The sequence below is a fragment of the Nocardia sp. NPDC052254 genome, from assembly GCF_040679495.1.
In the GTDB taxonomy this organism is placed as follows: Bacteria; Actinomycetota; Actinomycetes; order Mycobacteriales; family Mycobacteriaceae; genus Nocardia.
On sequence record NZ_JBFAUW010000004.1, the window covers coordinates 1 to 115,343 of the forward strand.

97 protein-coding genes (1 of these 97 running past the window's edge) are annotated in these 115,343 nt (G+C 67.6%); 32 read left to right on the plus strand and 65 right to left on the minus strand.

Annotation, left to right across the window (positions count from 1 at the left end; all coding sequences use genetic code 11):
* Positions 1–154: 154 nt before the first annotated feature.
* Positions 155–1,594, minus strand: coding sequence for a PspC domain-containing protein (locus AB0L57_RS12270; RefSeq protein ID WP_364960636.1), 1,440 nt, complete (start codon positions 1,592–1,594; stop codon positions 155–157).
* Between the two features lie 230 nt (positions 1,595–1,824).
* On the opposite strand from AB0L57_RS12270, the gene AB0L57_RS12275 reads away from it, so the two are divergent.
* Positions 1,825–3,525: a PspC domain-containing protein gene (locus tag AB0L57_RS12275; RefSeq protein ID WP_364960638.1), complete on the plus strand. Its 1,701-nt coding sequence runs from the start codon at positions 1,825–1,827 to the stop codon at positions 3,523–3,525.
* Entirely contained in the window at positions 3,518–3,739 is a 222-nt protein-coding gene (locus AB0L57_RS12280) for a hypothetical protein (RefSeq protein WP_364960640.1), read from the plus strand. The genes AB0L57_RS12275 and AB0L57_RS12280 overlap by 8 nt, the downstream gene beginning before the upstream one ends.
* 66 nt (positions 3,740–3,805) lie before the next feature.
* Here AB0L57_RS12280 and guaA read toward each other — a convergent pair whose 3' ends face one another.
* Positions 3,806–5,389 (minus strand): glutamine-hydrolyzing GMP synthase, encoded by a 1,584-nt coding sequence (gene guaA / locus AB0L57_RS12285; protein ID WP_364960642.1) that lies wholly within the window; start codon positions 5,387–5,389, stop codon positions 3,806–3,808.
* A 239-nt stretch (positions 5,390–5,628) separates the two neighbouring features.
* On the opposite strand from guaA, the gene AB0L57_RS12290 reads away from it, so the two are divergent.
* Positions 5,629–6,426, plus strand: a complete 798-nt coding sequence (locus AB0L57_RS12290) for an alpha/beta hydrolase (RefSeq protein ID WP_364960644.1) — start codon at positions 5,629–5,631, stop codon at positions 6,424–6,426.
* A gap of 16 nt (positions 6,427–6,442) precedes the next feature.
* Here AB0L57_RS12290 and AB0L57_RS12295 read toward each other — a convergent pair whose 3' ends face one another.
* Together AB0L57_RS12295 and guaB are read right to left on the minus strand one after the other, a co-directional pair.
* The gene (locus AB0L57_RS12295) at positions 6,443–7,606 is read right to left on the minus strand and encodes a GuaB3 family IMP dehydrogenase-related protein (protein ID WP_364960646.1); all 1,164 of its coding nucleotides are present in this window, start codon (positions 7,604–7,606) and stop codon (positions 6,443–6,445) included.
* Between the two features lie 255 nt (positions 7,607–7,861).
* The gene (gene guaB / locus AB0L57_RS12300) at positions 7,862–9,403 is read right to left on the minus strand and encodes an IMP dehydrogenase (protein ID WP_364960648.1); all 1,542 of its coding nucleotides are present in this window, start codon (positions 9,401–9,403) and stop codon (positions 7,862–7,864) included.
* Positions 9,404–9,721: 318 nt separating this feature from the next.
* Here guaB and AB0L57_RS12305 point away from each other — a divergent pair, with 318 nt between their 5' ends.
* Entirely contained in the window at positions 9,722–10,135 is a 414-nt protein-coding gene (locus tag AB0L57_RS12305) for a DUF5319 domain-containing protein (protein WP_025347353.1), read from the plus strand.
* A gap of 176 nt (positions 10,136–10,311) precedes the next feature.
* On the opposite strand, the gene AB0L57_RS12310 is transcribed toward AB0L57_RS12305, so the two are convergent.
* The 3 genes from AB0L57_RS12310 to AB0L57_RS12320 form a co-directional block, all read right to left on the minus strand.
* Complete coding sequence (locus tag AB0L57_RS12310) at positions 10,312–11,496, minus strand: anti-sigma-D factor RsdA (protein ID WP_364960651.1); 1,185 nt, start codon at positions 11,494–11,496, stop codon at positions 10,312–10,314.
* Positions 11,489–12,067 carry a sigma-70 family RNA polymerase sigma factor gene (locus AB0L57_RS12315; protein ID WP_364960653.1) on the minus strand — a complete coding sequence of 193 codons (579 nt, stop codon included), beginning with the start codon at positions 12,065–12,067 and terminating at the stop codon, positions 11,489–11,491. Before AB0L57_RS12315 ends, AB0L57_RS12310 begins: the two co-directional genes overlap by 8 nt.
* Before the next feature lie 142 nt (positions 12,068–12,209).
* On the minus strand, positions 12,210–13,079 hold the full coding sequence (locus tag AB0L57_RS12320) for a hypothetical protein (protein WP_364960655.1): 870 nt from the start codon (positions 13,077–13,079) through the stop codon (positions 12,210–12,212).
* Between the two features lie 647 nt (positions 13,080–13,726).
* On the opposite strand from AB0L57_RS12320, the gene AB0L57_RS12325 reads away from it, so the two are divergent.
* From AB0L57_RS12325 to AB0L57_RS12335, 3 genes are all read left to right on the plus strand, one after another.
* Positions 13,727–14,020, plus strand: a complete 294-nt coding sequence (locus AB0L57_RS12325) for a WhiB family transcriptional regulator (protein WP_025347349.1) — start codon at positions 13,727–13,729, stop codon at positions 14,018–14,020.
* A 403-nt stretch (positions 14,021–14,423) separates the two neighbouring features.
* Complete coding sequence (locus AB0L57_RS12330; RefSeq protein WP_364960658.1) at positions 14,424–15,014, plus strand: sigma-70 family RNA polymerase sigma factor; 591 nt, start codon at positions 14,424–14,426, stop codon at positions 15,012–15,014.
* A 1-nt stretch (position 15,015) separates the two neighbouring features.
* On the plus strand, positions 15,016–15,288 hold the full coding sequence (locus AB0L57_RS12335; protein ID WP_364960660.1) for a hypothetical protein: 273 nt from the start codon (positions 15,016–15,018) through the stop codon (positions 15,286–15,288).
* A gap of 59 nt (positions 15,289–15,347) precedes the next feature.
* Here the strand turns inward: AB0L57_RS12335 and AB0L57_RS12340 are convergent, their stop codons facing one another.
* The 3 genes from AB0L57_RS12340 to groES all read right to left on the minus strand — a co-directional run bounded on the left by AB0L57_RS12340 (position 15,348) and on the right by groES (position 18,154).
* Positions 15,348–15,725: a VOC family protein gene (locus AB0L57_RS12340; RefSeq protein WP_364960662.1), complete on the minus strand. Its 378-nt coding sequence runs from the start codon at positions 15,723–15,725 to the stop codon at positions 15,348–15,350.
* Positions 15,726–16,086: 361 nt separating this feature from the next.
* A complete protein-coding gene (gene groL, locus AB0L57_RS12345; protein WP_364960664.1) occupies positions 16,087–17,694 on the minus strand; it encodes a chaperonin GroEL in 1,608 nt (535 codons plus the stop codon).
* A gap of 157 nt (positions 17,695–17,851) precedes the next feature.
* On the minus strand, positions 17,852–18,154 hold the full coding sequence (groES, locus tag AB0L57_RS12350; protein ID WP_364960666.1) for a co-chaperone GroES: 303 nt from the start codon (positions 18,152–18,154) through the stop codon (positions 17,852–17,854).
* Positions 18,155–18,914: 760 nt separating this feature from the next.
* On the opposite strand from groES, the gene AB0L57_RS12355 reads away from it, so the two are divergent.
* Positions 18,915–20,498, plus strand: coding sequence for an Hsp70 family protein (locus AB0L57_RS12355; protein WP_364960668.1), 1,584 nt, complete (start codon positions 18,915–18,917; stop codon positions 20,496–20,498).
* A 35-nt stretch (positions 20,499–20,533) separates the two neighbouring features.
* On the opposite strand, the gene tsaD is transcribed toward AB0L57_RS12355, so the two are convergent.
* From tsaD to alr, 6 genes are all read right to left on the minus strand, one after another.
* Positions 20,534–21,568, minus strand: coding sequence for a tRNA (adenosine(37)-N6)-threonylcarbamoyltransferase complex transferase subunit TsaD (tsaD, locus tag AB0L57_RS12360; protein ID WP_364960670.1), 1,035 nt, complete (start codon positions 21,566–21,568; stop codon positions 20,534–20,536).
* Positions 21,565–22,092: a ribosomal protein S18-alanine N-acetyltransferase gene (rimI, locus tag AB0L57_RS12365; RefSeq protein ID WP_364960672.1), complete on the minus strand. Its 528-nt coding sequence runs from the start codon at positions 22,090–22,092 to the stop codon at positions 21,565–21,567. Before rimI ends, tsaD begins: the two co-directional genes overlap by 4 nt.
* Positions 22,089–22,787: a tRNA (adenosine(37)-N6)-threonylcarbamoyltransferase complex dimerization subunit type 1 TsaB gene (gene tsaB, locus AB0L57_RS12370; protein WP_364960674.1), complete on the minus strand. Its 699-nt coding sequence runs from the start codon at positions 22,785–22,787 to the stop codon at positions 22,089–22,091. Before tsaB ends, rimI begins: the two co-directional genes overlap by 4 nt.
* A 271-nt stretch (positions 22,788–23,058) precedes the next feature.
* The gene (gene tsaE / locus AB0L57_RS12375) at positions 23,059–23,514 is read right to left on the minus strand and encodes a tRNA (adenosine(37)-N6)-threonylcarbamoyltransferase complex ATPase subunit type 1 TsaE (protein WP_364960676.1); all 456 of its coding nucleotides are present in this window, start codon (positions 23,512–23,514) and stop codon (positions 23,059–23,061) included.
* A complete protein-coding gene (locus AB0L57_RS12380; protein ID WP_364960678.1) occupies positions 23,507–24,655 on the minus strand; it encodes an alpha/beta hydrolase in 1,149 nt (382 codons plus the stop codon). Before AB0L57_RS12380 ends, tsaE begins: the two co-directional genes overlap by 8 nt.
* Positions 24,652–25,797: an alanine racemase gene (alr, locus tag AB0L57_RS12385; RefSeq protein WP_364960680.1), complete on the minus strand. Its 1,146-nt coding sequence runs from the start codon at positions 25,795–25,797 to the stop codon at positions 24,652–24,654. The genes AB0L57_RS12380 and alr overlap by 4 nt, the downstream gene beginning before the upstream one ends.
* A 158-nt stretch (positions 25,798–25,955) precedes the next feature.
* Here alr and AB0L57_RS12390 point away from each other — a divergent pair, with 158 nt between their 5' ends.
* Positions 25,956–26,774 (plus strand): SDR family oxidoreductase, encoded by an 819-nt coding sequence (locus tag AB0L57_RS12390; RefSeq protein WP_364960681.1) that lies wholly within the window; start codon positions 25,956–25,958, stop codon positions 26,772–26,774.
* Positions 26,775–26,825: 51 nt separating this feature from the next.
* Here the strand turns inward: AB0L57_RS12390 and AB0L57_RS12395 are convergent, their stop codons facing one another.
* Positions 26,826–28,286 (minus strand): NAD(P)H-hydrate dehydratase, encoded by a 1,461-nt coding sequence (locus tag AB0L57_RS12395; RefSeq protein ID WP_364961351.1) that lies wholly within the window; start codon positions 28,284–28,286, stop codon positions 26,826–26,828.
* A 229-nt stretch (positions 28,287–28,515) separates the two neighbouring features.
* Here AB0L57_RS12395 and AB0L57_RS12400 point away from each other — a divergent pair, with 229 nt between their 5' ends.
* Positions 28,516–28,929, plus strand: a complete 414-nt coding sequence (locus AB0L57_RS12400) for a plastocyanin/azurin family copper-binding protein (RefSeq protein WP_364960683.1) — start codon at positions 28,516–28,518, stop codon at positions 28,927–28,929.
* A 48-nt stretch (positions 28,930–28,977) separates the two neighbouring features.
* On the opposite strand, the gene glmS is transcribed toward AB0L57_RS12400, so the two are convergent.
* A complete protein-coding gene (glmS, locus tag AB0L57_RS12405; RefSeq protein WP_364960685.1) occupies positions 28,978–30,843 on the minus strand; it encodes a glutamine--fructose-6-phosphate transaminase (isomerizing) in 1,866 nt (621 codons plus the stop codon).
* Positions 30,844–30,973: 130 nt separating this feature from the next.
* On the opposite strand from glmS, the gene AB0L57_RS12410 reads away from it, so the two are divergent.
* Positions 30,974–31,840, plus strand: a complete 867-nt coding sequence (locus AB0L57_RS12410) for a dienelactone hydrolase family protein (RefSeq protein WP_364960687.1) — start codon at positions 30,974–30,976, stop codon at positions 31,838–31,840.
* Between the two features lie 126 nt (positions 31,841–31,966).
* Here the strand turns inward: AB0L57_RS12410 and AB0L57_RS12415 are convergent, their stop codons facing one another.
* Entirely contained in the window at positions 31,967–32,275 is a 309-nt protein-coding gene (locus tag AB0L57_RS12415; RefSeq protein ID WP_364960689.1) for a DUF6802 family protein, read from the minus strand.
* A gap of 134 nt (positions 32,276–32,409) precedes the next feature.
* On the minus strand, positions 32,410–32,601 hold the full coding sequence (locus AB0L57_RS12420) for a PspC domain-containing protein (protein ID WP_364960691.1): 192 nt from the start codon (positions 32,599–32,601) through the stop codon (positions 32,410–32,412).
* Positions 32,602–32,769: 168 nt separating this feature from the next.
* On the opposite strand from AB0L57_RS12420, the gene AB0L57_RS12425 reads away from it, so the two are divergent.
* Together AB0L57_RS12425 and AB0L57_RS12430 are read left to right on the plus strand one after the other, a co-directional pair.
* Positions 32,770–34,446, plus strand: a complete 1,677-nt coding sequence (locus tag AB0L57_RS12425) for an ABC-F family ATP-binding cassette domain-containing protein (protein ID WP_364960693.1) — start codon at positions 32,770–32,772, stop codon at positions 34,444–34,446.
* Between the two features lie 54 nt (positions 34,447–34,500).
* Positions 34,501–34,935 carry a hypothetical protein gene (locus AB0L57_RS12430; RefSeq protein ID WP_364960695.1) on the plus strand — a complete coding sequence of 145 codons (435 nt, stop codon included), beginning with the start codon at positions 34,501–34,503 and terminating at the stop codon, positions 34,933–34,935.
* 12 nt (positions 34,936–34,947) lie between these two features.
* On the opposite strand, the gene AB0L57_RS12435 is transcribed toward AB0L57_RS12430, so the two are convergent.
* The 8 genes from AB0L57_RS12435 to AB0L57_RS12470 form a co-directional block, all read right to left on the minus strand.
* On the minus strand, positions 34,948–35,745 hold the full coding sequence (locus AB0L57_RS12435; RefSeq protein WP_364960697.1) for a hypothetical protein: 798 nt from the start codon (positions 35,743–35,745) through the stop codon (positions 34,948–34,950).
* A gap of 172 nt (positions 35,746–35,917) precedes the next feature.
* Positions 35,918–37,168 carry a hypothetical protein gene (locus AB0L57_RS12440; RefSeq protein ID WP_364960699.1) on the minus strand — a complete coding sequence of 417 codons (1,251 nt, stop codon included), beginning with the start codon at positions 37,166–37,168 and terminating at the stop codon, positions 35,918–35,920.
* 104 nt (positions 37,169–37,272) lie between these two features.
* A complete protein-coding gene (locus AB0L57_RS12445; protein ID WP_364960701.1) occupies positions 37,273–37,563 on the minus strand; it encodes a hypothetical protein in 291 nt (96 codons plus the stop codon).
* A gap of 403 nt (positions 37,564–37,966) precedes the next feature.
* Complete coding sequence (gene glmM / locus AB0L57_RS12450; protein ID WP_364960703.1) at positions 37,967–39,334, minus strand: phosphoglucosamine mutase; 1,368 nt, start codon at positions 39,332–39,334, stop codon at positions 37,967–37,969.
* 278 nt (positions 39,335–39,612) lie between these two features.
* Complete coding sequence (rpsI, locus tag AB0L57_RS12455; protein WP_364960705.1) at positions 39,613–40,125, minus strand: 30S ribosomal protein S9; 513 nt, start codon at positions 40,123–40,125, stop codon at positions 39,613–39,615.
* Entirely contained in the window at positions 40,122–40,565 is a 444-nt protein-coding gene (gene rplM, locus AB0L57_RS12460) for a 50S ribosomal protein L13 (RefSeq protein WP_364960707.1), read from the minus strand. Before rplM ends, rpsI begins: the two co-directional genes overlap by 4 nt.
* A 192-nt stretch (positions 40,566–40,757) precedes the next feature.
* On the minus strand, positions 40,758–42,272 hold the full coding sequence (locus AB0L57_RS12465; RefSeq protein WP_364960709.1) for a hypothetical protein: 1,515 nt from the start codon (positions 42,270–42,272) through the stop codon (positions 40,758–40,760).
* Positions 42,273–42,312: 40 nt separating this feature from the next.
* Positions 42,313–44,886 carry an FHA domain-containing protein gene (locus AB0L57_RS12470; RefSeq protein ID WP_364960711.1) on the minus strand — a complete coding sequence of 858 codons (2,574 nt, stop codon included), beginning with the start codon at positions 44,884–44,886 and terminating at the stop codon, positions 42,313–42,315.
* Between the two features lie 110 nt (positions 44,887–44,996).
* Between AB0L57_RS12470 and AB0L57_RS12475 the strand changes: the two genes are divergently transcribed.
* Positions 44,997–46,442, plus strand: a complete 1,446-nt coding sequence (locus AB0L57_RS12475) for a metallopeptidase (RefSeq protein ID WP_364960713.1) — start codon at positions 44,997–44,999, stop codon at positions 46,440–46,442.
* A 28-nt stretch (positions 46,443–46,470) separates the two neighbouring features.
* Here the strand turns inward: AB0L57_RS12475 and AB0L57_RS12480 are convergent, their stop codons facing one another.
* Positions 46,471–47,784, minus strand: a complete 1,314-nt coding sequence (locus AB0L57_RS12480; protein WP_364960715.1) for an FHA domain-containing protein — start codon at positions 47,782–47,784, stop codon at positions 46,471–46,473.
* 142 nt (positions 47,785–47,926) lie between these two features.
* On the opposite strand from AB0L57_RS12480, the gene AB0L57_RS12485 reads away from it, so the two are divergent.
* The 7 genes from AB0L57_RS12485 to AB0L57_RS12515 all read left to right on the plus strand — a co-directional run bounded on the left by AB0L57_RS12485 (position 47,927) and on the right by AB0L57_RS12515 (position 57,547).
* Positions 47,927–49,123, plus strand: coding sequence for a hypothetical protein (locus AB0L57_RS12485; RefSeq protein ID WP_364960717.1), 1,197 nt, complete (start codon positions 47,927–47,929; stop codon positions 49,121–49,123).
* 113 nt (positions 49,124–49,236) lie between these two features.
* Positions 49,237–50,643, plus strand: coding sequence for a type VII secretion-associated protein (locus tag AB0L57_RS12490; protein ID WP_364960719.1), 1,407 nt, complete (start codon positions 49,237–49,239; stop codon positions 50,641–50,643).
* Between the two features lie 153 nt (positions 50,644–50,796).
* The gene (locus AB0L57_RS12495) at positions 50,797–51,993 is read left to right on the plus strand and encodes a hypothetical protein (RefSeq protein WP_364960721.1); all 1,197 of its coding nucleotides are present in this window, start codon (positions 50,797–50,799) and stop codon (positions 51,991–51,993) included.
* Positions 51,990–53,237, plus strand: a complete 1,248-nt coding sequence (locus AB0L57_RS12500; protein WP_364960723.1) for a hypothetical protein — start codon at positions 51,990–51,992, stop codon at positions 53,235–53,237. The genes AB0L57_RS12495 and AB0L57_RS12500 overlap by 4 nt, the downstream gene beginning before the upstream one ends.
* A 76-nt stretch (positions 53,238–53,313) precedes the next feature.
* The gene (locus AB0L57_RS12505) at positions 53,314–54,927 is read left to right on the plus strand and encodes a serine/threonine-protein kinase (RefSeq protein ID WP_364960724.1); all 1,614 of its coding nucleotides are present in this window, start codon (positions 53,314–53,316) and stop codon (positions 54,925–54,927) included.
* A gap of 86 nt (positions 54,928–55,013) precedes the next feature.
* On the plus strand, positions 55,014–56,213 hold the full coding sequence (locus AB0L57_RS12510; protein ID WP_364960726.1) for a hypothetical protein: 1,200 nt from the start codon (positions 55,014–55,016) through the stop codon (positions 56,211–56,213).
* Positions 56,210–57,547 (plus strand): hypothetical protein, encoded by a 1,338-nt coding sequence (locus tag AB0L57_RS12515; RefSeq protein WP_364960728.1) that lies wholly within the window; start codon positions 56,210–56,212, stop codon positions 57,545–57,547. Before AB0L57_RS12510 ends, AB0L57_RS12515 begins: the two co-directional genes overlap by 4 nt.
* A gap of 64 nt (positions 57,548–57,611) precedes the next feature.
* On the opposite strand, the gene AB0L57_RS12520 is transcribed toward AB0L57_RS12515, so the two are convergent.
* From AB0L57_RS12520 to eccCa (AB0L57_RS12530), 3 genes are all read right to left on the minus strand, one after another.
* The gene (locus AB0L57_RS12520; RefSeq protein ID WP_364960730.1) at positions 57,612–57,914 is read right to left on the minus strand and encodes a WXG100 family type VII secretion target; all 303 of its coding nucleotides are present in this window, start codon (positions 57,912–57,914) and stop codon (positions 57,612–57,614) included.
* A gap of 49 nt (positions 57,915–57,963) precedes the next feature.
* Positions 57,964–58,284 (minus strand): WXG100 family type VII secretion target, encoded by a 321-nt coding sequence (locus AB0L57_RS12525; RefSeq protein ID WP_364960732.1) that lies wholly within the window; start codon positions 58,282–58,284, stop codon positions 57,964–57,966.
* 253 nt (positions 58,285–58,537) lie between these two features.
* The gene (eccCa, locus tag AB0L57_RS12530) at positions 58,538–62,581 is read right to left on the minus strand and encodes a type VII secretion protein EccCa (RefSeq protein WP_364960734.1); all 4,044 of its coding nucleotides are present in this window, start codon (positions 62,579–62,581) and stop codon (positions 58,538–58,540) included.
* Positions 62,582–62,740: 159 nt separating this feature from the next.
* Between eccCa (AB0L57_RS12530) and eccD (AB0L57_RS12535) the strand changes: the two genes are divergently transcribed.
* Positions 62,741–64,207: a type VII secretion integral membrane protein EccD gene (gene eccD, locus AB0L57_RS12535; RefSeq protein WP_364960736.1), complete on the plus strand. Its 1,467-nt coding sequence runs from the start codon at positions 62,741–62,743 to the stop codon at positions 64,205–64,207.
* Between the two features lie 7 nt (positions 64,208–64,214).
* Positions 64,215–65,642 carry a type VII secretion-associated serine protease mycosin gene (gene mycP / locus AB0L57_RS12540; RefSeq protein ID WP_364960738.1) on the plus strand — a complete coding sequence of 476 codons (1,428 nt, stop codon included), beginning with the start codon at positions 64,215–64,217 and terminating at the stop codon, positions 65,640–65,642.
* 272 nt (positions 65,643–65,914) lie between these two features.
* Here the strand turns inward: mycP (AB0L57_RS12540) and AB0L57_RS12545 are convergent, their stop codons facing one another.
* Both AB0L57_RS12545 and AB0L57_RS12550 read right to left on the minus strand, forming a co-directional pair.
* Positions 65,915–67,837: a hypothetical protein gene (locus AB0L57_RS12545; protein WP_364960740.1), complete on the minus strand. Its 1,923-nt coding sequence runs from the start codon at positions 67,835–67,837 to the stop codon at positions 65,915–65,917.
* Positions 67,834–68,130 carry a hypothetical protein gene (locus AB0L57_RS12550; protein ID WP_364960742.1) on the minus strand — a complete coding sequence of 99 codons (297 nt, stop codon included), beginning with the start codon at positions 68,128–68,130 and terminating at the stop codon, positions 67,834–67,836. The genes AB0L57_RS12545 and AB0L57_RS12550 overlap by 4 nt, the downstream gene beginning before the upstream one ends.
* 306 nt (positions 68,131–68,436) lie before the next feature.
* Between AB0L57_RS12550 and AB0L57_RS12555 the strand changes: the two genes are divergently transcribed.
* A complete protein-coding gene (locus AB0L57_RS12555) occupies positions 68,437–69,711 on the plus strand; it encodes an MFS transporter (RefSeq protein WP_364960744.1) in 1,275 nt (424 codons plus the stop codon).
* A 10-nt stretch (positions 69,712–69,721) separates the two neighbouring features.
* On the opposite strand, the gene eccB (AB0L57_RS12560) is transcribed toward AB0L57_RS12555, so the two are convergent.
* Complete coding sequence (eccB, locus tag AB0L57_RS12560) at positions 69,722–71,236, minus strand: type VII secretion protein EccB (RefSeq protein WP_364960746.1); 1,515 nt, start codon at positions 71,234–71,236, stop codon at positions 69,722–69,724.
* 113 nt (positions 71,237–71,349) lie between these two features.
* On the opposite strand from eccB (AB0L57_RS12560), the gene eccE (AB0L57_RS12565) reads away from it, so the two are divergent.
* Entirely contained in the window at positions 71,350–73,038 is a 1,689-nt protein-coding gene (gene eccE, locus AB0L57_RS12565) for a type VII secretion protein EccE (RefSeq protein ID WP_364960748.1), read from the plus strand.
* A gap of 13 nt (positions 73,039–73,051) precedes the next feature.
* On the opposite strand, the gene AB0L57_RS12570 is transcribed toward eccE (AB0L57_RS12565), so the two are convergent.
* A complete protein-coding gene (locus tag AB0L57_RS12570; RefSeq protein ID WP_364960750.1) occupies positions 73,052–73,612 on the minus strand; it encodes an NAD(P)H-dependent oxidoreductase in 561 nt (186 codons plus the stop codon).
* A 131-nt stretch (positions 73,613–73,743) separates the two neighbouring features.
* Between AB0L57_RS12570 and AB0L57_RS12575 the strand changes: the two genes are divergently transcribed.
* Entirely contained in the window at positions 73,744–74,727 is a 984-nt protein-coding gene (locus AB0L57_RS12575) for a GAF domain-containing protein (protein ID WP_364960752.1), read from the plus strand.
* 11 nt (positions 74,728–74,738) lie between these two features.
* Here AB0L57_RS12575 and AB0L57_RS12580 read toward each other — a convergent pair whose 3' ends face one another.
* Positions 74,739–75,548, minus strand: a complete 810-nt coding sequence (locus AB0L57_RS12580; protein WP_364960754.1) for an S-methyl-5'-thioadenosine phosphorylase — start codon at positions 75,546–75,548, stop codon at positions 74,739–74,741.
* A 133-nt stretch (positions 75,549–75,681) separates the two neighbouring features.
* Here AB0L57_RS12580 and AB0L57_RS12585 point away from each other — a divergent pair, with 133 nt between their 5' ends.
* On the plus strand, positions 75,682–75,996 hold the full coding sequence (locus tag AB0L57_RS12585; RefSeq protein WP_358203594.1) for a metal-sensitive transcriptional regulator: 315 nt from the start codon (positions 75,682–75,684) through the stop codon (positions 75,994–75,996).
* Between the two features lie 93 nt (positions 75,997–76,089).
* Here AB0L57_RS12585 and AB0L57_RS12590 read toward each other — a convergent pair whose 3' ends face one another.
* The 10 genes from AB0L57_RS12590 to AB0L57_RS12635 form a co-directional block, all read right to left on the minus strand.
* The gene (locus AB0L57_RS12590) at positions 76,090–76,935 is read right to left on the minus strand and encodes an LLM class F420-dependent oxidoreductase (protein WP_364960756.1); all 846 of its coding nucleotides are present in this window, start codon (positions 76,933–76,935) and stop codon (positions 76,090–76,092) included.
* Positions 76,936–77,080: 145 nt separating this feature from the next.
* Positions 77,081–78,049, minus strand: coding sequence for a tRNA pseudouridine synthase A (locus AB0L57_RS12595; RefSeq protein WP_364960758.1), 969 nt, complete (start codon positions 78,047–78,049; stop codon positions 77,081–77,083).
* 111 nt (positions 78,050–78,160) lie between these two features.
* Complete coding sequence (rplQ, locus tag AB0L57_RS12600) at positions 78,161–78,664, minus strand: 50S ribosomal protein L17 (RefSeq protein WP_364960760.1); 504 nt, start codon at positions 78,662–78,664, stop codon at positions 78,161–78,163.
* Between the two features lie 50 nt (positions 78,665–78,714).
* Positions 78,715–79,773, minus strand: a complete 1,059-nt coding sequence (locus AB0L57_RS12605; protein WP_030513445.1) for a DNA-directed RNA polymerase subunit alpha — start codon at positions 79,771–79,773, stop codon at positions 78,715–78,717.
* A gap of 99 nt (positions 79,774–79,872) precedes the next feature.
* Positions 79,873–80,478: a 30S ribosomal protein S4 gene (gene rpsD / locus AB0L57_RS12610; RefSeq protein ID WP_364960761.1), complete on the minus strand. Its 606-nt coding sequence runs from the start codon at positions 80,476–80,478 to the stop codon at positions 79,873–79,875.
* Between the two features lie 21 nt (positions 80,479–80,499).
* Complete coding sequence (rpsK, locus tag AB0L57_RS12615; RefSeq protein ID WP_364960763.1) at positions 80,500–80,913, minus strand: 30S ribosomal protein S11; 414 nt, start codon at positions 80,911–80,913, stop codon at positions 80,500–80,502.
* Positions 80,914–80,923: 10 nt separating this feature from the next.
* The gene (gene rpsM / locus AB0L57_RS12620; RefSeq protein WP_067880929.1) at positions 80,924–81,295 is read right to left on the minus strand and encodes a 30S ribosomal protein S13; all 372 of its coding nucleotides are present in this window, start codon (positions 81,293–81,295) and stop codon (positions 80,924–80,926) included.
* A gap of 225 nt (positions 81,296–81,520) precedes the next feature.
* On the minus strand, positions 81,521–81,634 hold the full coding sequence (rpmJ, locus tag AB0L57_RS12625) for a 50S ribosomal protein L36 (protein WP_025347279.1): 114 nt from the start codon (positions 81,632–81,634) through the stop codon (positions 81,521–81,523).
* 223 nt (positions 81,635–81,857) lie between these two features.
* A complete protein-coding gene (infA, locus tag AB0L57_RS12630) occupies positions 81,858–82,079 on the minus strand; it encodes a translation initiation factor IF-1 (RefSeq protein ID WP_003886926.1) in 222 nt (73 codons plus the stop codon).
* 285 nt (positions 82,080–82,364) lie between these two features.
* Entirely contained in the window at positions 82,365–83,645 is a 1,281-nt protein-coding gene (locus tag AB0L57_RS12635; protein ID WP_364960766.1) for an MFS transporter, read from the minus strand.
* Between the two features lie 1,484 nt (positions 83,646–85,129).
* On the opposite strand from AB0L57_RS12635, the gene AB0L57_RS12640 reads away from it, so the two are divergent.
* On the plus strand, positions 85,130–86,443 hold the full coding sequence (locus tag AB0L57_RS12640) for an AAA family ATPase (RefSeq protein WP_364961353.1): 1,314 nt from the start codon (positions 85,130–85,132) through the stop codon (positions 86,441–86,443).
* 119 nt (positions 86,444–86,562) lie between these two features.
* Here the strand turns inward: AB0L57_RS12640 and AB0L57_RS12645 are convergent, their stop codons facing one another.
* On the minus strand, positions 86,563–87,087 hold the full coding sequence (locus AB0L57_RS12645) for a DUF4254 domain-containing protein (protein WP_364960768.1): 525 nt from the start codon (positions 87,085–87,087) through the stop codon (positions 86,563–86,565).
* A 151-nt stretch (positions 87,088–87,238) separates the two neighbouring features.
* Between AB0L57_RS12645 and AB0L57_RS12650 the strand changes: the two genes are divergently transcribed.
* Both AB0L57_RS12650 and AB0L57_RS12655 read left to right on the plus strand, forming a co-directional pair.
* On the plus strand, positions 87,239–88,078 hold the full coding sequence (locus tag AB0L57_RS12650; RefSeq protein ID WP_364960769.1) for a GntR family transcriptional regulator: 840 nt from the start codon (positions 87,239–87,241) through the stop codon (positions 88,076–88,078).
* Complete coding sequence (locus tag AB0L57_RS12655; protein WP_364960771.1) at positions 88,075–88,644, plus strand: GNAT family N-acetyltransferase; 570 nt, start codon at positions 88,075–88,077, stop codon at positions 88,642–88,644. Before AB0L57_RS12650 ends, AB0L57_RS12655 begins: the two co-directional genes overlap by 4 nt.
* On the opposite strand, the gene eccCa (AB0L57_RS12660) is transcribed toward AB0L57_RS12655, so the two are convergent.
* The 3 genes from eccCa (AB0L57_RS12660) to eccD (AB0L57_RS12670) are packed head-to-tail and all read right to left on the minus strand — an operon-like array spanning position 88,626 to position 95,722.
* Positions 88,626–92,720, minus strand: coding sequence for a type VII secretion protein EccCa (gene eccCa, locus AB0L57_RS12660; protein ID WP_364960773.1), 4,095 nt, complete (start codon positions 92,718–92,720; stop codon positions 88,626–88,628). The genes AB0L57_RS12655 and eccCa (AB0L57_RS12660) overlap by 19 nt on opposite strands.
* Before the next feature lie 4 nt (positions 92,721–92,724).
* The gene (gene mycP / locus AB0L57_RS12665) at positions 92,725–94,245 is read right to left on the minus strand and encodes a type VII secretion-associated serine protease mycosin (protein ID WP_364960775.1); all 1,521 of its coding nucleotides are present in this window, start codon (positions 94,243–94,245) and stop codon (positions 92,725–92,727) included.
* Between the two features lie 7 nt (positions 94,246–94,252).
* Positions 94,253–95,722: a type VII secretion integral membrane protein EccD gene (gene eccD / locus AB0L57_RS12670; protein WP_364960776.1), complete on the minus strand. Its 1,470-nt coding sequence runs from the start codon at positions 95,720–95,722 to the stop codon at positions 94,253–94,255.
* Between the two features lie 129 nt (positions 95,723–95,851).
* Here eccD (AB0L57_RS12670) and eccA point away from each other — a divergent pair, with 129 nt between their 5' ends.
* Entirely contained in the window at positions 95,852–97,669 is a 1,818-nt protein-coding gene (gene eccA, locus AB0L57_RS12675) for a type VII secretion AAA-ATPase EccA (RefSeq protein ID WP_364960778.1), read from the plus strand.
* A gap of 63 nt (positions 97,670–97,732) precedes the next feature.
* On the opposite strand, the gene eccB (AB0L57_RS12680) is transcribed toward eccA, so the two are convergent.
* Positions 97,733–99,241, minus strand: coding sequence for a type VII secretion protein EccB (gene eccB, locus AB0L57_RS12680; protein ID WP_364960779.1), 1,509 nt, complete (start codon positions 99,239–99,241; stop codon positions 97,733–97,735).
* 105 nt (positions 99,242–99,346) lie between these two features.
* Here eccB (AB0L57_RS12680) and eccE (AB0L57_RS12685) point away from each other — a divergent pair, with 105 nt between their 5' ends.
* Positions 99,347–101,095, plus strand: coding sequence for a type VII secretion protein EccE (eccE, locus tag AB0L57_RS12685; RefSeq protein ID WP_364960781.1), 1,749 nt, complete (start codon positions 99,347–99,349; stop codon positions 101,093–101,095).
* A gap of 79 nt (positions 101,096–101,174) precedes the next feature.
* Here the strand turns inward: eccE (AB0L57_RS12685) and AB0L57_RS12690 are convergent, their stop codons facing one another.
* The 13 genes from AB0L57_RS12690 to AB0L57_RS12750 form a co-directional block, all read right to left on the minus strand.
* Positions 101,175–101,486, minus strand: coding sequence for a hypothetical protein (locus AB0L57_RS12690; protein WP_364960783.1), 312 nt, complete (start codon positions 101,484–101,486; stop codon positions 101,175–101,177).
* 36 nt (positions 101,487–101,522) lie between these two features.
* Positions 101,523–101,861 (minus strand): WXG100 family type VII secretion target, encoded by a 339-nt coding sequence (locus tag AB0L57_RS12695; protein ID WP_364960785.1) that lies wholly within the window; start codon positions 101,859–101,861, stop codon positions 101,523–101,525.
* A 124-nt stretch (positions 101,862–101,985) separates the two neighbouring features.
* On the minus strand, positions 101,986–102,774 hold the full coding sequence (locus AB0L57_RS12700; protein WP_364960787.1) for an ESX secretion-associated protein EspG: 789 nt from the start codon (positions 102,772–102,774) through the stop codon (positions 101,986–101,988).
* A gap of 9 nt (positions 102,775–102,783) precedes the next feature.
* Positions 102,784–103,755: a PPE domain-containing protein gene (locus AB0L57_RS12705; RefSeq protein ID WP_364960789.1), complete on the minus strand. Its 972-nt coding sequence runs from the start codon at positions 103,753–103,755 to the stop codon at positions 102,784–102,786.
* A gap of 14 nt (positions 103,756–103,769) precedes the next feature.
* Positions 103,770–104,066, minus strand: a complete 297-nt coding sequence (locus tag AB0L57_RS12710; RefSeq protein WP_364960791.1) for a PE domain-containing protein — start codon at positions 104,064–104,066, stop codon at positions 103,770–103,772.
* 9 nt (positions 104,067–104,075) lie between these two features.
* A complete protein-coding gene (locus tag AB0L57_RS12715; RefSeq protein WP_364960793.1) occupies positions 104,076–105,452 on the minus strand; it encodes a hypothetical protein in 1,377 nt (458 codons plus the stop codon).
* Entirely contained in the window at positions 105,449–105,763 is a 315-nt protein-coding gene (locus AB0L57_RS12720) for a type VII secretion target (RefSeq protein ID WP_364960795.1), read from the minus strand. The genes AB0L57_RS12715 and AB0L57_RS12720 overlap by 4 nt, the downstream gene beginning before the upstream one ends.
* Positions 105,764–105,929: 166 nt before the next feature.
* Positions 105,930–106,289, minus strand: coding sequence for a YbaB/EbfC family nucleoid-associated protein (locus tag AB0L57_RS12725; RefSeq protein WP_364960797.1), 360 nt, complete (start codon positions 106,287–106,289; stop codon positions 105,930–105,932).
* Between the two features lie 22 nt (positions 106,290–106,311).
* On the minus strand, positions 106,312–106,626 hold the full coding sequence (locus tag AB0L57_RS12730) for a hypothetical protein (RefSeq protein ID WP_364960799.1): 315 nt from the start codon (positions 106,624–106,626) through the stop codon (positions 106,312–106,314).
* Positions 106,627–106,658: 32 nt separating this feature from the next.
* On the minus strand, positions 106,659–107,471 hold the full coding sequence (locus tag AB0L57_RS12735) for an ESX secretion-associated protein EspG (RefSeq protein ID WP_364960801.1): 813 nt from the start codon (positions 107,469–107,471) through the stop codon (positions 106,659–106,661).
* Positions 107,468–109,399 (minus strand): collagen-like protein, encoded by a 1,932-nt coding sequence (locus tag AB0L57_RS12740; protein WP_364960803.1) that lies wholly within the window; start codon positions 109,397–109,399, stop codon positions 107,468–107,470. Before AB0L57_RS12740 ends, AB0L57_RS12735 begins: the two co-directional genes overlap by 4 nt.
* 164 nt (positions 109,400–109,563) lie before the next feature.
* Positions 109,564–111,141: a hypothetical protein gene (locus AB0L57_RS12745; protein WP_364960805.1), complete on the minus strand. Its 1,578-nt coding sequence runs from the start codon at positions 111,139–111,141 to the stop codon at positions 109,564–109,566.
* Positions 111,142–111,244: 103 nt separating this feature from the next.
* On the minus strand, positions 111,245–115,343 hold the 3' end of the coding sequence (locus AB0L57_RS12750) for a hypothetical protein (protein ID WP_364960807.1). The gene runs 11,831 nt beyond the window's last position; 4,099 of the gene's 15,930 nt are visible here — the last part of the coding sequence; the start codon falls outside the window, past its right edge — the gene reads right to left on this strand; its stop codon occupies positions 111,245–111,247.

The following is a 115,343-nucleotide window of genomic DNA, read 5'->3' on the forward strand; positions in this document are numbered from 1 at the left end:
ACGCGCCCCGCGATGCGCACATCACCCGCGCGCTGCTGCACGAAGGAGCAAGCAGCGGCACCCGAACGGCGAGACCAAGGGGCCGCGAACCCCGCCGAAGCGAAGCGAAGGCCAAAAACACAGCTACCTCTCCGAGGCAGTGCTCCCCACAGTCTCACCCACCACCCGAGCCCGCGTCCCCTGAGCGTGCGAAGTCCGTGACGTCGGGACTCGCAGCACCCGTGACGTCAGCACCCGCGGCGTCCGTGGCATCGGGACCCGCAACGTCCCCGGCGAACTCGTCCGGCTCTCCCTGCCCCTCGGAATCGGTACGGGGCATCATGATTCGCACCTCGGTGCCGCGGCCCGGTGCGGTCTGCACCTCGACCGTGCCACCCCGGCGCTCGATGCGGGCATGAATGGATTTCGCCAGCCCCTGCCGGTCGGCGGGCACCTCGGCGGGATCGAATCCGGCGCCGCGATCGCGCACGAAGATACTCACCCGATGCGGCTCCACCTCGGCGAAGACGTCGATGGACGGCACACCGGCATGTTTGGCGGCATTGACCAGTGCCTCCCGGGTGGCCCCCAGCAGGGCGGTGAAATGCTCCCTCGGCAAACCGATTCCGGTATCGCCCGGATCCATCGATACATCGCCGACGGTCACCGGCGTGACCTGGACGCTGTACTGATCCTCCACCTCACCCGCGATGGTGCGCAGCGCGGCGGCCAGACTCGACTGTGCGGGTACCGAATCCTCGAACAGCCATTTCCGCAGTTCCCGTTCCTGGCTGCGGGCCAGCCGGGCCACCTCCTGCGGATCGCCGGCCTGACGCTGGATCAGTGCCAGCGTCTGCAGTACCGAGTCGTGCAGATGGGAGGCGATCTCCTCACGTTCCTCGTTGCGGATACGGGCCGCGCGTTCGGCATTGAGGGCACGCATCATCCGCAACCACAGCGGCACCGTCAGCAGGCCCACCCCGATCAGGGTGACCGCGACCGCGATCAGCGCCGAACCCAGCGAGCTCAGATCGATGCGGGCCAGTACGACCACACCCAGCCCCACCACGATCAGCGTCGCCCCGGCCAGAATGCGGGTCCAGGTGAGCACGGTCGGCCGGGCCGGCAGGCCGAGGATGGACCGCGGGCCCTCGGCGTCGAATTCGCGCCAGACCAGCGCCGCACCGACGGCGACCACGATGATCGGCGCCACCACCCGGGCGGCGGTGCCGTTGAACAACCACGCCATCGACACCGACAGCGCCAGTCCGAGCAGGACCAGCCCCACCGCCTGGCGCCGCTCCGACGCGGTGGGCGGTGGCCCGTCCGCACCGGAGGAGGTGAAGATCCACAGCATCCCGTAGGCCACGATGCCCGCGCCCATGAGAGCCGACAGCAGAACGAACGCCATCCGGACCTTGAAGACGTCGACCCCGAGATGATCGGCGAGACCACCGGCGACACCGCCGACGACCCGGCCGCCGGAGCGCCGCAGCAACCGCGACGGCGCCGCGACCGGTGCACCGCCGTCCGGTCCCGGCCCGATACGCGGTTCGAACCCCACGCGACCGTCGAACCCCGAACGCGCGTCGAATGCGGGCATGGAGGGGTACATGCACTCGATACTGGCACGCCGGACCGACAGCCGACCATCGGGAAATACCCGGATTCCGATATCGGGGCCGGCACATCGCCGACGGCACCGAGTACCTCGGTCGATGCCGATACTCCGGGCAGCGGCGGCACCGATGAGATTCTGGGCGATCCGATCCGGGTGTGGTCCGGGTGCTTTTTTCAGGGTGAACCCCGATGTGCTTCGACGCTGCTCACAGCCACCATTGAGCTATGACCACAGCGAGCGGCGGGGCCGGCGGCACGAGCCGGACCGGATTCAGCGAACAGCTCCACCACCTGTGGCGGACGCGGCCCCTGCGACTGCCACGGCAGAGCCCGGTCGCCGGCGTGGCGTCCGGATTCGGACGTCGTTACGGCGTGGACCCGGTTCTCATCCGGGTCGCGTTCGTGGTGTCGACGATCTTCGGTGGTGCGGGCATCGTGTTGTACCTGGCGGCCTGGTTACTGCTGCCTCCGGCGGGTGATCCGGTATCGCCGGTGGAGGGGCTGGTCAACCGCGGGCACAGTTCACAGTCGCCCACCAAGACCATCGTGCTCATCGTCGCTCTGGCGATCGCGGTGACCACGATGGGCCCGGTCGGAGTCGGTCTCGGCGGATCCGGGGTGATCAGCTTCGCGCTGATGATCGCGGGATGGTGGCTGCTGTACATGCGGCAGCCGGAACCGCCGATCGGCGATGTGTATCCGCCGGTACCCGAGGGCGGAATCGCGGCCACCGGATATCCGGGGGCGAGCTTCCCCGGTGGATCGCCGTGGAGCGGCGCTCAGCCGTGGAGCGCGAGCCAGTACGGCGCGTTCACCACACTGCCCGATCACTACGAACCGGATCCCGCTGCGAGCGACGGGGCTTCCTCCGTGACCGAGCCGATCGCCACCCGTTCCGGAGCGGTCGCGAACTCCGAAGCGGCCGAGAGCGATACGACCGCCGGTGAATCGACCGCCGACATCGCGGCGACCTCGTCGGACAGCGCATCCGGAACCGCGACGGCCGGCACCCGAGCCGAACCCGCCGCAGCCGGACACACGGCAACCGAGGGCGATCCAGCCAAGGCCGACGATCGCCCCACCGAAGCGCTCACCCGGCCACTCTCGGTCGAGCCCGAACCGGAGATCATCGACGCGGAACCGGAACCGACCGGCGACGAACACCCCGGTCCCGACGGCACCGCCGGCCGCGCCACGCCCGCCCCCGGCGCCGGGTCCCCGGCCGCCCCGCGCCGCACTCCGGATCCGGCGACCATCGGCCCGGCTCCCGGCGGCTGGGATCCACTCGGTGTGGCGCCGCTGGCATGGGATCTGCCCGCGACCGCCCCGCAGCGCCCGGTCGCGGTCCTGCCCACCCAGCGGCCCCGGTCCCGGCTCACCCCGGTGGTGATCGGCTCGGCAGTCCTCGCCGCGGCCGCCGCGGGAGCGCTGGCCGCCGTCGGTGCGGACTGGATGACTCCGGCCCGGATCGGGGCCGTGGCGCTGGCGGTGGTCGGTTTCGGCCTGATCATCGGCGCTTTCCTACGACGTGGATACGGCCTCATGGTGGTGCTGGCGCCGCTGGCCGGTTTCGTCGTCCTCGCGGCACTGGTCGGGCCGGTCGAATTCGATCGCGGCGCGATGGGCGAGCACGTATGGGCTCCGGCGAGCACCGCCGACCTCGCGTCGGACTACCGGATCACCATGGGCTCGGGCACGCTGGACCTGCGCCAACTGCCACTCACCGAGGACCGCACCGTGCACGTGCAGGTACAGATGGGCGATTTCCGGGTGCTGGTTCCCGAGTCGATGCGCCTGCACACCACCTGCAACGCGAGCATGGGCGATGTGACCTGCCCGCAGGGCCCGGCCGGACCGCCCAGCGGCCCCGTCCTGACCCTCGATGTCGATGTCCACGCCGGAAACGCGGAGGTGAAGCATGGCTGACAACGATCAGGCCGAGACTCGAACCGATACCCGGCGCGGACCGTCGCTGTCACTGCTGGCAGCCGGCATCCTGGCCCTGCTGGTGAGCATCTGGGCCTTCATCGGTCCCAACTCCTGGCCGGTGCACAGCGCGGTGCCCGTGGGCTGGATCGTGGTGGGAGCCGCGATCGTCGTCGGTATCGCCCTGGTGGTCGCGCCCAGACGCAAGAAATAGCCGAGACGAACAGCGAGGGGCCCGCCGGTACACGACCGGCGGGCCCCTCGTGGCATCAGGAGTTGGTCACTCCCATTCGATGGTGCCCGGCGGCTTACTGGTCACATCCAGGACCACTCGGTTGATCTCGGCGACCTCGTTGGTGATCCGGGTGGAGATCCGTTCCAGTACCTCGTAGGGCAGGCGCGTCCAGTCGGCGGTCATGGCGTCCTCGCTGGACACCGGCCGCAGCACGATGGGATGTCCGTAGGTGCGGCCGTCGCCCTGTACCCCGACACTGCGTACATCGGCGAGCAGGACCACCGGGCACTGCCAGATCTGCGCGTCCAGCCCGGCCGCGGTCAGCTCCTCGCGTGCGACGGCATCGGCCTGACGCAGGGTGGCCAGCCGATCCGGGGTGACCTCGCCGACGATCCGGATCGCCAGGCCCGGCCCCGGGAAGGGCTGGCGCGCGACGATCTCCTCCGGCAGGCCGACCTCACGGCCGACCGCGCGGACCTCATCCTTGAACAGCAGCCGCAGCGGCTCGACCAGCTGGAATTCCAGATCTTCCGGCAGCCCGCCGACATTGTGGTGGCTCTTGATATTGGCGGTTCCCGAACCGCCACCGGATTCCACCACATCCGGATACAGCGTGCCCTGGACCAGGAACTCGACCGCCGGAGCCGCGCCGTCGGCGCCCTCTTCGGCACCCGTGGCCTTCACGACCTCGGAAACCGCGTCCTCGAAGGAGCGGATGAACTCCCGGCCGATGATCTTGCGCTTCTCCTCCGGGTCGGTGACGCCCTTCAGCTCACCGAGGAATTTGTCGACCGCGTCGACGGTCACCAGGCGGGCTCCGGTCGCGCCCACGAAATCTCGCTGCACCTGCTCGCGCTCACCGGCCCGCAGCAGACCGTGATCGACGAAGACACAGGTCAGCCGGTCTCCGATGGCACGCTGCACGAGTGCGGCCGCCACCGCGGAGTCGACGCCACCGGACAGCGCGCAGATCGCGTGCCCATCACCGATCTGCGCACGCACCTGCTCCACCAGCGCATCGGCGATATTGGCGGGAGTCCAGGCCGACGGAATTCCGGCGATCTCGTGCAGGAACCGGCTCAGTACCTGCTGCCCGTGCGGCGAGTGCAGCACCTCCGGGTGGTACTGCACACCCGCCAGCCGCCGCTCCCGGTCCTCGAAGGCCGCGACCGGCGCACCGGCCGTGGTACCGGTGACCTCGAAACCGGCGGGAGCGTCGGTGACCGCGTCACCGTGGCTCATCCACACCGGCTGCACGGTCGGCAGGCCACCGTGCAGCACACCGCCGTCGATGTTCAGGTCGGTCCGGCCGTATTCGCGGGTGCCGGTGTGGGCGACCGTGCCGCCGAGGGCCTGGGCCATCGCCTGGAATCCGTAGCAGATACCGAAAACCGGAACGCCGAGATCGAACAGGCGCGGATCCAGCCGCGGAGCGCCGTCGGCGTACACACTGGCCGGACCGCCGGACAGGATCACCGCGAGCGGCCGGCGCTCCGCGATCTCCTCCACCGTGGTGCTGTGCGGTACCACCTCGGAGTAGACACTGGATTCACGCACGCGCCGGGCAATCAACTGCGCGTACTGCGCACCGAAGTCGACGACGAGAACAGGTCGCTGGGTTTCTGCCACCCGCACAGTTTAGTGAGCGCATTCGCGCACCTCGAGGCCGGGCGAACCGGATACCCGCGGCAGTGATCCGGCCCACCGGTGGGCCACCGGACCACAGTGGCGCCACACCTGCCCGGGGAGCATGCGATGGTGCCGTCGCGACCGGCGAAACGGCCTATCCGGCAACGCGATCCGCGTGTCGGCAGGCGCCGGAGCCGAAGCCGGAGCAGCGGGTGACGACGCCCGCTATCCTCGTGCTCGTGCCATTCGCCCATGCGATCGATGCCGAGATCCACTACGAGGACACGGGCGGTCGAGGACCGGCGGTGTTATTGGGGCACGAATTCTTCATGGACCGAACGATGTTCGCCTCCCAGGCCGACGCGCTGTCACCGGAATTCCGCATCGTCACCTGGGATGCCCGTGGACACGGCCGCACCCGCGACGAGGGGCTGCCGTTCACCTACTGGACCGCCGCCCGCGATGCGCTGACCGTGCTCGATCAGCTGGGCGTCGAGCGCGCCGTGGTCGGCGGCACCTCCCAGGGCGGCTTCAGCGCGCTGCGCACGGCACTGCTGGCGCCCGATCGGGTGGCCGCACTGATTCTGATCGCCACCGAGGCGCAGAGCCCGACCCGGCAGGAGATCGAGACCTCCCGCCGATTCCTGGACCACTGGTGGGAACCGACCATCCGGCAGGCCCTGGCGGAGCATCTGGCGCACTGGCTGATCGGCGAGGATGCCTGGCATCGGGCGGTGTGGACCAAACAGTGGCTCGCGCGCGATCCGAGTGAACTCGAAGCCGCCGCCGGCTGTCTGCTGGCGCGGGACTCGATTCTGGATCGGCTCGGCGAGATCACCTGTCCCGCACTGGTCATCCATCCGACCCGGGCCGGTATTCCCCGGGCGCACGCCCTCGACATGTCGCAACGGCTGACCAAATCACGGTTCCACGAAATCGAGGGTGCTCGTCAGGCCGTCAACATGACGCACTCCGAGCAGGTCAATGCCGTCATCCGGGATTTCCTGCGCGGAGATGTGCTGACCCGGATCAATTGATCCGCGTACCGCGCCCTCAGGCGCGCACGCTCAGGCCGACCCGCTGGAATTCCTTGAGATCGCAGTATCCGGCCTTGGCCATCGAACGACGCAGGCCACCAACGAGATTGACCGAACCCCACGGATCGCTCGACGGACCGTAGAGCACCTTCTCGAGTGTCGGCCGCTCCTCCGGCTCGGCGAACTGCAACATCGCGCCTCGCGGTACCGACGGGTGCGCGGCCGCCGACGGCCAGTACCAGCCCCGTCCCGGCGCCTGGTGCGCCAGCGCCAGCGGAACGCCCAGCATGGCGGCATCGGCACCACAGGCGATGGTCTTGGCCAGCTGGCCGGAGCTGACGATGTCCCCGTCGGCGATCACGTGGACATAGCGACCACCGGTCTCGTCCAGGTAGTCACGGCGCGCGGCGGCGGCATCGGCGATCGCGGTGGCCATGGGCACACCGATACCGAGTACCTCGCCGGTCGTGGTGGAACCGGGCATCGAGCCGTAGCCGACGATCACACCGGCCGCGCCGGTCCGCATCAGATGTAGTGCGGTGCGGTGATCGCTGACGCCGCCGGCCACCACCGGCACATCCAGTTCGGCGATGAAGGTCTTGAGGTTGAGCGGCTCCACCGAACTCTCGTCGACGGCCACCGGACTCGCACCACCGACATGTTCGGCGGAGATGATGGTGCCGTGCACCACGAGCAGGTCCACCCCGGCCTGCACCAGGCTGGGGGTCAGGTTCCGGGCGTTCTGCGGGCTCACCCGCACCGCGACGGTGACCCCGGCGGCGCGCACCTGGGCGACGGCGGCGGCCAGCAGATCCGGCTGCATCGGCGCGGCGTGCAATTCCTGCAGCAATTCGACCGCCGCCTCGGCACCCTTGTGCTCGGCGACCTCGACCAACTGCTCGATCCGCGCGGTCACATCGGCGTGCCGGGCCCACAGCCCCTCACCATTGATGACACCGAGACCGCCGAGACGGCCCAGCTCGATCGCGAATTCCGGGGACACCAGCGCGTCGGTCGGATGCGCGACCAGTGGGATGTCGAATCGATAGGCGTCCAGCTGCCAGGCCAGCGACACCTGCTTCGACGAGCGGGTGCGCCGCGACGGGACGATGTCGACATCGTCCAGCTCATAGGTACGCCGGGCGGTGCGACCCATCCCGATCTCGACCATGTCCCGCACTGATGACTCTCCTTAGTCCGTACTGCCACGCCGTCTGCCTGCCACGCCGTGGATGTCATGCCCCGGGCATCACGATGTTCCGGCGATATTCCGCCGGAACACACTCATCCTCCCAGTTCCCGGCACACGCCGTCCGCCCGGGGCGGTACCCGCCGGGCGCACCCGACGGCGCCGCGGCGGCCCGATCCCGGACCGGGCTCCGGCCGCCGCGGCGATCGGCGTGACAAGCCTTGCCGTGGAAGGGTTTCGAATCCGCTACTTACCGCGACCGGTGTAGTTCGGCGCCTCGACGGTCATGGTGATGTCGTGCGGATGGCTCTCTTTGAGACCCGCCGCGGTGATCTGCACGAACTGCGCCCGCTGCAGATCGGCGACCGACTGCGAACCGGTGTAGCCCATGGCCGCCCGCAGACCACCCACCAGCTGGTGGATGACCTGGTTGACCGGACCGCGGAACGGCACCCGGCCCTCGATGCCCTCGGGCACCAGCTTGTCCTCGGCGAGGACGTCGTCCTGGAAGTAGCGGTCCTTGGAGTAGGACTTGGCCTGCCCGCGTCCCTGCATGGCGCCCAGCGAGCCCATGCCGCGGTAGCTCTTGAACTGCTTGCCGCCCACCAGGATCAGTTCCCCCGGCGATTCGGCGGTACCCGCCAGCAGCGAGCCCAGCATGACCGTGGAAGCGCCCGCGGCGACGGCCTTGGCGACATCACCGGAGAACTGGATGCCACCATCGGCGATCACCGGCACATCGGCGGCACGGCAGGCCGCAACGGCCTCGAGGATCGCGGTGATCTGCGGCGCGCCGACACCGGCAACCACCCGGGTGGTGCAGATCGAGCCCGGGCCCACGCCGACCTTGACCGCGTCCGCGCCCGCCTCGACCAGCGCCGCGGCGCCGGCACGAGTGGCGATGTTCCCGCCGACGACCTGGATCCGATCGCCGACCTCGTTCTTGACCTTGGCGACCATCTCCAGCACCTGGACCTGATGTCCGTGCGCGGTGTCGACGATCAGCACGTCGACTCCGGCGTCGGCCAGAGTCATCGCCCGCGACCAGGAATCCGCGCCGACACCCACCGCGGCGCCCACCAGCAGCCGGCCGTCCCGGTCCTTGGTGGCGTTGGGGTACTGGTCGGTCTTGACGAAGTCCTTGACGGTGATCAGACCGCGCAGCCGGCCGTTACCGTCGACGATCGGCAGTTTCTCGATCTTGTGGCGGCGCAGCAGCCCGAGGGCGGCCTCGGCGGTGACACCCTCCCGGGCGGTGATCAACGGCGCCTTGGTCATCACCTCGGCGACCCGGCGGTTCTGGTCGACCTCGAAGCGCATATCGCGGTTGGTGATGATGCCGACCAGCGCGCCCGTCTCGTCCACCACGGGCAGACCCGAGATCCGGAAGCGCGCGCACATCGCGTCGACCTCGGCCAGGGTGTCGGTGGGGCGGCAGGTGACCGGATCGGTGACCATTCCGGCCTCGGACCGTTTCACGGTCTCCACCTGCGCGGCCTGATCGGCTGCCGAGAGGTTGCGATGCAGTACGCCCATACCGCCGGAGCGCGCCATGGCGATGGCCATGCGGGCTTCGGTGACGGTGTCCATCGCCGAACTCACCAGCGGCGTGCGCAGGGTGATCTCGCGGGTCAGCCGACTGGCGGTCTCGACCGAGCTGGGGATCAGATCGGACGCGGCAGGCAGCAGCAGCACGTCGTCGAACGTGAGGCCGAGCATGGCGATCTTGTTCGGATCGTCGCCACCCGTATGCGGGCGGACGGCTTCGCCCATCACGGGACTACTCATCTGATCGACCCCTCCTGGACCTCGAAAGCACCGATCCGGCCCTGGCCCATGTCCGAACCTCGGTACCGAATCGAGAACAACTGATGGATGGCGGAGCCGAAGTGTGCTGTCCGGCGCCTGTGTGTCCATGGTATCGGCCCCGCATGGCGCGGACCGCGTCGCCTCCGACACACACCTGCCGCACATCGCCATACCGCCCGCCGCGGATCTCCCGCTGGGGCCGTCCACATCGCGATACCACCCGGAAACGTCGCGACAAGCGTGTCGAAATGCCTTCAGCGCTGGCGCGGAGGGGGTGGTTCTGCGTACCGTGGGAATGTGCGTGACCATCTACCACCTGGCCTGCCGCCGGATCCCTTCGCCGGAGATCCCTCCGACCCGTCGGCCGCGCTCGATGCCATTGAGCCCGGGGAGCCGTTGGATCCTCACGAGCGCCTCGCGGTCGAGGAAGATCTCGCCGATCTCGCGGTGTACGAGGCGCTGCTGTCCCACCGGGGCATTCGCGGTCTCGTGGTGAGCTGTGAGGACTGCCGGCAGGACCACTATCACGATTGGGACATGCTGCGCGCCAACCTGCTACAGCTGCTGGTCGACGGCACCGTCCGCCCGCACGAACCGGCCTACGACCCGACGCCGGAAGCGTATGTCACGTGGGACTATTGCCGCGGATACGCGGATGCCTCCATGAACGAGGCGCTGCACGGTGACGGGTTCGACGGCTTCGACGCCTGATCTCCACCCTGCCCGCCCCTGATCTCCGCCTGCTCGTGAGCGCGAGCCGGAGCCACCCGTCCGTGAACATTCCGGACGTGAACATCTGCGGGCGTTTCCATCTCGGATACACAAGAGTCCGACCGCCGGAAATCGGCGATCGGCTTCGGATCGAGAAATTTTCGTTACCGGTCGAGCTAGTTGATGCCACCGGTGTACGGAAGTCCACCACCCGGCTTCGGAATATCCACCGACGGCACCGTCGGACGTACCGGCGGGGCCATGGTCGGCTGCTGATGCGTCGGCGGAGACACCACTCCCCCGCCGATGGAGGTCGGCGGGGCGACAGTGGGCTGATTCGTCGGCGGCTCATACGTGGCGGCCGGCGGTTCGTGCGTCGTCGGCGGCTGTGTGATGGGCGGCAAGGTGATCGGCGGTTCGACCGTCGTCGGCGGCTCATTGGTGGGCGGCTTGGAACCACCGGGCTGGGTGCCCGGAGTGCCGGGGCCGGAACCGTTGTCGCCGGTACCGGGTACACCGGGAGTACGCATGATCTCCGGACCCGGTGTCGGCTTGGCGGAGCTGCCGCCGCGCCCGGGCTGCGCCGGAACACCGGGCGTCACGGGCGCAATCACCGACGGAGTGGTCGGTGCCGTCGTGGGCAACTTCGGCTCGAGCGACTCCAGAGCGGCGGCCACATCCGGGTGTTCGCTGCGTAACCGATCGAACAGACCCTGCCAGCGCACCTGCAGATCCTGCTTGCGTGCGTGATCGTCGACCTGTGTGGTGTTGGTCGACGCACTCTCCAGCAGTGCCTTCGCCTGCTCCGGATGTCCCTGATCGATCAGGGTCTGCGCCTTGGAGATGTCGTCGTCGGCGCGCTGGGCGATCGTGGTCTGCGCCTGCTGGCTGAACACGACCTCCTTCACCCGCCACAACGGATCACCCGGCTGAGCCCCATAGGAGAATGCCGTCGTACCTCCCGCGATGACCGCCACCGCGGCGGCTGCTGCCATCAGGGGACGTACCAATCGCAAATTGCCACGCCGAGTGGCGTTGACCCTCGCCTCGCGCGCACCGATCTCCTGATTTACGGCCGCCACCACGGCATCGAGATCGGGTCCGGCAGGCATCGGAGCATCGACGATGTCGCTGCGCCAATTCGCGAGCAGGCTCGCGAGCTGGTATTCCTCCGCACTGTCGGTCGCGACGGGACCATCGCCGGCGATGGCATCGATCAGCGCATCGTCGCGGCGGACCGCGGCGATATCGACCGGACCGGTATCACCGGAGGTCTCCGACGCCTCGGCATAGGGACCGCTGTTCGGCGATCCAAGCCGCGCCTTCCAGTCGCCCCGACCGCGCTCGCCATCCCTAGCCATACATTTCACCTGCCCTCGCCACTTGTGACTTCAGTTTCGCGAGCGCCCGATGCTGAGCCACTCGTATAGCTCCCGCCGTACTGCCCACGGCGACAGCAGTTTCTTCTGCTGACAAACCCATGACCAAGCGCAGAATCAGGATCTCTCGATGTTTCTCCGGAAGCGTGGCCAGCAGACTGTTCATCTGCCGACTCGTCTCCGACTCGAGAGCACGCTGCTCCGGCCCTTGATCGGTGGATATGACATCTGGTACTTCGGCCATCGCGTCCGCCTTGTTACGGGCGGCGTTGCGATGAGCGTCGGCAACCTTGTGCGAAGCGATTCCGTACACGAAAGCCATGAACGGCCGCCCCTGGTCCTGGTAACGCGGCAGGGCGGTCATCACAGCCAAGCAGACCTCCTGCGCCACGTCGTCAGCGGAGAGCTGCCCACGCTCCGCCGCACCGATCCGCGCACGGCAATATCGCATTACCAGTGGGCGGATGATTTCCAGTACCTGAGCTAGAGCCGAACGGTCGCCCTGAGCTGCGGCAGCTACGGCGGCGTCCAACTCATCGCCCGAGTGCGTCATCGTCAGAGATATTCCTGGCGTTACAAGTGGCACGGCCGGATTCGGCATGTGCTTCCACCGGTCGGCGGAACGAAACCAACAATAGCGGCTCAGCTATGTGAGGCGGACAACACGGGGATCACTGCTCACTGTGAAACGCCCGTCACCCGCGCAACTGCCCGCCACGACCAGCCAGGACCAGCGCGAATTCGGTCGCTTCCGCCGCCGCGCGCGCGGCCGCGCCGGATTCGCACACACCCGAGCGCAACATCGCGGCAGCCCAGCGCAGCGGCAGCAGACCGTAGCCGGCGCACTGCGCGTCCACCTCCGCGGCAAGTTCGCGGCTGCGATCGATATCACCCGCACCGGCCGCGGCGGCCGCCGTCAGCAACCGGGATTTCACCTGATGCCGAACCGATCCCAGTTCGCCGGCGAGGGCCAGTGCCGCCTCGGCGTGCGCGATCGGCGACTCTCCGACCAACCCGGCGCCGGGCGCGGCGAGGCCGGTTTCCGCGCTGACCCAGTGCCAGCGAACCACCGATCGCACATTGCCGGGCCGACGTTCGATTTCGACTCGGCAGCGCGCCAGCAACCGCGCGGACACCCGCGGCTGCCCGGTACCGAGGGCGTCGGCGGCCAGGCCGATCAGCGCATCACAGACGGCCTCGTCGCGCAGCCGCTCCGCGGGGCCATCGAGCCGCGGATCCGAGACCAGGGCCAATGCCCGCCCGTCCAGCACTGCCGCCCGGGCGTGCCAGCCGAGTTGCCGCAGTAATGAGGCCTCGGTCGAGACCAGCAGGGAGATCAGTACCGGATCTCGGGTGCGCCGGCAGGCACCGAGCAGTTCGGTCCGAGCGGCGGCATACCAGCCACGGCCGCCCAGAGTGACGGCTCGCAACCAGCCTCCGGCGGGGTCGGCGGCACTCGGCAACTCCGCCGGATCGAGATCCGGGCGGCTTCCGAAAGCCGCGTCGGCCAACAGCGCACGCCGCGGGTCCAGCAACCGACCACCCCGCGGGGACAAATCCAACACCAGCGCACCTTATCCGGATGCCGGGCGCGCACGATACATCGCACGGGCTATTTCTCAGCGAAAAAATTGCTGCATCATGTTTCCATCTCGTAAATCTCCAGCGAGCTAACCATCAGCGCGCCAAGTCGAAATTCGGATGCTTTTCGGATTATTAACCTGCACGCCCCGGATCGGCCATCCGGACTTCTTCGACGGCGAACCTCTCAGTGTGGCGCATCACATATCACACCTCCCAAGACTGGCAAACGTGACAGGTCATTTCTTCCACGAAATACGCCCCGAACTGGGAAAATGCAAAAAATGACAGACACGGAGCAATCTCGGCCAAACACAGCCAACCGGACAGTATCGCTTTCCAACACCGGGAAGTAAACACCGTGTAGGTTAAATCTGGGATCTGCCGGAATTGCAATCACGAACAGGGTAAGTATTGACGTGATTTAACCGCGCGACCTAACGTACTTCATCGCCGTCGTCGGCGCCGTGCGAAATTGCGGCGACCGCGTACGGCGATCGCCGGAGATCGGCGATACGGTCCGAGCCCGATCTCGGCGAGGTCATTGCCGCCCCCGCCCAGGGTCCGGACAGACCGCTGCTGACAAGCACCGCTCGACAACGCCGACGAGCTCGCACCATAGGAGTTCACCATGCCCATGCCCACCCACCTTCCGGGTCCCAACGCCGACATCTGGGATTGGCAGATGCGCGGCTCGTGTCGCGGTGTGGACTCCGCCGTCTTCTTCCACCCCGACGGGGAACGCGGCCGCGCCCGCACCCAGCGCGAGTTGCGCGCCAAGGAAATCTGCCGGACCTGCCCGGTGCTCATGCAGTGCCGCAGCCACGCCCTGAAGGTCAGCGAGCCGTACGGCATCTGGGGTGGCATGTCGGAGACCGAGCGCGAGCTCCACGCCCGGCGCAATCGCCGGCGTCTGGCCGTCTGAGTGGCACCCGCGAAATTCGGGCACGCCCGCCCATCCGAATCCGCCGGGGCGCCGAATACTTAGCAAATACCCGGCCACCGAACGGGGCCGGCGACAACGGTACGGGCGCAGGTTTCGGCCACCGCCGATCCGCCCGCCGAAGCAATAGCCAGCAGTCGCACCTCACCTCGGCGTTTCGCGATCTCATCGGCGTGTCACGGCGTGTCTCTGCACACTCCACGGCGTGTCGGATAGTGCGCGAAATCGACTGGGCCACAGGTGTCTTACTCGACGCACCCCACCCGAAGGGAGGTCATAGCCGCGCGCTACGGTAGTGGCCGATGACACAGAATGGAGCGTTGTGACAACGCGGCCGTCGGCCGCAGAGGGCGACTCGTTCCAAGGATCCATCAGGGACGGTCGAATGGCCACGCCAGGTGTGGACTCTGCGATCACGGCACGCGCAGCCGAAAGTATCGAACTAGCCGCGCTTCTCGAGCGCTGCGGCCAGGCCGATCAGCACGCATTCGCCGAACTGTACGACCGCACCAGCACCCGGGTGTTCGGTCTCGTGCTGCGGATCCTCCACGATTCGGGTTATGCGGAGGAGACCACGCAGGAGGTCTACCTCCAGATCTGGCGCACCGCAGACAATTTCGATGCCACCAAGGGATCGGCGATCACCTGGTTGATGACGCTGGCGCATCGACGTGCGGTCGACCGCGTCCGTGCCGAGCAGGCACATGCTCAGCGCGAAGTCACCTACGGCGCCAGCAGCCTGGGCAACGAATTCGATGAGGTCACCGAGGAAGTCGGTCGCCGGCTCGAACAGCAGGCCGTGCGCGAGAGTCTCGCAACCCTGACAGATACCCAGCGTGAAGCGATCTCGCTGGCGTACTACGGCGGCCGGACATACGCCGAGGTGGCAACCTACCTGGGAGTAGGGTTACCGACCGTCAAGTCCCGTATCCGGGACGGATTGACACGACTGAAGAAGAATTTGGGAGTGACCTGAGATGAACGAGAGCCAGATCGATCTCGCGCATACGGTCGCGCTGGGATCGATCGGCGACGAGGACCAGCGTGCGATACAGGAGCTACTGGATTCCGGTGACCCCGTATTGCGCGCGGACTTCGACACGGAAGTGCAACGAACCAGAGAAGCTCTTACCCTGTTTGCCTCGGCGCCGGCCGTGCGGCCGCCCGCCGGTCTGCGCGCCCGATTACTCGACGCGATCGCCGACGGTGGCACCTCTGCCGCTTCCGCGGTCCACCCGCGGCACAGCTAGCCGCTCCGCGGTGATGTCCGAACTCGCGCGGACCCGAGCGAGCGCCCGCGTGATCGGTCTCAGCCATCGAGTCGCCAGGGCGGACTCCGCCGATTCTCCCCCGCGTGGAACAGACAGAGCCGGTGCCCGTCGGGGTCTCGCAGCCGGGCCTCACGCCAGAGCCAGGCCATATCGGCGGGGAGCAGATCGAAGACGACACCGGCCTCCCGGAGCCGTTCGCATTCGGCATCCAGCGACTCGGTCTCGAAGTAGATCGTGACCTGCTCACCGGGTGGAACGGCCGCGACGCGGTCGACCGAGAACGTGCTGCCGCCGTCGGGACATTCGAACCGCAGGTAGTGGTCGGTGCGAACGATCGGCCGCAAACCGAGCAACCGGTAGAACCGTTCGGACCGAGCGAGATCCGTCGCGCCGATGGTCACTTGATTCAAGCGCATGTGACCAGTTCAGCACATGCCGACCACACCGGGGAAGCGCGAACCCGGCCCCGATCCCCTCCCTGGAAACGACGAACGGCCCGTTCACATTCGAATGAAATGTGAACGGGCCGTTCGCTTCAGCTACGAACCCGAACCACGGCTCCGCCGATCTGAGCCCGTACCGGCCATCGGCAACCGAACCGGTGCGACCCCAACGGCATACCGGCCGAACCGGCCGCGACCGATCACCCGGGAGGGTCGTGGCCCGGCTCGTCGATCGGTGCCCGTTGCGTAGGCGACGAAGGAGCGAGCAACGGGTGCCGATCGACGAGCCCGAGGGGGCCACGACCCCCGCCGCAGCGAAGCGGAGGCAGCTGGCTCAGTGCGCGTGACCGTGGTGGTCGTCGGCCTCTTCCTCGGCGGGCTTGTCGACCACGGCGCTTTCGGTGGTGAGCACCATCCGTGCCACGGAGGTGGCGTTGAGCACCGCGGAACGGGTGACCTTGACCGGGTCCACGACGCCTTCGGTGATCAGGTCGCCGTAGGTGAGGGTGGCGGCGTTGAAGCCGTCCTTACCGTCGCCGACCTTGCTGACCACGACCGCGCCGTCGATGCCGGCGTTGGCGGCGATCCAGTACAGCGGTGCCTGCAGGGCCTGACGCACCACCTCGACGCCGACGGCCTGATCGCCGGTCAGCGAGTCACGCAGATCGACGAGCTTGGTGGCCGCCTGCACCAGCGCGGTACCACCGCCGGCGACGATGCCCTCCTCGACCGCGGCCTTGGCCGCGCTGACCGCGTCCTCGACCCGGTACTTGCGCTCCTTGAGCGCGGTCTCGGTGGCCGCGCCGACCTTGATCACCGCGACGCCGCCGGACAGCTTGGCCAGCCGCTCCTCGAGCTTCTCGCGGTCCCAGTCGGAGTCGCTGGCCTCGATCTCGGCGCGCAGCTGCGCGACGCGGGCATCGATGGCGTCCTGGGTGCCGGCGCCGTCGACGATGGTGGTCTCGTCTTTGGTGACGACCACTCGGCGAGCCTGGCCCAGCAGGTCCGTTCCGGCCTCACGCAGGCTGATGCCCAGGTCGGGGTTGATCACGGTGCCACCGGTGACGACGGCGAGGTCGTCGAGGAAGGCCTTGCGGCGGTCGCCGAAGAACGGCGCCTTGACCGCGACGACCTTGAGGGTCTTGCGGATGGCGTTGACGACCAGGGTGGACAGCGCCTCACCGTCGACGTCCTCGGCGATGATCAGCACCGGTTTGCCGGATTCGGCGATCTTCTCCAGCAGCGGCAGGAAGTCCGGCAGCGAGCTGATCTTGTCCCGGTGCAGCAGCACCTGGACGTCCTCGAGCACTGCTTCCTGCTTGTCGGCGTCGGTGACGAAGTAGGCCGACAGGTAACCCTTGTCGAACTGCACACCCTCGGTGATCTCGAGATCGGTGCTCACCAGCGAGGATTCCTCGACGGTGACGACGCCGTCCTTGCCGACGGTGGTGAGCGCCTTGCCGACCATCTCGCCGATTTCCTCGTCGCGCGAGGAGACGGTCGCGACCTGGGCGATGGCCTTCTCACCGGAGACCGGCTTCGCCGCGGCCAGCAACGCCTCCGAGACGGCATCGGCGGCTTTGCTCATACCCGCGCCGATCCCGATCGGGTTGGCGCCGGCGGCGAGGTTCTTGAGGCCGCCCTTGATCATCGCCTGAGCCAGCACCGTGGCGGTGGTGGTGCCGTCACCGGCGACATCGTTGGTCTTGGTGGCGACGCTCTTGACCAGCTGCGCGCCGAGGTTCTCGAACGGGTCCTCGAGGTCGATGTCACGCGCGATGGTGACACCGTCGTTGGTGACCGTGGGGCCACCGAACGCCTTGGCGAGGACCACGTGCCGGCCGCGGGGGCCGAGGGTGACCTTGACGGCGTCGGCCAGCTTGTCGACGCCGCGTTCCATTGCCCGACGAGCCTTCTCGTCGAACTCGATCTGCTTTGCCATGGTTGGGATGTCCTTGGGGTGGGAGTGGTGGACGGGCCTGCGCAGGCCCGCGACGGCCGGGCGCCGCGCCCGCTACGACCACTGCCCCGACGCCCACGCGGGGCACCGGGGCAGTGGTCGTCACGGGGCGACGACCGCGCGGGTCATCGCCGGGTCGTCACTTGTTGACGACGGCCAGCAGATCGCGCGCCGACAGGATCAAGTACTCCTCGTTGTTGTACTTGATCTCGGTGCCGCCGTACTTGCTGTAGATGACGACGTCGCCTTCCTTGACGTCCAGCGGAATGCGCTTCTCGCCGTCCTCATCCCACCGGCCGGGTCCGACGGCGACGACGGTGCCCTCCTGGGGCTTCTCCTTCGCCGTGTCGGGAATGACCAGGCCGGAGGCGGTCGTCGTCTCGGCCTCGTTGGCCTGGACGAGGATCTTGTCCTCGAGCGGCTTGATGTTCACGCTCGCCACGTTGAGCCCTCCACTTTCACGGGATTCGGTCGTCCGGGGCCATTCCCCGGAGTCACGGTTTCGGTGTGTATGTGTGTGCTGTGCTCAGTGCGGCGTTCGTTCGGCCCGACGTGGTGACGCAAGCTGCCGCCTCCGAGCCTGACCACTACCGCCGACCCTGTGACGCAGCCCCGTCGTCGCGGTGCCGGGACAGCTGCCCAGAAGTCGAATTGGCACCTGAGCACAACCAGTGCCGACTAGCACTCTATACACGAGAGTGCCAGCGCTCAAGGGTGGGCAGTGCTGATGCACGCGAGCTCATCGCGCCGGTCGCGCCGGACAGGAACACCGGCGCGGCGACACACCCGAAGCCGTGGCAATTGATCCAAAAAATCTGTAACGTTCGGATAACGGAATGTGACAATATGTAAGACGGTTCCGTGATCGGTCATGCCCCGAGGGGGAGGCCATCGGATGGCCGTCAGGCAATCCGTCCAGTACCGCAACACAACCGCATCGCCCATCCGCGCGAAATTCGCGCACAGCCTGAGACGAGAACCAGACCGCACGTGATCGACGGCCGGACCCGACCCCGGAACGGATCGCACCCCGATGGCACCGACAGGCCCGACGGGAACGCACCGGAGTCGCAGCCGGACGGCGCAAGACCGATCCGCGCGCGGAGTGTCCGCTGCACAGCGGATGCCCGTGATGTCCGATCGAGAGGACCGGCACCACAACGGTGGCCGTCCCCTCGACCAGCTCGAGAAGGGAGGTGAACATGCGAACGTCCCTCGGTATCTCCGCGGGGAACGAGGTCGTCTGCTCGGCCGTCGTCACCACCGCGACCAACGGTGCCCAGAGTTTCGACTACCGCGTCGTCTCGGCGGATGTGACACATTCCGACCCCGGTGATCTGGTGGCGTCGTCGATCGAGCTGATGACCACCCAGATGCCACGCGACTATCTGCACCGAGTCGGTACGCATACTCCCGGTGCCTCCACGCCGCAGACGCAAGCGGTCCCGGCCGGCGCCATCGCGGTCGCCTACCGTGATCGCGAGCAGGCCATGGCGATTCGCGCCGCGATCGGACGACAGCGCCACGATGTGAAGCTCATCCCCGAGAGCACCGCGGCCCTCACCTATCTGCGCCACACCGGTCTGCTGGACCGCTACGAGACGGTGGCCGTCATCGATCTGGGCGCCTCCGGAATGACCGTCACGGTGGCCGATCTCGCCGACGACACGGTCCTGCGCTCCGAACGCACCGACGCGATCAGTGGCTCGGCCGTCGACGAACAGATCTATCACCATCTGCTGGACTGCCACTTCGCCCGCCGCGGCACCAGGCCCAACCGGCACATGCTGATCAACCGCAGCCGGGCGGCCAAGGAGCATCTGTCCACCGCTCCCGCGGTGACCATCGACCACGTGGCCGGGCACCCGTTGAAACTCACCCGGGCCGACTTCGGTGAACTCATCGCCGATCTCCTGCACGAGGCGGCCGGGTACGCCCAAGCGGTCTTCGCGCGGGCGCCGAAGCTCCCCGAAGCGGTCGCGATCATCGGTGGTGGCGCCAACATCGTCACCTTGGTCGACGGCCTGGACGAACGGCTCGACATCCCGGTGCTGTCGGTGCCCGAACCCGAATCGGCCACCGCGAAAGGCGCGGCGCTGGTCGCGGATTCGGCCCAGCCCTCGGCCTTCGCACCGATCACCCTCGGCACCGAGCGGTCGGCGGGCACCTTCACCAAACTCGTCGGCACCTTGGCCGGTGCCATCGTCGTGGTGGGTCTCGTGGTCGGCTACGGAGTCAAGGAACTGGTACCGACCGCACATCAGGATGTGACGCCGGCGGGAACCACGAATACGACCGAGCTCACCACCGCTGCCCCGGTGCAGACACAGGTGCCGGTCGCGAGCCCGACGAGCATCCCCGGCAGCCGCACCGAACGGCAGCCGGAGCCGACATCGGCCGGTCCGGTCCAGCAGCCGGGCGGTGTCACGGCAACCAGCACGCCGGGAAGTACATCGCCGACCACGGACCCCGATCAGCCGCCCACGGTCACGCCCACGACGAGCGCGCCCGCACTGCGGCCGGATCCGAATCTGCCGCAGATTCCGCTGCCGAACCTTCCGCATCTGCTCGGCCCCCTGCTGGGCACCGAAACGCCGGAACCCAGCACACCCGACACCCCGACGCCCGCACCCCAGACGCCCGGAGCCGCGTCGACCAAACCCGGTCACTCGCGGATCCCGGTACTCCCGCGGTCGGATTCGGGGTCGGGGGAAGCGGAATCGTCGCCCCCCGCGGAAACGACGACGCCGGCATCACCCACCGAATCCGTGCAGCCCGAAGACTGACCGGACCCGAGGTCCGGCCGGATGAGCCCAGTGGCTCAGCGGATCTGGCTGGTGGACACCGAGAGTCCGGGATCGGTGGCGACGGTCAGCGGTGAGGGCTCGGCGCCACCGGCGATCACATGCGCACCCAGAGTCGCGATCATGACGCCGTTGTCGGTGCACAGTCGCGGCTTGGGCACACGCAGGGTCAGACCGGCCGCCGCACAACGTTCTTCGGCCATCGACCGGATTCGGGAATTCGCGGTGGCGCCACCGCCCAGCACCAGCGTGTCCACCCCGGTATCCTGTGCCGCGCGGACCGCCTTCTTGGTCAGCACATCGGCAACCGCCTCCTGAAACGAGGCGGCGATATCGGGGATCGGCAGTTCGGTGCCGTTGCGCTGGGCGGCCTCCACATACCGCGCGACGGCGGTCTTGAGGCCCGAGAACGAGAAGTCGTAGCGCGGATCGCGCGGGCCGGTCATACCGCGGGGGAAGGCGATCGCGGCGGGATCTCCGTGCGCCGCAGCCGCATCCAGCGCGGGACCACCCGGGAAGCCGAGTCCGAGCAGCCGGGCCACCTTGTCGAAGGCCTCGCCCGCGGCGTCGTCGACGGTGCTGCCGAGTTCGACGATCGGCCGTGCCAGATCCGTGACGTGCAGCAGATGGGTGTGTCCACCGGATACCAGCAGCGCCACACAGGGCGGCATCGGACCGTGTTCGAGGGTGTCGACGGCGACGTGGCCGCCGAGATGGTTCAGGGCGTAGAGCGGGATGTCCCACGCCGCCGCATAGGCTTTCGCCGCGGCCACACCCACCAGCAGGGCGCCGGCCAGACCGGGACCGATGGTCACCGCCAGCGCGTCCGGCTTGGCGATACCCGCGGTCGACAGCGCGCGGCGCATGGCCGGCACGATGGCCTCGAGATGGGCGCGGGAGGCGATTTCGGGCACCACACCCCCGAACCGGGCATGCTGATCCACGCTGGAGGCGACCTCGTCGGCCAGCAGTTCACAGGTACCGTCCGGATGACGGCGGACGATACCGACTCCGGTTTCGTCACAAGAACTCTCGATACCCAGGACGATCACGACACGACCTCGGAGTCATGGGCGGACTCGGCGCCCGGGTGCGGGAATCCGGTCATCGCCGGGCGGCGCATGGTGAACGCGTCGGCGCCACTGGGCTGGTAGTAGTTCTTGCGCAAGCCGATGATGTGGAAACCGTGCTTCTCGTACATGGCGATGGCCGGCGCATTGTCGGTACGCACCTCGAGGAAGACCGGCCCGCCGCGCTTACCGGCCTCCGACAGCAGGGCCCGCAACAGCACGGTGCCGATGCCGCCACGATGCACAACCGGATCGACGCCGATGGTGTGGATCTCGGCCTCGGGATGATCGATCGTGCCGAGTAACGCGATGCCGGCGTAGCCGAGGGTGCGGCCCGCCCCGTCCCGCGCGACCAGATAGCGGTTGTGCGATCCGGCCAGCTCCGAGCGGAAAGCCACGTCCTGCCAGGGATCGTCCTCCGGGAACAGCAGCAGTTCCAGTTCGACGCAGCGCGCGATATCGGCTGGCCCCATGGGCTCGATGTGGACCACCGGCGGAGTACTCATCGCACCGCCTGATAGCTGCGTTCCACCGCGTCCGGACGGCGCAGATACAGCGGAACCAACGACTGCGGGGTCGCCCGCGTCAGCAGATCGGGAGCGGCGCAGCGCACCAGTCCCGCGGGCGACGGGGTTTCGACCGGCAGCACCGGGAGATCGAAAAAATCGACGTGCGAGGGTGATCCAGCGATGGCGGTGGCATCGCCGGAATCCAGATCGGCCGGCTTGCACACACCGGGCCCCTCGACGCGACCACCGCGGCGATAGCGCGCCCAGTAGACCTCGCGGCGGCGGGCATCGGTGACCACCAGCAGCTCGGCGGCGGAACTCCCGTTCGACGACTCGGACCCGGCCGGGACCTCGGGCCATGCCTCGGCGGCGATCGCGTCGAGGCTGCAGACGCCGTGCACCGGCAGGCCGAGTGCGTCACCGAAGGCGGCGGCGGTGGCCATCCCCACCCGCAGTCCGGTGAACGGGCCCGGCCCGATCCCCACGACCACCGCGGCGATATCGGTCCGCGCCCGGCCGGTCTCCTCGAGGCACGCGAGGATTTGCGGGGTGAGAACTTCGTTGTGGGCACGCGCGTCCACGGTCACCCGGGAGGCGAGAGTCCGGACCTGCGGCGCCGTAGCGGCCTGCTCCAGTTCCACCAGTCCTGCTGTAACGGCAGGCGTCGCGGTGTCGACAGCAAGTACAAGCATGATTGCCTCAACGATACCGGTTGGTCACCTCCCGTATGCCATCAGCGCCACCGGTGTAACCGCATGTCGCAACCGCCCGGCTACCGCGGCTCGCGGCCGGTGGTGCCCGCTCCGCAGGGGTGGCGGCGGGGTCCCACTCAACGATCAAGTGCCACAACAACTGCCGGGCGGCACGCCGGACGTGACCCGGGTCACCCACCGGCGGGCGATCCGATGCCGCACTGCCGTGTATTCGCCCGCCCTCGTCGCGGTGGCGAGCATCACAGCGCGGTCAGTACGGTCCGACCCACTCCCAGGTGGCCGTCCGGACCTCCGATTCCGGCTCCCGATGCAACCGCACGCGCAGATGCCGATCGGCGAGATGTTCGACCACCCCGAGTCCCCACTCCACCACCACGACCGCCTCGTGCAGATCGGCGTCGAGATCCAGTGCGTCCAGTTCGTCGAGATCGCCACCCAGGCGATACGCGTCGACATGAACCAGCGGAATCGCATCCGGCCGCGAACCGGCCCGGTGCTGACGCGCGATGATGAAGGTCGGCGAACTGACCCGGCCCTCGACCCCGAGCCCGGCCGCGATACCGCGGGTCAGCGCGGTCTTACCGGCACCCAGCGGACCGTCCAGCACCACCAGATCGCCGGGGCGTAGATCCGCCGCCAGTTCCCGCCCCAATGCCTCGGTGTCGGCGACGGTGGGCAGTTCCCGGGTCACCGCGCTGTCAGCCATTGCTCGCCTCCCTGCCGTGCCGCTCGTATCCGGTCGCCGCGTCGCCGAAGACCCCGGCGCGCAACAGGAGTCGATCCAGCGCGGCATTGACCAACTCCGGGTACTGCAGATGCACCATGTGCGCGGCATCGGTGACCCGCACCAGATCGGCGCCGGGAAGCCCGGCGGCGAGATCGCGGGAGTTGCGGAACGGGATGATCATGTCGTGGCCGCCGCCGACCACGAGGGCCGGATGCGGTGCGAGCGTCGGCAACGCGGCCGACTCGTCGTGCACCTGCAGGGCCTCCAGGAATTTCACCACCGTCTCGACCGGCGTCCGATCGATCATCGAGGTGGTGAACCGCGACAGGGTCGGGCTCACATCGCCGTGGAACGAGCTGACGTGCAGGACGGGCGTGATCAGCTGCCGTGCCGTGGTCCGGCCGGCCTGGACCAGTGCGGGTGAGGTGTGCACCAGCAGCCGGAATCCGTCGACGGCCGGGCCCCGCAGCAGTTGCGCCGCACCCCCGCGCGTGACACCCGCCGCGGTGGTGGACAACAGCGCGGTGCCGCGTACCCGTCGTTCGAACAGCTCGGGAAAGCGCGCGGCAGCGGCGAGAATCGCCATACCGCCCATGGAATGTCCCACCAGCACCAGCGGACCGTTCGGCGCGCACTCCTCGATCACACGCACCAGATCGCCGCCCAGCTGCGCGACGGTACAGCTCGCACTGCTCGGTACGCCGGAACTGCCGTGCCCGCGCAGGTCGAAGAACACCATGCGCACCCGCGGGCCCCAGAGCTCGGCGAGATCGCGGCGCTGGAAGTGGAACGACTGCATGCTGTTGCAGAAACCGTGTACGAAAACCACGGTGGCATCGGCGTTTTCGGGGCCCACCACCCGGGCTGCCAGCGCCACGCCGTCCTCGGTCAGCACCCGGCGCGCGGGATCGCGGTCGAGCAGGGCGAAGTCCTCGTCACGCAGGTCGTCACCGTGGGCGGGCCAGGTCACCGCCGCACCCACGCGGCGCAGCGCCTGCGCGCCGGCGAGCGCGGCCAGCACACTCGCCGAAGCGACACCACCGCGCAGCATCTGGACGCGCAGTGACGCCCCGCGCCCGGACCCGGTTGCCGGAAAACGCTGTGGCCGTTCCGATTTCATCGCACCACCCCTGCCTGTCCGGTATACCCTCGCACGACACGGCCGCGGGGGGAACACACGATCTCATAGTGGATGGTGTGCATGAGATCCGCCCACTGCTGAGCGTGCGGATCACCGGGCGCGCCGCCGAAGAGCACCGCCCGATCGCCCTCGGCCACCCCCGCAGGATTCTCACCCAGGTCCACGACCAGCTGATCCATGCAGACCCGGCCGATATTCGGATAGTCCGCATCGCCGATTCGCACCGCGATCCGCCCGCCCACGCCGCGCGGCACACCGTCGGCATAGCCGGCGGGAATCAGGGCCACCGTGGTGTCGTGCGGCGCGATCCATTCGTGCCCGTAGGACACCCCCTCCCCCTGTGCCACCCGCTTCACCAAGGCGACCCGGGCCCGGAAGGTCATCGCCGGGCGCAGATCGAAGTCCGAGATCTCGGGGGTGGGACTGAGGCCGTAGACCGCGATACCCGGCCGGACCATGTCGAAGGCGAGATCCGGCCGGGTGAGGGTGGCCGCGGAGTTGGCCAGGTGGACCAGCTCCGGTTGCAGGCCGTACTCCTTGGCGGTCGCGATGGCCGCGACGAAACGGTCGCGTTGCACATCGATGATCGGATGGTTGGGCTCGTCGGCGTGTGCGAGGTGGGAGAAGATCGCCCGTAACCGCACCACACCTTCGGCGACCAGTTCCTGGAGCAGTGTCAGCACCTGCGGATACTCCGCCGAGGAGACGCCGTTGCGGTTGAGCCCGGTATCGATCTTCAGCGTGACGGTCGCGGTGGTTCCGCTCGCCCGCGCGGCCCGCTCCACCGCGCGTAGATGGCCGACCGAGGACACCCCGATCTCGATATCGGCGGCGATCGCCGCGGCATAGTCGGCATCGGCGTTGTTGAGCCAGCTCAGGATCGGCGCGGTGATGCCCGCCGCCCGCAATTCCAATGCCTCGGCGATCGTGGTCACCCCCAGTTCGGCGGCACCGGCCGCCAGCGCTGCTCGCCCGACCGGTACCGCGCCGTGGTTGTAGGCATCGGCCTTGACCACCACCATGACCTCGGCATCGCCGGCGTGCGCGCGCAATATCCGCACATTGTGTGCGATGGCATCCAGATCGACGACGGTCTCCACCTGCGGATCAGCGCTAGTCACGGCTACCGATCCTGCCACGCGACACACAGTGGTCCCCGGCACGCCCAGCCGAATCCGGATCGATACGAAACAACTCTTGCTTGGAGTGCGCTCCAGCTGGCTAGCGTGGTCGGCACGGGTCGAACGGCTCGCATCCAACCCATCGAACCGAGGAATTCATGAGCAAGGTTTGGTTCATCACCGGCGTATCGCGGGGTTTCGGTCGTGAATGGGCCCTGGCAGCGCTCGAACGCGGCGACCGGGTCGCCGGCACCGCCCGCAAACTGGAAACACTCGACGATCTGGTCGCCACCTACCCCGACACGTTCCTGCCGCTGCCGCTCGATGTCACCGACCGGGCGGGGGACTTCGCGGCCGTGGCCGAGGCCGCGCGGCACTTCGGGCGTCTCGACGTGGTGATCAACAACGCCGGGTACGGCCATTTCGGCATGATCGAGGAGCTCACCGAGAACGAGATCCGGGCGCAGTTCGAGACCAATGTGTTCGGTGCGCTCTGGGTCACCCAGGCGGCGCTGCCGATTCTGCGCGCGCAGGGCAGCGGGCACATCATCCAGGTGTCGAGTATCGGCGGTATCAGCGCCTTCCCGAATCTGGGCGCCTACCACGCGTCGAAGTGGGCACTGGAGGGGTTCTCCCAGTCGCTGGCCGCGGAGGTCGCCGATTTCGGTATCCACGTCACCCTGATCGAACCGGGTGGGTTCAGCACCGACTGGTCCGGACCGTCGTCGGTGCACAGCGAGCAGAACCCGGCCTACACCGAGATCCGCGATGCGCGTAACCGCACCCGCTCGGCGGTCTCGGCCGGCGAGCCGGCGGCCACCCGGACCGCGATCCTGACCGTGGTCGATGCCGACAAGCCACCGCTGCGCCTGTTCCTGGGCACCGCCCCGCTGCGGATGGCGACCGCCGACTACGAATCGCGGCTGGCGACCTGGCGAGAGTGGGAATCGGTTTCGGCGGCGGCCCAGGGGAATTGATCCGCTGCCGCGAGCGCCGATCGAACGCCGGGCCGCCCGCGCGTGACGGCGTCAGATCGAGTCGGCGAGCCCGCGAAGGGTACGCACGGCACTGCTGACGTGCCGTAGCAGCGGTGATGCCGAAATCGGCGCGGCGGCATCACCGCCGGCATGGGCCGCGAGATTCGCGGACAGGGCGTGCACCCGCGCGGCGGCCGCCGCCGACCACTGCGGATCGCGCCCCGCGGCCAGCAGTGACCCGATCACACCGGAGAGCACATCACCGGCGCCCGCGGTGGCGGCCCAGGATCCCCCGGCCTCGTTGACCAGCACGAGGCCACCCGGTGCGGCGACCAGGGTCGCGCGGCCTTTGAGCAATACCGTCACCCGCCATTCCCCGGCGAGTGCCCGCACCGCCGCCACCCGGTCCGGGCCCGGGTCACGACCGGTGAGGCGGGCGAATTCACCTGCGTGCGGGGTCAATACGGTCGGTGCGGAACGGCCCGCGATCAGTCCTGGTTCGGCGGCCAGCAGGGTCAGGCCGTCGGCATCGACGACCACCGGCAGATCGGTCGACAGGATCTCCGCGAGCCGATCGCGGGCCGCACCGTCGACGCCCGCTCCCGGTCCGAACACCCACGCCTGCACCCGGCCGGTATCCGCCGGATTCCCGGTGGCGATCACCTCCGGGAACCGGGCCAGCACCTGCGCCGCCGCGGACCCGGCATACCGCACCATGCCCGAGGTCGCGGCCACCGCGGCGCCGGTGCACAACACCGCCGCGCCGGGGTACACGGCACTGCCAGCACAGACTCCGGTCACACCCTGGGAGTACTTGTCGTCGGCGGGACCGGGCACCGGCCAATCCGCGCCGATCGACATCGGTTCCAGCGCTGCCAGATTCGACTCCGGAAGCCGTAAACCGATGGGCACGAGTTCGATTCGGCCACACCACGGCGGGGCCAGCGCGTGCACCGGTTTCCGGGCCCCGAAGGTCACCGTCACCTGGGCGCGCACCGCCGGTCCGGTCACCGCACCGGTATCGGGGTCCACCCCGCTGGGCAGGTCGGCGGCCACGATCGGCGCCGCCACGGCGGCGACGAGTTCGGCAGCCCGCGGGCGCAGCGCACCGCGACCCGAGATGCCGACGATGCCGTCCACGACCAGATCCGGTGCGCCGAGCAGTTCGGCCGCGGGTCCGGCGGCGGCATCGCGAATCCGGCCACCGGTCCGGCGCAGGGCGGCCAGCCCGGCTCGATTCGCGCGCTCGGGCGCCAACAGCACGGCGGTGACCGCGGCGCCCCGCCGCCGCAGCAGCGAACCCGCCCACAACGCGTCTCCGCCGTTGTCACCCGAGCCGACCAGCAACGTCACCGTGCGCCCGGCGACACCACCGGTCCGCTCACGCAGCTCGGCCGCGACCACCGTCGCGAGTCCGTACGCCGCGCGCCGCATGGGAACGCCCTCGGCGACGCGTTCGAAGAGTTCGGCTTCCGCCGCACGGACCTCGTCGGCGGTGTAGTAACCACGCAGTGCCGGTGCCATGCTTCGCATCCTCCTCGGTTCACCTGCCGGGCGCGCCGGCGACACGGTCACCTCGGCCGATACTCGCCGGTGGTTTCGCGTTCGCGGTCGAGGAGACCGATCGGGCACCGCCGTGTCGACACGGAGTAGCCCGCACCGCGCGGCCCGGCATCCATCCGGCGGTCCCGTCCGATGCCGGAGTGAACCGGGCATCGATACGAGGTCTAGGCTTCCTCGCATGTCGATCGGCACCGCACCGCGCCTCGCCCTCCTCGCCGCAGCGCTGGCGACCGCCGTGCTGGTCACCGGATGTGGCTCCGACACATCGAAATCCACGCCGTCGACCACCACCGCATCCGCCGGCACCGCGTCGGCCGCTCCCACCACCGGCAAATCAGGCGCGGTCACCGTCGACGTGCACAAGATGAAGTTCTCGCCCGACGCCGTGACGGTGAAGGTCGGCGAAACCGTGACCTGGAAGTTCTCCGACAAGGTGCCGCACGCGGTCCAGGGGATCGGCGATTCGGCGATGGGTATCAACAGCCCGATCTTCGACAACGGTGAATGGAGCTACACCTTCTCCGTACCCGGCACATACCGCTACCTGTGCCCGCTGCATCCGGAGATGCGCGGCACGGTCACCGTCGAATAGCCCGATCGCCCACTCCCGAAGCGGTTGTGGCGGTGGGCGATTCGGCGATCACTCGACGGTGACGGATTTCGCGAGGTTACGCGGCTTGTCGATGTCGTAGCCGCGGGTCTGCGCCACCTCGGCGGCGAAGATCTGCAGCGGCACCGTCGACAGCAGCGGCTGGAACAGCGTCGGCGCGGCAGGGATCTCGATCAGATGATCGGCGAACGGCCGGACGGTGTCGTCGCCCTCCTCCGCGATCACGATGGTGCGCGCACCGCGGGCCTGAATCTCACGAATATTGCTGAGCAGCTTGGAATGCAGGACCGCGCGCCCCTTCGGAGACGGCATCACCACGATGACCGGCAGCCCCTCCTCGATCAGCGCGATCGGGCCGTGCTTGAGCTCACCGGCGGCGAAACCCTCGGCATGCATGTAGGCGAGCTCCTTGAGCTTGAGCGCACCCTCCAGCGCCACCGGATATCCCACGTGGCGGCCCAGGAACAGCACCGTCGACTGATGGGCGAACCGGCGCGCGATCTCGCGCACCTGCGGCGCCGTCTCGAGTACCCGCGACACCAGTTTCGGCATGGCCTCGAGCTCGCCGAACTCGCGGGCCACCTCATCGGGATACTTGGTGCCGCGAGCCTGTGCGAGCGCCAGGCCCACCAGGTAGTTCGCGGTGATCTGGGCCAGGAACGCCTTGGTGGAGGCGACGCCGATCTCCGGGCCGGTGCGGGTGTAGATCACGGCATCGGATTCCCGTGGAATCTGCGCACCATTGGTGTTGCAGATCGCGAGTACCCGCGCCTTCTGATCCTTGGCGTGGCGCACGGCCTCGAGGGTGTCGGCCGTCTCACCCGACTGAGAGATCGCCACCACCAGCGTGGACCGGTCCAGAACCGGATCGCGGTAACGGAATTCACTGGCCAGCTCGACCTCGACCGGTACCCGCGTCCAGTGCTCGATCGCGTACTTCGCCAGCAGACCCGCATGATACGAACTGCCGCAGGCCACCACGAACACCTTGTCGAACTCGCGCAGTTCCTGATCGGCCAGGCGCTGCTCGTCGAGCACGATGCGCCCGTTGTCGAAGTGCCCCATCAGCGTCTCGGCCACACCGGCGGGCTGCTCTTCGATCTCTTTGAGCATGAAGTAGTCGTGGCCGCCCTTCTCGGCGGCGGCCAGATCCCAGTCGATGGTGAACGGACGAGTCCGCACACCGTCGGTGTCGCCGTGGAAATCGGTCACCGCATAGCTGTCCGCGGTGATCACGACGGCCTGGTCCTGGCCCAGTTCCACAGCCTCGCGCGTGTGTTCGATGAAGGCCGTCACATCGGAGGCGATGAACATCTCCCCATTGCCGACGCCGACCACCAGCGGGGTCGAACGGCGCGCGGCGACGATGGTGCCGGGGTGATCGGCATGGGTGAACACCAGCGTGAACGCGCCCTCGAGCCGCCGCAGTACCGCGAGCGCGCTACCGACGAAATCACCCGCGGTGGGGCCCTCGTCGTAGGCGCGCGCCACCAGATGTACCGCCACCTCGGTATCGGTATCGCTGCGCAGTTCGACCCCGATGTCCTCGAGTTCGCGGCGCAGCGGGGCGAAGTTCTCGATGATCCCGTTGTGCACCACCGCGACCCGGCCGGTGCCGTCGCGATGCGGGTGGGCATTGCGGTCGGTCGGCGCGCCGTGGGTGGCCCAGCGGGTGTGCCCCATGCCGGTGCTGCCGGCGAATGCCGCGGCCCCCGCCTCGGTCAGTTCGGCCTCCAGATTGGCCAGCCGACCGGCCTTGCGCTCCACCGCGATGCCCGCGCCGTCCAAGATCGCCACGCCCGCGGAGTCGTAACCGCGGTACTCCATGCGGCGTAGTGCGTCCACGACGACGCCGAGCGCGTCCCGGTACCCGACGTAGCCAACGATTCCGCACATGGTGTCCCAGCCTACTTGGGCGCCGTGGACACGCGAATCGGACCGGTATCGATCCTGGTGGCGCTCCCGCGCGGACCTCCGGTTTCCGGCAGTGCGGCGATCCGGCCGCACATCGGTAGAGTTCATCCTCGTGTCGGTGTCTGTGAAATCGCTCCTGAGCATTCTGACCAGCCCCGGTCCGCACCGGATCATGCGCGGAAATCTCGGCATCGCCGGGCAGCCCGGCGTGGTGTACACGCCGGAGCAGGGCCGCAACCTGCCTGCGGTCGTCTTCGCGCACGGCTGGCTCGCCGGGGCCGGGAACTACCGCCGGCTGCTCGAGCATCTGGCGTCCTGGGGTTTCGTCGCCGCCGCACCCGATACCGAACGCGGCCCGCTGCCCTCACATCTGAACCTGGCCACCGATCTGCTCACCACCCTCGACATCTGCACCGGGGTGCGCCTGGGTGGCGGCGACATCAGCGTTCATCCCGACAAGCTGGCTCTCGCCGGGCACGGTATGGGCGCCGGCGCGGCCGTGATCGCCGCCGCACAGCGCCCGGTGGGCGCCGTCACCGCGCTCTTTCCCGCGCCCACGGCCCCGAGCGCGGAGGGCCTGGCGCCCGAGATCGATACCCCCGCCCTCATCCTCGCCGGTGGCGTCGATCTGTCGACCAACAACTGCGATGCCGTCGAACTGGCGAAGCGGTGGGGTGGCCCGGCATCGCTGCGCACCGTCGACAAGGGCACCCAGAACGGCATCGTCGAAGGACGCCGGACGCTGGCAGCTCTGGGCGCCACCAAATACGAGCCCCGGACCCAGCGCATCAGTCGCGCCCTGCTGGTCGGCTACCTCAGCTACCAGTTGCTCGGCGACAAGAAGTACCAGGCGTTCGCCGACCCGGAGGCCGAGATCCCGCACACCCGGGTGGTGGACCCGGAAGCGACGGAGGAACCCGAGCCCGAGCGGTTGTCGCCGCTGCAGGTCGCCCAGGTGGCCCGCTCCCTGCGCAAATGACGTGCCGCGGCTGTCGGCCGTAGCCCGGAAACCACCTGGCGGACAGGCATTTCGGCACCGTCCACGGGCTGTGGCGAGCGGGCCGGGTGCGGATATCCGGTCGGCGAACGAGCCGTCCGCGGCGGCTCACTTGTCCAGCTTGCCCTTGTCCACCTGAACCCACTCGGAGCGACCGTCCGGGTAGTGATGGAACTCCCAAGCCGCGTAGTCGCCATCGTTGTCGACGACCTTGACGTGGTCGGCCAACCCGTCGTGGTCCAGATCGGACCAGACCTCCATGGAATGGTCACTCTGGAAGGTCTCGGTGTCCAGAATGCCGTCGGCGTCGATGTCCTGGGACGGGTGGTCGAGTTCCACGGCGCCGATGCCGCCTAGGTCGGAGTGGGCGTCGACCTCCGGCAGGTCCAGGCCCGGCAGATCGCCCGAATGGATCATGGCTGCGCTCCTCGAGGATGGGCGGGAATTTGTTCCATCCTGGCATCCGAACACCGTGCGGCGCACCCCCGTTCGGGCAACGTGTGGATAACTCACCCGCGTGGAGCGGCCGCCTGTGGACAACCGCGGTGCGGTCACACCTTCGGGATGACGATCCACAGCACCAGATAGATGATGAACTGCGGCCCCGGCAGCAGGCAGGACAGCACGAACAGCAGGCGGACGAGGTTGGCGTTCCAGCCGAAGTATTCGGCGAGGCCGCCGCAGACGCCGCCGATCCACTTGTCGGCGGTCGATCGGGTGAGACGGCGGGTGGGGGCGGTCATGGCACTCTCCTTCGGTCACGGTGGTGCGCGGCGACTGCGCTGGTGCCGCGCTGGTTCCACAGTGCCGTCCGCACAACCGCTCGCGCATCGGGCGCGCGACCGACCCACACCCTGATTTCCACCGGCCCGGGCTCAGGGTCGTACCCCCAACCGGGCAGACTCGTGCGGGTGAGTACGACTGGTACGACCCTGCATGCACACGGCCTCACGGCCCGGCACGGCGAGCGGGTGCTGTTCGAGGATCTGGACCTCGTGCTGGCACCCGGCGATGTGATCGGCCTGGTCGGGGTCAACGGTGCGGGCAAGTCGACCCTGCTCCGGATATTGGCCGAGGGTCGTCCACAGGACGGACGCATCACCCTGAGCCCGCCGGAAGCCACCATCGGCTATCTGGCACAGGAACCCGAACGACTGCCGGACGAGACGGTGGCCGCTTTCCTGGCCCGCCGGACGGGCGTGACCGCCGCCCAGCAGACGATGGACACCGCTGCCGAACGTCTCGCCGGTGCGTCGGACGACGCTGCCGCGGAAGACTATTCGGCTGCGCTGGAGCGCTGGCTGGCCCTGGGTGGCGCCGATCTGGAAGCACGTGCCGACGAGGTCGCCGCCGATCTCGGGCTCGCCACCAGCCTGCCGCAGGGACTCGACACGCTCATGACGGTGCTGTCCGGTGGACAGGCCGCGCGCGCGGGGCTGGCGTCGGTGCTGTTGTCGCGCTTCGACATTCTGCTCCTGGACGAGCCGACCAACGATCTCGATCTCGACGGCCTGGCCCGGCTCGAGGACTTCGTCACCGGCGTGCGGACGCCGCTGATGGTGATCAGCCACGATCGAGAGTTCCTGGCGCGCACCGTCAATCGCATCGTCGAACTCGACCTGGCTCAACAACAGGTCGGTACCTACGACGGTGGATACGACGCCTATCTGGCCGAACGCGAGATCGCGCGCCGGCACGCGCGTGAGGCATACGAGGAGTACGCCGACACCCGGTCGGGCCTGGAGGCCCGTCAGGTCAGGCAACGCAATTGGCTCGAACACGGGGTACGCACCGCACGGCGCAAGGCGAAGGATCCGCGAAAGGTGGATTCCGACAAGGCCGGTCGCAAGATGCGAGCCGAGTCCACCGAGAAACAGGCCGCGAAGATCAAGCAGACGCAGCGGCGCATCGAACGGCTCGACGTGGTGGAGGAGCCGCGTAAGGAATGGGAGTTGCGGATGTCGATCGCCGCGGCGCCGCGCAGCGGGTCGGTGGTGGCGACGCTGACCGATGCCGTGCTGACGCGCGGTGACTTCACCCTCGGCCCGGTCACCGCGCAGATCGACTGGGGTGATCGGATCGTCCTGACCGGGCCCAACGGCTCGGGCAAATCCACCCTGCTGGCATTGCTGCTCGGCAAGGCCCGCCCGGATGCCGGTGGTGCGGCACTCGGCTCCGGCGTCGCCGTCGGCGAAGTCGATCAGGTGCGCGGGCTGTTTCGCGGACATGCCTCGCTCGCCGCCACGTTCGGCGCCCAGGTTCCCGACTGGCCCGATGCGGAGGTGCGCACGCTGCTGGCGAAATTCGGGCTGCGCGGCACTCATGTGTTGCGGCCCAACGACACCCTGTCACCAGGCGAACGCACCCGCGCGGCGCTGGCGCTGCTCCAGGCCCGGGGGGTCAATCTGCTGGTGCTCGACGAGCCGACCAACCATCTGGATCTGCCCGCCATCGAGCAACTGGAGCAGGCAGTCGAAACATTCGACGGCACCCTGATACTGGTCACGCACGACCGGCGCATGCTCGATTCGGTACGCGCGACACGGCGCTGGCGGATGACCGCCGGACAGCTGGCAGACGATCACTGAGCCGCCCGGCTCGCGCACCGAGCCGAAACGCGCCACGCCGCACAGGAGACCTCGATGGAACAGATACCACTCGGAACCGATACCCGGATCACGCTGCTGATCGCCGGGCTCCTGTTCGTCTGGGCCCTGCTGCTCGGTGTCTGGAAGTACCACGGCATGCGGACATCCGAACAGGGGCAGGCACATCCGTATGTCGACATCGCGCATCGAGCCGCCTTGCTCTACAGCTTCGCGGCCCTGCTGCTCGCGGTATTCGTCGAACTCTCGGACTGGCCCACCGCGGTGAATCTCGTGGCGGCCCTGATCGTTCTCGCGTTCTTCGCCGGCGCCATCGGCTCCTATTGCCTGCACGGCCTGCGCCGCGACACCACCAACCAGTTCCGTGGCGAGATCGCGCTGCCGCTGCGGCTGGCCATGTACGCGTTGATCGTCTGCGAGATCGGCGGATTCCTGGTGCCGTTCACCGGATTCGTGCACGCCCGGTTCTGAGCTGTCGCCGGCTCAACCCGCGGCGATGGCGGTGATCAGGGTACGGCCCGATTCGGTTCGGGTACCGATGATCTGGGTGAATGCGTGTGGCTGTTCATCGGGCAGCTGCTGGGTGAGGCGTACTTCCCACTGCCCCTCGTCGCCGGTGCGGGTGACCTGCACACAGTAACGGGTACCGACCGGGACCTGGTTGATACCGCGCTGGATCTGATCGGCCGGCGGTACCGAGGAATCATCGGCCACGACCGCGCGCGCCGCGTATCCCGAGCGCTGCACGTAATACGCGCGCTCGAACGCCAGGATCGCATCGGGCCCCGTTCCGGTGCCGCCCGGATCGGTTCCGGACACCACCTCAGCGGTGCGCTTCTGTTCGCAGCCGTCGGTCGCGATCGACGACGACGGGGGCATCGAGGTGGCCGGCGCCGCCGGGGCGGCCGAGGTGTTCATCGGTACGGCGGCGATCATCGAGGGCTTGGTGGCCACCGGCGGGGTGGATCGATTGCCGGTGTGGATGACGGTGAGTACCACCGAGACGACCACGATGCCCACACCGATCAAAGTCAGTGCCGCCAGCAGCTTCTCACCGCGACGGCGGTCGCGGCGCGGCCCCGTCGGCCGCCGCCGCAACGCCGGCCCCGGATTTCCGCCCGAACGATCGACGATCCCGGGGACGAGTGCGGGTTTGCCCACCGGATCGGGCTGTTCCAACGGACCGCCGATCGGGATCCGGCGCGGCTCCGGCTCGGCGGGTTCGGGCTCCCTCCGTTCGGTGGGTTCCAGCCATTGCTCCCAGTCCCCAGCCGGGTACACCGGGGATCCGGGAACTGGCCGGGGTGGCGCGGACGCGGGGCCAGATGTGGAGGCCGCGACCGGGCGGCGGGGTTTGCGCCGCCCCGCCCGCCTGGCTCGCCCTTGTTTACCGACGGGCGTACTGACCATCGGCAGACCGAGGTCGAAGGGGTTGTCCTGCTCCGGATCCCGCTCAGACCGTGTCATCGCCGAAGTCGCCGATCACAGCGGCGGGAACCGTGGTTTCGGCCGCCGGCACGGTGACACCGAGTTGACCGTCGCGGGGCTTGTGGTCCTGTCCGCCACCAGCCGGCGGCGGCAGCGCCATACCGCCCGCCACACCTCCGGGGTGTGGCGGTGGTTCCGGCGCGGGTGCAGGCGTGGGCAGCTTCGGCACCGGCGGCGCCGAATTGTCGGCGGCCGGCGGAATGACGGACGAGGGCGGCGCAGGGGCGTCCGGCTTGTCCGTCGGCTTGTCCGCCTTGTCCGCGGGCGCGCCCGGGATGATCGATCCGGGACCGGTGGTCCCCGGGGCGGTATGTCCCACACCGGGGCCGAAGTCGAACAGCTTGCTCTGCGAATCGCCCGATGTGCCCGCCGGGCTGGTCTTGTCGGCGCCGTCCGGATTGATCAACTGCGGAATCGCCTGATCGACCGAGGAGGCCACCGTATCGATGGTGTGCGTGCCGACCTCGGCGATCTTGTCGATCAAGTGGGTACCGATGTCCACACCCGCGTTGATCGCGGAGGTGCCGATATCCACACCGGCCTGAATGAGCAGCTGCTGCAGTTGCAGCTGAGCGAGCTGAGCCGGATCGACCGGCTGCCCGGGCGCCGCGCCGAGCTGGCCGGGGAGTGCGACCGACGGTGCGGGAGCGGCGCTGTAGCCACTGGGACGATCCGACGTGGTGTCCTCGTCCAGCGATGACGAGTCCGACAGTCCGGCGGGAGTGGTGACGGTGAGCGGACCCATCGCGTCCAGACGACGCGAGTGGTCGTCCATTTCGGTGCGAGCCGAGGTGACGGTGGTGATCGCGTCGCGCAGTGCCTGGGTGGCACGGTTGATCACCGCGTCGGTGTCCGGCGCGGATTTGGCGTTGCCCAGGATGCTGCGGGCGTCGCTCCGGAAATCGGCGATGATCCGGTCCACCCGCCCGGCCGCTCGCGCACTCGTGGTGTGCGCATCGGAGAGCACACCGAGATAGGCCGGGCCGCGGTCGGAGATGTCACCGATCTGAGTCTGGGTGGTACGCAAGGCCGGAACGGCGGCATCCGAACCCGGTCCGGTCCAGGTGGACTCCAGGGCGTGGACACCGTCCCGGTGCGGGCCCTCGGTGTCGGCGGCCTGTGTGGAGGCAGTGGACAACGCGGTGGTGATGACCGCATCGGGCGCCCCCACCCCGGTGCCCAAGGAGGCACGCAAGGCCAGCAGGGGCTGTATCAAGGTCGCGATGATCGGCGGATCCGTGGTGGGATCGGAACTCGTTGCGGGGGCGGTGTTATCGCCCGGGCTGCTGGAAGGGCGCCGCCGCAGTGCTGTCGGGCGCCTCATATCCGCTGCTCCGTTCCGGCGATCGCGGCGGCCGAGTCCGTATCGGAACCCTGCACTCCCGTGGTGTAGGTGTCCAGGGTCCGGCCGTAGGCCGACACCAGTTTGCCCGCGGTGGACAGAGCCTGGGCATGCTCGGACACCGCGGCAACGAATTTGGCCGCGAAATCGGCACCCACGATGCCCAGATCGGCGGTGAGCTTCTGGGCGTCCACCGCACCCGCGGTGACCGATGCCGCCGAGGCGAGCTGCTGGGAAACGGTATTCGCGATGGCGGTGTACGTTGCCATGGCCGCGGGATCCACCCGCATGACCCGGTCCGGTGCGGCGGGGCCGGCTGGATCCGAACTCGCGGGTCGATCCGGCGTCGGGCTCTTATCAAGCTTCAGCGGGTCCACTGTTCCCCCTCACGGAAATCAAGCTTCGCTGTCGCATCATGATTCGCGTCCCACCATACTTCCCGGAACCGACGGACGCGCCCCCATCTCCGGGACCACCGGGGCCGCAACGACGTTGCGCACACTCCAGTATGCGGTATCACGCCATGTACGGATGACCTTCTACCAGCTGATAGTCATCGGATCGGCAAAACCCCCGGGACCGTCGGCGCCGAATCGCGGCCCGCGACGACTCCCGTACAACCGCACCCCCAGGATGCTCGCGCACCCCCTCCGGCGTCGAAACGCCCGGCGGTCAGACCGCGGCCACGGTTTTGGCCAGATCATCGGCGAGCTGTTTGGCGCGATGCGCATCGGTGGCCTCGACCATCACCCGGATGAGCTGTTCGGTGCCACTCGGACGCAACAGGACTCGGCCGTCGTCCCCGAGCAGTCGCTCGGCCTCGGCAACCGCCTCGCGTACCTCGGGCGCCGCGGCCACCGCCGCCTTGTCGGCGACCTGGACATTCACCAGGACCTGCGGAACATTCGTCATCACACCGGCGAGATCGGCCAGGCTGCGGCCGGTTTCCGCCATCCGCGCCATCACCTTGAGACCGGTCAGCACACCGTCGCCGGTGGTGCCGAAACGCGGGAAGACCACGTGCCCGGACTGTTCCCCGCCGAGAGCGAAGCCACCGCGGCGCAACTCCTCGAGGATGTAGCGATCGCCGACCGCGGTGGTGCGCACCGTGATTCCGGCGTCACGCAGTGCGATGTGCAGGCCGAGATTGCTCATGACGGTCGCGACCAGGGTATCGTCCACCAGCTCGCCCGCCTCGTGCATCGCCAGCGCCAGAATCGCCATGATCGGGTCACCACCGACCACCTGACCGGAGGCGTCGACCGCCAGGCAGCGGTCGGCATCACCGTCGTGGGCGAGCCCGAGATCGGCGCCGTGTTCGACCACCGCGGCCTGAATCTGTTCGAGATGGGTCGAACCGCAGCCCTCGTTGATGTTGAGCCCGTTCGGTTCCGCGTTGATCGCGATCACCCGGGCACCGGCCGCGCGATAGGCGGCGGGACCGACATCGGAGGCCGCGCCGTGGGCACAGTCGACGACCACGGTGATCCCGGACAGATCACGACCGGTCGCCTCGACCAGATGCGCGACGTAACGCTCGTGCCGCCCGGCGTGGTCGTAGTGTTCGTCCACGCGCCCGTCGACGCCGGAGACGCCGAGTACCCGTCCGATACCCGCACCGGTCGGCCGGACGAAGGATTTCGTCCGGACCAGTTCCTCGATCCGATCCTCGACGCCGTCGTCGAGCTTGTGCCCACCGGCGGCGAAGATCTTGATGCCGTTGTCGGGCATGGCATTGTGCGAAGCGGAGATCATCACGCCCAGGCAGGCGTCGTACGCGGCGGTCAGGTAGGCCACCGCCGGCGTCGGCAGCACCCCGACCGACAGCACGTCCATTCCGGCGGCGGTCAATCCCGCGGTCACCGCCGCTTCGAGCATCTCACCGCTGGCCCGCGGGTCCCGGCCGACCACGGCCACCCCGCGCGCCCGGCCCCGGCCCAGCACCTGCGCCGCGGCGGCCGAAATCTGCAGTGCCAGTTCCGGACTCAGCGATTCGTTGGCCAGACCGCGGACTCCGTCGGTACCGAACAAACGCCCCATCTATCTCGCCCCTCGGGTTGAATTACGGTGCGCGCGAAGGCCACCGCACGATCGTGCGGGCTGCCCGGCCCCGGGCCGACCGTCCATCGATACAGTACGAGAGCAGGCGCCCGGAACGGGTGCCTGCTCTCGTACTGTGGTCGCGCCGACCGCAACCTGTCCGGCACACCGGGTGCCGGACAGGTGGGTCGTACGCTGCAAGACCCAGCATGGTCGGTCAGGCCCGGAGGCGGTAGCTCGCGCAACCACGCCCGGCCCAGGCCATGCTGCAATTCCGCTCAGCGCTTCGAGTACTGCGGAGCCTTGCGGGCCTTCTTGAGGCCGTACTTCTTGCGCTCGGTGGCACGCGGGTCACGAGTCAGGAAGCCGGCCCGCTTCAGGGCGGGACGGTCGTCCGGGGTGACCTCGATCAGCGCACGGGCGATGGCCAGGCGCAGCGCGCCGGCCTGACCCGACGGGCCGCCGCCGTGCAGGCGAGCGTGCACATCGAAGTTCTCGGTGCGCTCGACGGTGACCAGCGGGGACTTGACCAGCTGCTGATGCACCTTGTTCGGGAAGTAATCCTCGATGGTGCGGCCGTTCAGCGTGAACTGGCCGGAACCCGGCACCAGACGCACCCGGACCACGGCCTCCTTGCGGCGGCCGACGGTCTGCACCGGACGGTCGATCACGACCGGGGCGGCGAAGGCCTCGGTGTACTCACCCTCGGCCTCGTAGTCGGCACCTTCGTCGACGACCTCGACAGCGGTCTCTTCGACGTATTCCTCGTTGAATTCCTCAGGAGCGGTCACTGGGCCACCTGCTTGATCTCGAACGGAACGGGCTGCTGAGCGGCGTGCGGGTGCGCCGCGCCACCGTAGACCTTGAGCTTGCGAATGATCTGGTTGCCCAGCTTGTTCTTCGGGATCATGCCCTTGACGGCATTCTCCACGACGCGCTCCGGACGGGTGTCGAGCAGCTGCCCGACAGACCGGGACTTCAGGCCACCGGGGTGCCCGGAGTGGGTGTAGAGGAGCTTGTCCTCGCGCTTGTTGCCGGAGAGGGCAACCTTGTCGGCATTGATGATGATGACGAAATCGCCACCGTCAACGTTGGGGGCGTAGGTCGGCTTGTTCTTGCCACGCAGCAGATTCGCTGCCTGCACGGCAAGGCGGCCGAGCACTACGTCAGTGGCGTCGATGACGTACCACTGCCGGGTCACGTCACCCGCCTTCGGGCTGTACGTAGGCACAGTGCTTCCCTGTCTGTCGTTGATGTTCTGCCAGCCCCGGCGAGCGGTCGAGTGCACCTGGCGGCCGGTGGAGACCCAGGAGCTCGTGGTGACGACACGGAGAACCCGCGACGTACCGCACGCCGACAGAGGACGATACCAGGGCGGGGTGATCTCCCCGCAATCGCCCTCATCGCGACCGGATGTAGCCGGTCAGATGTGCATCGGCGGACCCGAATCGATCGCACCGGGCACATCCGGAACGAGATACCGCAGGTCGTCGATGGTCAGCCGGGCACACCCGTGCTGCGAAACCGGCTGCGCGGACCGGACGGGCATACCGGTGTTCGCCGTCATCGCGCACTGGGAGGCACCGTCGGACACCTGAGTATCCGGAGTGGCCGCGCGGGCCACGGTCACCACCGGTGCGGTACCCGGCCCCGTGAGATCGGCGTTGCCGTCGGCGTAGGCGCCGATCGCGGCCAGCGCGACCACGCCCGCGATGGCCGGTGCACCGAACAGATTGTCCTTGAGCTTGCCCCAGCCCTTGTGTTCGCTTTCGCCGGCCGATGGCGCACCCGGCCGTCCGAGGACGGTGGTGCGCTGCTCATCGACCGGCAGGTCCGGGGGGCGGGTGAACCTGCCTCCCGGATCGCCCGGCGGGTCACCCGCGCCGGGGACTGTCGGTTGCGGTCCGGACCCCGGCCCGCCGCCACGGGCCGCATGGCGGCCGTCCGGCGGCCGGGCAGGTTGCTGGGATCGCGGATCGACCGCTGGTGCGGAACCGGTTTCCCCGCCGCGACGAGCATGCCGGCCGGCGTCCTCGGGATGCTGCGGCGCCGCCCGGGGCGGCGCGGGTTCGGGGGCGGAATCCATCTCGGCGTATTCGCTGTCGGTGATCAGCAGATGCGCCGCACCGAGCACCAGCGCGTGCATCGGATGGTCGGCGACCCGCAGCCGATGGCCCAGATGGTTCTGGAAGGCCAGGCGCAGCGCGTCGTTGAAGCAGACATTGCCGGTGAGCAGCACCGTCGAGGTGTCCGCACCGATGGCCCGGGCCGCCGCCATCACCTCGATCACGACGTTGTCCGCGGAATGCGCGTCACGGATCGAGTCCGCCGAGATCGGCACGCCCACCGATTCGGTGGGCTGTTCGTCGTCACCGTCGACCGCCACCACCAGGCATACCCGGCCGTCGGAGTAGACCCCGGTGGCGCCGACGCCGCGTCGGCCGCGCGCGGGCGGGGACACCAGACCCAGCGCGCGCACGTATCCCGACAGCGCCACCGATTCCGGCAGCGGATCGGTGTCGACCCCCATCTGCTCGATCAGGCGGCAGTACTCCTCCACCTTCTCGTCGGCCCAGTCGTCCGGGAACGGCAGCGCGACCACATCGGGTTTGCCGCGCAGCCGGGTGCCGATCGCGGCCAGCGGGTTGTAGAGCCGTGCGCGGAACACCAGTTCGGCCGGCCAGGTCGCCCCCGCGATCCGGATCTGCTGATGCCCGAGGATGTCGCGGACATCGGAGATCGCGATGCCCAGATCGGGCCGCTGCCGTTCCGCGCCCGCGGTGTGCAGACGCCCGGATTTATCAGCCAGCAGGTACGCCGGCGGCGTATACGTGCCTTCCACCTGTACCGGGCGGATCGGTGTCCCGCCGCCGCCGGCGGCCACGGACACCACATCCCATCCGAGATGTATCGCCCCAATTCGAGCCGTCACAGCCATAAGTGTGCCTGGTGTCGCCTCGGTGCGCTCCCGGACCCCGTCATCCCGCCGTTTTCTTCAGTCGCAGACGCCACCACGTCAGCGTGGACAGCAGTGCGGTGAGCGCTATCAACATGAACGCGTCGAGGGCCCAGAAGCCGCCGGTGTGCTGCCAGATCGGATCGGGTTGGGCATTCACGAACAGCGTTCTCAGATCGATCGTCGACGATCCCGCCGCGAAACCCCAGCGCGACGGGAACACATAGGAAATCTGTTCCAGCACTATGCGATCGGTGACCGGGATCATGCCGCCGGCCATCACCAGCTGGCACATGATCATGACCACCAGCAGCGGCATGACCTGTTCGTTGGACTTCGCCAGAGTCGACAGCAGCAGACCCACCACCACACAGGTCACCGCGGTCAGCGCGATGTCCACATAGAGCTCGAGGGAACCCGACGGGATCAACGCACCCTTGCCCGGCGGGTTCTTGCCGGCCAGCACGATCGCGACCAGCACCGCCGACTGCAGCAGGGCGGCGATGCCGAACACCATCACCTTCGCCAGCAGATAGGCCGAGGGCAGCAAGCCGACGGCCCGTTCCCGCAGGAAGATCGCCCGCTCCCCGACGAGGTCACGAACGGTCAGCGTGGATCCCATGAAGCACGCGCCGAGGATGAGAACCACCAGTAGCTGCTGGGATTCACTACCACCGGTGGGCTGCGGATGCAGTTGACCGTCCGGCCCCATGACCCACGGCGCGGCCGCGAACCCGTTCTTCCCGGGGACCACCAGACACAGCACACCCAGCACGAACGGCAGCACGACCAGGAATGCCAGATACCCGCGATCGGCGAGAATCAGGCGAACCTGTCTGCGTGACAATGTCGAGAGTTGTTTCGGTGCGCTGGATTTCGGTGGTTGTCCCACCACGCCGCGGGGTGCGACCGGGGGCGGAGGTGGTGGTGCCGCGGCCTGCCGGGAGCGATAGTTCGCGAACGCCCCATCCGGATCGGCGGCCACCCGGGCGAAGATCTCCGCCCAGTCGCTGGTGCCGAGGAAATCACCGACACCGGCCGGATGCCCGCAGAACGCGGTCTTACCACCGGGCGCCAGCAGCAGCACCTGATCACACATGTCCAGGCAGGCCACCGAGTGGGTGACCACGATGACGGTGCGCCCGGCGTCGGCCAGCTCGCGCAACATGGTCATGACCTGACGGTCCAGCGCCGGATCCAGACCGGAGGTGGGTTCGTCGAGCAACAGCAGCGCGGGACCGGTGAGCAGTTCCAGAGCCACCGACGCGCGTTTACGCTGACCACCCGAGAGCCGATCGACGCGGGTATCGGCGTGCTCGGTCAGCGAAAGTTCCTTGAGTACCCCGTCGATGACCTGCTGGCGATCGGCCTTCGAGGAGTCCGGCGGCAGGCGCAGTTCGGCGGCGAAGCCGAGGGCCTGGCGCACGGTGAGCTGGCGGTGCAGCACATCGTCCTGCGGCACCATGCCGATACGACTGCGCATGGCCTCGTATTCGGCGTGCAGGTTGCGGCCCTCGAAGGTGACCACACCGGCGGACGGATGTGTCGTTCCCGCAATGAGTCTCGACAATGTCGATTTACCGGCGCCGGACGGTCCGATGAGCGCGGTGAGCGTTCCGCGGCGGGCCTCCATGTTGACGTCGACCAGCAACTGCTTGTTGCCCTCGACGACGAAACCCACGCCGTGCACGGTGAGGCCCTGCTCGGTGACCGGCTTCTTGCGGTGCTTGAGCGCACCTTCGGCCACGACGAAGTCGACGTTACCGATGGTGACGATATCGCGTTCGCGCAGTGCGACCCGCTGCTCGCGGCGGCCGTTGACGAAGGTGCCGTTGGCGGAGCCGAGGTCCTCGAGGACCAGCCCCTCGGAACCCTTGACCAGACGCGCGTGCCGGCGCGAGGCCAGCGGATCGTTGACGACGATCTGGTTGTCACTGGTACGGCCGATGGTCAACCCACCGGGCGGAATCCGGTCGGCACGAGCCACCGGCGCGGTCGAGACGCGGGCTCGCACCGGTGGCAGCGCCGAGGTGTCGGCCTTGGTGGTCATATTGATGTTCGGGGCGCCGTCGGCGGTCGGAATGGGCTGCGACGGACGCTGATTCGGTCGCTGCATCGGGCGGGCGGGCGGCTGCGGAGCGGGCGGACGGCGCATCTGCCCGGATTGCTGTGGCGGCTGCCGGCGCTGGTCCGGCCCCCCGCCTCGTCCCCGATTGTCGGGCCCGGGCGGATTCGGTCCGCGCCCCGATCCCTGAGCCCGCGTGGGCGGCGCCGGCCGTGCCCCGGCCTCGGGAAGGAGATGCACCAGCGGGCCGGTGAGCCCGTCGCCGAGCCGGATCTGCATCGGCCGATCCACCGGCACCGGCCGGTTGATCCGCAGCGAATCCACGAAAACGCCGTTCGTACTGCCGTTGTCGGAGAGCAGCCAGGCGCCCCCCTGCCAAACAAGTGTCGCGTGCACACGAGAAACCAGCGGGCTGTCGACGAACACGGTGACCTCGGGTGCGCGCCCCAGGGTCACCTGTTGAGTGTTCTCGAAGGTCCGATCCGTTCCCTCATGGCGCACGGTGATCTTCTGCGCCCCCGGTAATGACATGTGCCGGATAATATGCGATGGCCGCGACATCGGTAGGGGGGCGAACGTGCCGCCTCTGGCCCGTGCGGTGTGGACGAGGAGATCGAATTGCGGCCCGGGAGGTAGGGGACATGGCGAAACGCCCGGTGACGGCGATACTCGCCGCACTGGTGCTGATGGTGGGGGTTCTCACCGGATGCACCGTCACCACCAGCGGGCATGCCGTATCCATCTACGACGATCCCTTCCAGGTCGCCGGACTGCCCACCACCAGCGGCCCCAGCGGGCCCCGGCCGAACGTCCCGGACGCCGCGCTCACCGCCACCGGTGGCGACAAGGGTGCGGTGGACACGTTGGCGCTCAATGCGATCGACGACATCCAGAGCTTCTGGCGCGGCGAGTACCACAACGAATTCGACGGTGAATTCGCCCCGGTCACGAAGTTCTACTCGTGGAGTGCGAAGGCACCGCGATCGCAGGAGACCCAGTTCTGTAAGGACACGACCTATCACTTGGTCAATGCCGCCTACTGCCGGCTGGACAACTCGGTCGGCTGGGACCGTGCGGTGCTGTTGCCGATGATGCAGGACAGTTTCGGCAAGATGGCGGTGGTGATGGTGCTCGCCCACGAATACGGCCACGCCATCCAGACCATGTCGCACATCGTCTCCGCCAAGGATCCGGTCATCGTCAAGGAACAGCAGGCGGACTGTTTCGCCGGTGCGTTCATGCGGCACGTCGCCGAGGACAAGGCCACGCACTTCACGATCAACACCTCCGACGGCCTCAACAATGTGCTCGCCGCGACCGTCGCCATCCGCGATGCCAACCCCGAGGATCCCGAATCCGTGCACGGATCGGCCTTCGAACGGGTCACCGCCGTGCAGATCGGCTTCACCGATGGGCCCAAGGGCTGCAAGACGATAGATATGAAGGACATCCAGCGCCGCCGCAAGAATCTGCCGCAGTCGTTCGACAACGATGCCAATCGCGGTGAGCTGGCGATCACCAAGGACAATCTGAAGGAATTGAGCAAGGCGATGGCGGTGGTCATGCCGATTCCGAACGAACCGACCTACGACTTCCACGGCGCCCTGATGAACTGCAGCAACGGTGCCGACACCGTACCGGTGACCTACTGCCCCGCGACCAACACCATCGGAACCGACATTCCCGCACTGGTACAGCGGGGTAAGGCCGACTCCGATGAGCAGGACGGCTTTCCGACCCGGGTGGGCGGCGACTACAACGCCTATGTGGTCTTCGTCTCGCGATACACCCTGGCCGTGCAACGCAATGCGCGTCAGCAACTGACAGGCGCGAAGACCGGTCTGCGGGCGGCGTGCCTGTCGGGAGTGATCACCGCGAAACTTGCCGACCCGCATCGTGATCCGGGACAGGGAGACATCGCCCTGTCCCCCGGCGATCTCGACAAGGCGGTCTCCGGACTACTCAGCGACGGGCTCGCGGCCAGTGATGTGGAGGGCAATACGGTGCCGAGCGGATTCTCCCGGGTCGACGCGTTCCGTGCGGGAGTGCTCGGCACGCAGCAGATCTGCGAGGCGCGCTACGCCTGACACCGAATCGGCTGCCGCCTCCGGTCGCTCAGCCGAACGGCGGAGGTGCGGCGGGCTCGACCCGCAGCACCCGGTTGCCGAGCATGATCTCCGAGCCCGGTGGTAGCACCATCGGCTGATTGGGCTGCAGCCGGATCCAATCGCGGTATCCGGCCGGCCGGGCTCGGGTGCCGTTGGTGGAGCCCCGGTCGACCACGGTGATATCCCAGTTCACCAGGCGCACTTCGGCGTGCGCCCGCGACATGCCGCCCGAGGAGTCCTCGATCTTGACCGGAACCAGGCCCCGCGCGGCGGCCTCGGAATTCTCCGGATCACGCCCGATCACCACATCGGCGGCCAGCAGATAGGTCATCCCGTCGTCGAGAACGAGTATGCCCAGTGGTGGCCGGACGACCTCCGTGGGCGGCTGAGTCTGATCGACGGGCATCCCGCAGACCGTGCAGAACGCCGAACGCGGATCGCTCGGATGGGCACGGGCACATGTGAAACCCATCACCCGCACCGAGATGGAGGTCGCGCGGGCGGTCTGCTCCATCCGGCGTTCCAGCGCGGGATCGGGTTCCGGTGCGGGATTGGTGCCGCGCAGCTGGGTGCGGGCCAGCCGGGGATCGTCGAGAGTTTCCTCCGGCCCGGTGCCGGGCCGCGACATCGGTTGCCGCTCATCGGTTTCCGGTGACCGAGGTGGCGGCGGCGCTGGTTGCGCCGGCCCCGGCGCGGACCGCTGTTCGTCCAGCTGGGTGGTCGGCGGATCGGCCCGGTGCCGCGCAGCGGTGGGTGCGGGCCGCTCCACACGATCGCGGGCGCGCGTCCGATCCCCTTCGAACCAGATCACCGCCCCGGCCGCGGCGGCCACACCCTCTATCAGCGAGCCGATACCGCGCTCGGGCAGATCCGGAATCCGCCCGCGCTCGTCGTCGATGAAGACGGCCACCGCGCGGGCCGGCGGCTCGGCGACCCGGTCCACGGTGAAGGCGGCGTCGACCCCGCGGTAGTACTCGGCGCCGCGCGCACCCACCAGGACGGCGGTCACCGCGCCGTGCAGGAAGATCGCCACTCCCCCGGTTTCGGAATGCGAGAGGATGCCCAGATCGACCGGGCTGCCGTCGACCTGTTCGGCCTCCTGCATGAGCCAGCGGGTGGCTTCCCGGGCGATCGTCCGGCCGGGTCCGCCCGGAGCGCGTTCGGATGCCTCCGACACCAGCTGCGCCACCGTCTCCGCGGCCCGCATGGCCGGTGCGTCCGGCCGCACCCGGCCGGGCCCGCGGTACCCGACCACGACCACTGCGCCGGCGACCCTGACCACGACATGGTTACCGGCGACGACCTCGACTTGCCGATCCATCAACGGAATCGGCCTCCGAGCAATCCCAGGACAGCGGTCACCACAGTCACCAGGTTAGGGCAATCCCCGCGCACCGGCCCCCGCCATCGGTCCGGTCCGGTAATTTCACCGGGAGAGAGTACCGGCAGAACGGGGGCATTCCATGGGCCGAACACTTCACAGATCTCTGATCCTCACCTGCGCGGCACTGGTGTCGGGGGCACTCGCCGGGTGCGGAGTGCAGGGCACCCCGACCGCGGCCGAGATCGATGTCCGCACACTCGATGTCGGGCAGTATCCGGTGGACCGGCACAGCTACGACGGCCCCGCCGCCGGCAAGGGGGCGCTGCTGGAAGGTATGCGGATGTCGGACGCCGTCGTATCCGGTATTCGCATCGATCCGAGCCTGACGGCCGGTTCGGGGGGACGTGTCGTCGTCGACAGCGGCGATGCCACCCGGCATCTGCTCGCGGTGGTGTCGAAACCGGCGCTCGACCGGAACAAGATGGTCGTGGGATATGTCGCGGCGGGTTCCGACAAGACCGGCTCGATGGACCGCGCGGCCACCTCGGTGACCGATCTGGTGATGCGCTTCCCCGACGAGGCCGCCGCACGCGCGGCGGCGCAGCAACTCGAGGATGCCGATTTCGGGGTGGCACCGGACCTCAATCGCAAACTCACCCTGCCGAAGTATCCGGACGCGTTCGTCCACTACCGGCCCGGTATCGCGACCATCGGTACCTTCATGCCCTACAAACAGTTCGTGATCTCGCTGTTCGTCGAGCGTCCGCGGGCCGAGGAGGCGGATCTGCTGGCCTGGGTGCAGAAGACGCTCGACGCGGAAGTTCCCGCGCTGGAGCAGTTCCACGCGACTCCGCAGAACCAGCTGGATTCGCTTCCCGTCGATCCGGGCGGGCTGCTCGCCCGCGCGGTGGTCGAAGATCGATCGAATCGCACACCCGATGTGAACGACTTCGCCGTCTACGGCGCACCCGCCTTCGTCACCATCTCCTCCGATGTGCCGGGCCGCCAGCGCCTGGTGGACGACACCGGGATGGATGCGATCGCGGTCGCCGACAACAGTTCGGTGATGCGGGTGCGCGACACCGATGCCGGTACCCGGCTGATCAACGGAATGATCACCAGCTCCGGACGGCAGTACGATCCGGCGGACGCACCCCGGGGCGTCCCGGGGGCGAAATGCCTCGCGCTGAACAGCTCCGGAGATGCGCAGAAGGACAGCAAATTCCGCTGTTATGTGCCGTACCGCCGGTATGTGGAGGTGGTGAACGCCAACAGCCGCGACGATGTCGACCGACGTGTGAACGCGGCGTATGCGTTGCTGGCCAACAGTTTCTGATCGGTGCGAGGTCCGCGCCGGATGGTCATCGGCCCGGAGTAGTACCATGCCGCGAGACCAGCCTGGAAGGGGGAGGCCGTGCCGCTCAGCGTGAAGATCCGGATACCCGGCTGATGTCCACCGTCGACCTGATCCTGACCGACACCCGATTGTGGGCGCGCAGCGAGACCACCCACTGGGACGGCGCTCCCTCGGTGACGCCGGCCAGTGATGGCGCGAGTCTCATTGTGGGAGAACCACTTCAACCGCCATACCCGGCGGTATCGGTGGTCCGGCTGGCCGACGCCGATCGCATCGCGTTCGCTCCCGCGCTGCCCACCGTCGCCGATGCCTTCGCCGCGGTCTTCGGCACGGTACTGACCAACCTGCGTCTGCCCGGACCATGCGATCGGATGACGGTGGTGAGCCCCTCGGAATGGGGGGCGCGGCGACGGCGGGCACTGGAGGCGGGAGCGCGGCGCCTGGTCGGCGACGTCACGGTCGAACCGCTGGCTCTGCGGGTGGTCCGGCTGTCGGCGAGCACCTCCCAGCTGCAGCGCGTCGCCGTGGTCGAATCGAGTCCGCTCAGCACGACCGTGACGCTGGCCGGACGATCGGGTACCGAGACCTGGATCGAGGCCTGTGAGCACGAGCCGACCCTGGGCTCGGCCGACCTCGCCGAGGGCCGGGGTATCGACGCGGTGGCCGAGGTCATCGACCGTCTGCTCGGCGGCCACAAGCCCAGCTATCTGGCCGTCCTGGGCATTTCGGACCCGGCCGTACTCGGCGAGCTGCGCGAAGACCTCACCCGGCGATACGGATTCGGTGTCGACCTGCGCGCGATGTCGGGCCTCGACCTGATCCGCGGCGGTCCGGCCGGGCCGGCCGCCCCGCACATCGCGCGGACCGAACCGCCGGCTCCGTGGACGGGTTCGCTGCACGATCACGCCGCCACGATCCAGTCGCCACCGCGGCGGCGCAACCCGATCGTCCTCGTCGCGGCCGCGGTGATCGCGGTCATCGCCGTCGGGGTCGCTGTCGGGGTGATGCTCACGAGATCCGGCGAGGATTCGCCCCACACGGCATCGGAGACGGCCACTCGCACCCGTGCGACCGCGACATCTTCCCTGGAAACCTTCGGCCGGGTGCGCGCGCAGGTACCGACCGGCTGGCACATCGCGAACCGTTCGGATACCCGGATCGACCTGTCACCGGATAGCGGTGTGCGCCAACGTATTTCGATGGTTCAGAAAGCCCTCCCGAGCGGTTCGGGGATCGACGAGGTCGCCGCGGCGCTCGACACCCAGATCGCCGGGCGGCCCGCGGGCACCGTGAGCCCGTTGCGGCGCGATGTCGTCTTCGGCGGCCGGCCCGGCCTGTCCTACGAGGAACATCCGGCCGACGGCACCACGGTGCGCTGGCAGGTCATGGCGGACTCCGGCGTGCAGATCAGCGTGGGCTGCCAGTACCCCGCCGGCAGCTGGCAGCCCCTGGCGGCGGTCTGCGAGCAGTTCGTCGGGGATCTGCGGACCGGGCCGTGACACCCCGGTGTGGATGATTCACCCGTCCCGAAGCCGTCACCGGTCGGGCGCCACCGGTCAGAGGTGGGTGCTATCTTCTTCGCAGCGTCGACGGGGCGGGCAGTATCGTCCTGACGGCGCCGAGCCTGCGGGAGGGGAACAATGCGAGGATCCGTGCGTTTGCTGGCGTCTGCCGTCGCCACTGTCGCGCTGACCGCGGCGGGATGCGGCTCCGATCCGAATCCGGCACCGGTCGCCGAGCCCACCATCGACATCTCGACCTTGGACGTCGGTCCCTACGATGCCAATCCCCGGGACATGGGTAAACCGAAGAACGCGGGTCAGGCAGCGCTCATGGAGGCCGAGCGCCTGGGCAACGCGATGCCGCTCGTCATCGATATCGATCCGGCTTTCAAGTACAACGGCTTGTTCGACTCGCTGGTCTTCATCGATGCCAAGTCATCGGTGATGAAGAATTTCACCGACCTCAGCAACTTCACCGAGGATGCACCCGATCTGATCAGCGGTTTCGGCGTCTACGGCCGTAACGACTCCGATGATCTGGGCATCGAACTGGTCAACACGGCGATGATCTTCCCCACCGAACAGCGCGCCACGGAGGTCGCCGCCGCGCTGGAACGGCGGGATTTCGGTCGCGATCCGCAGAGCCAGGCCGTGGCGATCCCCAAGTTCCCACAGGCACGCGCCCACTGGGTACAGGGCAAGCAGGCCATCAATGTCTGGCTTCCGCTGGGCAGGCTGGTCGTCTTCAGCGCGGTATACGACCAGGCCAAGAACTGGTTCCACAAAACCGACCTGGCCGATCTGGTCAATCGCGCCACGACCAGCCTCGACAAGGTGGTGCCCTCGCTGTCGGCCTTCCATCCGACTCCACCGGACAAGCTGATGGATCAGCCGATGGATATCGACGGCATGCTCGGCCGCACCATGGTCCGGCCGACAAATGCCAAGGGTGAGTGGTTGAATCCGCCCGGCGCGTACATCGGTTACACCGGTGTCGCCTTCGCCTCGGACCCCGCGGATACGCGCCGCTGGTACGAGGCCAACGGGGTGGACCGATTCGGTGACTACGGCAACGAGGTCTACCGGGCCCGGGACACGGCTGCCGCGCAGAAGGTTCGGGACGAACTCGGCGATCCCGCAAAACATATGAAGCGCGCCGCCGCTCCGAAGAACCTGCCGGTCGCGAAATGCCGTGAGTACAACGGCCGGGAGACATTGGCGACCCGCTTCTACTGCTCGGTCTACCACGGCCGTTACGCCGCGTTCGCCGCCGGTGAGCAATTGCTCGATGCGCAACAACGCATTTCGGCCCAGTACGCCATTCTGGTGAAGGCGGACAGCAAATGACCACACGCCTCGTCCGCATCGCCGGCGCCGTCCTGTCCGTCTGCGCACTGGCCACCGCGACCGGTTGCGGTTCGACCGTCGGTGGCTGGGCCGGTCCGTCGGAGATCGACGTCCGCACTCTCGATGTCGGTCCGTACAAGGTCGAACCGCTCGATATCCATGTCGACTACCGGCCGGGTTTCAGCAGCGCACCGCAGGCGGCGGCGATGCGGATGGCCGACTACGTCGTCACCGCCGACCAGGTCGATCCGAATCTCACCATGCGTGGTGATTCGTATGCGTTCAGCGCTGGACTCCTGCCCGAATCCATCGGTTCCGACGGCCCGATGCCGGAGGCCGCGAAGCGCAACGCCATGGTGTACGGATTCACCACCACCGGCAGCGACAAGGACGCTGACTGGGGTTACAGCGGCTGGCCGAAGCCGGACGAACCCAATGCGACGATTCTGTCCCTGTCGGTGATGCAGTTCAACGATCCGGGCACGGCCGCCCGCGCCGCCACCGACTTCTACAACACCGACTTCGATGCCTACAAGGACCGGAATCAACAGGTCAAGATCACGAAATACCCTGATGCCCACGCACATTGGCAGCCGGGTACCCCGTCGATCCGGTCGTACCTCGCGCACGGACCCTATGTCGTCTCGGTCCTGGCGCTGACCCCGAGCCCGGATGTCGGCGCGCTCAGCACTCTCACCGAGCGGGCCCTGGACACCGAATTCCCGCTGCTGGACAAGCTGAAGCCGGTCACGGACGAGGAAACGGTGACGCTCCCGTGGGATCCGGACTATCTGCTCAGCCGCGCACTGAACACGGTCGGAAGCGGTCGCCCGGAATACGGTGACGACAACGGAATCTTCGGCCCACACGCCATCACGCACTACATGGCCGACCGTAAGCTCGCCGCGCGGAATGTCGAGGCGGTGAAGGGCGAAGCATTCGCCAAGACCAGCGATGCGCTCGTTGTCCGCACCGCCGATGCCGCGAGCGCGAAAAAAGCCGTCACCGAACGCATCACATTCCAGGGCGGCGGACCAACGGTCGACTCCGTTCCCAAGATCCCCGACTCGGCCTGTGTGGAAAACACCAGTAAGAGCAGCAAAATGGGTGATCCCAAGCGGTACATCTGCATGGTCGCCTATCGCAACTACATCGGCTATGTCACCGCCGCTCAACTGGCCGACGCGCACCAGCGCGCGGCCGCTCAGTACGCGTTGTTCGCCAACAGCCAGTGGCAGCCGTGACTCGACCCGCTACCTCGCAGTCCAGTAAGCTCCGCGACGATATGCGGTCCACCGAACGACCAGGAGTTTGTTACTGATGGTGATGAGTCCCGGCACCATCGTCGGCGGGTATCGGATCGTTCGCCAGCTCGGCGCGGGTGGCATGGGCACGGTCTACCTGGGCAAACATCCCAGCCTTCCGCGTATGGACGCCATCAAGGTACTCAGCGGTGAACTGTCGTCCAATGCCGAATTCCGGGGCCGCTTCGAACGCGAGGCCAATCTGGCCGCCGGCCTGGATCATCCGAATATCGTCTCGGTGTACAACCGCGGTGAAGAACACGGCCAGTTGTGGATCGCCATGCAGTATGTCGACGGCACCGATGCCTCGGCGGAGCTGGCCCGCGACCGTCATGCGATGACACCGCTGCGCGCACTGCGCATCATCACCGAGGTCGGCAAGGGCCTGGACTACGCCCATCGGCGCGGCCTGCTGCACCGCGACGTCAAGCCCGCCAACTTCCTGTTGTCGAACAAGGAGGACGCGGACGACGAGGAACGCGTCCTGCTCACCGACTTCGGTGTCGCGAAATCCACCGACGACGCCACCGAACTCACCCAGACCGGCAGCTTCGTGGCCACCATCGCCTACGCACCCCCGGAACAGCTCCAGGGGATGGCCGTCGACAGCCGCGCCGACATCTACAGCCTGGGCTGCTCGTTCTACAAGCTGATCACGGGCCAGAACCCTTATCCCGCAACGCAACCCGCGATGGTCATGATGGGGCATCTCTACGAGCCTCCGCCGCGCGCGACCTCGATCAATCCCGGTCTGCCTCCCGCGCTCGACCATGTCTTCGCGCGCGCCCTGGCCAAGAACCCCGCCGATCGGTTCGCCAGCTGCCGCGAGCTCACCGACGCCGCCGCGAACGCCCTCACCCCCGGCCACGCACCGATCCGCACCACCACCTCACCGACCTACCCCATCCAGACGTTCGACCCACGCCCGCCCACCGATCCGCGCAACCAGGCCATCCACCAGACCCAGTCCGGTATCCAGACCCAAATCGGCCGCCGCTCCGACGCGGACCTGTCCCAGCTGCTGGAATCGAATCCCAAGAGCCGCAAGCCGATCGTGCTCGGCGGCGTCGGTGTGGTCGTCGCTATCGCGCTGGCGGTGGGTATCGGAATCTGGGCGACCCAGGGCGGTTCGGATCCCAGCCATCCGACGACAACCACCGCGGCAGCCTCCAGCACCGCGGCACCGGCCTCCTATACCTCGGTGCAGCAAGCGCGAGAAGCGAATCCGTCATTCGCAGGCAAGACCATCACCATTGTCGACGTCACCGACGACGGTCTGGCGATCTACCTCGGCGGCACGCCTCAAACGAAGTTCCTCGAGGACCTCGGCTTCGTCTACAACCTGAAATATGCGAAGAAAGGCGATGAACCTTCGCCACGTACCATCGCCAGTGATGATTACAACGCCTTCGACGTGGCGGACGACAGTTTCATCCTCGCCGTCCGCAGTGACAAGAGTGCCGGTGGCGGCGGCCTATTGGGTCTCCCGTACAAACTGAGCGGTTCACGCGCAACAGTAATTCCACTCGACGATCCAGCATCGGTGTCTGGTATGAGGAACTGGTCAGCGAATTCGCAACAGACGATGCTCGACAAACTCGTGCCGCTGCTGCACGACCGCGTGCGGTAGCGAACCACGGCCGATCTCGGATCAACGTCCGAGGTAAATACGCAAAAGGGGGAGGGTCATTGAGAAAAGCAAATATTTTCGTAGCGATGATGCTGATGGCCGTTGCCGCATCGAGCACCGCCTGTGATTCGGGAAATAGCGAATCAGTCGACCCCTCTCCTCACATCAACGTGAGCGACCTCGATGTCGGCGGCTTCACTACCTCGCCTGGAAAGGTCGGGAGCCCGAATCCCACGCGGGCCAGAATTATGGAGGGTCAGAGACTGGGGAGTGTCGTTCCCTTGGCAATGGAGATCGATCCGCGATTCAAATACCAGCAAGGTGCCGCCGACGACTCCGTCTACGCTTGGATCGATTCCCAGATCAATGCCATATCGAACAAAAACCTCGAAGAAGATGCAAAAGGATTCACTGCAGGGTTCTACACATGGGCCAGGGATGACACAGATCTCCTGATAGCGAAGTCCATGTCATATTCGGTCATGTTGTTTTCGGACGATGTTTCGGCACGAAATGCAGCGAAAGCACTGTACGATCGCGAAATTGGAAATAACGCGTTCAAACCGCCTGAATATCATTTCCAGCCCGTCGCCATCGACGGGAATCCCGATGTATTTGCATGGTGGGTCAGCGGAGAGGGAACCCTGGAGTCTTTCAAGGCAACAGGTAGATTCGTCATCAATCTGAGCGTTTCCGATGGCGCTAAAAGGAAGCTTCAAGAAAAGAATCTTGTCGACGACTATCGAGGCGAGCTGATCGATCTTACCGCCAAGAGTATGTCCACGATATCCGAGGCAATGAAAAAGTTCGAAGCAACTCCTCCCGACCGGCTCGCAGCTGCCCCTGTCGATCACGACGACATGCTCGGACGCACCTTGCGCCGATCACCGTCCGACAATGCGGATGAGGCGCCCGGATTTTACGATCAGCATACCGCTCTGCACCTTTCGGCTGATCCCGCTGGTGACGCGAAACTGTTCGCCGACACCGGAATGGAGTGGATGAGCAGTAACGGCGGAAGGCTGTATCGAGCAAAGAACTCGGCATCCGCTCAAAAGATCTTCGAAGCTCATTCTGCACCGGGAAAGCTATATCGGCTGATTCAACCTCCCAAGAATCTCCCGATGGCTCGATGTCATGAGTACCGCGGTGACGGATATGGAAATTTCCGATTCAACTGTAGCGTTCGATACAATAACTACGTCGCAGAGATCTCCTCGAATCAACTCATCGACATCTACCAGAGAACCTCGGCGCAATACGCAATCCTGGAGAGTTCTCTGTGACCGGCACACCATTTCAGAACAGAGCTCGAGCCATGAGTAAAAGAGCGCTGCGACTGTTCCTTGCACTGGTCGCTCTAACCACGGTGGCAAGCTGCGGAAACCGCACTGCAGGGCTGCCGATCGCAGGTGAAATCGATGTACGCCATCTCGACGTCGGACCATTCTCCGCTGAGCCCATCGATACCTACACCCAGTACAGTCACTCGGTCGAAAGTGGATCCGAGCTGGCTACGATGCGATTGTCGAACCACATGGCGACCGGGCTGGATTTCGATCGAAGGCTGACATTCGGCACCAGTGCCGAATCGATGGCTGCCAGCAGCAGCGATCTGAACGGAAACATATCCAAATTCAAGCAAGTACTTTCGGAGGCCAGCGCACGCGCCATCCTTCAAAATGGCGTCTTATTCGGCTTCGCATCGGGGAGTAGTGACCACGAACCGGACAGGACCGGGCAATCCTTGTCGTCGGCGATCTTGACCAATCTGTCCGTATTTCAATTTCCATCCCCCGAGAAAGCAGCTCGCGCCGCAGTCGAGATGGAGCAGGCAGACTTCGATGTGGCCCCAGACAAGAATCAGTCCGTGACTCTGGGAAAGTATCCCGACGCCCGTTCTCATTGGCAGCCCGGCACTCCCACACTGGGATCATTCATTGCTCACGGTAATTACGTTGTGACCATTTTTGCCAAAATCCCAGAAGGGAGATTGCCGGAACTTTCGGCTATCACAGAAAAGGCTTTCGACAAGCAGATTCCCATGCTGGACAACCTCGTTCCCCTCTCAGCCGAGGAAGTACTCAAACTCGAGCCGAACAACAGTACGAATCGGCGGATCATCACCCCCGCAAAGCACTACATTCCCTCCAATGAGAGCCTGGGGACCTACGAGAAGCAAGGCTTCTTGCATTTCCAAAAGGATCGTGCAGCGGCCAAGAAGATGTTCGATGCCCTTCATATCGAGAGCTATACAGTATCCGATGCCTACTTGACTATTACCACCAATTACGACAGAACCGGTAATACCCAAGCGCTCATCGGCAAAGAGGTAACCAGGAATGTCACGGGTGGTGCGATACTTTATCAAGCCGCCGACAGCACTGCGGCCCGGACTGCATGGCAGCAATTGCTGGAATCACCAGACGCAACGACGCAACCGAAAGGCGTGCCCGATTCGAAATGTGCACAACTTCCGGATGATGGCACCTACAGGCAATTTTCATGCGCGGTGATGTATCACCAATACGTGGCAGTTGTCTGGGGACGCCAGCTTGCTGACGCACAACAGCGCGCAGCTGCTGAATATGCGCTGCTCGCCAACAGCGAGTGGATGTAACAAAAGGGTCGGTGACACTCTGTACGGAATGTCACCGACCCGGAGAAGATTCAGGAGACTATTTTCAGCCGCCGATGATCTTTGCGGCCAGAACATCCGCGCCCTGCATTGCCTCGCCGGCATCCATAGTCCGAACACCGAGTTGCGCAAGCGCGGCCGACATCTCGTTGGACTGCTGGCTCCAGTTGGCCTGGACCTGATGGAATGCCTCAGCACCCGCACCACCGAAGTTGTCGGTCATGAACTGCTGGAACTGACGCTCCATGTCCTCAAGTTCAGAAGTGATGTTCTTCGCGACGGTGTGAAGCTGGCTACCGCCATCATTGATACCACCGAAGTTGTATGAGAGTGCACCAAAGTCAGACATTATTTCCCCTCGTGTAAGTGTGATGTACGCCGAATGTGTCTCGCGGAACCTACGGCCTCAGATCCAGCATGGAATCCACTTCTTTGAGGTGGTGCAACTGGTCCATTTCCACGTGACCGTACTTCTTGTTCACATCTTGCAGATTGTCTGCATTCTGGAGGAGAGTGTCATTCATCCGCTGGGCCGCGGTCAGGAATGACTCGAACGTCCTCTGAAGTGCGTCTCCGGCTCCACCCTGCAAATGGTGGGACAAATCGTAGGCGTGCCCTTTTGCATCCTTGACGTGGTTGTCAATTGTCGTGTGGAGATCGTTCATCCGCTGGATGAACCTGTCGAGTTCTCCACCATCGAGATTGAATGACTGCGCCACAATACGCTCCTCTGGTTTTTATTCGCCGTCGCCAGCTGATGACGGCACTGGTAGGCCCTACATAGAGTTAGACGCAGCTCAGACGTGGCCGGTTCCAACCCAGTGTCCCGAATAGCTCGATCGATTGGCTACTCATACGGTCATATGTCATGATCGACGGCTCGCCACCCCCCTTCGACATCGGTCGGCTACCACCCACCGAGAGTGTCCAATTGGCACCTAGCGTGCCATCTATCGGCCTGGTTGTCCACAATCACTCCGGGCTCCACGCTGTCTGGATGAGACCGGTACCAGCACGCGTCACCAATGTGCCACGCCCCGGAAGCATTTCACTCGGTCGCACGCCGGCCAGCAAGACTCCTTCTTCGCGGTTTCCGCTCATGATGAGAGCGGTGGATCCCACGTCCTTCATTCTCGACACCAGCGGCTCGTACAGTGCCCGGGATGCCCCGCCCGATCGCCGGGCGATGATCAGATGGAAGCCGATGTCCTTTGCGTGCGCGAGGAACTCGGCCAGGCATGCGACCGGATTTCCGCTGGAGGTCGAGACCAGGTCGTAGTCGTCGATGACGATGTAGATCTCAGGGCCGGACCACCACGAGCGATCTCGCAACTGCTGCTGAGTCACGTCCGGTCCCGGCATCCGCTGCCGGAACAGACCCGCGAGCTCGGCCATCATTTTCTCGAGCACCTCGGATGAGGGTGCGTAGCCCGCAAGGTGATTGGTCTCGACGACGCCCAGCAGCGTCCGGCGGTAGTCGCCGATGACAATTTTGGCTTGCGCCGTCGAGTTCGATTCCATGATCCCGCGGATGACAGCACGCAGCAGGTTGGTCTTGCCGCATTCGCTGTCACCGAAGACCAGGAAGTGCGGCTGCTCGGCCATGTTCAGGAACACCGGAGCCAGCTCGGACTCGTTCAGACCGATCGGCACCTGCAGATTCGGCCTGCTCGGGTCCACACGTGCGGTCCAATCACCGATGCCGTGGAGAAGGTCGTCACGCGTCAGGACCTCCGGCAACATGCGGACCTGCCTCGCCGGCCGCCCCGGTGTCGCTGCCGCGATCCGCTGCACCGCCTCCGCCACACCAGCGCCCAGGTTCTCGGGATTCGAATTCCCGTCCACGCGAGGCAGAGCCGTGAGCATGTGCTTCGCGTCCGGTGTCATACCGCGGCCCGGACGGCCCTGCGGAACCAGGGCCGCGACCTTGCGGCCCAGGTCGGAATCCATCGGATCGCCGAGGCGGAGTTCGATGCGGGTGCCGATCTGGTCCTTCAGGGCCGGGCGCGCCTCACGCCACGCGTTCAGCGCGATGATGACGTGGACGCCGTAGGACAGGCCCTGGTTGGCGAGGTTCATGATCGGTTGTTCGAGCGTGTCGAAATCCTGGCGGATGGAACCGAATCCGTCGACGACGACGAAGACGTCTCCGAACGGGTCCTCGTGGGCACCGGCCGCGGCCGGGCTACTCGACGGGTCGGTGCCACGCAGGCGCCGGAAATCGGCCATCGACTCGATACCCAGCTGGCGGAAACGCAATTCGCGCTGGCGGACGATGGTCGTGGTCTCCGAGATGGTGCGGCGGACCTTGTCCACGTCCAGGCGGCCGGCGACCGAACCGACATGCGGCAGGCCCTCTAGGCCCGCCAGGGTGCCACCACCGAAGTCGAGGCAGTAGAACTGGACCTGTTCGGCGGTGTGGGTCAGCGCCATACCCATGATGAGCGCGCGCAGCGCGGTGGACTTACCCGACTGCGGACCACCCACGATCGCGACATTGCCTCGGGCACCGGACAGATCGATCATCATCGGATCGCGGCGCTGATCGTAGGGCCGGTCGACGATGCCGATCATGGCCCGCAGACCGGCCACCGCGCTGTAGTCACCGGTGAGGATCGAACGCGGGAGCAGCTGATCGAGTGTGGGGGCCTCGTCCAGCGGCGGCAGCCAGATCTCGTGGGCGGTCCGGCCATGGCCCTGAATCCGGGAGACCAGCATGCCGACGTTGGAGATCTTCTCGGCGTTCTCGTCCGGCTTGGCGTCTTCGATCACGGTCGGCTCGGGCGGCAGCGGAATCCGGTCGCCGGAGCGGAACTGGACGTGCTCGGCGACGAAACGGCGCACGTTGATATCGATTTCGCCGCCCACGATGCCCGCCTGGGTGACCTCGCGCTGCGCGCCACCACCGACGTAGGGACCGGATACATAGGAAGCCTGGAAGCGCTGGATCTCGCCCGAGTCCGACTTCAGATAGCCGCCACCGGGACTGTTGGGCAGGTTGTACGCGTCCGGCACACCGAGCACCTGCCGAGATTCGTTGGCGGAGAAGGTCTTCAGGCCGATGCGGTAGGACAGGTGCGATTCCAGCCCCTTGAGCTTGCCCTCCTCCAGACGCTGTGAGGCCAGCAGCAGATGGACGTGCAGCGAGCGGCCCAGGCGACCGATCATCACGAACAGTTCCGCGAAATCCGGGTGCTGGCTGAGCAATTCGGAGAACTCGTCGAGTACCACGAACAGTGCGGGCAGCGGGTCCAGGTCGGCGCCCGCGGCGCGCGCCTTCTCGTATTCGGAGACGTTGGCGAAGTTGCCGGCCGACCGCAGCACTTCCTGGCGGCGGTTCATCTCACCGGCCAGCGCGTCCTTCATACGGTCGACGAGGTCGGCCTCCTCCTCGAGGTTGGTGATGACCGCCGCGACGTGCGGTACACCGTCCAGACCGAGGAAGGTCGCACCACCCTTGAAGTCGACCAGAACCAGGTTCAGCTGATCGGGTGAATGCGTGGCCAGTAGCGAAAGCACCAGGGTGCGAAGGAATTCCGATTTACCCGAACCGGTGGCGCCGATGCACAGGCCGTGCGGGCCCATACCGGCCTCGGCGGCCTCCTTGATGTCGAGATAGACGGGCAGACCGTCGGCACCGACGCCGAACGGCACCCGCAGCCGGTCGCGGCCGTAGCGCGGCTTCCACCCGTTCTCCGGGTTGAACGTACCGATATCGCCCAGGCCCATGAGCTGCGACCAGGTATTGATGACCTCGGCGTTGGCCTCCTCCACGACGACCTCACCGCCGCGCTGCACCGGCGCCACCCGGAACGGGGCGATCCGGCGGGCGACCTGTTCGGCCTGGCGGGCGCTGATCCGGTCGATGAGGGCGAAACGCTCCATGTTGCCGGTGGCGCCGCGGCCGACACACTCGCCGTTCTCCACCACCATCTGGATACCGCGCGAAACCGCAAGGCGCGGTGCGTAACCGCACAGATCGAGGATGGTCACGCCCTCGAAACCGGATTCCCGCAGCGAGTCCTCTTCGGCCTCGAGCAGACCACCGTCGACGATGATGACGATGTGCACCAGATTCTGATTGGCGGGCTGATTACGCGAGTAGCGGACCCGGTTGTGCAGCAACGGGTTCAGGCCCTCGGTGAGCTCGCGGATCGACCCGTAGACCATGCGCTGGGTGCCCACACCGTCCTGGGAATCCGGATGCTGGGTGTGCGGCAGCCACTTGGTCCATTCCCATTCGGGCGCCGTGTCGGTACCGCGGACCACCGCGACCAGAACCTGGTCCGGGGCCTGGAACATGCACAGCTGCAACAGCATCGCGCGCGTCATGTCGCGCGCCTGGGCTCGGTCGCCGTTGAGCTGGATGGTTGCGAAACCCTTGACCGCGATGGCGGTCGGCAGATCCGGCACCGTCGAGTGGGTGCGCACGAAACGCCGCAGCGAGACGGCGGCGATGGGCTCGAGTTCCTCGACCGGGCCGGTCTCCGGTGACACCAGCCGGGTGGCCAGGCGCTGACCGCCCAGGCCGATGCGGGCGTGGCAGAAGTCCTTGTCGCCGGGGCGGCGCTCCCACATCCGGCTGGTACCGGCCAGCATCCAGACCAGGCCGGGTTCGGGATGACTCCACTCGACGGCCTGCCGCTGCTGGGATGCGGTCTCGTCGACATCCTTGCGGACCTGGTCGAGATAGCGCAGATAGTCCTTGCGATCTTCGTTGGCCTCGGCGGCCTTCTGGCCCTTACCACCCTGACCGGCGAACATGCCGACCATGGAGAAGACCATCATCATCGGGAACATCATGCTCATCGGGTTGGAGGCGATGCCCCCACCGCGGGTGAACATGATGGCCATCATGCCGACCATGCCCACGACCATGACGACAGGCATCAGCTTGCCGATGAGGCTGCCGGGGATGGCGCGCGGGATCTCCGGCGGTGGCTGCAGCGTCACCTCACCACCCGGCGACCGCGGCACCTCCCGGCGCGCACGCCGCTGAAACCTGACTGTGCTCATCGTCGGAAGATCCCCCTTCGGCGGCTTTGCTGCGGACTCAGTGTAGAGGCAGCGGCCGACATGTCGTACAGTTCGGGCAGCATTCTGCACGGACCGGCCGCGCCACCGCAAACCGGAGCGCATGCTGAAACACCAGGTAGAGACGGAGTTGGGGGAAGCGTGACGCACGCGCGACTGGACCATATCGAAGAGGATTCGAGCCGGGGAATCGTTCGGGCGCCGGATCTGGCGCGGGTGACAATTCTGGCCAAGCACACACAGGTCGACATGGCCATTCCAGTGGATGTGCCGGTCGCCCTGGTCATTCCGAGTGTGGTCGACATGGTTGCCCAGCACAGTCGCACCAACGATTTCGACAACAGTGGTGAACAGTTCCAGCCCGCCGAATGGGTTCTGGCCCGGATCGGCCAGCCACCGTTCTCCAATTCACTGAGCCTCGGTGAACAGGGTGTGCGCGACGGCGAACTACTCATGCTGGAGAGCGCCGACCATGTGGCCCCCAGCCCGCTGTTCGACGACATCATGTACAACGTCGCGATCGCCGATGTCGATCACTTCCGTAGCTGGTCACCGCAGGTCGCGCGAATCACCGGATCGATCGCCGCGGTGCTGATCATGCTCGCCGGTTGCACCGGCCTGCTGGCCACGCCGGATGCGATGTCGGGCTATATCACCGGATCGATCGCCGCGGCCGTCACCATTCTGCTGGTCGTGGCCGGCACCGTGATGAGCCGCATGTACGGCGACACCACTTCCGCCCTGGTCCTCGGCGGCTGTGCGCTGCCGAGCGCATTCGCCGCCGGGATGCTCATCGTGCCCGACCATTACGGTTGGGCCAATCTGCTGCTCGGCGCGGTGTTGTTCGGCGCCACCGCGGTGCTGGCCTGGCGGGTCAGCGGTGTCGGATTGGCGTTGTTCATCGGTGCCACAACGGTTTCCGTCTTCGCGATACCGGCGGCACTGGTGGGATTGCTGACCGCACAGCCGGTCAAGGCGATCGGCGCGGTCGCGGCCGCACTCGCGCTCGGTGCGCTCTCGCTGGCGCCGCGGGTGTCGATGCTGCTCGCGAAGCTGCCGCTACCGCCGGTGCCCTCGCCCGGCACACCGATCGATCCGACCGAGGACGATCCCGACGACCATCGCGCACTGCCGACCATGGATGTGCTGCGCACGAAATCCGAACGCGCGCGGATGTATCTGGCCGGGCTGGTCGGTGCCACCACGCTCGTCACCGCGGTCGGCGCGTTGGCTTCCACCGATCCCACCGCCGACAGTCCGTTCTGGCCCGGAATCGCACTCGCGCTGGTCTGCGCGGTGGTGCTGATGTTCCGCAGCCGTACCTATGTCAGCGCGGAACTGGCGGTCGTGCTGCTGGTCGGTGGCGCGGCGATTCTACTGATCCTGACGGTCGGCGCGGCCTTCGTGGTGGAGCAGCCGCTCGCGATCTTCGGCGCGGCCATGGCGATGTTGATCGCCGCGCTGGTGCTGGGCACGGTCGTGCCGAATCAGCAGGCCACCCCGCCGATGCGGCGCGCGGTGGAGCTGCTGGAGTACGCCTTCGTGGCGGCAGTTCTGCCACTGGTGTTCTGGGTGGCCGAGCTCTACACGCTCGTTCGATCCCTCTGAGCCCCGCATGAATCCGAAAATGCTCGGGCAGCGCGTCGTTCGCGTCGCGGCGGTGGCCGCGGTGGTGGGGTTGAGCGCGTCGGTGGGGGTGGGGACCGCGGTGGCGGATCGGCCGCCGCCGATCGTTCCGGGGTTGATGCCCGACGGGCCGCCGATGGGGCCGCCAAACGAAACCGAACAAGCCAGCAATACGCCGTGCGCCAGTACCCAATCCGGTGGCGACGGGCCGACGGTTCCTGATGCGCAACGCGCTCTCGGCATCGACAAGGCGTGGCAGTTCTCCAGGGGCGCAGGGCAACTGGTCGCGGTCATCGATACCGGTGTAGCACCCAATCCTCGGCTGCCCGACTTGATCGGCGGGGGTGACTACGTCTCACATACCGATGGCACCGAAGACTGTGATGCGCACGGAACCTTTGTCGCCGGGATCATCGCGGCGAGTCAGGTCCCCGGGCAAGGGTTCGCAGGTGTCGCTCCCGACGCACGCATTCTCAGCATCCGCCAGTCCTCTTCGCTCTTTCAGCAGAAAGGCAGGAGCCTCCAGAAAGCGCCTGACGAGATGCCGGACGCTTACGGCAGTACCAACACTCTCGCGTGGGCGGTCCGACATGCCGTGGACATGCGTGCCACCGTCATCAATATGTCCTTGACGGCCTGTAAAGCGGTATCCGAGCCGTTCGAGGATCGTGCTCTGGGTGCTGCTGTTCGTTATGCCGTCGAACATGATGTCGTCGTGGTCGCGGCCGCCGGTAACACGGACAAGGACTGCAAGAACGCCAAGAATCCGGTGTTCGATCCGCTGGATCCGACAGCAGATCCGTGGAGCAAGATCGATTACAGCGTCTCGCCGGCACGCTACGACGATTACGTGTTGTCCGTCGGCTCGGTTGATTCGAACGGCCAGGCGTCGAAATTCACCGTTCCGGGCCCATGGTTGGGCGTTGCCGCACCGGGCGAAAATCTCACCTCGCTCGATCCGCATTTCAATGATGCGCAGAGCAAGGGCATGGCGACCGCCAAAGTCGACGCCCAGGGTCGCGCTGAACCGATCACCGGAACAAGTTTCGCCTCACCATATGTCGCAGGTTTGGCGGCGCTGGTGCGATCCCGTTTCCCGGAGCTGAGTGCCCCCGAGGTGATCAAGCGCATAGAGGCCACCGCCCACGCACCGGCGGAGGGCTGGAATCCGAATATCGGCTACGGGATCATCGATCCGGTGGCCGCGCTGACCGATCAGGTTCCGGCGCAACTGCCGCCGAAAGCCCAGCATCCGGTCAAGTCTCGCCAACTCCCGGTACCGGCGAGCGCGCCGGCGCCCGACAACACGGCCCGGAATGTCGCTTTGATCGGTTCGATCGGCACGGGCGTTCTGGTGATACTCGGCGTGCTCATCTCGTTCCCGCTACGACGCAAATTCAACAACAACAAGAACTGACCAGCACGAACAGCGCCCGGAGAGTACATTCTCCGGGTGCTGTTCGAATGCCAGGCGCGGTAGTCGAATCGACCATCGAAATCGGAGCGGCTATCGGCGCCGTTTCGGGTGCTCCCTCGACGGGTCAGCGTCGTCCTCCGAGTCCGAATCGATGACGCCGAGTGCGGCATTGTTCTCCCGCGCCTCATCGTCCACTTCCTCTATGCGGTAACGGATTCGACGGACGCTGTCTGCGTGTTCACCGGCGATGCGCTCGATGTTCTCGGCCCAGTTCATGCCCGCTTCACCTCCGGCTCGGAATCCTCCGCATCCTCCGCGTCCGAATCCGGGGCGTCCGGCAGCGGTGTGGCCTCCGGAAGTTCCGGCCCCGAATCCGCTGCGCGCGAGGGTATGTGGCTGGTGTCGGCGGCGTCGACGAAGTCGGGTCCGTCCGCACGGACCGGTGCGACGTACTGGATCTTCGGCCGGTGTTCCGTCTCGTTCTCCGAGCGCGCGGGCGAACCGTGTCCTCCACCGAGGAACCCACCGGGCGACATCGCGGACGATGCGTTCGGTGTGGCGGCGGCGGTGGGTGACGACACGGGCTGCGCGGCCGGCGCGGGTGTGGTTGTGCCCGGAATCGACTTTCCGTCGTTCGTGGGCGGAACGCCGTTCTGAGGCGCGTTGTTCCGGGCCGTGTCGTCGGGGTGGCCGGCCCCCTCCGTCGGCGCGCTCTGAGCTTGCGAAGTGTCTTGTGCCGGAGGGGTTTCGGATGCGCTGCCGTCCCCGGGCGTAGCCGGGTTGTCGCCCGGCTGCTGCGCACTCGTCGGCTGCTCCGCGGCACCGGGATTGGTGTGATGATCGACGAGCTTGTCGATCTTCTCCGCGGCGTCGACTCCCTCCTTGACCAAGCCTGTGATTCCGTCGGTGCCGACCACCGATTTGAATGCCTCGCCGAAGTCCTTGGCCGTCTCCCCCACGGCCTTCAACGGATCGCCGAGGTGGGTAAGGAGATCGGGGACCTTGCCGGTGATCTGACTCGCGGAGGTCAACACGTTGGAGATGTCACCCGGACGCCATTCACCCACCTTGCCCATATCGGTGCTGGAAGTCGGTGGTTTCGCGGCGGGCTCGGCCGGCGTCTCGCTCGTGGGCTCGGCCGGCGTCTCGCTCGTGGGTTCGGTCGGTGCCGCAGGTTCGGCGGCCGCGACGGGATCGGCTCGACTGGGCGGCGTATCACCGTTCAGCGCCGACACCGGGGTGGCTGTCGGATTCGTGGCGGCCGGATCCGTTCCGTCCGCTTCGGCTGGTGCGGTCGCTGCCGCCGGCGCGTCGGTCGTCAGCGAGGCGGGTGTCACCTGTGGCAGGCCACTGAACAATGCCTGCGTGTTCCCCGGCTGACTTGGCTGCAGCCCGGTGCTCGCGGACGGTTGTCCGTCCGGGCCTTTGTAGGGCGAAGCCCCCAGGCTCTCCAATGCTTTGCCCAGCTGGTCGTACACACCGGTGACCGCGGTGTGAGTGGCATCGGTCAACCCCGTGAACGCCGCGATCTTGCCGTCCAGCGCGGGGACGAATACCCGGTCCAGCCAGTTCTTCGCGTAGGTGGCGGGCTCGTCGGCCGCGCCGATCTCCGGAAGGATGTCGCGCACCTTGGTGCGTTGTTCCTCGGCATCGGACGCGCCGCCGAAACTACCGCCCGCATAGGTGATGACCTTGTCGATCTGGTCGGCAGATTTCCCGGCCAGCGTGGTGGCCGTGGCGAAATCGGTGCGAACCGCGTCGGCCTTGGTGCGTACCACGTTCTCCAACTGCTCGGCCGCCGCCGACAGCGCTTGGGCGACACCGCTCAGGTTGTCATGTTCCTTGCCGACGTCACCGCCCACCCGCTGCACCATCTGCGCGGCGTTGTCCGCGGCGAGCGAACCGTTCCACTGGGAGGGCAGCTCGCCCAGACGAAGCTGCTGGATGCGGATGGCGTCACCGATACTGCCGTCGAGCTCCCGAGTGATCGTGCTGCCGATGGTGCGCAGCGGGTCCACATCCATCCCGCGTTGCTGGTCGTAGCGTGCCGTCAGCGCGACCTCATCGCCACCGGCCGGATTCGCCCCGGTCCAAGCCTTGTACCGGGGTATGAACGTGCTGAAGAAATTCAAGCCGTCTTTACCGGAATCGAGCAGTGTGTCGATCCCCGTGTTCGGCGAATCCCCGCGCCTCATACGCTCACGCTGTTCTGCGCGATGGCAGCGGCCGACCCCAGGTCGATTTCGCCGTTCATGGTCGCGGCCTGTCCGAGCACCGCGCCGGTGTCGTTGACGCAGTTGGCCCACATGAACATTCGCTTCCGCAGGCCGTCCAGACCACTGATGACACGCTCCCCCTGCGAGTGGTAGTCGTGCCCAGCATCGACGGCCGTGAAGCCGTCGACAGTGCGGGAGAACTCGAGAACACTGTCATTCAGTTCGGTTGCCGACTGCTGCAGGTTTGTCGAAATATCCTGCACCACAGGCACATTTATCTTCATAACTTCCCCCCGACGCACGAGTCGGCCGTAACAGGCCGCCCCGCTCGCACCATGTACGTTCCGCAGCGAAGATTACCGCAAATCAACCGAACCACAAGCCCGTAACGGCTTTTCGTGATGCGGCTCGCGCGCAGGCTTCTGTCCGGCGATTCGTCCCTTATAGGTGATATGTCGTTGTCCCGCACGGCAAATCCGTCCAAGATCGACACGCCCACCGTGGGGATGACCCAGTATTTCTGACAGCGGAGGCGGTCGACCCCTCCGCCGCCATACCTCCGAGGGGCAGGAACAACCATGGCAGTAGCCCGCAAACAACGTCTCACGCCGGACCAACGGAATTCGTTCATCGCCGCTCAACTGGGCTGGACGATGGACGCCTTCGACTTCTTTCTCGTCGTCTTCGTCTACGCCGACATCGCCGTCACCTTCGATATGCCGAAGTCCGACGTCGCCTTCATCACCACCGCGACCCTGATCATGCGACCGGTGGGCGCGCTGCTGTTCGGCATCTGGGCCGACCGGGTCGGGCGGCGCATTCCGCTGATGGTCAACGTCGCCTTCTATTCGATCGCCGGGTTCCTGTGCGCCTTCGCACCGAATTTCACTGTCCTGCTGATACTTCGGCTGTTGTACGGCATCGGCATGGGCGGTGAATGGGGGCTCGGCGCGGCACTCGCGATGGAGAAGATCCCGCCGGAACGACGCGGCTTCTTCTCCGGACTGCTGCAGGAGGGGTACTCGTTCGGATATCTGCTCGCCTCACTGGCCTCCCTGCTGGCGATGAACTGGCTGGGACTGTCGTGGCGCTGGCTGTTCGCACTGTCGGTGATTCCGGCGTTGATCATCCTGGTCATCCGCACCCGGGTGGGCGAATCCGAGGCGTGGGAGAGCAGCCGCGAGCAGATGCGGCTCACTCAGACATCGCTGCGAGACGTGCTGATGAATCCGGCGGTCATCCGACGCTTCGCCTATCTGGTACTGCTGATGACCGCGTTCAACTGGATGAGCCACGGCACTCAGGACATCTATCCGACCTTCCTGTCCGCGGTCGACAACGGCGGCGCCGGATTGTCCTCGGCGACCGCGAAATGGATTGCGGTGGTGTACAACATCGGCGCCATCATCGGCGGCCTGGTGTTCGGCAGCCTGTCCCAGAAGTACGGCCGCCGCTACACCGTCATCTTCTGCGCCCTGCTCGGCCTGCCGATCGTCCCACTGTTCGCCTATTCCACGACCGCGGCGATGCTGTGCCTGGGTTCGTTCCTCATGCAGCTGTTCGTGCAGGGCGCCTGGGGCGTGATCCCGGCCCACCTCACCGAACTGTCACCGGATTCGATCCGTGGCTTCTATCCCGGTGTCACCTACCAGCTCGGCAATCTGCTGGCCTCACTCAACCTGCCGATCCAGGAGCGCGTGGCCGAGAGCCACGGCTACCCGTTCGCTCTCGCGGTCACCATCGTGCCGGTCCTGCTGGTCGTGGCGTTGCTGACCTTGATCGGCAAGGAAGCCAAGGGAATTCGCTTCGGCACCGATGCGAGTGCGCTGCCCGAAGTGCCGTCCCGGCCATGAGCCGGGACCGCTAGTTCGGGGACTGCTGCTGGGCGGCCTGGTCCTGCTTGGACTGCACGAGTTGTTTGGCCGGCGCCGGGTCCGGGGCCACGCCGTCGTGGGCGACCATCGCCTCTTGACGGCCGAGCGTCGGACCCGCGGCGAGCAACCCCACGATCTGGTCCGGAGCGAGTTCGGGCTTGGCCTTCTGCGCGTCCATCCCCAGCGCCTTCTGCGACTTCTCATCCTTGATGCCGTAGCGCACACCGGTGTCGGCGATGAAGAACATGCTGTCGCGGCGCTGGCTGTCCGGCTCGATTCCCGTGGTCTGCACGAAGAATCCGGAACCGGGGGTGGAGTAGAAGGCGTCCACATTCTGACCGGAACCGTCGGCCTGTGCCAGCGGTGTGGTCTGGGCGCTGTCGGGGATCGGCAGCGAATAGCCCGTGATCACCGCCAACGACGCGCGTTTACTGCCATCGGTGGCCTTGTCACCCGCACCGGCCACCGGCTTCCAGGACATGCACGCAACGGGCTGATCCTTCGCATCCACGATGGTCGGCGCCTGCACCGGATACTGCTGCACGGGAAGCTCGTTCGACACATCCGGGCCCACGGCCTGGGACTGGTCGATCTCCGGGTTGTCCGAGGTCGAGGTGGTGGAATAACGGATGATGTCGGCGGTCAACGGTGAGATCGGCTGCAAGCCGGTGCCCAGCACCACGTAGAACTGATCCTTGGTGGCCACGTGCACCACATCGCCGATGCGATGGTTGTTCAGCGAATAGGGTGGTACGCCACCAGGATCGACGATCTTGGGCGGCTCGATCGGCAGCACTTCCGGGATGGAGTTGAGCAGACCGGGGCTGATCGGCCGTGGTGTCTTGCCACGGACGCCGAGCGCCTCGGTGACCTTCGGATCGTTCATGTTCACGCGCGCACGCTTGTTGTCGTAGACCAGATAAGCCGCGTCCCGCCCCTGAACCAGCAGCGCCGAATCGGCGCCCAGCTTACCGGCCCTGCTGCCCAGCACCGGATCTCCGGCGACCACGGTGGTGGTCAGATCCTGGCTGCCGTCGTTGGTCAACCCGTCGCAGATCGACCATGCCCGCCCGTTACCGCTGCCGTCGAAATTCAGCGAGGAGGGGGCGCCCGGGATGCCGATCAGCGCACCGCGTGGCTTCTTGGCGAGTTCGGATTCCTTGATGGACACCGCTTTCGCGGGTTCACCGACGGCGAGCCGTGCCGAGGACAGGTTGAGCGCGGGGTGCACGACCCCGTCGATCACGGCGTACACCGCCCCGGAATCCTTGCCGAGCAGGATCTTGTTGTCCCCGATGGCACCCTGCGGGCGCAGCAGCGCCAGCACGCCGCAACCGGCCAGGGCGACGATGCCCAACACCAGTCCGGCGGCGTACGCACGCGATTGCGAGCGCATGGGATCGTGCAGCATCCGCACGTCCCGGCGCACCAGGGCGTGCTCCATCCGCCGGACCAGGAAGCGGTAGCCGCTCACCTGCCAGCGCGTAGTGGGTTTTGAAGGCATGCGTCCTCCCCCGAACAGTGCTCGCGTTCGCCCAACACAGTACAGTTCAGCGGGACTGAAGTTCAGCTCGGCCGTCGATGCATCGGCCGGCACCGGGTACTTGGGGGACGATGATGGCCGAATCCAGCGGTACCGACAGCCGCCCGCTCCTCGGACGAATCTCGCTACCGAACCTGCTGGCCGCGCAGGTACTGGGTTTGGTCGTCGGAATCGCCGTACTCGTCACGGGCCTACCGGGCTGGTACGCGCTGGGCGCGGCGATCGTGGCCGGCCTGCTCATCCTGATCCCGATCGGCAAACGCACCATCGCATCCTGGATCGCCACCGTATGGCGCTATTTCACGCGTCAAGACTACGACCTGGGCGACACCGTCGACTTCCGCGGGCCGGACGGCCGCTCACTGGGCCTGTATTGGGAGGGCAGCCGGGTCGTCGCCGTCGTCGAGGTGCTGCCGCCCCGCGGCGGGCTCACCCGCATCGACCGCAACACCGTGCACGCATCACATCTGCTGCCGCTGCCCGAACTGGCGCAGTGCCTCAGCCAGCACGACATCCTGCTGTCGGGCATCGACATCATCAGCCACGGTCACCGCAGCCGCTCGGGCACGCCCGCCGGCCCGATCTACGAATCGCTGCTCGGGCCGCTACCCGCGACCGCGCACCGAACCGTCTGGCTCGCAATCAGTTTCGACGCCCTGAGCTGCCCGGAAGCCACCTCCCGTCGTGGCGGCGGCACCGAGGGCGCGGGCCGCGCGGTCACCATCGCCACCCAGCGCATCGTGCGGGCACTCGAGGACGCCGACTGCTCCTCACGTGTGCTCACCGCGCCGGAGATCCGCAAGGCCGTGTGGCAGATCAGCGCCGGGGTCGACCCGCGCGAACTGACCCAGCGCTGGCGCTGTGCCGAGCTGGGCAACGGTGTCAACATCGGCGCCGCGGTCGATCCGAAGCAGCTGGGCTCGGATCTGCTGGCGCAACTGTGGGTCGCCCCCTCGCGCGGAACGACCGTGACGGTGCGGCTGCGCCCGGGCACCTCGGCGGAGACGGTGCACATCGGCGCCGCCTGGCGGCTCACCGCGCGCGAACTGCCGGAGAAGACCAAGAGCAAGGGCATGGTGTCGCTGAGCGGCCGCCACCGCCAGAGCCTGCTCGCGCATCTGCCGATCGCCATCCCGGGTATGGACGACACCGTCCCGATGAGTCAGTACCCGATCGACGTCGTGGGTGTGCTGCATCTGCCCTCCTCCGGCTGCGGCCAGCTGATCGGCTCGGACGCGGAGGGCAACGGTGTCGCGGTTCGTCTTGTCGGCCAGGGCATTTCGGCGGTCTACGTGGCCGGCGAGCTGTATCTGGCACAGCAGCTGGTGTTCCGCGCGCTGGCGGTCGGTGAGCGGATCCTGGTCCGTACCGATCGCCCGCAGGCGTGGGAGCAGCTGGTGTCCACCATCGGCAATCCCGAGCGGCTGACCATCGCGGTGGAGACCCATCAGAGCGATGCCGGTTTCACCGCCGCCGTGGTCGACGGTGTTCTCGCACCGGCCCCGCACGCGGGTGTCACCACGATCTACCTGACCGGTGACCCGATGGGCTGGCCGGCCACCAAGCCGGATCTGTCGATCCACCAGCCCGGTGCGATGGGCAACCACGTGGTGATGCGGACCGGTACCGCGCAGGTCGATCTGACGCTGGTCTCGATTCCGCGGGAAACCACCTATATCGGCGATCCCCGGGGCCGCCGCCCGGCACCGCAGCAACAGCCGCAGCCGCAGCCCCGGCGCCGCGCCGCTACCGCACGCCGCTAGTCCGCGAGGCGTATCACCCCGGGTAGGGATCGGCCGCGCGAGCGGCACGCAAATGCCCTGCCCACCAGGACCATTGCCGGAGCAGACGCTGGGCGGCGTCGATCGCGGCGCCGTCCGCGGTCTCGCCGGCGGCGTCGAACTTCCGTTTCGCCTCGTGAAAACTCACGGTCTCGCGGATCGAGACCATGTGCAGTTCCGCGACCACCTGACGCAACTGCTCGACGGCCCGCAGACCGCCCGACAGCCCGCCGTAACTCACAAATCCGATGGGTTTGGCACGCCATTCGCGCTTGCACACATCCAGTGCGGTCTTCAGCGCGGCCGGATAACCGTGGTTGTACTCGGAGGTGACGACGATGAATCCGTCCGCCGCACCGATCCGCCGCCCGTACGCCTCGACCTCCGGGCCGGCGGTCAGATCCACCGGCAGCGGAGTGTGCGCCAGATCGATGACGCCGACGTCGAGACCACCGTCCGCGCGAGCGGTGCGCAGGAACCAGTCGGCCACCACCGGCGCGAACCGCTCGGGCCGGACACTGGCCACGATGACCTCGAGCCGCAACGGATCGTCCATCCGCCCAGCCTAGTCGGCAGCCACGCCACCCGACCCCTGTGCGCGCGGGCCCGACGACATCCGGCACGATGTTCGTCGGCGACGAGCAGGGGACGGGACGGCACCGCGAACCGATCGGGAGGGGACGAAGCGTGATTCTCGGGCACTGGTTGCTGATCGAGACACTCGACGTCCCCGCGACCTGGTCCGTCCTCGCTGTCGACACCACGCCGCGACGCTGGAAATCGTTGGCTCGCACCGTTCCCGCCCGCCTGATGCCGATCCTCACGGCGGCCGCCGTGAGCGGCGAGATCGTGGAACGGCAGCTGCCGAAATCGCGCCACGCCTGGTCCGGTCACCACGCCCGCGCCGTTCCGCTGCCCGGGCCCGACGACCGGGTGCACGCGGTCCAGATGTGGGTGGGGCCGGACACCGCGCCCGCGCCCCCGCCGGTCGCGACCCAGCTGCTCGATACCCGCACCCGCGCGACCGAAGTACGTTCCGCGACGCCGGGACCGGCGTTCCATCGGCGGCGCTCGGTGTGGGTGGGCGCCGAATCCTTCGAATACGTCGAACGTTTCGACGACGCCCTGGATCTGGCCGCCACGGTGGCGCACGGGACACCGGGATCGCGCTGGTGCGGTGAGCTGGTCGTACGCACCGCCGATGGCCTGCGCACCCTGATGATGGCCACCCGCAACGCCACCGACGATCCGAACCTGTGGCGCGGTCTACTGGCCGATATCACCGACAGTATCGCCCCCCAGGCCAAGTCGTTCGAGGCGGCGACGGTGGACACGCTTCTCAGCCGGAACCCCGGGATGTATCTGGTGGTCCTGGACACCGATCGGATCCGGGTGATCCGGTGGATCAGCCCGCCCGTTCCCGGTCTCGACTGGACCGGTGGCACCGATGAGCGTGCACTGCCCCATCCCGCCGATCGCGAGCGAATCATCGCCGCGCGCCACGACATCCGTGCGGGCGCGTCGTCGATCTCGCTGCCGGGGGTGCGACTGGCGGCCGTCGGCGGTGGCTGGATCACCGTCGACGCCGAGGTCTCACCCCTGCCGCACGGACCGGACGGCACCGGGATCCCGCATTTCGCCCTGGCCAGGATCGATCTGCGGAATCGCTGACGGCACCGGCGTCAGGGCAGTTCGAACGGCAGTGTCACACCCTCGTGCACCGCGCAGCGGGCACAGGTCCCCTCCTGCTCGACCGCGGCGACCGCACGCCGCACCAGCGTCTTGAACGGCACCAGATTCCGCTCGAATTCGGCGAATACCGCGGCGGCGCTGACACCTTCACCCGCTTCCAGCCCGGCGTCCAGGTCGGTGACCAGAGCGATTGCGGCATAACACATTTCGAGCTCGCGAGCGAGGACCGCCTCCGGATATCCGGTCATGTTCACCAGTTCCCAGCCCTGTCCGGCGAACCAGCGACTCTCGGCCCGGGTGGAGAAACGGGGGCCCTGCACCACGACCATGGTCGCGGCGTCGTGCAGCGGCAGCTCGGGCACCGCGGAGCTCGTGGCGGCCGAACGCAATTCATCGCAGTAGGGATCGGCGAAGGAGATGTGGATGCCGCCGTTGTCGAAATAGGTCTGATCCCGGCCCGAGGTGCGATCGACCAGCTGATCGGGCACCGCCACGGTGCCGGGTCCCCAGTCGGCGCGCAGACTGCCGACCGCGCACGGCGCGAAGATCCGGCGCACCCCGACCGAGCGCAGCGCCCACATGTTGGCCAGGTACGGCACGGTGTGCGGCGAGTACTCGTGTTTGCGCCCGTGCCGCGGCAGAAACGCGACCCGGCGCCCCTCGACCTCACCGACGGTGATCGGCGCGCTCGGCGCACCGTAGGGCGTATCCACCTCGAGGGTGGTCGCGTCGTCGCCGAAGAAGTCGTAGAAGCCCGTACCGCCGATGATGGCGAGGGCGGGACGGGACAGGGAGCTCATGCCCCCGATTCTCGCGTACCCCGTCACACCGGGTGCAGTCGCCTCGGCCGCGAGGCCGTACCCTGACAACGACGACCGGATACTGTACCCTAGGGGGGTATTAGCGAACCGGGGTGGGAGTGAGGAACAGCCGGTGACCGAGGATCAGGTCGGACACGACCACGCCAGCCACGGCTACATCACAGCCAAGGAGGACTACCTCAAGCGGCTGCGCCGGATCGAGGGTCAGGCGCGTGGCCTGCAGCGCATGGTCGAAGAGGAGAAGTACTGCATCGATATCCTCACCCAGGTCTCGGCCATGACCAAGGCACTGCAGGCGGTCGCGATGGGCCTGCTCGAGGACCACATCAGCCACTGTGTGGTCGATGCCGCGGTACAGGGCGGTCCGGAAGCGGACGCCAAGATCAAAGAGGCCACCGACGCCATCGCCCGGCTGGTCCGCTCCTGAGGCCGGACGCGCCGCGGAGCACCGTCGGCGCCCGGGCGGGATCGCGCGGATCCGGTGGTCCAACCGAATCTCCGACCCCGGCCGGGCGGCCGATCACACGCGGGCGGCGAGTGCGGGGGCCAAGGCGCGCAGCACCCCGATATGGTCCTCGTCGGTGACCTGGATGGCGACCTGGTCCGCCCCCACCTTCAGATGTTCGACCAGCGCGTCGGCGATCTGATCGGCGGTGCCGTGCAGGGCCAGTGCGTCGATCAGCCGATCGCTGCCGGGCGGGGTCAGATCCTCGTCGGCGAAGCCCAGCCGGCGCAGATTCGCGACGTAGTTCCGCAGGTTCAGGTAGAACTCGGTGCGCGGTCGAGCGGTCAGCCGCGCCTGGACCGGATCGGTGTCGAACGAGATCTTGTGCTCGGGGACGAGTAGCGCATCCGGGCCGAGAATTTCGCGGGCCCGCCGAGTGTGCTCTGCGGTCACCAGATACGGCAGGGCACCGGCCGTGCGGTCGGCCGACAATTTCAGGACCCGTGGGCCGAGGGCAGCCAACGCGAGCTGCTGCTTGGGCACCCCGTTCGCGTCGAGGACGTCCACATAGTCGACGAGCGCGTCGTAGGGCTTACGGAAGTCCGAATCCTGCTCGGGATGGCCGGCCCCGAAGCCGAGAATGAACCGACCCGGAAACCGCTGGTCGATGCGATGGAACGACTCCGCCACCTGCGCGGCCGGCGCCGACCAGATATTGACGATGCTCGTCCCGACCGTCAGATTCTCGGTCTCGTCCAGCAACGATTCCACCGCCGGCAACTCCGCGGGCGGCGATCCCCCGAGCCAGAGGGTGCTGTATCCGAGCGTCTCCAGCTCCCGAGCCTGCCCAGGCTCGAAACCGGCGTAGTACCGCCAGACACCGAATTTTCCGATTCCCGTGTTCCGCGCACGTTCAGTCATATCCGGTGCGAACCCGGCCCCGGTACGGACTATTCCGTGAAACGGCGAAGACATGCGACTGCCCGTCCGCATCGATGGCCGGCATCGACACCTCCGGTCGCGAACATTCCGGGCGCATGCGACCCGCACCCGACCGGCCGCGGTGTCAGTCGCCGCAGCACCCTTCCGGACGCGGAACCGTCCGCATCTCGCGGGTTTCCGCATTCCGGGCGGCCAGATCCGCGTCGGCCGGGTAGTCGACGGCGATCAGGCTGAGGCCGTGCGCGGGAGCGACAGTCACCGCACTGGATCGTTCACGTTGCGCGAGAAGGGATTCCACCCATTCCGGGGTGCGGCGCCCCTCCCCTACCGCCAGGACCGCGCCCACCAGGCTGCGGACCATGGACCAGCAGAAGGCGTCGGCGCTCACGTAGGCGGTGAGCATACGGGCGGCCCCGATCTCGGCATCGCCCGCCGAGCCATCGGTCGCCGCCGGTTCGACGGCCGAGACCGCCTCGAAGCCGGCGGCGAAACCATCGATGCGGGGAGCGCCGAGCGTACCGATCGGACTCGTGACCCACTCGAAACGCTGCAGTTCCCGCACCGTGGTGGCGCCCTCCCGGCGCCGGCAGAACGCGGCGAAATCGTGCAGGCCCAACAGCTTTCGCGATGCCACACGCATGGCGTCGAGATCGACCCCCGGGCGGCAAGCGACCACGCTGCGAGCCAGCAGCGGCGGTGCGCCATAGGCAGCGGTGGTCAGCCGGTAGGCGTAGTGGCGGCGGATCGCGGAGAAGCGAGCATCGAACTCCGGCGGTGCCGTGCGAATTCCGGTGACCCGCACATCCTTCGGCAGGAACCGCGCCAGCCGGTGCAGAAGTTTGCCGTAGTCGGGACCGGCGGCGGTGTCGAAGTGGGCGACCTGACCTTCGGCGTGCACGCCCGCGTCGGTACGACCGGCCACCGTCAACTGAATAGGCTCGCGCAGAACCTTGCTCAGCGACTCCTCGAGGACGCCCTGCACGGTGCGCAGGCCGGGCTGACGGGCCCAGCCGGTGAAGTCGGTGCCGTCGTAGGCGATATCGAGCCGTACTCGAACCGCAACCGAGGTTGCCTCCGAATCCTCCACGGTCACAGCAATCTCCTGGCTAATATGAGTGAAGCCCGCCGACCCGGAGGGGACGGCGGGCTCTCTCATGAATTCCCGACGCAGTTGAGAAAGTCCCCGCACGCGGCGGGGACCAGCTCATTCCGCCTTGTCTTCGGCGGGAGCCTCGGCGGACTCCTCGACCTCGGCAGCCTCGGTGGCCTCTTCGGCCTTCGCCTCGGCGGTCTCGGTCTTGGCCTGCTGAGCGGCGACCCGGCGAGCGCGATCGGCCTCGTTGGTCACGGTCTGCTCCCGGACCAGCTCGATGATCGCCATCGGCGCGTTGTCACCCTTGCGGGGGATGGTCTTGATGATGCGGGTGTAGCCACCGTCGCGACCCTCGAACGACGGTCCGATGTTCGCGAAGAGCTCGTGCAGGACATCCTTGTTGCGGATGACCTTGAGCACCTCGCGGCGGTCGGCCAGCGTACCGGCCTTGGCCTTGGTGACCAGCTTCTCGGCGTAGGGGCGCAGCGCCTTGGCCTTGGCCTCGGTGGTCGTGATCCGACCGTGCTCGAAGAGCGCCGTGGCCAGATTGGCGAAGATCGCCTTCTGGTGCGACGCCGACCCGCCGAAGCGAGCACCCTTCTTGGGCTTGGGCATTGGTTGTTCTCCTTTGGGAAGGCCGAACCGGGGCTGGCACCCCGAGTGGCCTAGAGCTGTTCGGTTTCGGCGTAGTCCTGCTCGCCGTTGTCTGCATCGCCGAAGGAGCCGCTGTCACTCCAGGTTCCGGTGGCGGCGTCGTAACCGACGACGCTGGACGGATCGAAGGAGGCCGGGCTGTCCTTCAACGACAGGCCGAGCGAATGCAGCTTGACCTTCACCTCGTCGATGGACTTCTGGCCGAAGTTGCGGATGTCCAGCAGATCCGACTCGGTACGCGCAACCAGCTCGCCGACGGTGTGCACACCCTCGCGCTTGAGGCAGTTGTACGAACGCACGGTGAGGTCCAGGTCCTCGATCGGCAGCGCGAACGAGGCGATGTGATCCGCCTCGGCCGGGCTGGGGCCGATCTCGATACCCTCGGCCTCCACGTTGAGCTCACGCGCCAGGCCGAACAGCTCGACCAGGGTCTTACCGGCCGACGCCAGCGCATCCCGCGGGGAGATCGAGTTCTTGGTCTCGACATCCAGGATGAGCCGGTCGAAGTCGGTGCGCTGCTCGACACGGGTGGCCTCGACCTTGTAGGTCACCTTCAGCACCGGCGAGTAGATCGAATCCACCGGGATCCGGCCGATTTCCGCACCCGAGGCCTTGTTCTGCACGGCGGGGACGTAACCGCGACCACGCTCGACGACGAGCTCGATCTCCAGCTTGCCCTTGTCGTTCAGGGTGGCGATGTGCATATCCGGGTTGTGCACGGTCACACCGGCCGGCGGGACGATGTCACCGGCGGTGACGGTGCCCGGGCCCTGCTTGCGCACGTACATGGTGACCGGCTCGTCCTCTTCGGACGACACGACCAGGCCCTTGAGGTTCAGGATGATGTCGGTGACATCTTCCTTCACACCCGGGACGGTGGTGAACTCGTGCAGCACACCGTCGATGCGGATGCTGGTCACCGCGGCCCCCGGAATCGAGGACAGCAGGGTACGGCGCAGCGAATTGCCGAGGGTGTAACCGAAGCCCGGCTCGAGCGGTTCGATGGTGAACTTCGAGCGGTTCTCGGCCAAGACCTCTTCGGCCAGTGTGGGTCGCTGTGAAATCAGCATGAGGATCTCCTCCTTCAGGGGCGCCCGCTATTTGACGCCCACGAACTGGGGTGTGGGTGAGCATGCCGGGCACGCTCACCCACCAGCAGCACGAACGGCTTACTTCGAGTAGTACTCGACGATGAGCTGTTCGTTCAGCGGCACATCGATCTGCGCGCGCTCCGGAAGCTGGTGGACCAGGATCCGCAGCCGGTTCGGGACGACCTGCAGCCAGCCCGCGTTCGGGCGGTCGCCGATGGTCTCGCGAGCGACCTGGAACGGCAGCGTCGGCAGCGACTTCTCCTTGACATCGATGATGTCGTACTGGGAGACCTGGAAGCTGGGGACGTTGACCTTGCGGTTGTTCACGGTGAAGTGACCGTGCGAGACCAGCTGGCGAGCCTGGCGGCGGGTACGGGCCAGACCGGCGCGGTACACGACGTTGTCCAGCCGGGTCTCGAGCAGACGCAGCAGGTTGTCGCCGGTCTTGCCCTTCTGCCGGTTGGCTTCCTTGTAGTACCGGCTGAACTGCTTCTCCATGATGCCGTAGGTGAAGCGGGCCTTCTGCTTCTCCTGCAGCTGGAGCAGGTACTCGCTCTCCTTGATCCGCGCGCGGCCGTGCTGGCCGGGCGGGTAGGGACGACGCTCGAACGCCTGGTCGCCTCCGACGAGGTCGACACGCAGACGACGCGACTTGCGGGTGATGGGGCCTGTATAACGAGCCATTTTTCGCTAAATCCTTTCCCGCTAGACGCGACGCCGCTTGGGCGGACGGCAGCCGTTGTGCGGCTGCGGGGTGACGTCGGAGATCGTGCCCACCTCGAGGCCGGTGGCCTGCAGCGAGCGGATCGCGGTCTCACGGCCCGAACCCGGACCCTTGACGAACACGTCGACCTTCTTGACGCCGTTCTCCTGCGCCTTGCGGGCAGCGTTCTCGGCAGCGAGCTGCGCGGCGAACGGGGTCGACTTACGCGAACCCTTGAAACCGACGTGACCGGACGAGGCCCACGCGATGACGTTGCCCTCGGGGTCGGTGATCGAGACGATCGTGTTGTTGAACGTGGACTTGATGTGCGCGTGGCCGTGGGGGACGTTCTTCTTGTCCCTGCGACGCGCCTTCTGGGACTTCTTGGGGCCGGAGGCCCGACTCTTAGGAGGCATTCAGCTATCCCTACTTCTTCTTGCCGGCGACGGTCTTCTTCGGACCCTTGCGCGTGCGCGCATTGGTCTTGGTCCGCTGTCCGCGCACCGGCAGGTGGCGGCGATGGCGGATGCCCTGGTAGCAGCCGATCTCGATCTTGCGACGGATGTCGGCCTGCACCTCGCGGCGCAGGTCACCTTCGACCTTGAGATCCGACGCCTCGATGTAATCGCGCAACCGGGTGACGTCGTCGTCGCTGAGATCCTTCGAGCGCAGGTCCGGGCTGACGCCGGTGGCGGCCAGGATCTCGTGGGAACGGGTACGACCGATTCCGAAAATGTAGGTCAGCGCGATCTCCATGCGCTTTTCGCGCGGGAGGTCGACGCCCATCAGACGTGCCATGTGGCAGGTTCCTTAACTGTTGCGGAGGTCTGCTCCCTGTCCGTCCCCTCGAATGGGGCCCCGGCCTCCGTTCCGGGGGTAGGTCACTCGTCCGCCCGGGAGTTCGTTTCCGAACCGCGGGCTCGCCGACGGGCGACTGGCGCTGGGAGGTCTTCTTGATGTGCCAATCCGAACTGCGTTCGGTGCTTGGCTGGTGAACCCCTGCGTCGGGGTACAGCCCAGGACTCAGCCCTGACGCTGCTTGTGACGCAGGTTGTCGCAGATCACCATGACCCGGCCGTTACGGCGGATCACCTTGCACTTCTCGCAGATCTTCTTGACGCTCGGCTGAACCTTCACGTCCGTCCAATCTGGTTGTGGTTCACACAGGGTGCAAACACAGGTGTTCCCCGGCCGTACGACCGGGGCACTTCTCCAGGACCGCGGCCCTGGAAGTCTTCGGGGGTCCGGGGGGCGGAGCCCCGCCGGACGGGGTGTGCGGGTCGTACCCCCACACAACACCAAGTGAATCGAGTTCAGCGAGCGCATCCCGCGAGCGGAGTGCGCCCGCTCGATTCACTTCTCACTTGTAGCGGTAGACGATGCGACCGCGGGACAGGTCGTAGGGCGACAGCTCCACGACCACGCGGTCCTCGGGCAGGATGCGAATGTAGTGCTGACGCATCTTGCCGCTGATGTGCGCGAGAACCTTGTGACCGTTCTCCAGCTCGATGCGGAACATCGCATTGGGCAGCGGCTCGATAACTCGACCCTCGACCTCGATGGCCCCGTCTTTCTTCGCCATATCCTCCGCGATCCCGCTTACGTTGAAACCCGGTGTGGTCTCAACTCTTCGGCTAGCTTGTCACTGCAGTTACCGGTGCACTCCAGTCGACGTGGTGCCATACTCGACATAGGTCACATGCCAACATGCATGTCACATGGGCACGAACAGACGTCGGGTAGATGCACCGCCGACCAAGCTTACCTGCGTGCCTGCGATCCGGCCAAATGCGCCCCTTGCCGCCCGCTTCGAGCCGACTTACCATGCCACCACTCCGGGTCGGACCTCGTCCGCGGACCCGGCCCGTCACCGGGCGGCGAGCGGCCCGCGGCCCGTCAGCGGACCCCAGGCCGCGATCAATCCGATCATCAGCACCAGCGCGATCGTGATCACCGTGAACACCGTGCCCGGCCCGTGGTTGTCCAGCAGCGGCAACAGCAGGAACGGCTGAATCGCGGTGCTGAGTTTCGACAGTGCGTAGGTGGTCCCCGAAGCGGTGCCGCGCACCGTCGTGGGGAACGACTCCGGGAGATAGGTGTGCAGGGCGTTGGAGAAGACGTTGCTGGCCAGGGTGAACAGTCCACCGGAGAGCAGGATCAGCGGCACGCTGGTCGCGAATCCGAAGATCAGTCCGAAGATCGCCATCAGGCCGGCCGAGATCAGCACCAGATATTTGCGCTCGATCCGTTCGATCAGCGGGATCGACAGCATCGAACCGAGCGGATAGCCCAGATAGGTGATGGTGAGATAGCCCAGCGAGTTCACCACCGTGAACCCCTTGTGCTGCAGCACCAGCACCGCGAGCGTGCCGAATCCGTAGTAGCCGAAGACCTGCAGGACCATCACCGCGGAGAACAACAGGGTGCGGCCGCGAACGGGGCGGCGCAGGATCTCGCCGAAGGCGACCTTCCGGGACGACTCGGCAGTGGCCCCGGCGGTGTCCTCGTGCTGGGCCAGCCACTGTGGCGATTCCGGCATGTGGCGGCGGGCGACGAACACCAGCGCCGCCCCGAGGCCACCGAATACGAACAGCCAGCGCCAGCCGTCGGTGCCGAACGGTTCCAGTGGAACCAGCCAGCGGGCCAGGAATCCCACGGTCGGGACGGCACAGAAGCCGATGGTGTAGGCGATCGCGATCATCCGGCCGCGCACCTGCGGCGGCATCACCTCGGACAGATAGGTGTCCGAGACCGTCATCTCCGCGCCGATGCCGAGTCCGGCCAGGACCCGGGTCGCCATCAGGAACCAGACGTTCGGACTGAACGCACCGAGCAGGGTGAAGCCCGCGTACATCCCGATATTGATCATGAACATGCGGCGGCGGCCGAACACATCCGACAGCCGGCCGATGACCAGCGCGCCGAGGAACTGGCCGACGAAGGCGGAGGCGAGGATGCCGCTGAGCTGATAGGTCGACAGATCCAGCTGTTGTTTCAGGACACCGGTGATGGTCCCGGCCAGGAACAGCTCGTACAGATCGAAGAACAGCCCCATGCCGACCAGCGCGACGAGCTTGCGATGTACCGGCCGGACGGGGAGTTCGTCCAGCCGCACCGGCCGGGTTCCGTCGTCCGGGGTGACTGCCATCTCGATACGCTCCCGACCTCGCAACCGAAGGGCAATCGCGGCGTCCGGTCGGTCCGCGATATATCGTTCGACCGTTTTCTCGGCGGGGGGTAGGACGCCCGTCGCGGTCGATGGCCCTCGCGTAAACTACCGGCTGTCCAGAAAATCGGTAACGCAGATCCCAGGGGGACGCCCGTGAGCGTGCGCAGCGAGCGAAATGTGGACGCAGCGCCCTCGAATCCGATCACCACGAGCCGCGGCGAGGCGCTGCCGTGAGCCGTAACAACAACGATCTCCCGATGTTGCCGCCGTGGCTGTCGGAGAGCGAGGTCACCACCACCGGTTACGAGGCTCCGGTCCAGAATCTGCCGCACGAGGAGCTCATCCCCGAGGACAGCGTTTCGCGGCGGTTGTTCTCTCGCAAGACCGACGAGCCCGAGAAGAAGAAGCGCAAGTCCCGGCGCAAGGACAAGGCCGAGGACGCGTCGCAGCCCGAGTCGGCACCGTCGTGGGGGCCGCCGGAATCGGCTGTGCCGCGCGACGAACCGCGGCCGGACGCACCGCGCAACGGTGGCGATCACGGCACCGGCCCGATGGGTCGGCAGCAGCCCGAGGCCTACGGCACGCACGGCGCCGCCACGGAATACCGCCCGGCACCACCGCAGCAGTTCGCGCAGCCGCAGGCGCCGGAACAGCCCTATCCCCCGGCACAACCACCGCTCGCCCCGCAGCAGCAGGCACATCCGCCCGCACCGGCTCCGCTGCGGCCCGCGGACCGGACGCCACCGGATCCCGGGCCGGGTGAACAACTTCCGCCCGCACCGCATCGGCCCGAATCCCGGCCGCCGATTCCGCCTGCCCCGCCACACCCGCCGGAGGGCGGGAGCGAGGACATGACCGTGCGGGTGACCCGGCGACCGGATCTGCCGCCGTCGCCCCCGCAGCCCGCACCCAGCCCGCCCCAGCAGGCCGCGCCCACACCACCACCCCTGCCCGACTGGTCGCAGGCGGCCGCGCCGGAACGATCCGGCCCGCAGCGTCTGGGCGTTCCGGAGCAGTACGGCACGGATTCGGCCGCCGCCCAGCCGATTGCGCGACCGGAGTCGGTGGACCGGCAGTCCCCGCACGGCACGAACGCGTCCGACAGCACGACGGCGCAGGAACCGCCGGCGACCGGCACAGGGTTCGATCAGGCTGCGCACCAGGCCGTTTCGAGTGCGCCCGCTCCGGCGGAGCCCGATGAACGGGCGAACGATGCTCAGACCCCGCCGAACTGGCTGACCGGCAATTCCGGTTCCCCCGTACAACCGCAGACCTCCGCACCGGTACAGCCGGAGCCAGTCGTACCCGACACCCAGGCGCCGTCACTGTCCGATGCTCCGGTACCGCCGCCCTATGCCCCGGCACCGGAATCCGGCTTCCGCCCGGCACATTCCGGTCCGCCGCAGACAGCAGCGATGCCACCGGTGGCCGATGTGGAATCGACGACCGTCGTTCCCCGGGAGATGTCGCAGCCGCACCCGCGGCCCGACCAGGCGCCGGTCTCGAATCCGGTCGGCCGCCAGCAGGATCGGTACCCATCGCCGCCGCCCACCGCGGATGCGCAGTGGCAGGGCGGCGCCCAGGCGCCGCCGAGTACGCCGCCACCGGCACCCGGCCCGGACGCGCAGTGGAACGCGCCACCGCAGCGGCCCGACCAGTACTCCCAGCCCCAGCAGTACGCGCAGCCCAGCCCGTATGCCCAAGGGCCACAGCAGGGTTCGGCCGAGCAATACCAGCAGGGCGCACCGCAGCAGTATCAGAATCCGCAGGCCCAGCAGTATCAGCAAGGCCGGCAATATCAGCAGGGCCCGCAGCAGCAGGCGCAGCAGTATCCGCCGAACGGCCTGGGGCCCGCGCTCGAGGACGTGCCGTTGCGGCGCGCCAAGAAGGCGCCGGGATCGGGCTGGCGACGCGCGGTCCACCACATGTCCGGTGGTGCGATCAATCCGGGCATGTCGGCCGAGGAGATGCGTCTGCAGGAGCTGGTCGCACGCATCCGGCAGCCGGTGCGCGGCGACTACCGGATCGCGACGCTCTCGCTGAAGGGCGGTGTCGGCAAGACGACCACCACCATGGGTATCGGTTCGATCTTCGCCTCGATCCGCGGTGATCGCGTCATCGCGGTGGACGCCAACCCCGACTTCGGCACGCTGTCGCAGCGGGTTCCGCTGCAGACCCGTTCCTCGGTGCGCGATCTGCTGCTGGATCAGTCGCTGATCAGCTACGGCGATGTGCGCCGGCACACCTCACAGGCCACCAGCCGCCTGGAAGTGCTTGCCAGCGAACGTGATCCGGCCGCATCGGAGTCGTTCAGCGAGGACGAGTACCGCCAGGTGCTGCGCGTCCTGCAGCGGTTCTACAACATCATCCTGACCGACTGCGGTACCGGACTGATGCATTCGGCGATGGCCGGTGTCCTCGATCTCGCGCATTCGCTGGTGCTGATCTCGTCCTCGGCCATCGACGGCGCGCGCAGTGCGGCGGCGACCCTGGACTGGTTGTCGCTGCACGGTCACGATCACCTGGTGCGCAACGCCGTCGTGGTGATCAACCTGCCGCGCGAGGGGTCACCGAATGTGGCGATCCAGCATCTGCGGGAGTACTTCCTGGCCCGCTGCCGCGCCGTACACGTGATCCCCTATGACCCGCATCTCGCCGAGGGCGCCGAAATCGATCTGGCCCGGCTGGGCAAGAACACCAAGCGGGCCCTGGTCGAACTCGCGGCGACGGTCGCCGACGACTTCGCCACCGATCACCGTCGCTTGACCGGTTACTGAGCCGAATTCACCGATTCCGAATTCGGCTCGGTGAGCGGTCCGGAGCCCGCCGGACCGCTCACCGAATCGGACTCCGCCGCACCGCGACCGGGTCCTGCCGGTCGCGGATCCAGTGACCGCTACCAGCTCGGCAGGCGCCGCCGGCCGGCGATGACCTCGCGCACGAGATCGTCGTAGCCGTCGGTCAATTCGGCCAGATGATGCCAAGCACCGTGCAGCACCTCGTCATTCGCGTCGAGTGTCACCAGCGCGTGATGGGCGTATACCGATGCCTCGGCCAGCCGATCGATGACCGCGCCGACGGTCTCGGTGTGCAGGGTGGCGCCGGGGCGGTGCTGCTGTGTCACGGTGCGGACGATCCAGTCGTCGATCGCCAGCACCAATTCCATTCGGCGCCTGCGGATCTCGACGATCAGCGCGGACTCCGGATCCGGAGCCGACCCACCGCGTCCGAGCTGGCGTTCGTAGAGGACCGCCAGATCGCGAGCGAACCACAGGATCGGCCCCCCGATCACCCGATGCCCCCGGCACGCTCGTAACAACAGATCCGCACTCGGCAACGGATCCGGCGTCAGAAATTCGATCGCCGTTGATGTTCGAGGTGCGTCGGGCCATGCCACGACCACCATCGGGGACGTCTCCAAACCAGCCACATTGCCTCGCCGTCGTTGCCGTACAGCCTATGGTCAGGACGTTCATTACAATAAACCGCTGAATACTTGTGTCAAGGGTCACACCCCCCTTTACAGCGGCAAGGTAAGCTTTTTTGTCTTGAAGGTACAACCGAGGAGCGAGATGGCCGCCGGTCCGAGGTACCAACGCATCGCCGACCTGCTTCGGGAGGCGATCCGCGACGGCACGTACGCACCCGGTGATCGTCTGCCGAGCCATTCCGACCTGGCCGAGCGGATGCAGGTCTCGATCACGACCACGCGCAATGCGATTCAAGTCCTCGTCGCCGAAAACCTGCTGTTCACAGCGACTTCGCGGGGAACCATCGTGCGCAGCCAGGAAGTGCTGGAATCGGTTGTGACCAACCATGTTCGCCGCGATCGGCCACAGTCGGCGCACGACATCTTCTCCGAGATCGCGCGGACGGCCGGGCGCGAGCCGAGTAAACAGTTCAGCGCGCGGATGGAACCCGCGGACACCGACGTCGCGCACTGGCTCGGCGTGCCGAGGGATGCCTGGGTGGTCTCGCGCACGGTGGTGCAGTACCTGGACAACGAACCGTGGTCGTGGGAGGTCAGCTATTACCCGCGTGATCTCGCCGAGCTCACCGGAATCGACTCACCGCACGATATTCCGGAGGGCACCACGCGGCGACTGGCGGCGCGCGGCTATCCCGAGACCGCCCATCGCGATACCGTCGTCGCCCGGCCGGCCGGCGCCGACGAGGCCGAGGTGCTGGGCGTGGGCACCGGCACCATGCTGCTCGATCATCTACGCATCGGCGCCGGCGGCAACCGCATCATGCGAGCGACCCGGCAACGATCACTGGCCGCGCGCAACCGGCTCGCCTACGAACTCGGAGACGACGAGGGCGCGGACCTCATCCGCAAGACCCTGGGAGCACCGCATCCCCCGGGCAATTCCCATTCCTTCGGTAACTCACTGGTACCCCGCTCACCATGACCATCCGCATCCGTCAGGCCCGCTCGGCCGATCTCGGCACCATCTGCCGATTACGGCTCCAACGCACGGCCTGGCTTGCGGCACGAGGCTCGGACCAGTGGACGCGGCAGGGCCGCGGACTACCGATCGAACGGTTTGCTCGCGAGGTCGCGCGGGCGGTCGCGGCCGAGGAGACCTGGATCGCGGAGGTCGGCGGCGAATCCGCCGGAACCGTCACCGTCAACGAGCACGCGGATCCGGGGCTGTGGTCACACGGTGAACTCGCCGATGCCCTGATCGTGCACTACATGATCGTCGATGTGCGCTTCGCGGGATGCCACGTCGGGCCAGCCCTGCTCGCGCACGCCGCCGAACTGGCCCGCGCCCGGTCCCGCGATTGGGTGCGGCTGGACGCGTGGACCGCCAACACCGGTCTGCACGAGTACTACCGCGCCAACGGCTTCCGGCTGGTGCGGTTCGCCGGGCCGCAGGCCCGCGGGCCGTCGGGTGCCCTGTTCGAACGGCGCAGCGACGCCCGGCTGTGGGCACTGGCCGCACCCGGCGCCGGTCACACCGGCGGCAGGTAGCCGATCTGCACCATCTCGTTGTCCCGGGCGCGCGAGACCAGGGTGCCGCGCCCGGGCGCCAGTCTGGCCGAGCGCACGTCGCCGATGAGCTTGCCCTCGTCCTTGGGCGCCGACATCAGCAGTGCGTCCACCGAGAGATCCTTCATCATGCCGAGCACCTTGTCGTAGAGCGCGCGCGAGGCGCCGCCGGACCGGCGCGCCACGATCAGGTGCACACCGATATCGCGGGCCTGCGGAATGAGTTCCAGCAGCGGCTCCAGCGGATTGCCCGCACCGGTGGCGACCATGTCGTAGTCGTCGACCACGATGTAGATCTCCGGCCCGGCCCACCAGCTGCGATCGCGCAGCTGCTGCGGAGTGATGTGCGAACCCGGAATCCGTTGCCGCAGAAAGGCGGTGACCTCTCGAATCATATCGAACGAGGTCTGGCCCGAGGTCGAATAGCCGGCCAGCTGCTTGCCCTCGAGCACACCGAGCATCGTGCGCCGGTAATCGATCAGGATGACGCGCGCCTGCTCGGCGTTCGAGTTCTCGGTGATGCCGAGCACGATGTTGCGCAGCAGCGTGGTCTTGCCACATTCCACGTCGGCGAAGGCCATCAGATGCGGCTGGGCGGCGAAATCCAGTACCAGCGGGGCCAATTCGTTCTCGCCCAGACCGACCACCACGCGGGTGGCGGTGGCCTGGACACCGTGGCGGGCGGCCTCGGCGAGGACCTCCGCGCGCGGTATCCGCAGCGGCAGCATCCGCACCGCCGGTGCACGCCGATCGCCGTAGAGTCCGGCGAACTGAGTGCGCGCCAGGGCGATACCGTCGGACAGGGTCGCCGGATCGGAATCGGAATCCAGTCGCGGCAGTGCGACCAGCATGTGCAACTTCTCCGGGTTCAGACCGCGCCCGGGCCGGCCCATCGGCACCATGACCGCGGTGCGGCGATCCATTTCGGAATCACTGGGATCACCGAGGCGCAACTCCAGCCGGGTACCGATGAGGTCCTTGATCGCGGCGCGGACCTCACCCCAGCGGGTGGCCGCGATCATCAGGTGGATGCCGTAGGACAGGCCCTGGGCGGCGAGGGCGTTGAACGCGCCCTCCAGGACATCGAATTCGGATCGGATCGTCGCCCAGCCGTCGACGACCAGGAAGACATCGCCGAACAGGTCCTGCGACAACGGATCCGCCGCCCGCTCGGCCGGACCCAGTGTCGCGAGTTCGGCTTTGCGGCGCCGGAATTCGTGGATCGATTCGATCCCCAGTTCGCGGAAGCGCTCCTCGCGCTGATGCAACAGGGTCAGCATCTCCGCGAGGGTGCGGCGGACCCGGTCGATGTCCATGCGCCCGGCCACCGATCCCACGTGCGGAATGTCGGACAGACCGGCCAACGTTCCGCCACCGAAGTCCAGACAGTAGAACTGCACCTGTTCCGGGGTGTGGGTGGCCGCGGCGGCCATGATGATCGAGCGCAGCGTGGTGGACTTACCCGACTGCGGGCCACCGACCACGGCCAGATTTCCCTGTCCCGCGGACAGATCCACGATCAGCACATCGCGGCGCTGCTCGTAGGGCTTGTCGATCACGCCGATCGGCCACCACAACCGGCCGTGCCGATTGGCCGGCGAACGCCAGTCCGGATCGGGCAGCAGCATGTCCACCGACGGCGATTCGTCCAGCGGCGGCAGCCAGACCTCGTGGGCGGGGCGGCCGTGCCCGCGCAGCCGGTCCACGACCACATTGAGCAGTGTCTTGGGCACGGTCTCGGTGGGCATCCCGGGCGAGGACTCCGGTTCCGTCTCGGGCGAACCCGGCGGCGGCGGAAGTTCGGGCAGGCCCACCGGTCCGCGCGCCGGCGCGGCGCCGGCATCGGCCGCGGCGGGGGTGCGGATCTCGACCGGGGCGGCGGTGAACACGACCGGGTCCTGCCCGATCCGGCGCTGGGTGCCGCCGCTGCGGCCGGGTGTGGTGACGCCGGGTGATTCGTAGGCCCCGGAGACGTAGCAGGCGTTGAACCGCAGCGGATCGTCGGCGTCGCTCTTGAGGTAGCCCGACCCCGGCACGCTGGGCAGGTGGTAGGCATCGGTGATGCCGAGGACCGCGCGAGATTCGTTGGCGGAGAATGTGCGCAGACCGATGCGGTAGGACAGGTGCGAGTCCAGACCGCGCAGCTTGTTCTCCTCGAGGCGCTGGGACGCCAGCAGCAGGTGCACGCGCAGTGACCGGCCCAGACGGCCGATCATGACGAACAGATCCGCGAAATCCGGCTTCTGCGAGAGGAGTTCGGAGAACTCGTCGACGATGATGAACAGCGCGGGCAGCGGATCCAGGGGCGCACCCGCGGCGCGGGCCCGCTCGTATTCGGTGACATTGGCGAAGTTGCCGGACGAGCGCAGCAGTTCCTGGCGCCGGGTCATCTCCCCCGAGAGCGCGTCCTTCATGCGGTCGACCAGCGCGATCTCCTCCTCCAGGTTGGTGATCACCGCGGCGACGTGCGCCAGCGACTCCAGCCCGAGGAAGGTGGCACCACCTTTGAAGTCGACCAGCACCATGTTCAGCTGATCGGGTGAGTGCGTCGTCACCATCGACAGCACCAGCGTGCGCAGGAACTCCGACTTACCCGAACCCGTCGCGCCGATACACAATCCGTGCGGACCCATACCGTTCTCGGCGGACTCCTTGATGTCGATCTCGACCGGCGTGCCGTCGGGAGTGATGCCGATGGGCACCCGCAGCCGCTCGCGATCGTTGCGGTGCCGCCACACGGTCCCGGCGTCGATCTGGGCGGCATCGGGAATCTTCAGCAGTTCCATCAGGCCGGGGACCGCGCGGGACTCGTCACCGAGGCTCACGATCTGGGCGGCCGTGGCGACCCGATACCGGGCCAGCGCTCGGGCCAGCGTCTGCGCCTCGGCGATCGTCACCCCGTCGGAGGTGGCGAACTGTTCCACGCCCGCAGCCGATTTCGCGGCCACCGTGCCGTCGGCCACCACCAGTTGCAGTCCGCGCCGCACCGCGAGACCGGCCTGCGGTGCGGTCAGGTCGAGGACGGTCACCGAATCCAGGCCGGCCTCGCTGACGATGCGCTCGGTGCCGCTGACGAATCCGTCGTCGATGATCACCAGCAGGTGGATCCGGCCGGCGGTGGGCTGTGCGTTGCGCATGAACCGGCCGCGCTCGAGCAGTTCGCCCGACATCGTGGTCTCCAGTTCGGCCAGCGACCGATACATCATCCGGGCCGCGCCCATCCCGTCCCGATCGCTCGGATGTTGCAGGTGCGGTAACCATTTCGCCCATGACCAGGCCTCGGTGTCCGGATCAGCGCAGATGATCGCGACCGCGGCGTGGTCGGGTCCGTGGAAGGTCACGTACTCCATCAGCATGGCGCGCACCAGCATGCGGGTCTCGGCCGGCCGGCCCTCGAAGTTGATCGCCGGGAACGCCCGCAGCGACAGCGCCGTGGGCAGGCCGTGCACCACCGAATGGGTGCGCACGAAACGGCGCAACGCCACGGTCGACACCGGCTCCAGATCCTCGAGCGGGCCGGTTTCCGGCCGGGCCAGTTTGGTGGCGAGCCGGTGACTGCCGATGCCCACCCGCACGTGACCGAAATCGGGATCGTTGGGGCGGCGTTCCCACATCCGGCGGGTACCGGCCACCGCGCGCAGATCCGAGGGTTCGGGATGACTCCAGATCAGCGACTGCATCTGCGACCCACCGGTTTTGCGCACATCGCGACGAACCTGATCGAGGTAGCGGAAGTAGTCCTTGCGTTCCTCGTTCAGCTCGGCGGCGCGCTTGGGGCCGCCGCTGCCGCGCATACCCGCCATCATGCCGACCATCGACATCAGCATCATCATCGGGAACATCAGCATGAAGGGGTTGGCGAGCAGATTGCGCCCCATCATCACCATCATCGCGATCATGCCCACGACCGCGACCACCATCACCACGGGCATGAGGCGCATCAGCAGTGCGGGTGGCACCGGGCGCGGAATCTCCGGCGGGGCGGTCAGGGCGACCTCGCCACCCGGTGCGCGCGGCGGGGCGATACGCGGTCGGCGCACGAAACCGTCGGTGGACATAGACCTACACCTCTCCAGGCGAGTCGGTCCCGGCAGGGCCCGAAGATGTCGAAATCTGTTCCGGTGAGGCGATTCCCGCCTCGCCCAGGAAGCCGTCGGCCGCATCACCGCCGCCCCGATCGGGCCGCGCGCGGCGGTACGGCAGCGCGGCCGCCCATCCGATGACGAGCAGCGCGAGCAGGGCGACCGAACCGATCACCGCCACCCGGCGCGGCACCGGATCGGGTCCGCGATCGACTGCCGGCGGTGCGATGGCCCGCGGGACCGCGGCGGTCTGCCCCGTCGCCGGCGGTAGTTGCGCGGTGAGCGCGGCCAGCGGATCGATCAGGCCGAAGCCGACCCGATCATCGCGGCCGGCGCCGGGATTGTGTGCGGTCCGCTCGATCCGATCGATCACCTGCGCCGCGGTCAGATCGGGAAATCTGCTGCGTACCAGGGCCGCCAGTCCGGAGACGAAAGCGGCCGAGAAGCTGGTGCCGTCGATGGTCAGTGGGCCCTCGTCACCGTGTTCGGTGTCGACCAGACCCGTCCCGCCCGGTGTGCTGTCGAGGGAGATGATGTTGCGTCCGGGCGCGGCGACGCCCACCCACGGGCCGTGGATCGAGAACGGTGAGGTACCACCGTCGGGATCGGTCGAGGCGACCGACAGGACATACGGGGAGAACCAGGCCGGGCTGATGACGGTGGCCACCCCGTTCCAGCCGCTGGTTTCGTTCTGGGTCGAGCAGGCCGCCTGGTCGAGATTGCCGGCCGCCGCGACCACGACGACGTTGCGATCGGCCGCATACTCGACCGCGGCCCCCAGCGCCGCGTCCGCGGTACCGGAACCGGCTGTGCTGCAGGAGACTTCGGAGATGTTGATGACCGTGGCGCCCATGTCGACCGCGCGCACCACGGCCGCTGCCATGGTGAGCACGTCACCGTATCCACCGGCGGCGACCTTGCCGGTGTCGTCGCCGCGGCGGTTCTTCGCCTCGTACTGCAGGCTCAGCTGGCGGATGGCGAGGATCTGCGCGTCCGGAGCCACGCCGGAAAAGGCGTCCGACGCACCGGGGTGGGCGGCGATCAATCCGGCGACCAGGGTGCCGTGCCCATCGCAGTCCTCGGTGCCGTCACCGGCGGTGACGAAATCACCGCCGGGCAGCAGATCCGGCAGCCGGGGATGGCGATTGACCCCGGTGTCGATGACGGCGACCCGCTGACCGGCACCACGGCTGAACTTCCAGGCCCGGTCCAGATCGAGAATCCGTTGCGGCAGCGGCGTATCCCGCGGGATCGAACCGCTGAGGTACGGCTCCGCGCAGATCGCGCGCTTCTCGGTCTCGTCCGGCGGCCCGTTCTTCGCGTTGACGGCCTGTGCCTGTCCGAGCGCACCGTCGTCGATCGCGGGCGGGGCGATCGCCGCGGCGGGACCCGACCCGAACATCACCGCCGGGCCCGCACCGAGTACCGCCGTGCCGAGTACCGCACCGGCCGCGATCACCCGCAGCCCGCGAGCCGCTGTTCCGTTGCGCACCACAGTCATCGCCCGATCAGATGTTCCGCGCGGCCGAGTAGACGTCCATCAGCCACAGCGACAGCGGCACGATCGCGATGATCAGCAGATATTCGACGATCTCGATGGCGCGCCGCGCAACCGGGGAGACATCCGCACGGGGACCGAGCACGCCGAAGGCGAGTACCGCGGCGGCCACGACCAGCAGCAGCCCCGCCCCCACGGACCGCCAATCCTGCTGGGCGACAGCCGCCGCGGCCGTCACCGCCAGTGCCACCACGGTGCCGCCGGCGATCATCGTCGACGCCTGGGTGAGATCGGCGTACGCGCGGCCGCGCAGGCACAGCACCACCGCGGTGATCGCGGCCAGCGCCAATCCCGGCCAGGACGCGTCCCCCAGCGGATCGGCGCCCAGTACCGCACCGAATCCCGCGGCGAGGGTGGCGCCGACGAGAATTCCGGACTGGTACTGGTTGGCGGCACGGGCCCGGCGCTCGAGTCCCGCCGCCGAGGGCAGCGCGGTCGCGCCGATGACACCGATATCGGCGATGGTGGGGCGCGGTTCGTGGTCGGTGGGGTCGATGGCACCGCCCGCGGTCGGGACCGGCGGCACCGGCAGTCGCGCGGCCGCGACGGCGGCCCGCGGAGCCATCGTGATCAGTACCAGGCCGACGATCAGCGCACCGACGGCGATCTTCGGAATGTCGAAGTCCCACACCATCCGTACCGCGGCGGCCACCGCGACGATGGCGGCACCGGTGACCACCGCGGCGACCACCAGCGCCCCCGCCCGGGTCGCCGAGTACAGCGCCAGCGCCACCACCAGCGCCGCCACCGCGGAGAACAGTAGATGTGGCGACCCCACCCAGCCGGGTGTGAGCAGTCCCGCACTCGATCCCAGCAGCGCGATCGCGTACAGCGACAACACGATCGCCGTCACCCGTTCGGCGGGATAGCGGCGCGCGACGATCACCGTGGCACCAGCGGCGAGCAGACCCGCGCCGAGTGCGATGAAGCCGTTCAGTACGCCGGTTCCCTTGCCGGTCAACAGAACCGCCACCGCGATGATCACAGCGATCAGCCCGGCACCCAGGCCCATTCGCCGTGCCGCCGCGGGCGACCAGCCGGTTCCGGACTCGGCCGTGAGTCGCGAGACCGCGTCGATCACATCGTCGAACAGCGCGGGCGCTTCCTTGGCGGTCACCGAGCGCATCACCAGCAAATCACCGTCGAAAACCTCTGCGTCGGTGAGGGACTGGTGCGGCGGGATCGGATCGCGACCGATGCGGGCCAGCGTCCAGTGCTGGGCGCGCACGGGCGCGCCCTCGTCATGTTCGGTCAGGTCGGGGTTGCGGGAATCGATCAGCTCGACCAGGTCGGTGATGTACGCCGCGACCGGCACGGTCGCGGGCAGGCCCACATCGAGTTGAGTATTTCCGCCGATCACCGACACTCGGCACAATTCCGGGTCAACGGCCCCCACGCCGCTGCTCGACGACTCGGTCACGGATTACAGAACTCCCTACGATTTTCGTCGCTGTCTTGCGACCATTCAAACTTATCCGAGATCGGCCGTTACGGCAGCCGGTATGCTGAGCGAGAATTAGCACATTCACGCGTTTAGGGGACTGTCCGTATGACCGGCAACCGCCAAGCACAACGCGCCTTCGATGCCGGTGTTTTGTCATTGGGTATCGCTATCGACGGCCAGGAATCCACGCCCGATCTCGAATATGCGAAGCTCGCGTTCCAGCGCGCCACCGAGTGGGATCCGGGTATGTGCGACGCCTGGCTGGGCCGGGCCGCGGCCGGGGAGGTCACCTCCGAGGTGGTGTTCAACCTCTACCGGACCAGCGACTCCACCCTGTTCCGCGAGCAGCGCCGCCTCGGTCTGGGGCCGCGGCAGCTGGCCGGGCGCTTCGTCGTGGGCCAGTACATCGACTATCCGCTGGCCGGATACACCGAGATCTGGCTGGCGCAGGCCACACAGCTGATCGCCGCGGGCGACCACGACGAGGCCGAGCAGGTGCTGTCCGAGCTGGCCCGGCATCGCGCGGGGCTGCTGTCACAGCCGGATCAGGACCTCGACGACCGGATCTGCCAGTACGTTCGCGGTCTGCTGCACTACACCACGCAGCGCTGGCCGGATGTGATGACGGTACTGGCCGGTTCCGCGGAGTGGGCGGACCCGTTCCTCGCCGCGGGCGCGCACGTCATGGTCGGCACCGCCTGCGCCCAGCTGGGGCTGTTCGGCGAGGCCATCCGCCGGATGGAGGCCGCCGAGAACGGCCCGATCCCGGCCGCGGCGACCACGGCCCGGTTCTGCCGTGGACTGTGCCTGCGGGAGATGGGCCGTGAGGACGAGGCGCAGGCGCTGTTCGAGAAGGTGTTCTCCGAGGCGCCGGACTTCGAGTCGAATACGCAGGCCATGCGGGATCGCAAGTACCGGCTGACGGTCACCAGCAAGGAGCTCATCGACGCGCGCACCGACCGCTGGGATCCGGCCTCCGCGCCCACCGCCGAGCAGGTCGAGGACTCCGAGCGGGGCGACCGGGCCAAGCGCCTGCTCGAGGTGGCCCGCGCGGAGCTGGACGAGCAGATCGGACTGACCGCGGTGAAAACTCAGGTCGCCAAACTCCAGGCCACCGCACAATTGGCGAAGATCCGGGCCGAGAAAGGAATGTCCAGCGCGCCACGCGGACAACACCTCGCGTTCACCGGCCCGCCAGGAACCGGTAAGACGACGATTGCCCGCGTGGTGGCAAAAATTTACTGCGGGTTGGGTTTGTTGAAAACCGATCGACTGGTAGAGGTGAAGCGTTCGGATTTCGTCGGTGAACATTTGGGAAGCACCGCGATAAAAACAAATAAATTGATAGATTCCGCAATGGACGGTGTGCTGTTCGTCGACGAGGCGTACACGCTCATTCAGGCCGGCCTGTCCGGCGGTGACGCCTTCGGCCGCGAGGCCGTGGACACGCTGCTGGCACGGATGGAGAACGACCGCGACCGGCTGATCGTGATCATCGCCGGATACGACGGCGAGATCGACCGTTTCCTCGCCTCCAACGACGGTCTGGCATCCCGCTTCGCCAAGCGGGTCAAGTTCGACTCCTACACCCCCGAGGAGCTGAGCCGGATCGGTCAGTTCATTGCCAGCAAACGGGATTCGGAGGTCGCCGAGGACGCGCTGGGCCTGTTGGCCGCCGCGTGCGGTGAGCTCTACGCGCGCGACGTGGTGGACCAGAGCGGGGAGCAGCGACGCGCGGTCGACCTGGCCGGTAACGGCCGGTTCATCCGCAATGTGATCGAGGCCGCCGAGGAGGAGCGCGAATTCCGGCTGGCCACAGACGAGTCCATCGATCTGTCGGCGGTCGACGAGACGGTGCTGATGCGGATCGAGGGCGCCGACATGGCCAAGGCCCTCGACGGCGTGCTCGGCGGATTGCGCTGAGCCACAGCACGAAACGCCACAGCACGTGAAACCGGCCGCTCGGGGGCGGCCGGGTTTCTCGTCTCAGTTCTTCCCCGGCGGCGGGATCGGCCGGGCGCAGGCCGTGGCGCCGGCACCGGAGTCGGGACACTGCGGCAGGCTGTCGTGGCTCATGAGGGCGTCCTGCCGCGACAGTGACGGCCCCGCCGACAGCGCCGCCACGATCGGCTTGGGCGCCGGCTTCGCGAGCTTCGGCAGACCCAGCACCTTCGCGGTATCGGCATCCGGTATGCCGTACCGAATCCCGTTGTCACCCACGAAGAACAGCGCCCCGTTGCTCACCGCCCCCGGTTCCGCGCCGACCGATCGCACGAATTCACCGGTACCGGGACGCAGATACACGCCGTCGATCCGGTCGCCGTTACCGTCCGCCGTCGCCGGGACGACCGGCGCCGCGTCCGAGGGCAGCGGGAGCGCGCGGCCCGCGAGCACACCCACCGTCGCACGGGCATCGTCCTCGGCGCGGGTCCACGACAGACAGACCACCGGATCGACGTCGGGGGCCAGCACCACCGGAACCTGCTGCGGGAAATCGTCGATCGGCAGCCGGTGCAGCACCGGAACCCCGACGATACGATCCGGCGGCACGGTCGTAATATCGTTCATCCCTTGGGAATTCGCATCCCGGATGACACCCGCGGCGAACGGTGTCACCCGCTGTACCCCGTCGGCGAGGACGACATACAGCTCATCGGCATCCACCCCGTGTACGCGGATCACACCGCCGATCGGGACATCGGCCAACGCGCCGGGTCCGGGTGTGCCGTGCCGGTCGATCTCCGGAACAGCCAGCGCCGGTACGGGTTCGGTGGCATCGAGCAATGCGCCGCCGATCGGACGCGGGCGCTGGTCGCGCAGTCCGAGCGAACGGATCAGCACCGAATCGTTCGGGTCGATCTCGGCGCGCTTGCCGTCGTAGATCAGAAAGGTCTTGCCGCCGTGGGTGGCCAGCACGGCCTGATCCGCACGTACCGGCACCGCGTGGGTACCGCCCGGCGGGTTGTCCAGCGAGCCGGCGATGACGGTCGTGAGCGGACCCGTGACGGCCCCCGCCCGTCCCGTCGAGGGCGGTAGCAGATCGTCACACATCGTCCAGGTGGAGCGCTTGGGATCACCCGATCCGGGCAGCGCACCCGGTGCCCCCGGGATCCCGAGCAGTGGGCCGCGTGGCTCGGTGAGCTTACTGTCCTTGACCGACGACGGTGATGAGGCGGCGCCGGTGATCAGGCGCGCCGAGGCCAGATTCAGCGCCGGATGCAGCGTCCCGTCCACGAGGACGTACAGCGCGCCGGAGTCCTTGCCCATCACGATCTTCGAGTCGCCGACGGACCCCTGCGGATGCAGGAACCCCAGGATGGCCGCACCCGCCACGCCGAGCAACCCCAGCACCGCGCCGATGATCAGGGAGCGGAACTGCGTACGCATGGGGTCGTGCAGCATCCGGATGTCCTGGCGCACCAGCGCGTGCTCGTAGCGCTTCAGCAGGAACCGGTATCCGTTGACTTGGGCACGGGTGGTCAACTGTGCCGGCACAACCGCCTCCGAAATTCCGATAGCCCTCGTTCGACCGCACGAACCGCGTACGGCCGCGCCTCGACAGACTAGCGAAGCGCCGTGAGTTCGGTCCATTATGTGCGCATGAACTCCACCGCGCGCGGAGAAACAGCAACAGCGCCCGAAAACGCTGGATCAGACCTCTCCGAAAATTCGCGAAGCGCACCGAAATTACGTTCCACGGAATATTGGCTCTTTCGCTTCTTTCCTCTGCACCTGACGCTTCCTGCGCTGGTCACGGCCGCCGTGAGCGCCTTCGCGGCAAGGGTTTTCACACCACTGTGGTGGGTTCCGATGGTGGCCGGAACTGTGGTGGCGGTAGTCCTTCTCACTCCGATTCGCGGCACGTCTCTCGCGCAATCTCTGGCTCGCGGAATCACATTTCGTTGGCAATTGTTTCGTCATCGTTCCTCCTCCGTTCAACATTCGCCGTTCAATGTTCCACTGCCCGAGGGCGGAAGTTATGGAATGCGATGGGACGGCGATCGGCTGATCACCATGTTGCGTATCGACGCACAACCGCGGACGGTGACCCGGTTGAGTCCCAGCGGCCTGCTCGGCGACGACATGCTGCCGCTCGCGGAGATCGCGCGCTGCCTCGATCAGTTCGACATCCGGCTGGCCGCCATCGATGTGATCAGCACGGGTTCACGCAGCGCCGGTACGGGCGCGGTGGCCCGGTCCTACGAGAGCATCCTGGGACCGCTTCCGGCCGTGGCGCATCGGACGGTATGGGTCGTGCTGCGGCTGGATCCGCTCGCCAATGCCACGGCGGTGGACCGGCGCGGAGGTGGTGCGGAAGGCACCCTGCGCTCGGCCGTCGTGGCGACCCGGCGCGTGGCGAACCGATTGGCCGCACACGGCCTCTCGGCCGTCGCGCTCTCGTCGACCGAGATGAACCAGGCCGTCGCTCAGCTCACCCTGGGCGCCGCACCGGAGGAGTTCGTCGAGACCACGGACAGCGTGACGCACAACGGCTTTCACCACACCACCTATCGCATGACGCCGGAGGCACTGGGATCACGCGGCATCGCCGCGGTGTGGTCGACGCCGACAGTGACCTCGACGATCACCGTCCGGCTGCAGCGCATACCTGACTCCGGCAGCGATACCGGCGCGATCGCGGTGACCGCCACCGCCCGCTTCGCGACCCGCGACACCCCGTGCCGCGTCCGCGCGGCCGGTCTGCGCCCACTGCCCGGAAAACAGCGGCGCGCACTGCTTTTCAGTCTCCCCCTGGGTACCGGGGTTCCGGCGCTGCCACTGGACAGCTATCTCGGGCCGCCGGACGCACTCGACGAGGTGCCGATGCCGATCGCCGGATGCGGACAGCTGATCGGCGCGGACAGTTCCGGACAGGGCGTGGCACTTCCCCTGGTGAGCGGGCATGTGCGCCGGGTGGAGATCATCGGCTCCCCGCTGGTCGCCAAACAGGTCATCCTGCGCGCCATCGCGCTGGGCGCGAACGTCGTCGTGCACACGAACCGGCACGACGAATGGCGCCCGATGGTCGGCTACGTCGACATGCCACAGGCACTGACCCTGGCCACCTGGTCCGCCGGCTCACAGCAATCCGGTTCGTATCGGCTCGCGACCCTGGTCGTCTTCGACGGCATCGCACCGAGCGGGCACCACTCCGACGCCACGGTGATGGTGCTGCGCCAGAACGGTCCCGCGACAGACGGATTCGAACCCGACGTCACCCTGATCGAGGACCCGGGGACCGCCAACCTCGTCACCGTGCGCACCGAGTCCGGGGAGACCAGCGTGTACATGGTGGCGACACCGGAGGAATTGCGGTACGTGGGCGCACATCCGGGCGTTCCGGCCTGAGTCGTGCCCGGCGGACAGCGAACGGGCCCGTCCGATCTGGGACAGCGGACGGGCCCGTTCGTGTTGCGGGAGTGGCGGATCAGCCGCCGAATCCCTGTGAGACGACCTTGTCGGCCGCCGACGCGTTGTTCATCGCCTGCTGGACTGCCTTGGACAGGCGGGCGATCTTGCCCATCGTGGTGTCGGGGCCGTTCTCGTCGTTGATGTCGCCGAACTCCTGGTCCCACTTCTTCTTCGAGTTCTGGAACGCCTCGAGACCGGCGTTGCCCTCCCAGGACTGGGCGAGCTTGCCCGCGCAGGTCTGCAGGTTCTCCGCCTCGGACCGCAGATCCTTGTGGAAACCGTCCAGCAGGTCGGAGAGCTCCTGCAGAACTTGCCTTTCGTAAAGCATGTCAACGCCTTTCGTGGATGTGGTGGTGGGCCGACCTCAGGAGCCCAGGTTGGTCATGCCGCCGGTCTGCGAGACGAGAGTGCGGAACTCGTTCTCGTTCTCGTTCTCCAGACCGGTGTAGGTCTTGTTACCGTGGCCGACTTCCGCGGTCAGCTCGTCCAGGATCTTGTTCAGCCGGGCGGCCTCTTCGTCCCAGTCGCCGGCGGCCTTGTTGCACGCGTCGAACGCGGAACCCTGCCAGCCGCGCTTGGCCGAGTCGACCGCCTCGGTCACGCGGGAGATGGTGGCGCGGATCTGATCGACCGAGTTGCCCATATCGGTCTGCGCGGTACTGGTGGACTGTGCATCATTACTGACTCTTGCCGTTTCGGACATCGGATGCCCCTCTCTGTGTTTCGAACTGATACCGATGGTCGGTCATATGAGTGGTCTCGTCGTACAAGCGATCACTGTCACGGAGTCACGTTCTTCGCCGTGCAGCCGCCGGACGCATAGCGCGCTAGGGCATCCACCTTCCCCCGGGCAAGGTTCCGATCAGTGCCGTAATCGCCTGTGCGACACGATGATCGGATCCCGGCGTGAAGGTGGACCAGACCCGCAGGTCCGGTGCGGCACCCGGGATGGCCGCGATCCGGCCCCGGGCGGTGTCGTACACCGCCACGGCACCGGAAGATCTGGTGGTTCTGCCGTCGGCGTGCGCGTAGGCGACGATCTCGGCGTGGGCGTGGCACTGCGACATCGCCATCCCGAACTCGATCGCCGCCCGCTCCTCCACCTCGAGGCCGTGCAGCGCCTCGGCGAACTCCGTCGACCGCGCGGCCGCGTCGATCCGCGCGGACAACTCCTCGGCGGTGGAACTGAAACTCGCGATATCCGCCGGTTGCGCGGGACCGAGCGCGTCCAGGATCGGCCGGGCCAGAGCGGCACCGTTCTCATCGGCCCAGATCGTCCGGACCTCGATGTCGTCACCGATCCGGACAGCGGCCGCGTGCCTTGCGCCGCGCCGCGCCACGCAGACCCGCCGCACCCCGGATGCGGTGACGATCCGCGCCGCCAGCTCGCACTCGGGCTGGGCCAGGATCGACAGCGCCGCACCGAGATCCGGCTCGACATCGTCATAGCCGTCCACGAGCCCCGCACCGCGCAATCCACGCAGGGCGTCGGCCCGCGCTGTGGTGAAGGTGTCGATCGAATCCTGTCGCGGACCGACCTCGAGCACCAGCGGCAGTGTCTGGACACCGAGCAGTTCGGAGACGGCCAGGACGGCGTCGTTGGTCAGGGTCGCCATGCGCTCTCCTTACGCCGGATCGCCGGTTCCGGGCGCGGGGGCGAGGGCCTCGACACCGCCGAGAACCGGTGGTACCGCGGCCAATCCGGCGGCGATCTCGAATTCACCGACGGCGGGCCCATCCGTCGCGGCCGCGCGAGCCGTGTGCTCCTCCTCGCTCTGCGCGGCGGCGCCGGCCGGTCCCGCCGCCGCGGGCACCGCCTGGTTCGCCGCCACTCCGCTTGCGGCCGTCGAGGAAGGCACCGCGGTGAACTCGGAGGCCTGCGCCACCCGGGCGACCGTCTGCATCCGGGCGCCGGTGAGCGCGCGCGGCATCGTGAAGGCCGCCGGAATCGGCATGGCGGGCACAGCGGGCGCGACCGGCATCGAGGTGGCCGATTCGGCGGCCGCCGCGGCCCGCTCACCCGCCAGCGCGTCGGCGGTGGCCAGTGCCGGTGGCGCGACCTGCTGCCACGGCACCGCCAGGGGTTCGGTGGCGGCCTCGTAGGTCCGCATCACCCGGGCCGCGCCGGATTTGGCGACGTCCTGGTCGGCGCTGATATCGGCGGCGACACCGACGATCGGTGCGCCCAGGGCGGCACCCACCGCTTGCACGGCGTGCACGGCCTGTTCCAGCGCCGCGATCTCGTCGACGTGCGGCATCGCCAGCCGGGCGACCTCGTAGGCGGCGGCCTGCTCGCTCGCGTGGATGGCATTGCGCCCGGCGGCGGTCGCGGCATCGGACAGCCAATCCCGCATCCGCGCAATGCGTTCCACGACGTCGTCACTGTGCTCGGACTGCCAGTGTCCCCGGATCTCGGACACGATCCGGTCGTAATCCGCTACGGCGGCGCCGAAATTCACCGCCAGCCGGCCCCACGCCGCGGCGGCCTCGGCCATCGGCACCGAGCCCGGACCGGTGGTCAGTTCGCGGGCCAGCCGTTCGGTCGGCCTGGCCTCCCAGACCACACCGGTGAATCCGTCACTCGGCGGTTCGACCATATCGTCGCGCCCGATCAGGCCGAGGCGCCGAGGTCGGCGGCGTTCTCGGCATCCATCCGCGTCAGCCCGCGTGCCTGCGCCCGCAGGGTCGCGGCCAGTTTGCGCAGCTCCCGCACGCCCAGACCGCCCGACGAGTCGAACGACACGCCCACTTCGGTCAGGGTGGCGGCCGCACGACGGGACACCTCGTCGACGCCGGGGGCATCGATCGTCAGCGCCGGGGCGTCCGCTTGCAGCCCCGCCTCCAGACGGTCGGCGAGCGCATCGAGATCGGCGGCGGTGCGTGCCGCGACTACAGGATCGAATTCCATCACGAACTCCTAGAGGGTGAGGGCCTTGTCCGGCGGTTCGGTGTCCGGTGTGGTGGTGACCGCGTCCGCGGCGCCGACGACGGGGAGGGAAACTCCGGCGATATCGCCCACGACGTCGTTTCCGTGTGCGGCGTTGACGAGCTGGCCGCGCACCGCGTCGGTCGTGCTGGAATCCGAAGCCGCGCGCGCCATTCCGGCCGCGCCGGCCCCCGGGGTCATCGGCATCATGCCCGGGTTGGCGGTGCCGGAGGAGGCGACCGCGCTCTCGGCGCTCGCCGACGCGACCGCTTCGGTCATGATCGACGGAGTCCGTGCGGCCTGTAATGGCGACGACATCTCGGGAACTCCGGCCGCCGGGGCGCCGGGACCGCCGGCGCCACCGCCACCCGGAGCGGCCGCGGGAGCACCACCGGCCGGAGCGGAGGTGGCGATCGGCTCGGCCGTGTGGCCGGTGAGTGAGGTCGCGGCCCGCGCTCCGATCCCGCCCACCGCCGACAGCGACTGCACCATCTGCAATGCCTGCGAAATGTATTGCACGGCACCACTGCTGGATTCGGTGCCACCCGAGGCAGTGGTCGCGAGCGACAGGCCCGAGGTGGCGTCGCCACTGAGCGCGGGGGTGGTACGGGCCACCGGCGTCACCGAACCCTTCGGCATCGCGATCTTGCTCGCGGAGAGCTTCGAGACTCCGTGCGGCACATTGGTGATCTTCACCTTCTGCCCGCTCTGTGCCATCTTCGCGCTGTGTGCGCCGAGTTCGACCCGGGTCTTGGTGACCACACCGAGCGCCTCCGCCAGCGTCTGCGCCGACATCGCCAGCACGAACACCTGCCCCGGCGGGGTCACGATGAACGGGGCCGCCGCCGCGAGAGTGGTCAGGTAGTGGGAGGTGATGCCCGTCATCAGGGCATTTCCCGTGAATACGCTGCCGGCCGCGGCCGTGGTGCCCAGCGACATCTGCGCGCCCTGCCCCGAGACCGCGGTCCCGTCGGCGGCAGCTCGGGTGGACTTGCTCGCCGCGGACAGCGCGCCCGCGCCCTGCCAGGCCGTCATCGCCAGCTGCATCGCGGTGGAGCCCAGCTGGACCACGGTCTGCAGCACGGTCGACACCTGGGAGAGCACCTGCGTCGGATCCGGCCCCGGACCGGCGCCGAGGTTGCCGGTGCCGAAACTGCTGGCCAGGTCGGTGATCGGCTTGGTCAATGTGTGCAGGTCCAGGACCGGCAGCGGCGGTAGTTGCGGCAGCGGCGGTACCGGCGGCAACTGCGGCACGCCCGGCAACCCCATCTCCCGCAGTACATCGTCGACCGGCCGGTCCACGATCGACCCCATGGCGCTGCGGCGCAACAGATCGACGATCGACGGGTCCAGACCCGCATCCATCACGCGCGACCGATCCCGCCGAGCACGTCGGCATTGTCCTCATCGGCCGCCGAGTAGGTGGCCGCGCTCTCGTGCGCGGTCACCGCGGTTCCGGCGTGCACGGTCGCCAACTCGACCACCGAGCCCAGGTGATTCGCCTGCGCCACCGCGTAGGTCGCGAGGAAATCCTGGCCGATCAGGCCGAAGATCGGCACGGCCGCGGCGATGGCCACCGCCTGGTTCGCGGTACCCGCAGTCAGTGTCTCGGTGGCCATCGCGGCCGCCGAGTCCCCGTAGCGACGGATCGCCTCCGGCACTGCTACCAATTCACCCATGTGAAAGCCCCTGCCCGGTAAGCCGATTCGCGGTCACGAATCCGGCGGATCGAACATCTACCCGAGCCATTGCAACAGGCCGTGGAATGCATTGGCACGCGCGCAGCTTAAGAGCGCGTTACGCCTCAGTGAATCTCCCGGTGCGCGAGCCTCGGCGCGCTACCCGTCAGTCCGATTCGGACCGGGGCGGCTCCTGGACTGCCGGCTCCGGGCCGGCGGCGCTCTCCTCGTTGAAGGCGGTGATCAGTTCACCGCGTCGTGCGAACGCGCGGGCGGCGGCGCTCTGCGCGGTGGAGACTACCAGCTGCTCGAACTCCTTCGGGCTCAGTCGATTCACCAGCGGCGAGAAGACCAGATCGAGTAAGGCGCCGTTACCGTCGACCTCCACGGTGACGACACCGTCCGGTGAACTCTCGCGCACGCGGACCCCGGCCATCCGATCACCCAGATCACGCATGCGCTCGAGTTGCCGCTCCGAGCGCGCGACCAGCTCGTCCATCACCGAAACACCGGTCGGATCAGCCATATTCGCTCTCCCCTGCGTCACGCTACACCGACCTCAGCCAGCTCTGCGGTTCCGTGTCGTACTCCTGCTCGTCGATCAGTTCCTGCCGTTCCACCTGTTCCGCGGTGGGCAGTCCGGTCAGTGCGAGCAGATCGCTGCTCACCCCGGCCGCGGCCAGCTGCCGCCGCCGGGCCAGACCGGCGCGGTCGGCCGCGCGCGAGCACAGGCGCAGCAATTCGGCGGCCAGTTCGGCGGGATCACGGCGCAGTTCGGCGGGGTCGATCGAAATCCGTAGCGGCAGACCCTGTTCGGTGGTCTCGACCGCTATCGATCCGGATCGTGTCGTCGCGGTGGACATCGTGCTCCTCGGTGGTGGGGTCGGATCCGGGATCAGGCGCGTTCGTCCTTGATCGCACGGACGACGGTGATGATCTCGGCATTGATCGCGGCGATCAGGCCGTTCCGGTCGACGCCGACGGCGGCACGTGGCGGCCCCTCCTGGATCACGTATCGGCCGTCGGCGGGTAGATCGCGCCAGCTCAGGTTGCGGATGGTGCGACCGCGCGGGCCGAATCGCGATATACCCTGGGCGATTTCGATGGTTCCGGAGCGGTCCGGAACCGTATCCAGAAAGCGCTGCCCCGCGGCGAGGGCGGGTTCGTCGTAGCTGTCCCACAGTTGCGGGGCACCGCCCGCGGTCGCCGCCGACACGTAATGCGCCTCCAGGACACCGGCTTTCGACTCCGGATCCGGTGGCAGGACGATATGCCCGGTCCCGCCGGGCTCGACCTGCGGCAATGTCTCCGCGATGAGATCGGCCAGCCGCAACGGATCACACTGCACCATCGTGAATCCCCCGGCGTGCAACAGGGTTCGGCCGGGCAACTGGGTCAGCAGATAGCCGCGGTCCTCTCGCCGAGCCGCCAATATCCGGACCACGCCCGCACCCCGATGCGGATCGTGACCGTCGAATCCCCATGCCAGGACTGCGATATCGGGCTGCGTGCAATCGCGCACCGCGTCGAACAGCGCGTGGTCGGGGTGGGCGAGCATCCGGTCCCGCAGCCGGGCGCACTCGCGCTGGAAGTCGTCCTCCAGCGGGATGTCGGTGGTGTAGACGAACGGCCGTGGTGGCCCCTCGTCGGCGAGATGGCGCCACATGACGACGAATTCGAGGTCGGTGAAGTTCCAGCTGCGGGTCATTTCTCGACGACCGGCTTCACGACCACGGGCGCATCACCGAGTGCGTCCTCGAGATGTTCGACGGAATCCAGGTAGGCGGGCCGCTTGTGCTCCTTGCCCTGCTGGTTCTGTGCACCCGCACCAGCGGCGCCCGGCGATCCGGGACTTCCCTGCATCGGCGCGGCACCGGCGCGGCCGGTCGCGGAATCGACGCTGCCGGCATTGAGCGCGGTGCTGAGTGTGCCGGCCCGCGGGAACAGCTTCGAGGCCTGTGCGAGATCGCGATCGAGCGCCGGCATTCCGGGCACTCCGGCACCACTGCCGCCCGGCACGCCGCCACCGCCGCCGCCCGCACCGCCACCGCCGAGGGCCGAGAGCGGATCCAGCGCATCGCTCAGTCCAGGAACATCGCCCAGCCCGGCCTTGGTCAACGCATCCTGCGCCTGTTGCTGGGTGAGCGTCTGCGAGACCTGCTGGAAGGCCTGCATGAGCTGCTGCACGCCCTGCTGTGCGGCCGACAGCAGTTGCTGCACAGCCGAGGAGACCTGCTGTTGCTCCTGCTGTTTCTGCGCCGCATCCTGCTGCTGTTGCTGTTGCTTCTGGTACTGCTCCTGCTGCTTGCCCTGCTCCTCTTGTTGCTTCTGTTGCTGCTGCTGTTGTTGCTTCTGCTGCTTCTCGTACTCCGCGGCCTGCTTCTGCTGCTGGGCCAGCGCCTCCTTCTGCTGCTGCGCCGCCTTTTCCTGTGCGGCCTTCTGCTCGGCGGAGGGTGTACCGGAACCGGGCGGGGTCGAACCTCCCGGCGGCGTCCGACTCCCCGGTGGGGTCTGACCACCGGGCGGATTCTGACTGCCGGGCGGATTCTGACTGCCGGGCGGATTCTGACTGCCGGGCGGGTTCTGACTGCCAGGCGGGTTCTGGCCGGTGGGGTCGAACGGATTCGCCGGGAGCTGGCCGAATGCCGACGCGGCCGCGGGTATCACCGGTACATGCTTGGCGGATTGGTTCATTCCGTACACGTAGGTCTTGCGGAAACTCTCGCGTACGGTCTGGACCCAATCCTGCTGCGTCTTCGCGTCGGCGTCGTTGTTCGGCGGCATGGAGTACTGCGTCTCGTTCAGCCAGCCCGAACTGTAGAGCAGCAGGTCGCCGGTGCCCTTGATCGAATTCGACAGTGCCGGAATGCTCTTGCCGTAGGCCTGCACCGCCGCCACCGCGGCCTCCCTGCCGGGACCGGTCCACTTGTCGACGGTGACCGAATCGATCTTGTTCAGCAGATCCGAGTACACCTTGCCGACCTCGGTCGCCATCCACCACCAGGTACCGGCATGGTTGGCGAGACTCTCCGCCACCTTGTTCGTCCGGATGTAGTTGCCGACCTCATACAGGTCGTACCAGCTCATGTAGTCCGGCGCCTCGGGACTGATGGTCGTCGACTGGAACGACTGCAGACCGGCCTTGTTGTCCATCGCGTCGACCGGAGTCTTCAGATCGTCGTTGGTGCCCGGCACCTTCGGCGGATCACCGATCGGATCGAGACCGTCGGCATCCCACATGTAGTCGGGTTTGCTGCTGACATTGTCCAGCAGCTCGGAGTTGAAGCCGTCCACCTTGCCGTAGGCCTTTCCGGCCTGGATGAAGGTGTCGATCATCTGGCCGAGGATGGTCTTGTGATCCTCGAGGACCTGTTTGAAATCGCCGGCCTCGGCGCCGAACTTGGTCCCCATCGCGGTCCCGGACGCGAGATTCGACACCGGCTTGCCCGCGGTGAGCTCGTCGGTATAGAGCTGCAGGGTTTTCAGCGCCGCGATCGTGCTCTCCGCGGCCGCGGCCACTCCCAGCGCCGTCTCCGGCTCGAATTTCAACGCGTCCTTTCCGGACGTGTGGCTCTTCGTATAGTCGCTCAGCGCCGGAAACGGATTACCTGTGGCGACAGTCGGCTCGGGGGCCATCGGTCGTGCTCCTCGCATTGGGCAACAGCGGAACCTGCGTCGTCACCCCGTCGGCCGTGGACCGGAATAGCAAGTCCCACCTCATCTTTCGAACATCCTGCAACCTGCGGGCAACACCGGCGGCAACGGCGGCTGAACGCGGGGTGAAACACCGGCGGCGAGTGTCACCCCGCCCGCAGCGCGCCGCGGCGCTCGCGGAACCGTTGCTCGAACCCACCGGCGTACACCGACGGCGCGACCGAGGACGAGGACTGCTCGAGCACACCATCGTCGGCGACGTAGAAGATCGCCCGGCCCAGCGCCACCTCCTCCGGTCCGGCAGGCACGTACACCATCCAGCCCACCGAGAACCGATCCGCGCACAATCGCTCCAGCGGATATCGGTCCGTATCGATCTCGCTGCCATCGATGTGGCGGCGCACCCGTTCGAGTGCCTCGTCTTCGGGCAGCGGCGCCGGACCGGTGAATGTGGCACCGGCCATGCTGATCTGATTGAAGGCACCGTCGACATCGAAACTGCCGTCGTCGCCGAAGACGCTCACCAGGGTTTCGCGGGTGACCAGGTTCGCCTCGGCCGCCGCCACCAGCGTATCCACCGCGCCGCGCAGTTCGTCGCCGGTCTCCCCCTCGATCAGAGCGCAGATCACCTGGGCCACCGTCGCCGAGGTCCACACCCCTGGCAGGGCGTCGCTGAGCTCGTCGGCCGCGGGAGACTCGGCGCGATACCACTGCCCGTCCTCCCACCAGTAACAGAACGACAGCAGCCCGTCGCCGAAGCGCGGATTCAGCACCGGATTCGACACCCATTCCGGCGCACCGGCATACAGCTGCGGCAGCGGCTCGCCACGGTTGTACGCGGCGTCGAGGGCGGGCGCTTCCCAGACCCCGCCGGAGAGTACGGCCCGGCCACCCGGCAGCAGATACAGGGTGCAGCCACCGCGCCGGGAACCCTCGAACCAGCCCAGCGACGGCAAAACCCTGGGGCCCCACTGCGATCCGGCCGCCACGAAGGCCGCGGCCATCACGGCCCACCGGCTCCAGAGGGTGGCCAGATCGGGAAAGTCGTGGTCCGACAGCGCGGGAACCACGCCGGCGGCGCGATCGGCCCGCGTTTGCCGGGCCGCCTCCGCCGGAGGGCGGGACTGCCGGTCACCGTGGCCGACATAGGCGGCCAGCCAGACCGGTACCCGCGCACGCGGATAGGCCTGCAGATCGGCCAGATACGCCTCCGGCGCCAGAAGCTGCTCATCGGGGAAGGGATCGTCACCGTAGTCGTAGTCGACCTGCAGATGTCCCTCCCGGTCGAGCCGCACGAGCAGGCGCCACCAGGGCCCACCGTCGAACGCCGCGGACAGGTCGCGATGTTCGCGCACCGACTCCAGTACGGACTCGGGAGGCTCGGCGCGCAATGTGCGCTCCTGATCGTCGGTGAACACCACCTCGCCGCCGCCGACCAGGACGGTGACGGCGAAGATCGCGGTCAGCTCGTGCCAGCCCTCGGGTGCGGAGGCGGCCAGCTCCCGGGCGATGTCGTGTGCCAGCTCCCGGGCGCGCGTCTCCGGATCGACCACGGATGTTTCGGGAGCGGGGATCTCGCCGCGAAGGGTGAAACCGACATCCGGCTCGTCGGAGGCCGGGACGGTGGGGGCGGTTGCCGGCCCGGGGGCGCCGGGCGCCGGCGGCGCGGCGTCGGCATCCACCTCGGCGCGCGGGGCGGGGCTGCGTTCGTCGGGGCTGCTCACGTCGCGGGGTTCTCCTCGTTCACATCCACCATCGGGTGGGCGGGCCGGTTGCGGACACTGTCGTGGTGGCGGTGATCGGTGACTCGTGGTGGCGGGACGTATCTCATGGCACCCTCGGCGCTTCGGCGAAGATCTGCATGCGGTGAGCCGGATTGTCGAGCACATCGCGGATCCACAGGCCTAGGTCGAGTTCCGGTGCGCGTCGTCGGTAACGCACGCTGCACACCGCCGGCCCCGCCCGGGTCACGGTGAATTGGGCGTCGCGACGCCCGGCGCGCTGCCAGTGCACGATGATCGCCAGATCGTCGGCATCGATCAACTGCCCCGCGACACGCACGAACAGCCGGCCGTCGGCGCGGAAGAAGACGATCTCCACACCGTCGAGATCGCTGTACACGCCGCTGAACGGCGCCAGCGGTTCGGCCGTCTCGTACAGCGAACCGGTCAGCGGATCGACCTCCGCACAACGGAATCCGCCGAATTCCCGCACCAGGATGCGAGGCGGCGGGGGCGGGCCGTTCGGTGGTGGGGGCCGAAGCGGGGCCGGGGTGCCGGCGGGGGCATGCTCGACCCCGCGCATGGGTGGGAGCATCGGCGGAAAACCGTTCGGCGCGACCCCGTTCGGTGCAACCCCGTTCGCCGGTCCGCCGGCCGGGTCGGCAGGTGGGGAAGCCGGATCGGCCGGACGGGCCATCGGCTCGCCGAGCGAGAACGGGCGGTCCACCGGGGTCCGCTGATCGTCGCCACGACGACCGTTGCCGATGCCGGTGCCGTTGCCGTTGCCGTTGCCGTTGCCGTTGCCGTTGCCGAAGTCTGGAGCGTTGCCGTGGTCCGGGAGCCACGGTGCCTGCTGCGGGGTTGGCTGCGCCGGAACCTGGTGCGGCAGAGTCGGTTCACCGGTCCGCGGAATCGCGTCACCGAACGGGTGCGGGGCACTTCCGGCCGGATTCGCATTCGGGCCGATCTCCGCGCCGGGTACGCCGAACGGCTGCGGTGCGACGCCGTTTCCCGCACCGCCCGTCCCCGGAAGCCACGGCGGGACAGCGATATCCGCCGTCGGTACCGATCCGCCCGCCGGGCCGCCGGGCCGCCCGGGTACCCGGCCGCCGGGGTCCACATCATGGCCGTGCGCCCCCGCATGCCCGTGTCCAGGTCGACCGCCATCCGGTGGCCGGTGATCACCACCGTGCGGCCCATGGTCGCGTGGCCGCCCTCGGCCGCCGTGGTCGTGCTCGTCACCCGAATGCCTTCCACCCGAGTGACCGTCACCCGAGTGGCCATCCCGATGGCGCTCATGCCTTTCGGCGGAGCCGTGGTGCCCCGGCCCGTGGCCGTGGCCGTGCTCGTGCTCGTGCTCGTGCTCGTGCTCGTGCTCGTGCTCGTGACCAGGGTGACCGTGACCGTGACCGTGACCGTGATGATCGTGGGCGTCATGGCCGTGGGCGTCATGGCCATGGTGGCCGTGACCGTCGTGGCCATGGTGGTGGTCGTGGTGACCGTGACCATCATGGCCGTGGTGATCATGCCCCTGACCGTCATGGTCTCCGCCAGGTTTGTGTCGCTTCGGCTCACGCGGCTCCGGCTCACGCGGCTCCGGCTCACGCGGCTCCGGCTCACGCGGCTCCGGTTTGTGCGGTGGAGGCTCGGGGGGCGGCGGCGCCGGGATCGGAGGTGGGGGGAGGTTGATATCTATTGGTTCGGGTTCGTAGTCCGGCCAGTCGAATTCGGCGTTGTGCGGGACGTGCGGGACCGGCGTGATGTAGGTCTTGCGCGGCCGGCGGGCCGACGGGGCCGCGTCCTTGCCGCGATCGGGGTCGCCCCCGTCCGGCGGATGCGGTCCGGACCGCCGGCCCGACCCCGTGGTTCCCTGTGCTCCGGGTTCCGCAGCCGAACCGTCGCCCGCCGTTCCGGCACCGCGGCGGCCAGGGCCACGCGATTCCTCCGCAGGGAGCGTTCCCGAATCCCCTTCATCCCCGGATTCGACCCCACCCTTCCGGCCACCGGCCGTATCCGGCTGAGCCTGTCCGCCTTCGGAGCCGCCGGCTCCTTCGGGGTCACCCACGGTGGAGCCGCCGGGCTGATTCCGCTGGCCGCGTATGGCTTTCGTACCACGGTCGGCCGCGTTCCGGTCGCCGTCGTTCTCCGCCACACCGCGCCGACCATCGGCGCCGCCGAGGGCTGGTCGCGCGGGATTCGTGCCACCACGCAGCTCCGCGGGCCCGTCCGCGCCCAGTTCGTCGAGCCGCCGATGCACGTCGCCGCGTAGTCGCCGGACCGTCTCGGGAAGTTGACCCGGCTGCACCGCGACGTCCGGCTCGCCCAGCCGCTCCGCCCAGAACAGGCGATCTGCCGGGTCGGCGGCATCGACGAGCTGTTCCACCCGGCCCGCGCGCAGCAGCAGATCCAGCAGCGGATCGCGCGCTCCGGGTGCGGGCAGCGCACGCCGCACCCCCTCGCCGCGCATCGCCAGCTCCTTCAGCGCTGCCACCGGATCGCGCGGCAGCCCCGGGAAGCGTTGCCGCACACCGGCTGCGTCGAGAATCTCGGCGGCCCATCGTTCCCGCGGCGACAGCCATGCGAGGTCGGGCGGCGGGGAGTCGGCGGCATACGGGATCCGCGACATGCGCAGTTTCCTGTCACCGTCGTGTTCGGGCGCATCGGGTGGCAGCTCGTCCGGATGCATGGGCCGTCCGTCGCGGATCACCAGATGCCCGCTCAGCCGCCGCCGGTTGGTGTCCCAGTCGTAGCCGTGCCGTGCCGCTTCGAGGTCGGCGTCGTGCCAGGTGGCGTCGTCGTGGTCGGCGAGATACTTCGCCTCGACGTAGGCGTCGTCGAGCAGCAGCAGATCCTCGTCGTACGGCGTGGTCCGGCCGTCACCGTCGCCGCTTCCGGTGAGCCGCGACCAGGCGTCGGCCACATGTGCCAGCGGGTCGTAGGTCTTCTTGACCAGCCGGCCCGTCGGATCGGTGTGATCGCGTACCCACATCTCGTTGCGCATCAGGTGGTCCTTGACCAGCTGGATGCGTTCGGTCAGCTCCTCGCGGGTGAGCGGGGTTCCGTCCGGATGGCGGGCCAGGTTCAGCGATTCCCGCCGCGCACCACCCGGATCGCCGGGATCCACCAGTGGATCCCGGGCCCGGGTCAACGCGTCGACGATCCGGTGCACATCGGAATCACCGGTGTCGCGGGCGAATTCACCGATCACCCGATCCGCCCAGCGCTGCACGGCGTCCCAGCGCGCGATATCGCGATCCTGCCGCGGCGTGGACCACTCCACCCGATCGCGCGGTGGCACGTGCTCGGCGGCCGACCACGGCCGATGCGGCGGTTGCAGATCGATCCGCGGCCCGGCGCGCCAGCCCTTCCAGCCGCGGAAAGACCGCACGATCGGGACTTTGCGCAGCACCGGATGATCCGGATCGAACGGCCCGTCCGGCAGTCGGGTGGTGTGCTCGCGCACCCACTCGCCGATCTCCGGGCGGCGCTGCAGCGGACCGAGCACCCACGGGTGTTTGCGCGCCATGTCGTAGAGCTGCACCCACCGCTTGCCGATGGTGTACAACGCACCGTCCAGCGGCATTCCGTGGTGAGCTTCCTCGTCCCATCCCGGCGGCGGCTCCGGCTCGGGTCCGGGTCCCTGATGCCACCACAGCTCGGAGCGGCCGGCCTCGCTCAGCGTCAGGATCTCCTCGTAGCTGAGGTCCGGCCAGTGATCGGTGAGCATTCTGATCACCAATGGCTCCACCATGTTCTGGAACGGTTCGGCGCCCATGGTGCCGCTGAATCCGTCCGGCATCTTCTCCTCGCGCTGCCGGTACGGGATGTGGGAGTTGTCCGAACCGCCGAATGCGCCCCAGCCCTTGGGCGGCAGCCGCCAGCCGTCGACCTCCTTTTGCCAGTACTTGTCGAGTTTGGTGCCGGACGGCAGATCCGGTTGGTAGGCGCGGAGGCCGCGGGCCCGTCCTTCACGAGGATCGTGCCAGCGGCCGTCGGCACCGTGCCAGCGCACCATGGTGTCGCCGGCGAACGGCAGCCGGTCGCCGCCCATCCGGCCTGCCTCGTGCGCGGGCAGTTCCATCCGGTGGATCTCCACCGGCGCCATGACGTCCACGAGTGGCCGGATCTGGCCGGCGCCGTCACGATCCCCGCCGACCAGTTCGCCGGTCACCGCCAGCCGGTCGATGACGGTCGCCGGGTCCTTC

Bases quoted from the DNA above. Each gene is read 5' to 3' on its own strand.
- AB0L57_RS12270 (WP_364960636.1), bottom strand. From the start codon at position 1,594: ATGTACCCCTCCATGCCCGCATTCGACGCGCGTTCGGGGTTCGACGGT.
- AB0L57_RS12275 (WP_364960638.1), top strand. From the start codon at position 1,825: ATGACCACAGCGAGCGGCGGGGCCGGCGGCACGAGCCGGACCGGATTC.
- AB0L57_RS12280 (WP_364960640.1), top strand. From the start codon at position 3,518: ATGGCTGACAACGATCAGGCCGAGACTCGAACCGATACCCGGCGCGGA.
- guaB (WP_364960648.1), bottom strand. From the start codon at position 9,403: ATGAGTAGTCCCGTGATGGGCGAAGCCGTCCGCCCGCATACGGGTGGC.
- AB0L57_RS12310 (WP_364960651.1), bottom strand. From the start codon at position 11,496: ATGGCTAGGGATGGCGAGCGCGGTCGGGGCGACTGGAAGGCGCGGCTT.
- AB0L57_RS12315 (WP_364960653.1), bottom strand. From the start codon at position 12,067: ATGACGCACTCGGGCGATGAGTTGGACGCCGCCGTAGCTGCCGCAGCT.
- AB0L57_RS12325 (WP_025347349.1), top strand. From the start codon at position 13,727: ATGCCCATGCCCACCCACCTTCCGGGTCCCAACGCCGACATCTGGGAT.
- AB0L57_RS12330 (WP_364960658.1), top strand. From the start codon at position 14,424: ATGGCCACGCCAGGTGTGGACTCTGCGATCACGGCACGCGCAGCCGAA.
- AB0L57_RS12335 (WP_364960660.1), top strand. From the start codon at position 15,016: ATGAACGAGAGCCAGATCGATCTCGCGCATACGGTCGCGCTGGGATCG.
- AB0L57_RS12340 (WP_364960662.1), bottom strand. From the start codon at position 15,725: ATGCGCTTGAATCAAGTGACCATCGGCGCGACGGATCTCGCTCGGTCC.
- groL (WP_364960664.1), bottom strand. From the start codon at position 17,694: ATGGCAAAGCAGATCGAGTTCGACGAGAAGGCTCGTCGGGCAATGGAA.
- AB0L57_RS12355 (WP_364960668.1), top strand. From the start codon at position 18,915: ATGCGAACGTCCCTCGGTATCTCCGCGGGGAACGAGGTCGTCTGCTCG.
- rimI (WP_364960672.1), bottom strand. From the start codon at position 22,092: ATGAGTACTCCGCCGGTGGTCCACATCGAGCCCATGGGGCCAGCCGAT.
- tsaB (WP_364960674.1), bottom strand. From the start codon at position 22,787: ATGCTTGTACTTGCTGTCGACACCGCGACGCCTGCCGTTACAGCAGGA.
- tsaE (WP_364960676.1), bottom strand. From the start codon at position 23,514: ATGGCTGACAGCGCGGTGACCCGGGAACTGCCCACCGTCGCCGACACC.
- AB0L57_RS12380 (WP_364960678.1), bottom strand. From the start codon at position 24,655: ATGAAATCGGAACGGCCACAGCGTTTTCCGGCAACCGGGTCCGGGCGC.
- AB0L57_RS12390 (WP_364960681.1), top strand. From the start codon at position 25,956: ATGAGCAAGGTTTGGTTCATCACCGGCGTATCGCGGGGTTTCGGTCGT.
- AB0L57_RS12400 (WP_364960683.1), top strand. From the start codon at position 28,516: ATGTCGATCGGCACCGCACCGCGCCTCGCCCTCCTCGCCGCAGCGCTG.
- glmS (WP_364960685.1), bottom strand. From the start codon at position 30,843: ATGTGCGGAATCGTTGGCTACGTCGGGTACCGGGACGCGCTCGGCGTC.
- AB0L57_RS12415 (WP_364960689.1), bottom strand. From the start codon at position 32,275: ATGATCCATTCGGGCGATCTGCCGGGCCTGGACCTGCCGGAGGTCGAC.
- AB0L57_RS12420 (WP_364960691.1), bottom strand. From the start codon at position 32,601: ATGACCGCCCCCACCCGCCGTCTCACCCGATCGACCGCCGACAAGTGG.
- AB0L57_RS12430 (WP_364960695.1), top strand. From the start codon at position 34,501: ATGGAACAGATACCACTCGGAACCGATACCCGGATCACGCTGCTGATC.
- AB0L57_RS12445 (WP_364960701.1), bottom strand. From the start codon at position 37,563: ATGGCAACGTACACCGCCATCGCGAATACCGTTTCCCAGCAGCTCGCC.
- glmM (WP_364960703.1), bottom strand. From the start codon at position 39,334: ATGGGGCGTTTGTTCGGTACCGACGGAGTCCGCGGTCTGGCCAACGAA.
- AB0L57_RS12465 (WP_364960709.1), bottom strand. From the start codon at position 42,272: ATGGCTGTGACGGCTCGAATTGGGGCGATACATCTCGGATGGGATGTG.
- AB0L57_RS12470 (WP_364960711.1), bottom strand. From the start codon at position 44,886: ATGTCATTACCGGGGGCGCAGAAGATCACCGTGCGCCATGAGGGAACG.
- AB0L57_RS12475 (WP_364960713.1), top strand. From the start codon at position 44,997: ATGGCGAAACGCCCGGTGACGGCGATACTCGCCGCACTGGTGCTGATG.
- AB0L57_RS12480 (WP_364960715.1), bottom strand. From the start codon at position 47,784: ATGGATCGGCAAGTCGAGGTCGTCGCCGGTAACCATGTCGTGGTCAGG.
- AB0L57_RS12485 (WP_364960717.1), top strand. From the start codon at position 47,927: ATGGGCCGAACACTTCACAGATCTCTGATCCTCACCTGCGCGGCACTG.
- AB0L57_RS12490 (WP_364960719.1), top strand. From the start codon at position 49,237: ATGTCCACCGTCGACCTGATCCTGACCGACACCCGATTGTGGGCGCGC.
- AB0L57_RS12500 (WP_364960723.1), top strand. From the start codon at position 51,990: ATGACCACACGCCTCGTCCGCATCGCCGGCGCCGTCCTGTCCGTCTGC.
- AB0L57_RS12505 (WP_364960724.1), top strand. From the start codon at position 53,314: ATGGTGATGAGTCCCGGCACCATCGTCGGCGGGTATCGGATCGTTCGC.
- AB0L57_RS12510 (WP_364960726.1), top strand. From the start codon at position 55,014: ATGATGCTGATGGCCGTTGCCGCATCGAGCACCGCCTGTGATTCGGGA.
- AB0L57_RS12520 (WP_364960730.1), bottom strand. From the start codon at position 57,914: ATGTCTGACTTTGGTGCACTCTCATACAACTTCGGTGGTATCAATGAT.
- eccCa (WP_364960734.1), bottom strand. From the start codon at position 62,581: ATGAGCACAGTCAGGTTTCAGCGGCGTGCGCGCCGGGAGGTGCCGCGG.
- mycP (WP_364960738.1), top strand. From the start codon at position 64,215: ATGAATCCGAAAATGCTCGGGCAGCGCGTCGTTCGCGTCGCGGCGGTG.
- AB0L57_RS12545 (WP_364960740.1), bottom strand. From the start codon at position 67,837: ATGAGGCGCGGGGATTCGCCGAACACGGGGATCGACACACTGCTCGAT.
- AB0L57_RS12555 (WP_364960744.1), top strand. From the start codon at position 68,437: ATGGCAGTAGCCCGCAAACAACGTCTCACGCCGGACCAACGGAATTCG.
- eccB (WP_364960746.1), bottom strand. From the start codon at position 71,236: ATGCCTTCAAAACCCACTACGCGCTGGCAGGTGAGCGGCTACCGCTTC.
- eccE (WP_364960748.1), top strand. From the start codon at position 71,350: ATGGCCGAATCCAGCGGTACCGACAGCCGCCCGCTCCTCGGACGAATC.
- AB0L57_RS12570 (WP_364960750.1), bottom strand. From the start codon at position 73,612: ATGGACGATCCGTTGCGGCTCGAGGTCATCGTGGCCAGTGTCCGGCCC.
- AB0L57_RS12580 (WP_364960754.1), bottom strand. From the start codon at position 75,548: ATGAGCTCCCTGTCCCGTCCCGCCCTCGCCATCATCGGCGGTACGGGC.
- AB0L57_RS12590 (WP_364960756.1), bottom strand. From the start codon at position 76,935: ATGACTGAACGTGCGCGGAACACGGGAATCGGAAAATTCGGTGTCTGG.
- rplQ (WP_364960760.1), bottom strand. From the start codon at position 78,664: ATGCCCAAGCCCAAGAAGGGTGCTCGCTTCGGCGGGTCGGCGTCGCAC.
- AB0L57_RS12605 (WP_030513445.1), bottom strand. From the start codon at position 79,773: ATGCTGATTTCACAGCGACCCACACTGGCCGAAGAGGTCTTGGCCGAG.
- rpsD (WP_364960761.1), bottom strand. From the start codon at position 80,478: ATGGCTCGTTATACAGGCCCCATCACCCGCAAGTCGCGTCGTCTGCGT.
- rpsK (WP_364960763.1), bottom strand. From the start codon at position 80,913: ATGCCTCCTAAGAGTCGGGCCTCCGGCCCCAAGAAGTCCCAGAAGGCG.
- rpsM (WP_067880929.1), bottom strand. From the start codon at position 81,295: ATGGCACGTCTGATGGGCGTCGACCTCCCGCGCGAAAAGCGCATGGAG.
- infA (WP_003886926.1), bottom strand. From the start codon at position 82,079: ATGGCGAAGAAAGACGGGGCCATCGAGGTCGAGGGTCGAGTTATCGAG.
- AB0L57_RS12635 (WP_364960766.1), bottom strand. From the start codon at position 83,645: ATGGCAGTCACCCCGGACGACGGAACCCGGCCGGTGCGGCTGGACGAA.
- AB0L57_RS12640 (WP_364961353.1), top strand. From the start codon at position 85,130: ATGTCGCAGCCGCACCCGCGGCCCGACCAGGCGCCGGTCTCGAATCCG.
- AB0L57_RS12650 (WP_364960769.1), top strand. From the start codon at position 87,239: ATGGCCGCCGGTCCGAGGTACCAACGCATCGCCGACCTGCTTCGGGAG.
- AB0L57_RS12655 (WP_364960771.1), top strand. From the start codon at position 88,075: ATGACCATCCGCATCCGTCAGGCCCGCTCGGCCGATCTCGGCACCATC.
- eccCa (WP_364960773.1), bottom strand. From the start codon at position 92,720: ATGTCCACCGACGGTTTCGTGCGCCGACCGCGTATCGCCCCGCCGCGC.
- mycP (WP_364960775.1), bottom strand. From the start codon at position 94,245: ATGACTGTGGTGCGCAACGGAACAGCGGCTCGCGGGCTGCGGGTGATC.
- eccA (WP_364960778.1), top strand. From the start codon at position 95,852: ATGACCGGCAACCGCCAAGCACAACGCGCCTTCGATGCCGGTGTTTTG.
- eccE (WP_364960781.1), top strand. From the start codon at position 99,347: ATGAACTCCACCGCGCGCGGAGAAACAGCAACAGCGCCCGAAAACGCT.
- AB0L57_RS12690 (WP_364960783.1), bottom strand. From the start codon at position 101,486: ATGCTTTACGAAAGGCAAGTTCTGCAGGAGCTCTCCGACCTGCTGGAC.
- AB0L57_RS12695 (WP_364960785.1), bottom strand. From the start codon at position 101,861: ATGTCCGAAACGGCAAGAGTCAGTAATGATGCACAGTCCACCAGTACC.
- AB0L57_RS12700 (WP_364960787.1), bottom strand. From the start codon at position 102,774: ATGGCGACCCTGACCAACGACGCCGTCCTGGCCGTCTCCGAACTGCTC.
- AB0L57_RS12705 (WP_364960789.1), bottom strand. From the start codon at position 103,755: ATGGTCGAACCGCCGAGTGACGGATTCACCGGTGTGGTCTGGGAGGCC.
- AB0L57_RS12710 (WP_364960791.1), bottom strand. From the start codon at position 104,066: ATGGAATTCGATCCTGTAGTCGCGGCACGCACCGCCGCCGATCTCGAT.
- AB0L57_RS12720 (WP_364960795.1), bottom strand. From the start codon at position 105,763: ATGGGTGAATTGGTAGCAGTGCCGGAGGCGATCCGTCGCTACGGGGAC.
- AB0L57_RS12725 (WP_364960797.1), bottom strand. From the start codon at position 106,289: ATGGCTGATCCGACCGGTGTTTCGGTGATGGACGAGCTGGTCGCGCGC.
- AB0L57_RS12730 (WP_364960799.1), bottom strand. From the start codon at position 106,626: ATGTCCACCGCGACGACACGATCCGGATCGATAGCGGTCGAGACCACC.
- AB0L57_RS12735 (WP_364960801.1), bottom strand. From the start codon at position 107,471: ATGACCCGCAGCTGGAACTTCACCGACCTCGAATTCGTCGTCATGTGG.
- AB0L57_RS12740 (WP_364960803.1), bottom strand. From the start codon at position 109,399: ATGGCCCCCGAGCCGACTGTCGCCACAGGTAATCCGTTTCCGGCGCTG.